This window comes from Pseudomonas sp. FeN3W (assembly GCA_030263805.2).
Classification (GTDB): domain Bacteria; phylum Pseudomonadota; class Gammaproteobacteria; order Pseudomonadales; family Pseudomonadaceae; genus Stutzerimonas; species Stutzerimonas stutzeri_G.
This window is the reverse complement of record CP136010.1, coordinates 3,038,435-3,152,520: the sequence shown is the minus strand read 5'-3', so window position 1 is coordinate 3,152,520 and position 114,086 is coordinate 3,038,435. Positions and strand designations below refer to the sequence as shown.

The 114,086-nt window shown below is 64.7% G+C and carries 104 protein-coding genes, 1 tRNA gene, 1 other RNA gene and 1 riboswitch (2 of these 107 running past the window's edge); of the genes, 56 read left to right on the top strand and 50 right to left on the bottom strand.

Annotated features, from left to right (window positions below; translation table 11 throughout):
- Together recB and recC are read right to left on the bottom strand one after the other, a co-directional pair.
- Positions 1-1,651: the 5' portion of an exodeoxyribonuclease V subunit beta gene (gene recB / locus P5704_014960; GenBank protein ID WOF77360.1), read on the bottom strand. 1,898 nt of this gene lie to the left of the window's left edge; the window shows 1,651 of its 3,549 coding nt (coding positions 1-1,651); the start codon lies at positions 1,649-1,651; its stop codon lies off the left edge, out of view.
- A complete protein-coding gene (recC, locus tag P5704_014955; GenBank protein WOF77359.1) occupies positions 1,648-5,058 on the bottom strand; it encodes an exodeoxyribonuclease V subunit gamma in 3,411 nt (1,136 codons plus the stop codon). Before recC ends, recB begins: the two co-directional genes overlap by 4 nt.
- Before the next feature lie 226 nt (positions 5,059-5,284).
- On the opposite strand from recC, the gene P5704_014950 reads away from it, so the two are divergent.
- Together P5704_014950 and P5704_014945 are read left to right on the top strand one after the other, a co-directional pair.
- Positions 5,285-6,178, top strand: coding sequence for a cache domain-containing protein (locus tag P5704_014950; GenBank protein ID WOF77358.1), 894 nt, complete (start codon positions 5,285-5,287; stop codon positions 6,176-6,178).
- A gap of 140 nt (positions 6,179-6,318) precedes the next feature.
- A complete protein-coding gene (locus tag P5704_014945; GenBank protein ID WOF77357.1) occupies positions 6,319-8,004 on the top strand; it encodes a Na/Pi cotransporter family protein in 1,686 nt (561 codons plus the stop codon).
- 16 nt (positions 8,005-8,020) lie between these two features.
- Here the strand turns inward: P5704_014945 and P5704_014940 are convergent, their stop codons facing one another.
- The 5 genes from P5704_014940 to P5704_014920 all read right to left on the bottom strand — a co-directional run bounded on the left by P5704_014940 (position 8,021) and on the right by P5704_014920 (position 13,347).
- Entirely contained in the window at positions 8,021-9,043 is a 1,023-nt protein-coding gene (locus P5704_014940; protein WOF77356.1) for an AbrB family transcriptional regulator, read from the bottom strand.
- A gap of 1 nt (position 9,044) precedes the next feature.
- Positions 9,045-10,559, bottom strand: coding sequence for a tripartite tricarboxylate transporter permease (locus tag P5704_014935; protein ID WOF77355.1), 1,515 nt, complete (start codon positions 10,557-10,559; stop codon positions 9,045-9,047).
- Between the two features lies 1 nt (position 10,560).
- On the bottom strand, positions 10,561-11,004 hold the full coding sequence (locus P5704_014930) for a tripartite tricarboxylate transporter TctB family protein (GenBank protein WOF77354.1): 444 nt from the start codon (positions 11,002-11,004) through the stop codon (positions 10,561-10,563).
- Positions 11,005-11,082: 78 nt separating this feature from the next.
- Positions 11,083-12,057 carry a tripartite tricarboxylate transporter substrate binding protein gene (locus tag P5704_014925; protein ID WOF77353.1) on the bottom strand — a complete coding sequence of 325 codons (975 nt, stop codon included), beginning with the start codon at positions 12,055-12,057 and terminating at the stop codon, positions 11,083-11,085.
- A 27-nt stretch (positions 12,058-12,084) separates the two neighbouring features.
- Positions 12,085-13,347, bottom strand: a complete 1,263-nt coding sequence (locus tag P5704_014920) for an OprD family porin (protein ID WOF77352.1) — start codon at positions 13,345-13,347, stop codon at positions 12,085-12,087.
- 180 nt (positions 13,348-13,527) lie between these two features.
- Between P5704_014920 and P5704_014915 the strand changes: the two genes are divergently transcribed.
- Both P5704_014915 and P5704_014910 read left to right on the top strand, forming a co-directional pair.
- A complete protein-coding gene (locus tag P5704_014915) occupies positions 13,528-14,199 on the top strand; it encodes a response regulator (protein WOF77351.1) in 672 nt (223 codons plus the stop codon).
- On the top strand, positions 14,192-15,592 hold the full coding sequence (locus P5704_014910) for a sensor histidine kinase N-terminal domain-containing protein (GenBank protein WOF77350.1): 1,401 nt from the start codon (positions 14,192-14,194) through the stop codon (positions 15,590-15,592). Before P5704_014915 ends, P5704_014910 begins: the two co-directional genes overlap by 8 nt.
- On the opposite strand, the gene P5704_014905 is transcribed toward P5704_014910, so the two are convergent.
- From P5704_014905 to P5704_014890, 4 genes are all read right to left on the bottom strand, one after another.
- A complete protein-coding gene (locus P5704_014905; GenBank protein WOF77349.1) occupies positions 15,573-17,501 on the bottom strand; it encodes a diguanylate cyclase in 1,929 nt (642 codons plus the stop codon). The genes P5704_014910 and P5704_014905 overlap by 20 nt on opposite strands.
- 134 nt (positions 17,502-17,635) lie before the next feature.
- A complete protein-coding gene (locus tag P5704_014900) occupies positions 17,636-19,222 on the bottom strand; it encodes a PAS domain-containing methyl-accepting chemotaxis protein (protein WOF77348.1) in 1,587 nt (528 codons plus the stop codon).
- 126 nt (positions 19,223-19,348) lie between these two features.
- On the bottom strand, positions 19,349-19,513 hold the full coding sequence (locus tag P5704_014895) for a hypothetical protein (protein WOF77347.1): 165 nt from the start codon (positions 19,511-19,513) through the stop codon (positions 19,349-19,351).
- Positions 19,514-19,804: 291 nt separating this feature from the next.
- Positions 19,805-21,391, bottom strand: a complete 1,587-nt coding sequence (locus P5704_014890) for a PAS domain-containing methyl-accepting chemotaxis protein (GenBank protein ID WOF81241.1) — start codon at positions 21,389-21,391, stop codon at positions 19,805-19,807.
- A gap of 608 nt (positions 21,392-21,999) precedes the next feature.
- Here P5704_014890 and P5704_014885 point away from each other — a divergent pair.
- Together P5704_014885 and P5704_014880 are read left to right on the top strand one after the other, a co-directional pair.
- A complete protein-coding gene (locus P5704_014885) occupies positions 22,000-22,965 on the top strand; it encodes a TAXI family TRAP transporter solute-binding subunit (GenBank protein WOF77346.1) in 966 nt (321 codons plus the stop codon).
- A gap of 120 nt (positions 22,966-23,085) precedes the next feature.
- The gene (locus tag P5704_014880; GenBank protein WOF77345.1) at positions 23,086-25,638 is read left to right on the top strand and encodes a TRAP transporter permease; all 2,553 of its coding nucleotides are present in this window, start codon (positions 23,086-23,088) and stop codon (positions 25,636-25,638) included.
- A gap of 114 nt (positions 25,639-25,752) precedes the next feature.
- Here P5704_014880 and P5704_014875 read toward each other — a convergent pair whose 3' ends face one another.
- The 4 genes from P5704_014875 to P5704_014860 form a co-directional block, all read right to left on the bottom strand.
- On the bottom strand, positions 25,753-26,982 hold the full coding sequence (locus P5704_014875) for a nucleoside recognition domain-containing protein (protein WOF77344.1): 1,230 nt from the start codon (positions 26,980-26,982) through the stop codon (positions 25,753-25,755).
- Between the two features lie 444 nt (positions 26,983-27,426).
- Entirely contained in the window at positions 27,427-27,597 is a 171-nt protein-coding gene (locus tag P5704_014870; protein ID WOF77343.1) for a DUF1328 domain-containing protein, read from the bottom strand.
- 109 nt (positions 27,598-27,706) lie between these two features.
- Positions 27,707-27,943: a hypothetical protein gene (locus P5704_014865; protein WOF77342.1), complete on the bottom strand. Its 237-nt coding sequence runs from the start codon at positions 27,941-27,943 to the stop codon at positions 27,707-27,709.
- 183 nt (positions 27,944-28,126) lie between these two features.
- Positions 28,127-28,558: a PA2169 family four-helix-bundle protein gene (locus P5704_014860; GenBank protein ID WOF77341.1), complete on the bottom strand. Its 432-nt coding sequence runs from the start codon at positions 28,556-28,558 to the stop codon at positions 28,127-28,129.
- A 307-nt stretch (positions 28,559-28,865) separates the two neighbouring features.
- On the opposite strand from P5704_014860, the gene algB reads away from it, so the two are divergent.
- From algB to P5704_014845, 3 genes are read left to right on the top strand one after another with little or no spacing between them, the layout of a single operon-like run.
- Positions 28,866-30,212: a sigma-54-dependent response regulator transcription factor AlgB gene (gene algB / locus P5704_014855; GenBank protein ID WOF77340.1), complete on the top strand. Its 1,347-nt coding sequence runs from the start codon at positions 28,866-28,868 to the stop codon at positions 30,210-30,212.
- Positions 30,209-31,996 carry a KinB sensor domain-containing domain gene (locus P5704_014850; GenBank protein ID WOF77339.1) on the top strand — a complete coding sequence of 596 codons (1,788 nt, stop codon included), beginning with the start codon at positions 30,209-30,211 and terminating at the stop codon, positions 31,994-31,996. The genes algB and P5704_014850 overlap by 4 nt, the downstream gene beginning before the upstream one ends.
- 21 nt (positions 31,997-32,017) lie before the next feature.
- The gene (locus P5704_014845) at positions 32,018-32,422 is read left to right on the top strand and encodes a DUF1330 domain-containing protein (protein WOF77338.1); all 405 of its coding nucleotides are present in this window, start codon (positions 32,018-32,020) and stop codon (positions 32,420-32,422) included.
- Position 32,423: 1 nt separating this feature from the next.
- Here the strand turns inward: P5704_014845 and P5704_014840 are convergent, their stop codons facing one another.
- The 5 genes from P5704_014840 to P5704_014820 form a co-directional block, all read right to left on the bottom strand.
- Complete coding sequence (locus P5704_014840) at positions 32,424-33,212, bottom strand: N-acetylmuramoyl-L-alanine amidase (protein ID WOF77337.1); 789 nt, start codon at positions 33,210-33,212, stop codon at positions 32,424-32,426.
- Between the two features lie 130 nt (positions 33,213-33,342).
- Positions 33,343-35,160, bottom strand: a complete 1,818-nt coding sequence (locus tag P5704_014835) for a diguanylate cyclase (protein WOF77336.1) — start codon at positions 35,158-35,160, stop codon at positions 33,343-33,345.
- Complete coding sequence (locus P5704_014830; protein WOF77335.1) at positions 35,157-36,026, bottom strand: endonuclease/exonuclease/phosphatase family protein; 870 nt, start codon at positions 36,024-36,026, stop codon at positions 35,157-35,159. Before P5704_014830 ends, P5704_014835 begins: the two co-directional genes overlap by 4 nt.
- A gap of 6 nt (positions 36,027-36,032) precedes the next feature.
- Positions 36,033-36,662 carry a thiol:disulfide interchange protein DsbA/DsbL gene (locus P5704_014825; protein WOF77334.1) on the bottom strand — a complete coding sequence of 210 codons (630 nt, stop codon included), beginning with the start codon at positions 36,660-36,662 and terminating at the stop codon, positions 36,033-36,035.
- Positions 36,663-36,845: 183 nt separating this feature from the next.
- Positions 36,846-37,478 carry a c-type cytochrome gene (locus P5704_014820; protein WOF77333.1) on the bottom strand — a complete coding sequence of 211 codons (633 nt, stop codon included), beginning with the start codon at positions 37,476-37,478 and terminating at the stop codon, positions 36,846-36,848.
- 267 nt (positions 37,479-37,745) lie between these two features.
- On the opposite strand from P5704_014820, the gene yihA reads away from it, so the two are divergent.
- Positions 37,746-38,399: a ribosome biogenesis GTP-binding protein YihA/YsxC gene (yihA, locus tag P5704_014815; protein WOF77332.1), complete on the top strand. Its 654-nt coding sequence runs from the start codon at positions 37,746-37,748 to the stop codon at positions 38,397-38,399.
- Between the two features lie 197 nt (positions 38,400-38,596).
- Here the strand turns inward: yihA and gcvP are convergent, their stop codons facing one another.
- The 10 genes from gcvP to P5704_014765 form a co-directional block, all read right to left on the bottom strand.
- Positions 38,597-41,473: an aminomethyl-transferring glycine dehydrogenase gene (gene gcvP, locus P5704_014810; protein WOF77331.1), complete on the bottom strand. Its 2,877-nt coding sequence runs from the start codon at positions 41,471-41,473 to the stop codon at positions 38,597-38,599.
- Between the two features lie 59 nt (positions 41,474-41,532).
- Positions 41,533-41,922, bottom strand: a complete 390-nt coding sequence (gcvH, locus tag P5704_014805) for a glycine cleavage system protein GcvH (GenBank protein WOF77330.1) — start codon at positions 41,920-41,922, stop codon at positions 41,533-41,535.
- Positions 41,923-41,974: 52 nt separating this feature from the next.
- Positions 41,975-43,057, bottom strand: a complete 1,083-nt coding sequence (gene gcvT, locus P5704_014800; GenBank protein WOF77329.1) for a glycine cleavage system aminomethyltransferase GcvT — start codon at positions 43,055-43,057, stop codon at positions 41,975-41,977.
- A 212-nt stretch (positions 43,058-43,269) separates the two neighbouring features.
- The gene (locus tag P5704_014795) at positions 43,270-44,886 is read right to left on the bottom strand and encodes an iron ABC transporter permease (protein ID WOF77328.1); all 1,617 of its coding nucleotides are present in this window, start codon (positions 44,884-44,886) and stop codon (positions 43,270-43,272) included.
- Positions 44,887-45,004: 118 nt separating this feature from the next.
- Positions 45,005-46,006, bottom strand: coding sequence for an extracellular solute-binding protein (locus tag P5704_014790; protein ID WOF77327.1), 1,002 nt, complete (start codon positions 46,004-46,006; stop codon positions 45,005-45,007).
- A gap of 108 nt (positions 46,007-46,114) precedes the next feature.
- Positions 46,115-47,335, bottom strand: a complete 1,221-nt coding sequence (locus P5704_014785) for a 2-octaprenyl-3-methyl-6-methoxy-1,4-benzoquinol hydroxylase (protein WOF77326.1) — start codon at positions 47,333-47,335, stop codon at positions 46,115-46,117.
- A complete protein-coding gene (locus tag P5704_014780) occupies positions 47,335-47,823 on the bottom strand; it encodes a DUF4442 domain-containing protein (protein WOF77325.1) in 489 nt (162 codons plus the stop codon). The genes P5704_014785 and P5704_014780 overlap by 1 nt, the downstream gene beginning before the upstream one ends.
- 23 nt (positions 47,824-47,846) lie before the next feature.
- Positions 47,847-49,025, bottom strand: a complete 1,179-nt coding sequence (gene ubiH, locus P5704_014775; protein ID WOF77324.1) for a 2-octaprenyl-6-methoxyphenyl hydroxylase — start codon at positions 49,023-49,025, stop codon at positions 47,847-47,849.
- Position 49,026: 1 nt separating this feature from the next.
- Entirely contained in the window at positions 49,027-50,361 is a 1,335-nt protein-coding gene (gene pepP, locus P5704_014770) for a Xaa-Pro aminopeptidase (protein ID WOF77323.1), read from the bottom strand.
- A 16-nt stretch (positions 50,362-50,377) separates the two neighbouring features.
- Positions 50,378-50,932, bottom strand: coding sequence for a YecA family protein (locus tag P5704_014765; protein WOF77322.1), 555 nt, complete (start codon positions 50,930-50,932; stop codon positions 50,378-50,380).
- A gap of 130 nt (positions 50,933-51,062) precedes the next feature.
- On the opposite strand from P5704_014765, the gene P5704_014760 reads away from it, so the two are divergent.
- The 4 genes from P5704_014760 to P5704_014745 all read left to right on the top strand — a co-directional run bounded on the left by P5704_014760 (position 51,063) and on the right by P5704_014745 (position 52,404).
- Complete coding sequence (locus P5704_014760; GenBank protein ID WOF77321.1) at positions 51,063-51,272, top strand: TIGR02449 family protein; 210 nt, start codon at positions 51,063-51,065, stop codon at positions 51,270-51,272.
- Positions 51,269-51,583 (top strand): cell division protein ZapA, encoded by a 315-nt coding sequence (locus P5704_014755; protein ID WOF77320.1) that lies wholly within the window; start codon positions 51,269-51,271, stop codon positions 51,581-51,583. The genes P5704_014760 and P5704_014755 overlap by 4 nt, the downstream gene beginning before the upstream one ends.
- A gap of 33 nt (positions 51,584-51,616) precedes the next feature.
- Positions 51,617-51,795: non-coding RNA, 6S RNA (gene ssrS, locus P5704_014750), on the top strand.
- A gap of 6 nt (positions 51,796-51,801) precedes the next feature.
- Positions 51,802-52,404 (top strand): 5-formyltetrahydrofolate cyclo-ligase, encoded by a 603-nt coding sequence (locus tag P5704_014745; GenBank protein WOF77319.1) that lies wholly within the window; start codon positions 51,802-51,804, stop codon positions 52,402-52,404.
- Positions 52,405-52,432: 28 nt separating this feature from the next.
- On the opposite strand, the gene P5704_014740 is transcribed toward P5704_014745, so the two are convergent.
- On the bottom strand, positions 52,433-52,585 hold the full coding sequence (locus P5704_014740) for a hypothetical protein (GenBank protein WOF77318.1): 153 nt from the start codon (positions 52,583-52,585) through the stop codon (positions 52,433-52,435).
- Positions 52,586-52,781: 196 nt separating this feature from the next.
- Between P5704_014740 and P5704_014735 the strand changes: the two genes are divergently transcribed.
- Entirely contained in the window at positions 52,782-53,231 is a 450-nt protein-coding gene (locus P5704_014735; GenBank protein WOF77317.1) for an EVE domain-containing protein, read from the top strand.
- 1 nt (position 53,232) lies between these two features.
- On the opposite strand, the gene P5704_014730 is transcribed toward P5704_014735, so the two are convergent.
- The gene (locus tag P5704_014730; protein WOF81240.1) at positions 53,233-53,619 is read right to left on the bottom strand and encodes a flagellar basal body-associated protein FliL; all 387 of its coding nucleotides are present in this window, start codon (positions 53,617-53,619) and stop codon (positions 53,233-53,235) included.
- A gap of 230 nt (positions 53,620-53,849) precedes the next feature.
- On the opposite strand from P5704_014730, the gene P5704_014725 reads away from it, so the two are divergent.
- Positions 53,850-54,830: an NADPH:quinone oxidoreductase family protein gene (locus P5704_014725; protein WOF77316.1), complete on the top strand. Its 981-nt coding sequence runs from the start codon at positions 53,850-53,852 to the stop codon at positions 54,828-54,830.
- Positions 54,831-54,884: 54 nt separating this feature from the next.
- Here the strand turns inward: P5704_014725 and secB are convergent, their stop codons facing one another.
- The 3 genes from secB to P5704_014710 form a co-directional block, all read right to left on the bottom strand.
- The gene (gene secB / locus P5704_014720; GenBank protein WOF77315.1) at positions 54,885-55,379 is read right to left on the bottom strand and encodes a protein-export chaperone SecB; all 495 of its coding nucleotides are present in this window, start codon (positions 55,377-55,379) and stop codon (positions 54,885-54,887) included.
- A gap of 62 nt (positions 55,380-55,441) precedes the next feature.
- Complete coding sequence (grxC, locus tag P5704_014715; GenBank protein ID WOF77314.1) at positions 55,442-55,696, bottom strand: glutaredoxin 3; 255 nt, start codon at positions 55,694-55,696, stop codon at positions 55,442-55,444.
- 2 nt (positions 55,697-55,698) lie between these two features.
- Positions 55,699-56,112: a rhodanese-like domain-containing protein gene (locus P5704_014710; GenBank protein ID WOF77313.1), complete on the bottom strand. Its 414-nt coding sequence runs from the start codon at positions 56,110-56,112 to the stop codon at positions 55,699-55,701.
- A 141-nt stretch (positions 56,113-56,253) separates the two neighbouring features.
- Here P5704_014710 and gpmI point away from each other — a divergent pair, with 141 nt between their 5' ends.
- The 4 genes from gpmI (at position 56,254) to P5704_014690 (ending at position 61,364) form a co-directional block, all read left to right on the top strand.
- Positions 56,254-57,804 (top strand): 2,3-bisphosphoglycerate-independent phosphoglycerate mutase, encoded by a 1,551-nt coding sequence (gpmI, locus tag P5704_014705; protein ID WOF77312.1) that lies wholly within the window; start codon positions 56,254-56,256, stop codon positions 57,802-57,804.
- 118 nt (positions 57,805-57,922) lie between these two features.
- Positions 57,923-59,179: a murein hydrolase activator EnvC gene (locus P5704_014700; GenBank protein WOF77311.1), complete on the top strand. Its 1,257-nt coding sequence runs from the start codon at positions 57,923-57,925 to the stop codon at positions 59,177-59,179.
- A gap of 71 nt (positions 59,180-59,250) precedes the next feature.
- The gene (locus tag P5704_014695) at positions 59,251-60,570 is read left to right on the top strand and encodes a S41 family peptidase (protein WOF77310.1); all 1,320 of its coding nucleotides are present in this window, start codon (positions 59,251-59,253) and stop codon (positions 60,568-60,570) included.
- Positions 60,571-60,572: 2 nt separating this feature from the next.
- Entirely contained in the window at positions 60,573-61,364 is a 792-nt protein-coding gene (locus P5704_014690) for a divergent polysaccharide deacetylase family protein (protein WOF77309.1), read from the top strand.
- A gap of 3 nt (positions 61,365-61,367) precedes the next feature.
- On the opposite strand, the gene P5704_014685 is transcribed toward P5704_014690, so the two are convergent.
- From P5704_014685 to hisB, 7 genes are all read right to left on the bottom strand, one after another.
- Positions 61,368-62,114, bottom strand: coding sequence for an ABC transporter substrate-binding protein (locus P5704_014685; protein ID WOF77308.1), 747 nt, complete (start codon positions 62,112-62,114; stop codon positions 61,368-61,370).
- A 233-nt stretch (positions 62,115-62,347) separates the two neighbouring features.
- Positions 62,348-63,094, bottom strand: coding sequence for a transporter substrate-binding domain-containing protein (locus P5704_014680; protein ID WOF77307.1), 747 nt, complete (start codon positions 63,092-63,094; stop codon positions 62,348-62,350).
- An 81-nt stretch (positions 63,095-63,175) separates the two neighbouring features.
- Positions 63,176-63,946 (bottom strand): imidazole glycerol phosphate synthase subunit HisF, encoded by a 771-nt coding sequence (gene hisF / locus P5704_014675; GenBank protein WOF77306.1) that lies wholly within the window; start codon positions 63,944-63,946, stop codon positions 63,176-63,178.
- A gap of 96 nt (positions 63,947-64,042) precedes the next feature.
- Positions 64,043-64,786, bottom strand: a complete 744-nt coding sequence (hisA, locus tag P5704_014670) for a 1-(5-phosphoribosyl)-5-[(5-phosphoribosylamino)methylideneamino]imidazole-4-carboxamide isomerase (protein WOF77305.1) — start codon at positions 64,784-64,786, stop codon at positions 64,043-64,045.
- A gap of 36 nt (positions 64,787-64,822) precedes the next feature.
- On the bottom strand, positions 64,823-65,083 hold the full coding sequence (locus tag P5704_014665; GenBank protein ID WOF77304.1) for a DUF2164 domain-containing protein: 261 nt from the start codon (positions 65,081-65,083) through the stop codon (positions 64,823-64,825).
- Positions 65,084-65,722: an imidazole glycerol phosphate synthase subunit HisH gene (gene hisH / locus P5704_014660; protein ID WOF77303.1), complete on the bottom strand. Its 639-nt coding sequence runs from the start codon at positions 65,720-65,722 to the stop codon at positions 65,084-65,086.
- On the bottom strand, positions 65,722-66,315 hold the full coding sequence (gene hisB, locus P5704_014655; protein ID WOF77302.1) for an imidazoleglycerol-phosphate dehydratase HisB: 594 nt from the start codon (positions 66,313-66,315) through the stop codon (positions 65,722-65,724). Before hisB ends, hisH begins: the two co-directional genes overlap by 1 nt.
- A 144-nt stretch (positions 66,316-66,459) precedes the next feature.
- Here hisB and P5704_014650 point away from each other — a divergent pair, with 144 nt between their 5' ends.
- The 33 genes from P5704_014650 to P5704_014490 all read left to right on the top strand — a co-directional run bounded on the left by P5704_014650 (position 66,460) and on the right by P5704_014490 (position 104,009).
- Positions 66,460-67,758: a nitrate- and nitrite sensing domain-containing protein gene (locus P5704_014650; protein WOF81239.1), complete on the top strand. Its 1,299-nt coding sequence runs from the start codon at positions 66,460-66,462 to the stop codon at positions 67,756-67,758.
- A 358-nt stretch (positions 67,759-68,116) separates the two neighbouring features.
- A complete protein-coding gene (locus P5704_014645) occupies positions 68,117-69,448 on the top strand; it encodes a CmpA/NrtA family ABC transporter substrate-binding protein (protein WOF77301.1) in 1,332 nt (443 codons plus the stop codon).
- Positions 69,449-69,476: 28 nt separating this feature from the next.
- Complete coding sequence (gene ntrB / locus P5704_014640) at positions 69,477-70,346, top strand: nitrate ABC transporter permease (protein ID WOF77300.1); 870 nt, start codon at positions 69,477-69,479, stop codon at positions 70,344-70,346.
- Between the two features lie 11 nt (positions 70,347-70,357).
- Entirely contained in the window at positions 70,358-71,140 is a 783-nt protein-coding gene (locus tag P5704_014635; protein ID WOF77299.1) for an ABC transporter ATP-binding protein, read from the top strand.
- An 89-nt stretch (positions 71,141-71,229) separates the two neighbouring features.
- Positions 71,230-71,628, top strand: coding sequence for an aspartate 1-decarboxylase autocleavage activator PanM (gene panM / locus P5704_014630; protein ID WOF81238.1), 399 nt, complete (start codon positions 71,230-71,232; stop codon positions 71,626-71,628).
- Positions 71,629-71,815: 187 nt separating this feature from the next.
- Positions 71,816-74,038, top strand: coding sequence for an AsmA family protein (locus tag P5704_014625; protein ID WOF77298.1), 2,223 nt, complete (start codon positions 71,816-71,818; stop codon positions 74,036-74,038).
- A complete protein-coding gene (gene mutY, locus P5704_014620; GenBank protein WOF77297.1) occupies positions 74,035-75,102 on the top strand; it encodes an A/G-specific adenine glycosylase in 1,068 nt (355 codons plus the stop codon). The genes P5704_014625 and mutY overlap by 4 nt, the downstream gene beginning before the upstream one ends.
- Positions 75,099-75,371: an oxidative damage protection protein gene (locus P5704_014615; protein WOF77296.1), complete on the top strand. Its 273-nt coding sequence runs from the start codon at positions 75,099-75,101 to the stop codon at positions 75,369-75,371. Before mutY ends, P5704_014615 begins: the two co-directional genes overlap by 4 nt.
- Before the next feature lie 92 nt (positions 75,372-75,463).
- Positions 75,464-75,539: transfer RNA gene (locus P5704_014610), tRNA-Phe, on the top strand.
- Between the two features lie 387 nt (positions 75,540-75,926).
- Complete coding sequence (locus tag P5704_014605; protein ID WOF77295.1) at positions 75,927-76,709, top strand: transporter substrate-binding domain-containing protein; 783 nt, start codon at positions 75,927-75,929, stop codon at positions 76,707-76,709.
- 159 nt (positions 76,710-76,868) lie between these two features.
- The gene (locus tag P5704_014600; protein ID WOF77294.1) at positions 76,869-77,348 is read left to right on the top strand and encodes a thermonuclease family protein; all 480 of its coding nucleotides are present in this window, start codon (positions 76,869-76,871) and stop codon (positions 77,346-77,348) included.
- A 151-nt stretch (positions 77,349-77,499) separates the two neighbouring features.
- The gene (locus P5704_014595) at positions 77,500-78,270 is read left to right on the top strand and encodes a transporter substrate-binding domain-containing protein (protein ID WOF77293.1); all 771 of its coding nucleotides are present in this window, start codon (positions 77,500-77,502) and stop codon (positions 78,268-78,270) included.
- 157 nt (positions 78,271-78,427) lie between these two features.
- Entirely contained in the window at positions 78,428-80,485 is a 2,058-nt protein-coding gene (locus P5704_014590) for a BCCT family transporter (protein ID WOF77292.1), read from the top strand.
- Positions 80,486-80,774: 289 nt separating this feature from the next.
- Entirely contained in the window at positions 80,775-81,548 is a 774-nt protein-coding gene (locus tag P5704_014585; GenBank protein ID WOF77291.1) for an ABC transporter ATP-binding protein, read from the top strand.
- A gap of 15 nt (positions 81,549-81,563) precedes the next feature.
- Positions 81,564-82,319, top strand: coding sequence for an ABC transporter substrate-binding protein (locus P5704_014580; GenBank protein WOF77290.1), 756 nt, complete (start codon positions 81,564-81,566; stop codon positions 82,317-82,319).
- Between the two features lie 63 nt (positions 82,320-82,382).
- Positions 82,383-83,078, top strand: coding sequence for an ABC transporter permease subunit (locus P5704_014575; protein ID WOF77289.1), 696 nt, complete (start codon positions 82,383-82,385; stop codon positions 83,076-83,078).
- The gene (locus P5704_014570) at positions 83,075-83,764 is read left to right on the top strand and encodes an ABC transporter permease (protein WOF77288.1); all 690 of its coding nucleotides are present in this window, start codon (positions 83,075-83,077) and stop codon (positions 83,762-83,764) included. The genes P5704_014575 and P5704_014570 overlap by 4 nt, the downstream gene beginning before the upstream one ends.
- A gap of 113 nt (positions 83,765-83,877) precedes the next feature.
- Positions 83,878-84,780 (top strand): D-hexose-6-phosphate mutarotase, encoded by a 903-nt coding sequence (locus P5704_014565; GenBank protein WOF77287.1) that lies wholly within the window; start codon positions 83,878-83,880, stop codon positions 84,778-84,780.
- Between the two features lie 358 nt (positions 84,781-85,138).
- Positions 85,139-86,701, top strand: a complete 1,563-nt coding sequence (gene tssA / locus P5704_014560; GenBank protein WOF77286.1) for a type VI secretion system protein TssA — start codon at positions 85,139-85,141, stop codon at positions 86,699-86,701.
- Positions 86,702-86,718: 17 nt separating this feature from the next.
- Complete coding sequence (gene tssB / locus P5704_014555) at positions 86,719-87,225, top strand: type VI secretion system contractile sheath small subunit (protein ID WOF77285.1); 507 nt, start codon at positions 86,719-86,721, stop codon at positions 87,223-87,225.
- Positions 87,226-87,251: 26 nt separating this feature from the next.
- On the top strand, positions 87,252-88,730 hold the full coding sequence (tssC, locus tag P5704_014550; protein ID WOF77284.1) for a type VI secretion system contractile sheath large subunit: 1,479 nt from the start codon (positions 87,252-87,254) through the stop codon (positions 88,728-88,730).
- A gap of 4 nt (positions 88,731-88,734) precedes the next feature.
- Entirely contained in the window at positions 88,735-89,142 is a 408-nt protein-coding gene (gene tssE, locus P5704_014545) for a type VI secretion system baseplate subunit TssE (protein ID WOF77283.1), read from the top strand.
- A gap of 11 nt (positions 89,143-89,153) precedes the next feature.
- Positions 89,154-91,070, top strand: a complete 1,917-nt coding sequence (locus P5704_014540) for a DUF2235 domain-containing protein (GenBank protein ID WOF77282.1) — start codon at positions 89,154-89,156, stop codon at positions 91,068-91,070.
- The gene (locus P5704_014535; GenBank protein ID WOF77281.1) at positions 91,067-91,705 is read left to right on the top strand and encodes a DUF2931 family protein; all 639 of its coding nucleotides are present in this window, start codon (positions 91,067-91,069) and stop codon (positions 91,703-91,705) included. Before P5704_014540 ends, P5704_014535 begins: the two co-directional genes overlap by 4 nt.
- The gene (locus P5704_014530) at positions 91,692-92,072 is read left to right on the top strand and encodes a hypothetical protein (GenBank protein ID WOF77280.1); all 381 of its coding nucleotides are present in this window, start codon (positions 91,692-91,694) and stop codon (positions 92,070-92,072) included. Before P5704_014535 ends, P5704_014530 begins: the two co-directional genes overlap by 14 nt.
- A gap of 55 nt (positions 92,073-92,127) precedes the next feature.
- Positions 92,128-93,918 carry a type VI secretion system baseplate subunit TssF gene (gene tssF, locus P5704_014525; protein ID WOF77279.1) on the top strand — a complete coding sequence of 597 codons (1,791 nt, stop codon included), beginning with the start codon at positions 92,128-92,130 and terminating at the stop codon, positions 93,916-93,918.
- Positions 93,882-94,889: a type VI secretion system baseplate subunit TssG gene (gene tssG, locus P5704_014520; GenBank protein WOF77278.1), complete on the top strand. Its 1,008-nt coding sequence runs from the start codon at positions 93,882-93,884 to the stop codon at positions 94,887-94,889. Before tssF ends, tssG begins: the two co-directional genes overlap by 37 nt.
- Before the next feature lie 5 nt (positions 94,890-94,894).
- A complete protein-coding gene (gene tssH, locus P5704_014515) occupies positions 94,895-97,492 on the top strand; it encodes a type VI secretion system ATPase TssH (protein ID WOF77277.1) in 2,598 nt (865 codons plus the stop codon).
- 10 nt (positions 97,493-97,502) lie between these two features.
- Positions 97,503-99,011 (top strand): sigma-54-dependent Fis family transcriptional regulator, encoded by a 1,509-nt coding sequence (locus P5704_014510; protein ID WOF81237.1) that lies wholly within the window; start codon positions 97,503-97,505, stop codon positions 99,009-99,011.
- A gap of 15 nt (positions 99,012-99,026) precedes the next feature.
- Positions 99,027-101,162, top strand: coding sequence for a type VI secretion system tip protein VgrG (locus tag P5704_014505; protein ID WOF77276.1), 2,136 nt, complete (start codon positions 99,027-99,029; stop codon positions 101,160-101,162).
- Positions 101,135-101,989 (top strand): DUF4123 domain-containing protein, encoded by an 855-nt coding sequence (locus tag P5704_014500; protein WOF77275.1) that lies wholly within the window; start codon positions 101,135-101,137, stop codon positions 101,987-101,989. Before P5704_014505 ends, P5704_014500 begins: the two co-directional genes overlap by 28 nt.
- A gap of 5 nt (positions 101,990-101,994) precedes the next feature.
- On the top strand, positions 101,995-103,242 hold the full coding sequence (locus P5704_014495; protein ID WOF77274.1) for a LysM domain-containing protein: 1,248 nt from the start codon (positions 101,995-101,997) through the stop codon (positions 103,240-103,242).
- A gap of 560 nt (positions 103,243-103,802) precedes the next feature.
- Positions 103,803-104,009, top strand: a complete 207-nt coding sequence (locus P5704_014490; protein WOF77273.1) for a hypothetical protein — start codon at positions 103,803-103,805, stop codon at positions 104,007-104,009.
- A gap of 21 nt (positions 104,010-104,030) precedes the next feature.
- Here the strand turns inward: P5704_014490 and P5704_014485 are convergent, their stop codons facing one another.
- Genes P5704_014485 through P5704_014470 form a run of 4 tightly spaced genes read right to left on the bottom strand, consistent with a single transcriptional unit; the run spans position 104,031 to position 106,392 of the window.
- Complete coding sequence (locus P5704_014485; protein WOF77272.1) at positions 104,031-104,492, bottom strand: DoxX family protein; 462 nt, start codon at positions 104,490-104,492, stop codon at positions 104,031-104,033.
- 10 nt (positions 104,493-104,502) lie between these two features.
- Positions 104,503-105,279 (bottom strand): DNA-binding domain-containing protein, encoded by a 777-nt coding sequence (locus tag P5704_014480; GenBank protein ID WOF77271.1) that lies wholly within the window; start codon positions 105,277-105,279, stop codon positions 104,503-104,505.
- Positions 105,276-106,103 (bottom strand): DUF692 domain-containing protein, encoded by an 828-nt coding sequence (locus P5704_014475; protein WOF77270.1) that lies wholly within the window; start codon positions 106,101-106,103, stop codon positions 105,276-105,278. The genes P5704_014480 and P5704_014475 overlap by 4 nt, the downstream gene beginning before the upstream one ends.
- A gap of 16 nt (positions 106,104-106,119) precedes the next feature.
- Complete coding sequence (locus tag P5704_014470; GenBank protein ID WOF77269.1) at positions 106,120-106,392, bottom strand: DUF2282 domain-containing protein; 273 nt, start codon at positions 106,390-106,392, stop codon at positions 106,120-106,122.
- A gap of 191 nt (positions 106,393-106,583) precedes the next feature.
- Between P5704_014470 and P5704_014465 the strand changes: the two genes are divergently transcribed.
- From P5704_014465 to P5704_014455, 3 genes are read left to right on the top strand one after another with little or no spacing between them, the layout of a single operon-like run.
- The gene (locus P5704_014465) at positions 106,584-107,153 is read left to right on the top strand and encodes a sigma-70 family RNA polymerase sigma factor (GenBank protein WOF77268.1); all 570 of its coding nucleotides are present in this window, start codon (positions 106,584-106,586) and stop codon (positions 107,151-107,153) included.
- The gene (locus tag P5704_014460; GenBank protein ID WOF77267.1) at positions 107,150-107,791 is read left to right on the top strand and encodes a DUF1109 domain-containing protein; all 642 of its coding nucleotides are present in this window, start codon (positions 107,150-107,152) and stop codon (positions 107,789-107,791) included. Before P5704_014465 ends, P5704_014460 begins: the two co-directional genes overlap by 4 nt.
- Positions 107,792-107,849: 58 nt before the next feature.
- Complete coding sequence (locus tag P5704_014455) at positions 107,850-108,767, top strand: LysR substrate-binding domain-containing protein (GenBank protein ID WOF77266.1); 918 nt, start codon at positions 107,850-107,852, stop codon at positions 108,765-108,767.
- A gap of 535 nt (positions 108,768-109,302) precedes the next feature.
- Here P5704_014455 and P5704_014450 read toward each other — a convergent pair.
- The 4 genes from P5704_014450 to madL all read right to left on the bottom strand — a co-directional run.
- Entirely contained in the window at positions 109,303-110,562 is a 1,260-nt protein-coding gene (locus P5704_014450) for a D-amino acid dehydrogenase (GenBank protein WOF77265.1), read from the bottom strand.
- 160 nt (positions 110,563-110,722) lie between these two features.
- Positions 110,723-110,810: riboswitch (glycine riboswitch) on the bottom strand.
- Positions 110,811-110,970: 160 nt separating this feature from the next.
- Positions 110,971-112,893 (bottom strand): methyl-accepting chemotaxis protein, encoded by a 1,923-nt coding sequence (locus tag P5704_014445; GenBank protein WOF77264.1) that lies wholly within the window; start codon positions 112,891-112,893, stop codon positions 110,971-110,973.
- An 80-nt stretch (positions 112,894-112,973) separates the two neighbouring features.
- Positions 112,974-113,738: a malonate transporter subunit MadM gene (gene madM, locus P5704_014440; protein ID WOF77263.1), complete on the bottom strand. Its 765-nt coding sequence runs from the start codon at positions 113,736-113,738 to the stop codon at positions 112,974-112,976.
- A gap of 3 nt (positions 113,739-113,741) precedes the next feature.
- On the bottom strand, positions 113,742-114,086 hold the 3' portion of the coding sequence (gene madL, locus P5704_014435) for a malonate transporter subunit MadL (GenBank protein ID WOF77262.1). It continues 54 nt past the right edge of the window; 345 of the gene's 399 nt are visible here — the last part of the coding sequence; the start codon falls outside the window, past its right edge; it ends in the stop codon at positions 113,742-113,744.

Below are 114,086 nucleotides of genomic sequence, written 5' to 3'. Positions count from 1 at the left end.
TGGCCACCAGCACGGCGATATCGCCGCCCTTGAGCGGGGTGAACACACCGTTCTTGTCGAAACCGGCGCGGCCCTCGGCGGCGCCCGCCAGTTGCAAGGCGATACGCCGGGCGGTGTCGCTCGCCGCCAGCGGCGCGGCCTCGCCCTTGCTCAGCGGGTCGTCGCCAAGCCAGACCAGCGACAGCGGCGCAGCCTCGCGCTCCTCCACCAGACGAAGGCTGGCACGCGGCTTGTCGGCCGCGCCGACCGCTGGATAACGCAGGTCTGGTTGAGCGAACGGCTGCGGATGGTCGAACAGCTGGTTCAGCGCGGCGATCAGCTCAGGCGTCGAGCGGTAGTTGGTCGGCAGGTTGAAAGGCTCGCGATCAGCCTGCTGCTTGGCGGTCATGTAAGTCGCCAGGTCCGCGCCGCGGAAGGCATAGATCGCCTGCTTGGGATCGCCGACGAAACACAGCGAGGCCTCGCCCCCCTTGGCATAGATGCGGTCGAAGATGGCGTACTGAATCGGGTCGGTGTCCTGGAATTCGTCGATCAGCGCCAGCGGATAGGTGGCGCGCAGCGAGGCCGCCAGGTCCTCGCCAACCGGCCCTTGCAGTGCCTGATCCAGACGATTGAGCAAATCGTCGAAGGCCAGCAGCCGCTGCGTCGCCTTGCGCTCCGGCAGCTCGCGATTGAGCCGCTCCAGCAGCGCGACCTGCAGCGCGATCAGCCGCTGCTTGCCGGCCGGCAGTGCCTCGGCCACCTGATCTGCCAGCTCATCCAGCGCATGAGCCAGTTCGCAGACAGGCGCGTCATGACCCTTCTTGCAGGCCTTGCTCAGCGCACGGACACCGAACTTCGCCGCGCCCTCGGGCAGCTCGAACATCACCGCCGGATCGGCGAAATAGGCGTCGAGTTCCGCCTGCCAGGGCGCAAACTTGATGCTCTTGTGTGTGCTCTGACTGAGGCCGCCGTGGGCCAGCAGCTCGGCGACCCAGGTGCTGCCCGCTCTCTTCCACAGGTCGGCGGCGCGCTGCCAGGCGGCTTCGACCGGGCGCAGATCGGCCGCGACCGGCGTACCCTGCGGCTCGACGCGCAGATAGGGCTTGCCCAGATGACTGCGCAGGCGTTGGCGTAACCACAGAGGGGTGATTCGGCTCTTCGCCAGAAAGCGCGCCCAGGCCGGATCGGCATCGGCCAGCTCGCTGCGCCAGGCATCGGCGAGCAACGCGTCGATGAGCTCGCGGTCGTCGGCGGTCAGCTCGCTGTCGAAATCGCCGCCGGCCTCGAACGCCGCGTCCTGCAGGGCACGCTGGCAGAAGCCATGGATGGTGAAGATCGCCGCCTCGTCGAAGCCGTGCACCGCCAGCAACAGGCGCCGCCGCGAGGCTTCGCCGGGGTAGCGGGCATGCAGGCGGTTGAGGAAATCGTCGCTACTCGGCGTGCCCTCATAGACCGCCAGCAACTCGGCCAGCCGCGCACGGATGCGCTCGCGCAGCTCGGCGGTGGCTGCGGTGGTGTAGGTCACCACGAGGATCTGCCCCACCGACAACTGCCGTTCCAGCAACAGACGGGCGTAGAGCGCGGTGAGCGTCCAGGTCTTGCCGGTACCAGCGCTGGCCTCGATCAGCGAGCGACCGTCGAAGGGCGAATCGAGCAGGTCGAGTTTCATGCTTGCTCCTCGTCTTCAGCCAGGGCATCGAGCGCCGGGCCGATCAATTGCTGAGCCAGGCTTTCGAAACGCTCGTCCAGCGGCTCGCGGTCGCGGAAGGCCAAAGCGTTCCAGGGGTCTTCGGCCTCGGCAGCGATGGGGCTGAACTCGGCGCCGAGCCAGGCTTCGCGAGCGCGTTTACGCGCGCAATCGAGCGGTTCGCTGCCGCGGGCCGGCTTGCGATAGCCCTTGGCGAAGGCATGGCTGCTACGGGGCAACAACGGCAGCGGCTCACGGATCGCGCTGCGATAGGCGGCCATCCAGGGCTCCAGCAGCTCGGCGGCGTTTGCCAGCGGCCCCAGCTGCCAGTCACCAGCGGGCGACAACATCAGGCTGTGGCGCTCGATATTCGGCGTGGCGGACAGGTTGAGCAGCAGATGGCGCAGCCAGAACGGCGCCAGGTCCCATTCGCCGAGGCGGCCGAGCTTCCAGCCGAACAACCCGGCCGGGGTCACGCCATCGAGCCAGCCGTGGATGCGCACGCCGGCGAGCGTGATATCCACCGGCAGCGGCTCGGGCACCGCGTCCGGGCGCAGTTCGAACAGCCGCGGCGCAAAGGCCCGTACCGGCCCGCGCAGCTTGCCCCACAGCGCCTGGCCCAGCTCGCCCGTGGGTAGCCAGCCGGCGGCGCAGGCCATGCGCCGCTCGTCTTCGTCGCTCCAGCCATGCTCCATCGCTTGCAGCGACAAGCGCCGCAGGCCGTTCCAGGCCGGCATCTCCAGATCGAACGGCTCGTCGCTGGCGAGCGATTCCTGGTCGCCAGCCAAGCGCAAACCCAGGCGCTGTTCGAGCAGGAAGCGCGCCGGATGGCGAAAGCACTGCAACAGCTGCGACGGCTCGATGGTCAGCCAGGCCTCATCCGGTTCAGCCAGCAGACTGGCAAAGGCTTGGGCCTGAGCCTGTGGGGGCTCGGCCAGACGTTGGGCGGCGCGAAACCAGGGCAGCGAATAGCCGGCACAGGGCGCGTCGCCGAAATTACGCGGCGAGAACGGCTGCAGCGGATGGGCGATGAGGATCTTCTGGCTGACCGGCTTCGCGCCATCGGCCAGCACGGCGGTCATGTCCACCGCCTCGAGCACTTCGCTCAGCAATACGGAAGGCGGCAACACGGCATTGTCGCGCGGGTCGCGGCCGACATAGGACAGGTACAGCGCCTCACGCGCCGAGAGCAGGGTTTCCAGCAGCAGGTAGCGATCGTCGAGGCGTCGCGCCCGGTCGCCGCGACGCGGATGCCGGCCGATCAGATCGAAGCCCGACGGCGGCGTGCGCCGCGGGAAGGCGCCATCGTCCAGGCCGAGCAGACAGACCACGCGGAACGGCAGGCTGCGCATCGGCACCATGGTGCAGAAGGTCACCGCGCCGGTGAGAAAGCCGGAGGCGCCACCGCCCTGCTGCAGCGCGGCGCTGAGCTGCTGGTGCACCAGTTCCAGTTCGATGGGACGCGTCAGGTCGGCTGCCTGGGCCTGATCGCGCAATGCCGCGCAGGCCTGGGACAACAAGAGCAGCGTGTCGCCGGCTTCGCGCTCGTCGAACAGGGTGTCGATCAGGACTTGCAGGTCATCCGCCCACTCGGCCAACGCACGCGGCCGGGCCAGCTGATCGGCCAGGCTGCCGAGGCGCTCGACGAACTCCACCAGCCGTCCGAGCAGCTGCCCGCGCGCGCCTTCCAGCGCATCCAGCGGCCAATACTCGCCGAGCAAGGGTGCACGGTCGCCGGCCAGCTGCGGCGGCGCGGCGAAGCCCAGCAGCAGACGGTCCAACCCCTGGCGCCAGGTAAAGGCCGATTCGTCCGGCAGGCCGAGACGCGCCCGCTGGCTGCCGTCACGGCCCCAACGCATGCCGGCTTCACGTAGCCAATCGCGCAGCAGCGGCAGGTCTTCGCCTTCGATGCCGGCGCGGCGGGCGATGGCCGGCTGCTCCAGCCAGGCGAGGATTTCCTCGGCCGCGAAGCGGCTCTGCGCCAGCAACAGGAGTTCGAGGAAGGCCTCGATCAGCGGCACCTCGGCACGCAGACTGCGATCGGCGAGGCTGTAGGGAATCCGCGGGCTGCCCTCGCGCGGAGCGAAAACCGCTTCGATGAAAGGGGCGTAACGCTCGATATCGGGGGTCAGCACCACCACCTGATCCGGCGTCAGCGCCGGGCCGGCGGCGAAACGCGCCAGCAGCTGATCATGCAGGATCTCCACCTCACGCAACGGCGAATGGGCGATGTGCACTTCCAGCGAACGGTCATCCTGGGCCAGGGTGATGCGTTCATCGGGCTGCCGGGTGCGCAGGCGCAGGATGTCGTTCTGCAGCGCGTGCAGCAGGCTGTCGTCGTGCAGGTCTTCGTCTTCGGAATACAGGCCTAATTCCTGACTGCCTTCGCTGGCGGTCAGACTGAACAGCGAGTCGAAGAAGTCGCGGCCCTGCTTGCCGAGACTGGCCAGCAGCGGGTGGCCGACGTCCAGATACCAGTCATCGGCGCCGGACGGCTGGGGAGCTACTGCGCTCGAGGAGGCTTCGTTAAAACCCAGCTCGGGATGCTCATGTACGGCCTGTACACTCCGCTCCCTCGCCGGGTTTTGCCTCGCCTGCTCTTCGCTCGCGACGCTCCCCAGCCGCCCGGAAGAAGGAAGCTGCCGTGCCAGCTCGCGGATATCGCGAATCTCGCCCCAGGCCTCGCGGCTCGGGTTGAGCGCACAGACCACCACGTCGATATGCCGCGCCAGGCCGTCGAGCACGCGCAGATGGTGCGGCGGCAGGCTGCTGATGCCGAACACCAGCAGGCGCTCGGGCAGGCCGGGCAAGGGCTCGTCGCGGTACAGGCGTTGCAGCAGATCGCCGAGCAGTCGCGCGCGGTGCGGATGGCCGTCCTTGGTCAGTTCGCGCCAGAGCAGCGCCTGCCAGGCTTCGTCGGGACCGAGGTCGAGAGTGTGGCCACGCTCCCAGGCCGCCAGCCAGTCGTCGCGATAGAGCAGGTACTGGTCGAAGACGTCGGCGATCTTCGCCGCCAGACTTAGCCGCCGACGCTCATCGCCACCGTTCAGGTACTGCGCCAGACGCGGCGCCAGCTCAAGGTTGGCCGGCTCGCAGAGCCAGCCGTAGAGGCGCCAGGTCAGGGTGGTCGGGGAGAACGCCGATTGCTCCGGCAGACTGCCAAGCACGGTGCGGCTCAGGTCCCAGACGAACGTGGCCGGCAGCTGAATCTCCAGCTGCATGGCGATGCCCTGCTTGCGCGCCAGCTCCAGCGTCAGCCAGCGGCCCATGCCCTGGCTCGGCGCCACCACCAGCGCCGGAGCGAAGGGATCGGCGAGTGGCTGGGCGAGCAGGCGCGTGGCCAGTTCGCCGAGGGTTTCCAGATCGGGAGCGTGGTAGAGGCTGAGCATGGGCGCACCGCTTTAACAGAAGTCGCTAGGTTACAGCCCGCCCCCAACGGGAGCGAGCCGGCGATTTCAGTTTGCACCCGCCATGCGACGCCTCGTGTCGCGGCGAATCTCCTCCTTTCGCCCTGCCCTTTTGCTTCTCCCGACCAATATCAATTGCGCCACGGCTGCCTAGCATGGGCTCGAGGGGCGGCCGCTCAGTCGCCCGCCATCAGGTCAGGAGTCGTTCATGAACCGGAACCGCAAGACGCTGCTCGCCCTTTCTCTATCTGCCACGCTGGGCGCCGTGCCACTGCTGCACGCACAGGAACCGGCCCAGCAGCGAACGCTGGGCTCGGTGGAGCGCAGCCACGCCAGTCAGGCCCGTGCCCTGCTCGACCAGGCCGTGCTGACCTTCCAGGCCAAGGGCCCGGAGCAGGCGCTGGCCGCCTTCAACGACCGCAGCGGTGAATTCGTCCACGGCCAGTACTACATCTTCGTGCTCGGCGAGGATGGCACCATGCAGGCCAGCAGCGGCCCTTCGGCCAGCCTGGTCGGACTGAACGTCGCTGAGCTCAAGGACGCCTCCGGCAAGTCGTTCATCCGCGAAATCCTCGACAAGTCGGCCAGGCAGGAAAGCGGCGAAGTCGAGTACAAGTGGCTCAACCCGGCCAACAACGAGGTCGAGAACAAGATCAGCCAGTTCCGCAAGGTCGGCGACCACGTGCTCTGCGTCGGCTACTACATCCCGCGCGCCACCGCCGAGCATGCCAAAGCGCTGCTCGAGCGCGCCGTGCAGCAGGTCGAGGACAAGGGCGCCGAGGCGGCCTTCCGCAGCTTCAACGACCCACGTGGCGGCTTCGTCTTCAACGACGAGTACGTCTTCGCCATCGGCCTGGATGACGGTCGCTACCGTGCCAGCGGCAGCTCGCCGAACCTGGTGGGTGTCGATGTGCGCAACGTCAACGATGCGGCCGGCAAGCCGCTGTTCAAGGAGATGATCGAGCTGGCCCGCAAGCAGGGCTCCGGCAGCGTCGACTATGTCTGGCGCAACCCGGCGACCAACGCGGTCGAGCAGAAGCACACGCTGATCCAGCGGGTCGACGACGTGCTGCTCGGCGTGGGCTACTACACCCGCCCCTGAGCGGCGGGCCAATCGGGCTTTGTGACATTTCGGTGAACGCGGCCGGCAGGCCAGGGTCAATCGAGTATCCCCGGTGAAGCGCTGCGTCCTTGTGACGCAGGCTTTCGTTGTTGCTGCTCGCCGGGGCAGGAGCCCGACCGATGCTGACCCTGTTGCACCTGTTGTCGTCCATCGCCCTGCTGGTCTGGGGTACGCATATCGTGCGTACCGGGATCATGCGGGTGTATGGCTCGCACCTGCGGCGGGCGCTCGGCCAGAGCATGGGCAACGCGCCGCTGGCCTTCGGCGCCGGTCTCGGCGTCACGGCGCTGGTGCAGAGCAGCAACGCCACCGCACTGCTGGCCATCTCCTTCGTCGCCCAGGGCCTGATGGGGCTGCCGACGGCGCTGGCGATCATGCTCGGCGCGGATGTCGGCACCGCGCTGATGGCCCGCGTGCTGACCCTCGACCTATCCTGGCTGTCGCCGCTGCTGACGCTGCTCGGCGTCTGCCTGTTCCTCTCGCGCAAGCAGACCCGCGTCGGCCAGATCGGCCGCGTGCTGATCGGCCTCGGCCTGATCATTCTCGCCCTGCAGTTGATCGTGCACGCCGCCGAGCCGATCACCGAGGCGCGCGGCATGCAGGTGCTGTTCTCCTCGCTGGCCGGCGATACCCTGCTCGCGGTGCTGGTGGGCGCGCTGTTCGCCGTGCTGTCGTATTCCAGCCTCGCCGCGGTGCTGCTGACCTCGACGCTGGCCGGCGCCGGGCTGATCAGCCTGCCGGTGGCGCTGGGCCTGGTGATCGGCGCCAACATCGGCAGTGGCCTGCTCGCCTGGTTCAACGCCAGCCTGCAGCCGGCTTCGGCGCGCCGTGTGGCGCTGGGCAACCTGCTGTACAAGCTGGCCGGGCTGATCGTGCTGCCGTTTCTCGGCATGCTGGTGGCCTGGATGGACACCCTGGGTGTCAGTGCGCAGACGCAGGTGATCGGCTTTCACCTGATCTACAACAGCCTGCGCTGCGTGATCCTGCTGCCCACCGTGAAGCCCATGAGCTGGCTATGCGAATACCTGCTGCCGGAGCGTGCGCTGGACAACGGCGTGGCGCAGCCGCGGCATCTCGACCCCGCCGCGCTGGATACGCCGAGCCTGGCACTGGCCAATGCGGTCCGCGAAACCCTGCGCATCGGCGACATGGTGGAGCTGATGCTGGCGCGGCTGCTGGAGGTGCTGCGCGAAGGACGGCCGGAATCCGGCGACGAGATTCGTCGTCTGGACGATGACGTCGACGCGCTCTACAGCGGCGTGAAGCTCTACCTGGCGCAGATGCCGCGTGAAGACCTGGCCGAGCAGGAGGGCCGGCGCTGGGCGGAGATCATCGAGCTGGCGATCAACCTGGAACAGGCCGGCGACATCATCGAGCACATGGTCAGCAAGGTGCAGAACCTGAAGACGTCCAAGCGCCGCTCCTTCTCCGACAGCGGCCTGGAGGAGCTCGGCCAGTTGCACGCCCAGCTCAGCACCAACCTGCGGCTGGGGCTGTCGGTGTTCATCTCCAGCGACTCCCATAGCGCCCGCCAACTGCTGCAGCACAAGCGCCAGTTCCGCAAGCTCGAGCGCGAACTGGCGCACTCCCACGTGCAGCGCCTGCACCAGCAGGTGGTGGAAAGCATCGAGACCAGCGCCGCGCACCTGGAGCTGATCGCCGACATGAAACGCCTCAATTCACTGTTCTGCAGCGCCGCCTATCCGGCACTGGAAGGCCCCGGCGGCAGCAAGGCTCGCGCAGCAGGCGAAGCGCCGCGGGATGCGATCGCCGGCGAGCCTCACTTGCCGGGCCGACCCGCCTGATCCAGATTCAGGTCGTTCAGCAAGCACGGCGTTGCCAGAGGCGGAACAGCGGCTCGGCGAGAAACATCACCAGAAACAGCCTGAGCACCTGCACCGCGGTGACCAGCGCCACAGACAGCTGCAAGGCTTCGGCGGTCAGGCACAGCTCGGTGATACCGCCGGGCATCATGCCGAGCATCAGCGAAACCCCATCCAGCGCAGTCGCCCAACCCAGCACAAAGCCGAGCGCAGCGGCAACCAGCATCGCCGCCAGGGTGAACAGCAGAATGCGCAGGAGAAACGCCGGCGCACTGCGAAAGAACGGCCGGTCGAAATGGCAGGCCAGCGAGCAGCCGATCAGCCACTGTCCCAGCGCGCCGGCCCAACCGGGCAAGCCGATGTGCAGATCGAATGCCACGCTGGCCACGGCACAGGCGGTCAGCGGGCCGAGCATCCATGGGTTGGGCTGGTCCAGTCGTTGCCAGAGCAGCGCCAGCAGGCCGCCCGCCGGCAGCAGCAGCGCCAACCAGGGCCAGCTCACCGGCGCCGGCGCTGGCGCCGCCATCGATGGCAGGCCCCAGGTGAACAGCGCCGGCACGATCAGTACCACCAGCAGCAGACGCAGGCTGTGCGCCGCCGCCACTCGTGCCGGCTCGGCCTGGTGTCGGTTGGCCAGCACCACCATCTCGCTGGCGCCACCCGGCATGCTGGCAAAGAACGCGGTGGCGCGATCGGTACCGCTGCGCAGCAGGATGAAGAGGCCGATCAGCCCCAGCAGCAGCGTGCCGACCGCGCCGGCGAAGATCACGCCGAGATGCGCCAGCACCTGCTGCATCACCTCGCTGGTGAAGTGCAGGCCGATAGCACTGGCGACGACCCATTGCCCGACCTGGCGGCCGCGCGGCACCTCGCTCACCAGCCAGCCGCTGCAGCGTACGGCGATAACCGCCAGCAGCGAGCCGATCATCCACGGCAGCGGCCAGTTGGCCAGGCTTGCCAGCCAGCCGCCGACCGCACCGATCAGCGGTGTCGCCCACCAGGCCGGCAATCGCCGATGCATGTCAGACCTGCGCCTCGACCACGTTGCCGCGACGCCGCTTGAGGTACCAGCGCAGCGCCGGCATGCCGAGCATCGCCACGGTGAGCACCCACAGCACCAGGGTGATCGGGCTGCCCCAGAGGATGCCCAGCTCGCCGTTGGAGATCGACAGTGCGCGGCGCAGGTTGTCTTCCATCATTTCACCGAGAACGAAGCCGAGAATCAGAGCCGACAACGGGAAGTCCAGCTTGCGCAGCAGGTAGCCGAACACGCCGAGGCCGACCATCAGCACCAGATCGAAGGTGGTGCTGTGCACCGAATACACGCCGACCATGCTGATCACGGTGATCGCCGGCACCAGCACCCAGTTCGGCACGGCGAGCATGCGCGAGAACAGGCCGACCAGCGGAATATTCATCACCAGCAGGATCACGTTGCCGATGAACAGCGAGGCGATCAGGCCCCAGACCACGTCAGGCTGCTGTTCGAACAGCAGCGGGCCGGGGGTGATGTTGTACAGCGTCAGCGCGCCGATCATAACCGCCGTGGTGCCCGAACCGGGTACGCCGAGGGTCAGCATGGGGATCAGCGAACCGCAGGCCGAGGCGTTGTTCGCCGCCTCCGGCGCCGCCAGACCGCGCAGGTCGCCATCACCGAAGCGGCCCTTGTCGCCGGCCATGCGCTTCTCGCTCATGTAGGTCATGGCGCTGGCGATGGTCGCCCCGGCGCCCGGCAGCGTGCCGATGACGAAGCCGGCCACGGCGCTGCGCACCATGGTCCAGAAGGTCAGGCAGAACTCCTTGAAGTTGAACAGCAACCGGCCGCTGGCCTTCACCGCCTTCTGCCCGCTGTGGGTTTTTTCCAGCATCAGCAGGATCTCGCTGACGCTGAAGAAGCCGATCACCACGATGACGAACTGGATGCCGTCGGACAGGCTGACGCTGCCGAAGGTAAAACGATAGACGCCGGTGGTGGAGTCGACACCCACGGTAGCGAGCGCCAGGCCCATCAACGCCGCCATCAGCGTCTTCACCGGCTTGTCGCCGACCATGCCGCCAAGGCAGGCGATGGCGAAGATCATCAGCACGAAGTATTCCGCAGGGCCGAAGGCCACCGCCCACTTGGCCAGCAGCGGGGCGAACAGCACCACGCCGCAGGTGGCGATGATGCTGCCGATGAAGGAGCTGACCGCCGACAGCGACAGGGCGATACCGGCCTTGCCCTGGCGCGCCAGCGGGTAGCCGTCGAGGGTGGTCATCACCGCGGCGGCGTCACCCGGCACGTTGAGCAGGATTGCCGAGATGCGTCCGCCATACTCGCAACCCAGGTACACCGCGGCGAGCAGGATCAGCGCGGTTTCCGGTGGCAGGCCGAGGGCGAAGGCCAGCGGCAGCAGCAGCGCCACGCCATTGATCGGGCCGAGCCCCGGCAAGAGGCCGACCACGGTGCCGACGAAGGCGCCGAACAGCGCCACCAACAGGTTGGTCGGCCGGGTGGCGACATCGAAGCCCTGCAGCAAGAAATTCAAAGTTTCCATATCAGCTCTCCAGCAGACGCAGCAGACCAAGCGGCAGCGGCACGTCCAGCAGGTAATCGAACAGCCCGTAAAGCAGCACGCCAAGCAGCGCACCGCTGATCACGCTGGGCCACAGGCGACCGTTGAACAGCAGACCGAGGGCGAAACCGGCCAGGGCGGTGCTGATGACGAAACCCAAAATTTCGAACAGCAGCGCATAGGCCAGCAGCGCCAGCACGCACAGCACGGCGCGCTGCGCCCTGGGTCGATCGAACGCCGGCGTCGGCTCACCGTGCGGCTTGAACAGCAGCCACGCCACACCACAGGCCATCAGCGACAGCAGCAGCAGCGGATAGGCGCGCGGCCCGACCGGGTCGTAGGCGAAGGGTGCCTCGAAGCCCCAGGCGAGCAGGGCGAGGCCGGCGCAGATGAGCAGCCACGCCGCGGCGAAGACACGTACGTACATGACGGGATACCTCAGGGGTTCGGCGACCCGGCAGCTGCCGGGTCGACCGTGCGGTCCGCGAGCGCGGGCCGGTTCGCGTTACTTGACCAGGCCGAATTCGCCGGCCAAGGCCTTGTAGTCCTGCACCTGCTTCTTGACGAAGGCTTCCAGCTCGTCGCCGGTCATCGACAGCGGGAACAGGTCGCGCTGTTCGCGCAGCTTGGCGAAGTCCTCATCGGCGAGCAGGGTGTCGAACTGGGTCTTCCACCAGTCGAAGTCCTCGTCAGGCACCTCCGGCCCCATGTAGAAGCCGCGGATCACCGGCCAGCTGATGTCGTAGCCTTGCTCCCTGGCAGTGGGAATCCCGGCCAGCTTGCCCGGCAGGCGCTCGTCGGAGAGCACGGCGAGGATGCGGATCTTGCCGGCATCGAGCTGCGGGGTGACTTCGCCGAGGCCGCTGCTGGTGACCTGCACGTGACCACCGAGCATGGCGGTGAGCGTCTCGCCGCCGCCCTCGAAGGCGACGTAGCGCAGCTTCTTCGGATCGACACCGGCAGCGCGGGCGATCAGCGCGGTCTGCATCCAGTCCTGGCCACCGATGGTGGCGCCGGCGCCGAACACCACGCTGCCCGGGTCCTTCTTCACCGCGGCGATCAGCTCGTCGAGGTTCTGGTAGGGCGCGTCGGCGCGTACCGAGATGGCGCCGTAGTCGGTGCCGACCGCAGCCAGCCAGCGCACGGCGTTCTCGTCGTAACGACCGAACTTGCCCTGGGCGAGGTTGAGCAGCGAACCGCTGGAGAAGGCGGTGATGGTGCCGGCTTCCGCCGCACGCTGGGCGACCACCGCGTTGTAGGCCACCGCGCCGACACCGCCAGGCATGTAGGTGACGCGCATCGGTGCTTCGAGCAGGCCACTGTCCTTCAGGCCGCTCTGGGCCAGTTTGCAGGTCAGGTCGAAACCGCCGCCGGGCTTGGCCGGGGCGATGCACTCGGGGCGCTTGGGTTCGGCCAGCAGCTGGCTGGAGAGCAGCAGGCAGGACGACAGCAGGGCGATACGGCTGAGTCTGGTTTTCATCGGGTATTCCTCGCGTTCTTGTTTTGTTTACCAGATCGGCAGGCTGTAGCTGACGATCAGACGGTTCTCATCGGCGTCACGGGCGAAGTCGGAGCGGAACATCGCGTTGCGCCAGCGCAGCGCGACGTTCTTCAGCGGGCCGCTCTGCACCACGTACTTCAGCTCGATGTCGCGTTCCCACTCGCTGCCATTGTTGCCGCCGCTGTACTCGGCGTTGTCGCCGGAGATGTAGCGGGTCAGAAAGGTCAGCCCGGGGATGCCCATGGCGGCGAAGTTGTAGTCGTAACGGGCCTGCCAGGAGCGCTCGTCGGCGTTGGCGAAGTCGTTGATCTGCACGAAGTTGACCAGGAACGGATCACCACCGTCGATGTAGGCGTAGCCGGTATCGCCGCGCATCTGCTGGTAGCCGACGCTGACCTTGTGCCCGCCCAGGCTGTAGCCGAGCATGCCGTTCCAGGCCTGGTTATCGATCTTGCCGGCATTGGCCGCGCCGCTGTCGTCGCTGAGCATCACGCGCAGGTCGGCACTCAGCGCGGAGTTGTCGCTCAGCGGCTTGTTCGCCAGCAGGCCGAAGAAGTGCTGGCGGTACACGTCATCCAGCTCGCCGTAGTAATAGCGCCCGGTGAGGTTCTCGTTGAAGGCATACTCCGCACCGGCGAAGGTCAGGTGATCGGCCTCGGCGGCGCTGGCGAAGCGGCCGTTCTTGTTGTTCAGCTGCAGGTCCTGGGAGTTGGTCGAAGCGCGGTCGATCACCTTGTCCAGGCGGCCGCCGATGAGGGTCAGGCCGTCGATATCGGTGGAGGTGACCGTGGCGCCCTCGAAGACCTGCGGCAGCGTGCGGCTGTCGCTGGCTTTCACCACAGGCATCTCGGGGATGTGCGAGCCGTAGCGCAGCTCGGTCTCGGCGATCTTGGCCTTGGCAGTCAGGCCCAGGCGGCTGAATTCGTCCGGCGTACTGCCATCGTCGTGTACCGGCAGGAGGTCGGTGCCGCTGCGTCCGCCACCGGAATCCAGCTTGACGCCGAGCATGCCCAGGGCATCGAGGCCGACGCCGACGGTGCCTTCGGTGAAGCCCGACTGGACGTCGAGAATGAAACCCTGGGTCCATTCTTCGCGCTTGGACTGGCCGCTGCCTTCGCGGAAATCGCGGTTCAGGTAGATGTTGTGGGTCTGCAGGGTAGCGCTGCTGTCTTCGATGAATGCGGCCTGGGCCATGGGCGCCAGCGAGGCGGCGGCAACGGCCAGGGCGAGACGGGCAGGAGCGGGTGAACGTCTGACGGCAGTCAGCATCGGGTATCTCCACTATTGTTTTTGTTGTGACGGCACATGCGCCGCGCGGGGTGGTTCGAGCCACCTGCGAGCGATCCTAGGCGGTCAAGCTTTCGCCAGCCTTTCAGCGCGCAAAGCCGGCAGCGGCGTGAAAGTTCTGCCGCTACACTGGCGCTCCGTCGCCATCGCAGAGGACAGGCAATGCGAATTCTTCTGGTCGAGGACCACCCCCAGCTGGCCGAAAGCGTGGCGCAGGCATTGCGCGCCGCCGGCTGGACCGTGGACCTGCTGCACGACGGCGTCGCCGCCGACCTGGCGCTGGCCAGCGAGGACTATGCGCTGACGATTCTCGATGTCGGCCTGCCACGACTCGACGGCTTTCAGGTGCTGGCGCGCCTGCGTGAGCGCGGCAAGACGCTGCCGGTACTGATGCTCACCGCGCGCGGCGAGGTCAGCGACCGCGTGCACGGCCTCAACCTCGGTGCCGACGATTACCTGGCCAAGCCGTTCGAACTGTCCGAACTGGAAGCGCGGGTCAAGGCGCTGCTGCGGCGCAGCGTCGGCGGCGGCGAACGCCAGCAGCGCTGCGGCGCACTGGTCTACGACCTGGATGCGCGGCGCTTCAGCCTGGCCGACGAGCCACTGACGCTGACCTCGCGCGAGCAGGGCGTGCTGGAAGCGCTGATCGCCCGCCCCGGTCGGGTGATGAGCAAGGATCAGCTGGCCGCCCAGGTGTTCGGCCTGGACGAGGATGCCAGCGCCGATGCCATCGAGATCTACATCCACCGCCTGCGCAAGAAGCTCGAGGGCCAGCCGGTGCGCATCGTCACCTTCCGCGGCCTCGGCTACCTGCTCGAAGCGCTCGATGGCTGAGCAAGCGCTCGCCGGCAGCCTGCGCGCGCGCCTGCTGCGGCGGCTGGCAGTCCTGCTCGCGCTGCTGTCGCTGTTCGGCGGTCTGAGCGCCTACTGGAACGGCCGTGCCGCCGCCGACACCGCCTACGACCGCACCCTGCTCGCCTCGGCCCGGGCCATCGCCGATGGCCTGGTCACCCATGAAGGCGTGCTGCGCGCCAACGTGCCCTACGTGGCGCTGGACACCTTCGCCTACGACAGTGCCGGGCGCATCTACTACGGGGTGCTGGACATCCAGGGGCGCCTGGTCAGTGGTTACGAAAACCTGCCGGCACCCGCCGCCGACGTCCCGCGCACTAACGACTATCCGGCGCTGGCGCGCTTCTACGACGGCGAGTTCCAGGGCCAGGGCGTACGCCTGGTGAGCCTGCTGCAACCGGTCAGCGAGCCGGAACTCAACGGCATCGCCGAAATCCGCGTGGCCGAAACCCTCGGCGCCCGCGAGCGCATGGCGCGCGGCCTGCTCACCGACACCCTGTGGCGCGTCGGCCTGCTGGCGCTTGCCGCGCTGGTACTGGTATGGCTGGCGGTCAGCGCCGCGCTGCGACCGCTGGGCCAGCTCAGCGAGGCGGTGCAGGAGCGCGCACCGGATGATCTGCGGCCGCTGCCGATGATCAGCGTGCAACGCGAGCTGAAACCGCTGGTGGCGGCGCTCAACCAGTTCACCGAGCGCCTGCGTGGGCAGTTCGAACGCCAGGCGCGCTTCATCGCCGATGCCTCCCACGAGTTGCGCACGCCGCTGGCGGCGCTCAAGGCGCGGATCGAGTTGGGCCTGCGCGAAGCCGAACCGGCGGCGTGGCGCAGCACCCTGGAAGATGCCGGGCAAAGCACCGACAAGGTCATCCACCTGGCCAACCAGCTGCTCTCGCTGGCGCGCATCGAAAGCGGTGCGCAATCCATCGCCGAGGGCGGCGCGCAGCGTCTGGACCTGTCGCAGCTGGCCCGCGAGTTGGGCCTGGCGATGGCCGCCCTGGCGCACAAGCGCGGCGTCGCCCTGGCGCTGGAGGCCGAGGCCCCGGTATGGATCGACGGCGAGCCGACGCTGATCAGCGAACTGCTGAGCAACCTGCTGGACAACGCGCTGGCGCACACCGGCAACGGCGGCAACGTGGTGCTGCGGGTGCTCGACGGCGCCGTGCTGGAGGTGGAGGACGACGGTCCGGGCATCCCCGCTGTCGAGCGTGATCGCGTCTTCGCCCGCTTCTACCGCCGCGACACCGGCGGCCATGGCGCCGGCCTCGGGCTGGCCATCGTCGGCGAAATCGTCCGCGCCCATCGCGCCGAGATCAGCCTCGATCAGGGCGCTCTCGGCGGCCTGCTGGTGCGGGTGCGGTTCATACCGACTGAGGCGTAATGGCCGGGCCGTCTTCGCTGATGCATCTGCCGGGAGCCAGCACCACCTGATCACGGCCGGCATTCTTGGCCTGATAGAGCGCCGCATCCGCCGCAGCCAGCAGATCGGCCGGCGTTACAAGCGAGGATGTCAGCGTGGCGACGCCGAGGCTTATGGTCAGCATCACCGGCTGTTCGCCATGCTGCAGCTGCAGGTGAGCGATCGCGCAGCGGATGGATTGCGCCAGGGCGACGGCCTGTTCGGCGGCGAGCCCCGGCAGCAGGACGACGAACTCCTCGCCGCCATAGCGCGCCGCGACATCGCCGGCGCGCTGGCAATGGGCGGCGAGCACTGCCGCGACCTGGCGCAGACACTCGTCACCGAAGGGGTGGCCGTAGCTGTCGTTGACCCGTTTGAAGTGATCGATATCGGCGAGCAACACCGACAGCGGACTGCCCGCGCGCCGCGCACGACGGATTTCCTCGTCCAGCAAACGATCGAAACGCCGACGATTGGCCAACTGGGTCAGCGAATCGGTGGTGCTCAAGCGCATCAGTTCGGCATTGGCGGCCTCCAGGCCGTGGCGAACTTCTTCCAACGCACGGGTGCGTTCGTAGACCCGCGCTTCCAGCACCTCGTTGGCGCGCAGTTGCAGGTCCAGCGCCTCCTGCTTGGCCTGCAAACGCAGTGCACGCTCCTCGGCCAGCGATTCCGAGGCGTGCAATGCCAGTTGCTGCGCGGCGATGCGCCGGTTGCGCTCGATATTGATGCGCTCGGCCAGTGCCATGGACAGCAGCACGAACTCGGCGAACATGCCGATCAGCTGACCATTCAGCGTCCAGGCATTGAGTGGCAGGCTCCCGTTGAGCGCCAGCAGGTTGACCACAGTGAAGCCGAGCAAGGTGCTCCAGGCGATGCTGAACAACCGCGCGGACGGATTGCCACGCATCCACAGGTTGAGCGTCACGGCCATGGTCAAAACGCAGTGCAGCAGCGCGACGCTGTCCATGAACAGATAACGCGCCACGGCCGGTGCCAGCAGCAGCGCCAGCACCGCAGCCCCCCAGTAGCCGGTCAGGCTGATGGACACCACCCAGACCCAGCCACCATAGCGCCGTATGTCGAGAAAACGCAGGGCGAACAACATCGGTGTGAAGAAGCACAAGGCCGCGGAAAGGCCATAGAAACGTACCGACAAGGCGGGAATTTCCGGCCACAGGTAGAGCTGGCCGAAACCGGTGATGGTCAGCACGTAGAACACCGCGCTGAGCAGGTAGAGCACATAGAGGAAATAGCTGCGGTCACGGGTGAAGATCAGCAGGCTGCAGTTGTACAGCACGATCACCAGGATGCCGCCGAAAAACAGGCTGACCAGCGTGACGTCGCGGAGCTTGCCCTCGATCAGCTGCTTTTCGTCGATCAGCTCCAGCGGCAGGGCGAGGGTTTCCCTGGCCTGCAGCTGCAGATAAACCACCGCGCGCTCGCCCGCCGGCAGCTCGAGTGGATAGACGAAGTGATGGTCGGCCAGCGGACGGCTGCTCAATGCCACGGCGTCCCCGGCCAGCATCGGCTGACCCCAGCGGTCGCTGTCGGGGTAATGCAGGCGCACCTCGACGCGGTCGAGCACCGGCCATTTCAGCAGCAGATACCAGAGCTTCGCGGCATCGCCCGTGTTTTGCAGACGGAGGCGCAGCCAGGCACCGTCGTGCTGCTTGCCGAGGCTGGGCTTGTTCAGCCGCTGCCAGGACAGATCCGCTGCGGCGATCTGGATGAAATTCGCGTCCGGCCTTCCCAGCAGGTACTCCACTGGGCCGACCTGCAGCGTCGGCGAGCTTCGCGTCTGCAGCACCGGCGCTGGCTCAGCCGCCATCGCGCCGCCGGTCCAGGGCAGCAACGTCAGGCAGGCGATCAACAGCAGTAAGGCGCGCATCGTGTGACAGTGCCTCTTCGGCGCGACAATAGCCAGCGAAGTGCCAGCCAACCGGCGTCATTAAATAAGCGCCGACCCGCGCATGATGCCAGCATGGCATCAACCTGTCCCGCGCAGGCGACAGACTGCAGCAATCACGCCCTGCGCCGCGCCCAGAATTGTTGCGCCAGCTCCTGCATGTCCTCGGCCAGGCGGGCTACCCCCGAGGTGCCTTCCTGGCTGCGCAGGCCGGTCGCCACATGCTGGTCGGAGCTGCCGCGGATGCTGACGATGCTCTGGTTGATCTCTTCGCTGACGCTGCTCTGCTGCTCCACCGCCGCGGCGATCTGGCTGCTCATTTCGCTGATTTCGCTGACCTGGCGGTTGATGCCGTGCAGCGAGTGCTCGGCATCGCCGGCGTGGCCGACGCTGTGCTGCGCCTGCTCGCGGCTGCGCTGCATGACGTCCACGGCCTGGCGCGCACCGGCCTGCAGCGAGCCGATCATGCTCTGGATATCGGTGGTCGCGCTGGATGTGCGCGATGCCAGCTGGCGCACCTCGTCGGCGACCACGGCGAAGCCGCGGCCCTGCTCGCCGGCGCGCGCCGCCTCGATAGCGGCGTTGAGCGCGAGCAGGTTGGTCTGCTCGGCGATGCCGCGGATGACGTCGAGCACGCGGCTGATTTCCTGGCTATGGCTTTCCAGTTGGTGAATGACCCCGGCGGCCTGCTGGATGTCGTCCGCCAGGCGCGTGATGCTGCTGCCGGTCAGGCTGACGACCTGCCGGCCGCTGGCCGCCGCGCTGTCGGCGTTCGCCGCCACTTCGGCGGTGCGCTGGGCGTTGAGGGCGACCTCCTGGATGCTGGCGGTCATTTCGTTGATCGCGGTGGCGACCAGGTCGGTTTCCTGCTGCTGGCGCGAGGCGCTTTGCGTGCTGCTCTGCATCGCTGCGAGCAGCTCGCGGGCATGCCCGCTCAGCTGGCGGCTGGAATCGGTGATGCGCCCGACCATGGCCCCGGCTTCGGTTTCCAGCATCTTCATGGCGAAGGCGATCTCGCCGATCTCGTCCCGGCGACCGGTGTAGATCAGCTGGCTGACCGGGTTGTGGCCGATGCGTCGCGCCTGGCGCGCCAGCTGCGTCAGCGGTGCGAGCGCCAACGTCGCCACGCCGGCGGCGACCATGCCGCCCAGCACCGCGGCGGATGCACCAGCTGTCAGCGATGCCCCGGCCAGCAGCGCGCCGAACCCTGCCGCCGTCGCACTGCCGAGACCCGCCAGCAATGCTACGCGACCACGCAACCCGAGCCGCGGGGCACGCAATGCGCCTGCGCCACGGCCCTCGCGCAGGCGTGTGTAAAGCGCCTCGGCGGCGCGAATCTGTTCGGGCTGTGCGCGAGTGCGTACCGACTGGTACTCGACGACCTTGCCGTCGCGGCCGACAGGTGTGGCGAACGCACTGACCCAGTAGTGATCGCCATTCTTGCAACGGTTCTTGACGATGCCCATCCACGACCTGTTCGCCTGCAGCGTCTGCCAGAGATCGGCGAAGGCCGCCTCGGGCATGTCGGGGTGGCGCACGATGTTATGCGGCTCACCGAGCAGCTCGTCTTCGCTGAAGCCGGAAATCGCCACGAAATCCGGATTGGCGTAGGTGATCGTTCCTTTCAGATCAGTCGTGGAAAGGATGTTCGCCGTTTCGCCGACCGTGACTTCACGGCCGTTTACGGGAAGGTTGAGGCGCATAAACAGATCTTCTCTTTGAAAATGGGGTCTGAGTACGCGAGGCAGATACGGCGCCGCTTCTGTTGGCAGCGCTCGCGTGGATGCGGCGGGGCATCCTTCTACAGGGGGCCGGTTACGGTTTGGCGATCAACGCTCGTCCTTCTCTCCCCTATCGGCTTCCAGCTGCTCGAGCAAGTCGATCAGGCGCCGGCGCAGCTGGCCGAGCTCGCGCGACTTGAACGAGCGTCGCGTGCGCTCCAGTACCTGAATGGTTTCTTTCAGCGCAGCGCGCAACGTCTCTTCGGTCAGCATTGGTCCATCGTCATGCACACACATGCAGGTTGAGTGCCTATCTCTGCCAGGGCATGCTTTGCAGCGAGACTCGAACCCAAAAAAAGGCGCCAGCCGTGGTGCATCCCAGAGGAATGTCACGGCTGGCGCCTTAGCTATCAGGTCCGGTTGTCCTGAGCGGTAAAGCAGCTTTCGCAACGCGCGAAACTGATGGCATTTTGCCTTCACACGAACGCCGTAACAAGCCCGCCGCTAACGGTGCGGCAATGCGCTACGCCATTGCCGCACGCACCACTCCCGTACATCAGGCTTTCAGCCGCGCCGCCGCGTCCAGAACTGCTGCACCAGCATCTCCATGCTGCTGGCCAGCTCGGCCACGCCCGACGCACTCTGCCGGCTGCGCAGGCCGCTCTCCACATGCTGGTCGGAGCCGCCACGAATGCTGACGATGTTCTGGTTGATGTTCTCGCTGACGCTGCTCTGCTGCTCGACGGCCGCGGCGATCTGCATACTCATTGCACTGATCTCGTTGACCCGGCTGTTGATGCCCTGCAGCGAGCGCGCCGCCTGGGCCGCATGTTCGACGCTCTGCATGGCCTGCTCGCGGCTGCGCTGCATGACCTCCACCGCCTGCCGCGCACCGCCCTGCAGCGCACCGATCATGCTGTTGATCTCCTGGGTCGACTGCTGGGTCCGTGATGCCAGGCTGCGTACTTCATCGGCGACGACGGCAAAGCCACGGCCCTGCTCCCCGGCCCGCGCCGCCTCGATGGCGGCGTTCAGCGCCAGCAGGTTGGTCTGCTCGGCGATGCCACGGATGACATCGAGTACCTTGGTGATGTCATTGCTATGCGCCTCCAGCTCATGGATCACGTCACCGGCCTGCTGGATGTCCTGGGCCAGTCGGCCGATGGCCGCGCCGGTACGGTTGACCACCTCGGTGCCGGTCGCCGCTTCGCTGTCCGCGCGGCTGGCTGCTTCGGCGGTGCGCTGGGCATTGCTCGCCACTTCCTGCACGCTGACCGCCATCTGGTTGATCGCCGTGGCGACCTGATCGGTCTCGCTCTGCTGGCGTGAAGCGCTCTGCGTGCTGCTGTCCATCGCGCCGAGCAGTTCGTGGGCGTGCTGGCTGAGTTGACGCGAGGCATCGCCGATACGGCCGACCATGGCGCCGGCCTCGGTTTCCAGCATCTTCATGGCAAAGGCGATCTGGCCGAATTCATCACGGCGGCCGGCATAGACCAACTGCCCCACCGGGTTGTCACCGACCCTGCGCGCCTGCTCGGCGAGACGCTGCAGCGGAGCCAGCGCGACATAGGCCATTGCGCCTGCGCCCAGCACGGCGGTAGCGGCGGTGGCCAGCGCAGCGATCAGACCCGCCCCACCCAACAGCGCGCCGGCGACCACGCACGGCGCGGCACCCAACGCGGCCAGCAGCGCGACGCGGCTGCGGGCACTCAGCGTTGCACGGCGCAGCGCAGCCGGAGGACGCTTGTCGCGCAACTGCGCATACAGCTGCTCGGCAGCGGCGATCTGAGCCGGCGCGGGCTTGGTACGCACCGACTGGTATTCGATGACCCGACCGTTGCGGCTGATCGGCGTGACGAAGGCACTGACCCAGTAGTGATCGCCGTTCTTGCAGCGGTTCTTCACCATGCCCATCCATGAGCTGCCACTCCGTACGCTCGACCACAGGTCGGCGAATGCTTCGGCAGGCATGTCCGGATGGCGAACGATGTTGTGGTGCTGGCCAAGCAGCTCGCTTTCTTCGAAGCCGCTGATCTTGATGAAGTCGGGATTCACATAGGTGATATCACCGTTCAGATCCGTGGTGGAAAGGATGTTGGCGGTGTCGCTGATGGAAACGTCGCGGCCAGTGACCGGCAGGTTCATGCGCATGGTGGTCTCGTGAACAAGGCAAAGCATGTCGTTCTTCCGCCACGGACGTCTCGATCGATGCACCTTGCCGGTACTTCGCGCATTCCCTGCCAATATCGCACCTCGCGGTGCTCGCTCCTTGCTGCGGACGGCCCAACGGGTCGTTTGTATCGATTTTGTAGCGCCGAAGACGAGCACAAAAAAAGCGCCAGCATTGATCCATCCCCTCTGGATGATCCCTGATGGCGCTTCAGTCGGCGGGCCCGTGGTCCTGTCCGATCAGCAAGTCTCCTCGCCTGGAGACTAATGTCATATTGACATCATCCGCTTCGAATGACAATGCACCTGAAGTCCTACTCCGCCGGTCGGCTTTTGCAGTCAGCATGGCTGACAATCACTAAAGCTATACTTACATATAACAATGTACAGCATATGTATAAAAAAAGATGTCGCCTCACGCGCAACCCTTCTGCCGTCATCCGGTCCTAGCCAATGGGGCGCGACGCTTGCCCGGCTCGACATGGCTGGTCCGCAGGCTGTTACCGACGCGGTCGCCTGCTAGACTCAAGTTCCGCGCAGACTCACAAGGGATGCCGGGAATCCGAAAACAACCAAAAAGGAGTGCATCCATGAAAGGCAAATCCTTGGCATGGATCTTTACCGCTGCTCTGGCGGGAACCGGCCTGAGCGCAGTGGCACAGGCGCAAGAGAAGTTCGTCACCATCGGCACGGGCGGCCAGACCGGCGTTTATTACGTTGCCGGGCAATCGATCTGCCGCTTCGTCAACCGCAACGCGGAAAACATCAAGTGCAACGCGCCGGCGAGCGGCGGCGGCGTGGCCAACGTCAACGGCCTGCGCAGTGGCGAGTTCAACTTCGGCATCATGCAGTCGGACCATCAGTACAAGGCGATGGAAGGCGTGGCGCCGTTCGAGAAGGAAGGCAAGATGAACGACATCCGTGCCGTCTTCTCGCTGCAGAGCGAAGTCTTCACCGTGCTGGCGCGTCGCGACGCCAACATCAAGGGCCTCGATGATCTGAAGGGCAAGCGCGTCAACATCGGCAACCCCGGTTCCGGCCAGCGCGACACCCTCGAAGAAATCATGAAGGAAAAGGGCTGGGACAAGTCGGCCTTCTCCCTCGCCGCCGAACTGAAACCGGCCGAGCAGGCCAGCGCGCTGGGCGACAACAACATCGACGCCATGACCTACTTCGTCGGTCATCCGAATGGCGCCATCCAGGAAGCCACCACCACCGTCGATGCGGTCCTGGTGCCGATCACCGGCCCGGAGATCGACAAACTGCTGGCTGCCAAGAGCTACTACACCAAGGCCGAGATCCCAGGCGGCCTGTACAAGGGCAACGACCAGCCGACGCAGTCCATCGGCGGCAAGGCCGTGCTGTCCACTACCGCCAAGGTCGATGCCGAAGTGGTCTACCAGCTGGTGAAGTCGGTGTTCGAGAACATCGAGCGCTTCCAGCGTCTGCACCCGGCATTCAAGGATCTCAAGCCGGAAGAAATGATCGAAGTCGGCCTGAGCGCGCCGCTGCATGAAGGCGCCGAGCGTTACTACAAGGAACGCGGCTGGCTGTAAGGCTAACCGGGGTCGCGTCGCGGATGCGGCCCTGATCGTCGATGCCTTAGCCGAAAACCCGTGCGCCCCATGGCCACGGGTTTTCGCGGTTCCGTTACCTGAAAAAACAGGCCTCAATTCATGCAAGACAAACAACTGTCCACCGAGGAACTGATCGCCCAAGATGTCGGTGCGCGCTTGCCCGAAGGCCCGATGGCCGCGGTCATCGCCGGGCTGGCGCTGCTCTGGTCGCTGTTCCAGCTGTGGATCGCCTCGCCGCTGCCCTTCGTGCTCGGGTTCGGCGTGCTGAACGACACCGAGACCCGTTCGATCCATCTGGCGTTCGCGCTGCTGCTGGCGTTTCTCGCCTACCCGGCCTTCAAGAAATCGCCCAGAGACCGCGTACCGCTGTTCGACATCGCCCTGGGACTGATCGCTGCCGCGACCGCCGCCTATCTGTTCATCGCTTACGAACAACTGGCGCAGCGCCCCGGCAATCTGACCACCATGGACCTGATCACGGCCTGCCTCGGCATTCCGCTGCTGCTGGAAGCCACGCGCCGGGCACTCGGCCCGCCACTGGCGATCATTGCTCTGGTATTCCTCGTCTATAGCGTCGCCGGCCCCTGGATGCCCGGCCTGCTGGCCCATCGCGGGGTGAGCTTCACCGCACTGGCCAATCACCAGTGGATCACCACCGAAGGCGTGTTCGGTATCGCCCTTGGCGTTTCCACCAGTTTCGTCTTTCTTTTCGTGCTGTTCGGCGCACTGCTCGAACGCGCCGGCGCCGGGCATTACTTCATCCAGCTGGCCTTCAGCATGCTCGGGCATTTCCGTGGCGGCCCGGCCAAGGCCGCAGTCGTGGCGTCGGGCATGACCGGCCTGATTTCCGGCTCGTCGATCGCCAATGTGGTCACCACCGGCACCTTCACCATCCCGATGATGAAACGCACCGGTTTCTCGGCCGAGAAGGCCGGCGCGGTGGAAGTCGCCTCATCGGTGAACGGCCAGATCATGCCGCCGGTGATGGGCGCTGCAGCGTTCCTGATGGTCGAGTACGTCGGCATTCCCTATGTCGAGGTCATCAAGCATGCGTTCCTTCCCGCGCTGATCTCCTATATCGCGCTGGTCTACATCGTTCACCTGGAGTCGCTCAAGCTGGGGCTGACCGCATTGCCGCGGGCCAACGTCGCCAAGCCGTGGATGCAGCGCCTGATCGGCTTCGCCTTCGGCGCGGCGCTGATTTCCGGCCTGTCGCTGGGCGTCTATTACGGGCTTGGCTGGCTGAAGCCGGCGCTCGGCGATGCCGCGCTGTGGGTCATTGGCGTCCTGCTGGCGCTGGTCTATCTGGGCCTGCTGAAAGTCGCCGCAAGCAATCCGCCGCTACCCCATGAAGACCCTGACACCCCGCTCGAGCAGCTGCCCGAGACGCGTCCGGTGCTGCTCTCCGGCCTGCACTTCCTGCTGCCGGTGGTGGTGCTGGTCTGGTGCCTGATGATCGAGCGCCTGTCGCCCGGCCTGTCGGCATTCTGGGGTTCGGTGATGCTGGTGATCATCCTCCTCACCCAGCGTCCGTTGCTGTCGATGCTGCGCAAGGATGGCAGCCACGAGCACGGCACCTTCATGGATGGCGTCATCGATCTGCGCGAAGGCCTGATCGCCGGTGCGCGCAACATGATCGGCATCGGCATCGCCACCGCGGCGGCCGGCATCATCGTCGGCGCCGTGTCGCAGACCGGCGTCGGCCTGGTGCTGGCCGACCTGGTCGAGCTGCTGTCGATGGGCAATCTGCTGCTGATGCTGCTGCTCACGGCCTTCCTCAGCCTGATCCTCGGCATGGGCCTGCCGACCACCGCCAACTACATCGTGGTGTCCAGCCTGCTGGCACCGGTGGTGGTGGCGCTGGGGCAGCAGAACGGCCTGATCGTGCCGTTGATCGCGGTGCACCTGTTCGTCTTCTACTTCGGCATCATGGCCGACGTTACCCCGCCGGTGGGTCTGGCTTCGTTCGCTGCCGCGGCGGTGTCCAAGGGCGACCCGATCAAGACCGGCATCACCGCCTTCTACTACAGCCTGCGCACGGCTGCGCTGCCGTTCCTGTTCATCTTCAACACCGACCTGCTGCTGATCGGCGTGGATTTCTGGCACGGTGTGCTGATCTTCGTCGTGGCGACCATCGCCATGCTGATCTTCGCCGCCGGCACCCAGGGCTACTTCCTGGTGCGCAGCCGCTGGTACGAGAGCCTGTTGCTGCTGCTGGTGGCCTTCACCCTGTTCCGCCCGGGATTCTGGATGGACATCATCCACGACCCCTATCGCGACATCGAGCCAGCCGCGCTGGTCGAGACGCTGGAACAGGTGGAAGAAGACAGTCAGCTGCGCCTGCGCGTGCTGGGTGAAGACGATGTCGGCGACCCACGCGAGTTCGTCGTGCTACTGGCCATTCCGGAAGGCGGAAGCGGCGAAGAGAAGCTCGAGAAGATCGGCCTGATGATGTACGAGGAAGATGGCAAGGTTCTGATCGACAGTGTGACCTTCGGCAGTCCGGCCGCCGAAGCGGGCCTGGAGTTCGACCAACAGATCCTGCGTGTGCGCGCTCCGACCGATCGCTGGCCGAAGGAATTCATGTGGGTTCCGGGCTTCCTGCTGTTCGGACTGATCGTCTGGATGCAGCGGCGACGCCGCCAGCGCTGACTGCAGTCGCTACAACGAGAAACCCCGGCCACAGGACATGTGGCCGGGGTTTCTTTTTTCGCTCGTGATCAACGCCCGGCCATGACTCGGAACCGAGCAGCGCCTAGCTTCGGATCAGCCGAAGAACCAGTAGCACACGGCAATCGCGGCAATGATACCGGCCAGATCCGCCACTATCGCGCAACCCACGGCGTGGCGCGCGCGCTGAATACCTACCGCGCCGAAATACACCGCCAGCACGTAGAACGTCGTCTCGGTACTTCCCTGCACCGTCGCCGCCACCAGGGCCGGGAAGCTGTCCACCCCCTGGCTCTGCATGGTCTCGATCAGCATCGCCCGCGCCGCACTGCCGGAAAACGGTTTGACCAGTGCAGTCGGCAGGGCATCGACGAACCGCGTGTCCCAGCCCAGCTCCTCCACCAGCCAGCGAATGCCTTCCAGACCGATATCCAGCGCGCCGGATGCGCGCAGGGCGCCGATCGCGCAGAGCATGGCGATCAGGTAGGGCAACAGGCTCTTGGCGACATCGAAGCCCTCCTTCGCGCCCTCGACGAACGCCTCGTACACCGGCACCTTGCGCAGCGCGCCGACGACCAGAAAGGCGATGATCAGCCCGAACAGGGTCAGGTTGCCCAGCAACGAAGACAACGACGCCAGCGCCGTCGCCGACAGCCCCGCCAGCAGCGCCATGAAGCCACCGAGCAACAGCGCACCGGGAATGAAGTAGGCCAGTACCACCGGGTCCCACAGGCGCAGCCGCTGCACCAGCGCCACCGCCAGCAGGCCGGCCAGCGAAGACGCACTGGTCGCCAGGAGGATAGGCAGAAAGACCAGGGTCGGGTCTTCCGCGCCCTGCTGCACGCGGTACATGAAGATCGACACCGGCAATAACGTCAGCGACGAGGTGTTGAGCACCAGAAACAGAATCTGCGCATTACTGGCCACGGTCGGCAGCGGATTGAGCTCCTGCAGGGCACGCATCGCCTTGAGGCCGATTGGCGTGGCAGCGTTGTCCAACCCGAGGCCGTTGGCGGCGAAGTTCAGGGTGATCAGTCCCAGCGCCGGATGGCCTGCCGGTACTTCGGGCATCAGGCGGCGGAACAATGGCCCGAGCAGACGCGCCAGGAGTTCGATGAGCCCGGCCTTTTCCGCGATGCGCAGAAACCCCAGCCACAGCGTCAAGGTGCCGAACAGCACGATCATCACTTCTACGGCCAGCTTGGCCATGGCGAACAGGCTTTCCACCAGGGCGGCGAACACTGCAGGGTCGCCACCGATCAGCCAGCGCCCGAGGGCGGCAACCGCGGCAATCAGAAAAAAGCCCAGCCAGAGGCCGTTGAGCATGTCGTTCTCCCGTCGAAAGCTGGACGCGATGATAGCGGTGCCGGCGCGCAGGGGTCATCCGCAGATCAGCAGACGGTAAAGACGCAGATCAGCAGACGGTAAAGACAACAGGAACTGGAAAACGATGAGAGGGAGGAGCTGAGAAAGACGATACGAGGCGAATCAAGCAGTTATTGCTGCATGCCGGGAGCGATGACGCTCCCGGCCGCAGCTTCACAGAACCCGGCCCTATAAGAAGGAGGTACTCCCTGTACCCCTAGGTCACTCCGCGACGCAGAACAACCCGACCCCCTGGTTCCCCCCGCTGAGGGGTGAAGCGCGCGGAGCGGTTAGGCCCGCGCGCTCTGGATCACCTTCGAAAGCCGAACATGACCCGGCGAAATTGGCATCCTATGCCGCTGCAACTCCTCAATCAGCCGCCCTTGCGGGCGGCCATCGATTGCATCACACGCGTGGACCGCGACCGCGGCCGAAGATCAGCGACGCTACGAACAGAACCAGGAAGACCACGAACAGGATCTTGGCGATACCCGTTGCAGTGCCTGCGATACCACCGAAGCCCAGTACCGCAGCGATGATGGCGATGATCAGGAAGGTAATGGCCCAACTCAGCATGGTGTGACTCCTCTTGTTTCAGGAACGGTTCTCAGCGGACCGGACAGTCCGATCGGCATCGAGTGTGTTAAGCATCCCTGCTGATTCGCTTGCACGTCCCCTTCGTTGCTCAGAACACCCAGCGCTGTTCAGACGGCGCCTGGCGATAGTCGATGGTCTGCGGCTCTTGGCCGGTCCGCATGAGCTCAATAGGTTGAGCGTCATACATGCCGATTCGTTCCGCTGAATTCTGTTGCGCCTGGCTGAGCGGTTGCGACAGCGGGCGCTCGGCACCCATGATCAGCATGACTACCGCAGCAGAAAGAAACCCCTTGCTGGCCAATGAAAAGCGGGCTTGGCGATTCATTCTCAACTCCTTCTAAGCGTGGCGACGTCGTTTCGTTGAGTGAGATATTGCAGGCACCGTGCCAGCCCGCATCGCAAATTTAAATCCTTTTAAATCAATAAGTTAGTGATTTTTATCGACATTCTTGCAACTCAATTTGCATGAGCTCCCCAGCAGCGCCGGGCGTTTTGCACGAATGAACGCTCAATGCTTGGCCTCCTTGAGCTGACGCATGCGCTCATGGCAGGTACGCAGCTTGGGCAGCTCGATGGCGAGCAACGCCCTGACATCCGGCTCGGCGTCGCCGACGGCATCCTCGAAGGCGTGCAGAATGTTCGCTTCGGTCTGTTCCAGCTGGTCGACATAAGCCGTATCGTGGTCGCCGATGCGTGACCGAGCGTCGGCATAGAGTTCGCGCATCCGCCCGGTCAGCGTCCCGCCTTGCGACGGATGCTCATGACTGGCCGCAACCTTCACGCTGAGCGCCTGGATGATCTGGGTTTTTGCTTGAGCCATATCGCGAAACAGGTGCTGCAGTTCGACGTTCTTTACTTCGTCGGCGGCATGCTGGTAGAAACGCTGCCCGTCGCGGGTGATCTCGATAAGCTCGTTGAGCTGACTCATGGAATGATTCATGACACCTCCTGCATGGTTGCGACAGATGTGCGTCACGTCCGCTCGGCGTGAAGTGACGCCCTTCGTTCAGAGTCGCAAGCCGCATGCCAGGTGGGGTGCGGGCACCAGCGGTAATCAAATCAGTCACTTGAGCGATGCCATCGCAGGCGCCGGAGTGCAGCATGCAGGAAAGCCGTGCTGACACCGTGCAACTTGCAAGACTTTTCATAGACTAAGGTCTCGCCAGCAACGCAACGGCGCCGCCCGGCGCTCGACACACCATAATCAAGCATTCAAGCGACCGATTCGCCTTTTGATGGGAGCATCCATGGACCAAACGACGGACAACGGCGGACGCATCCTCCTGGTGGATGACGAAGCGGCGATCCTGCGTACCTTTCGTTATTGCCTGGAGGATCGTGGCTACACGGTGATGACCGCCGCCAGCGCCGCGCAGGCCGAGGCCATTCTGCAGCGCCAGGTGTTCGACCTGTGCTTTCTCGACCTGAGACTCGGCGAAGACAATGGCCTGGACGTGTTGCAACAGATGCGCCTGCTCGCACCCTGGATGCGCGTGGTCATCGTCACCGCCCATTCCGCCGTCGACACTGCCGTGGACGCCATGCAGGCCGGTGCCGCGGATTACCTGCTCAAGCCATGCAGCCCGGAACAGCTGCGCCTGTCCGCCGCCAAGCAGCTGGAAGTCCGCCAGATGGCGGCCCGGCTGGAAGCGCTGGAAGGCGAGATGAAGCAGCGCAGCGACGCCCTCGGTTCGCACAGCCCGTCGATGATGGCCGTGCTGGAAACCGCGCGGCAGGTGGCAGACACCGACGCCAACATTCTCATCCTCGGCGAATCGGGTACCGGCAAGGGTGAACTGGCGCGTGCCATCCATACCTGGAGCCGGCGCTCGAAGAAGGCCTTCGTCACCATCAACTGCCCGTCGCTGTCGGCCGACCTGATGGAAAGCGAGCTGTTCGGCCACAACCGCGGCGCCTTCACCGGCGCGACGGAGAGCACGCTGGGCCGGGTCAACCAGGCCGACGGCGGCACGCTGTTCCTCGACGAAATCGGTGACTTCCCGCTGGCGCTGCAACCCAAGCTGCTGCGCTTCATTCAGGACAAGGAATACGAGCGGGTCGGCGACCCGGTCACCCGCCGCGCCGATGTGCGCATCCTCGCGGCAACCAACCTGAACCTCGAAGAAATGGTCCGCGAAGGCAAGTTCCGCGAGGACCTGCTGTATCGCCTCAACGTCATTACCCTCAATCTGCCGCCCATGCGCGAGCGCCCCGAGGACGTACTGACACTGGCCGAACGCTTTCTCGCCTCGTTCGTGAAGAACTATGGCCGCCCTGCGCGTGGTTTCAGCGATGCGGCGGCGGCCGCACTGAAGACCTACCGCTGGCCGGGCAACGTGCGTGAACTGCGCAACGTGGTGGAGCGGGCGAGCATCATCTGCCCACAGCAGATGATCGAAGTCAGCCACCTCGGACTGGGCGAACAGGTAGGCAGCAACGCGCCACGCATCGGTGAGCCGCTCAGCCTGGAAGCGCTGGAGAAAGCCCATATCGCCGGCGTACTGAGCACCAGCGACACCCTCGAGCAGGCAGCCCGCATCCTGGGCATCGACGCCTCGACCCTCTACCGAAAACGCAAGCAGTACGGCCTATGAAACTCCAGATGAAGCTGCGGACCCGCCTGTTTCTCGGCTTCTCCGCGCTGATGACGGTTGCGCTGCTGGGCCTGCTGCTGGCGCTGGTCAGCGTCATGCAGATGGCCAAGAGCCAGGAACAGCTGATCCGCAACAACTTCGCCATCATCGAGATCAACCAGCAACTGCGACAGACGCTGGGCAACCACCTGATCGTGATGCTCACCGACAGCAGGCGCAGCGAAGCGCTGGAACCGCTGAGTCAATCGTTCCAGCAGACGCTCGAGCGCGGCATCGCCGAGGCCAGCGACGAGGCCGATCGGCAGGCATTCCAGGCCGTCGCCAGCGCCTATGCCAGCTTTCTGCAGCAGGTCGATGCAGCCAGCAACCAGAACCTGACGCTGCTGGAAGACAACCCACTCAGCCAAGCCTTCAATCAGGTGCGCAGCCTGATGACCGACATGCAGCGCACGGCGTACGACAAGATCCGCGATACCGAGCTGCGCAGCCGTGACCGGGCGTCGCTGCTTGCCGGCCTGCTGGGTCTGACGGCGATCGCGGTACTGCTGATCGGCTTCATCACCGCGCACAGCTTCGCCCGCCGCTTCGGCGAACCGATCGAACGACTGTCCGCCGCCGCCGACCAGATCGGACGCGGCGACTTCAACATCTCCCTGCCGACACCGCACATCGCCGAGCTGTCCTCGCTGAGCCGCCGCTTCGGCCTGATGGCCCAAGCGCTGCACGAGTTCAAGCAGACCAACGTGGAGGCGCTGGTCAATGGCCAGCAGCGTCTGCAGGCGCTGCTCGACAGCATCGACGACGGCCTGCTGATCGTCGACCGCGACGGGCGTCTGGAACACGCCAACCCGGTTGCCCAGCGGCAGCTGGCCTGGGAGAACGAGCACCTCGGCTCGACTCTCGGCGAAGCGCTCGGCTACCCGGACCTGGACAATGCCGCGCGGCAGGTGCTGGACGACAAACCGCTGTCCGACCCACCCGAGGACCTGACCATCGAGGCCGACGGTGAGCGCCGTCTGCTGGCCTGGCGCATCAGCCCAGTCAGCCATCACGACGGCAGCATCAGCGGCGCGGTCATGGTGCTGCATGACGTCACCGATCAGCGCACCTTCGAACGCGTGCGCAACGAGTTCGTGCTGCGCGCCTCCCATGAGCTGCGCACGCCGGTCACCGGCATGCAGATGGCCTTCAGCCTGCTGCGCGAACGCCTGCGCTACCCGGCCGGCAGCCGCGAGTCGGACCTGTTCGACACCGTGCACGAGGAAATGCAGCGACTGGTCCGACTGATCAATGACCTGCTCAACTTCTCGCGCTACCAGAGTGGCCAGCAGAAGCTGGAGCTGGAGCAATGCCACATTCCCGAACTGCTCGAGGCCGCGCGGCAGCGCTTCGAAGTCAACGCCGCCGAACAGGAGGTTCAGCTCAAGCTGGAGCTGCAGCAGCCGCTGCCGACGCTGATGCTCGACCGTCAGCAGATCGAGCGGGTGATGGACAACCTGCTGAGCAATGCCCTGCGCCACACGCCCAAGGGCGGCGAGGTACGGCTGCTGGCACGGCACCACGGCGAGCGGATGATCCTCAGCGTCGAGGACAACGGCGAAGGCATTCCCTACAGCCAGCAAGCGCGCATCTTCGAGCCGTTCGTGCAGATCGGTCGCCGCCGTGGCGGTGCCGGACTGGGCCTTGCCTTATGCAAGGAAATCGCTCAGCTGCATGGTGGGCGTATCGGCGTGCATTCACGGATCGGCCACGGCACCATCTTCTACGTTGCGCTGCCGATCTGACGGCGCCATCGAGGAGACCACATGCCGAGTTTGAACCCCAGCCCCGAACAGCTCGCCGACTTCGCTGCGGCGATGCCTTCGGGCGTGCCGATCCTGATGCTCAACCTGCTGCGCTACAACGACCAGGCGAGCTATCCGTCAGGTAGCCAGCACAGTCCGTGCAGCGGTCGCGAGGCGTACGCCCGCTACAGCCGCGTGGCGCTGGCCAAGGTGCAGGCCTGCGGCGGCGCGGTGGAAATCAGGACCAAGGCCCATGCCGCGCTGATCGCCCCGCCGGACGAGCAGTGGGATGACCTGCTGCTGGTCAGCTATCCGTCCAAGGAAGCCTTCCTGGCGATGATCGGCGACAGCGACTATCAGGCTGCTGCCGAGCACCGTAGCGCTGCGCTGGCCGACTCGAGATTGATCGGCACCACCCGCTACTGAGTCAGCGCCCCGCCTGATTGCCGAGCACCTGCAGCATCGCGGCGGTCTCGGCATCGGGTTCGCCATCGAAGCGAGCCGGGCGGTATTTCATCTGGAATGCAGCGATCACGTTACGCGTCTCGTCATCCAGATGGCCGTGGCGCGGCACCCGGTAACCCTGCGCCGCCAATGCATCCTGGAACCAGGTGATCGTCGGCAGGCCGCCCGATGCGTAGCGCATCCGCTCGGCCGCCACCGCATCGGTGTCGGGCCAGGGCAGCAGTCCCTCCTCGGCCAGGCGTTTCCAGGGGAACAGCGGCCCCGGATCGACCTTGCGCTGCGCAGCGATGTCGCTGTGACCGATGATGGCGCCCGGCTTGAGGTCGTGGCGCGCCATGATGTCCTTGAGCAACAGCACCAGCGCGTCGATCTGCTCCTCGGAGTACGGATACCAGAGCCGGCGCCCATCGGCGCTTTCCACGTAGCCGCGGTTGACCAGTTCGATGCCGATCGACGTCGCGTTGAGCCAGGTGCGCCCGTTCCACTCACTCTCGCCGGCATGCCAGGCGCGGCGGTTTTCATCCACCAGCCGGTAGATGGTCGCCGGCGATTCGCCGATCAGGTAGTGGCTGCTGACATCGCGGCCGCTGAGCAGCTGCAGCGAGCGGGGCAGGTCGGTCGAGGTGTAATGCAGGACGATGAACTGGGCGCGGCTGTCATGGCCGGTCGAGCTGTAGCTGGTATCGATGCGCGGACCACTGGCGCAACCGGCCAGCAGCAGGAGCATCAGGGTGGCAGTGATGGTTTTCATCGGGACGACCTCTGTGTCGACGGCGAAATGACGCAGATGAGCAGCAGCCCGTTGCGCGGGGCGCCACTCATGTCGGTGTGGTGAGGGGCGTGATTATACCGGCCGATCGAGGCCGGGCCAGGGCAGCCGGTCAGGCCGCCTCGACGCGATTGCGCCCCGAATCCTTGGCTCGGTAGAGTGCGCTGTCGGCACGCTCGAAGGCGCGCTCGGTGCTGTCGCCTTCGCTGAATGCGGTCAGACCGGCCGAGAGCGTGATGGCAACACGCTCGCCCTTGAAGTGGAACGGGCAGCTACCGATCGAGTCACGCAGCGACTCCATCAACTGCAAGCCTGCCTCGTAAGGCGTGTTGGGCAGCAGCACGACGAATTCCTCGCCACCGAAGCGGGCGATGAAGTCGGTCTTGCGCAGGCGCTTGTGCAGCTCGCTGCCAATGATCTTCAGCACCCGATCACCAGCCAGGTGGCCGTAGCCATCGTTGACCCGCTTGAAGTGGTCGACGTCCAGCACGGCCAGCAGCAAGTCGCCGCCGTAACGCTGCCAGCGGGCGAACTCGAGCTCCAGTCGCTCGTTCCATGCCGCCCGGTTGGGCAGGCCGGTCAGCGGGTCCTGCAGCGCTTTCTGACGCTGCTCTTCCAGGTGCCCACGCAGGCCACGGGCTGCCTGTTCGAGGCTGCCGACCCGGCTGACCAGCTGCTGCAGACGCTCACCGAGCTTCTGCTCCTGCTCGCTGCGCTGTTGCCGGTAGGTGTCCACCGTGGTCAGCAGGCCATCCAGGCGCGCCTCGACCACCTGCTTCAGGCTGGTCAGATCCGTGGCCTGGCGCATGCTGTCCTGCAACCCGCCAACCTGTTCACGCAACTCCGCATCCAGTGCCTGAGCGGCGTCGCGTCCTTCATTATGGCCCTGGTGCGCGGCGAGGAGATTTTCCTGCATCGCGGTCAGGCGCTCGTTGAGCGTCTGCAGGTAGTTTTCGAAATCCCGCTGGCCCTGGTCGCTGAAGGCGATCATCAGCATTGCCAGATCATCCAGCACCGGCACCAGCTCGTACCAGTTCAAGCCGTGCTGAATGCGCGCACGCAGTGTCTGCAATTGTGGCTGGTGCTGCTCCGGCAGATGAAGGCTGTCCAGCAGGCTGCCGAGGGTCGCCTCCACGCGGTCCGCGACGACGCTGAACGCGGGCTCCGGCGAATCCGGCAGGGCGAACTCAGCAGCGTTCTGCTGCGCTTCGGTTTGCGCTGCAGCCTCTTCCTCGGCCGGTGCTTCGGGCGCCGCTGCAAGCGGCATGTCGTCGAACAGCGGGGCAGCCTGAACGGCAGGCTTGGGCAGCCCAAGCACTTGCGCTACTACCGGGCCAGCGTCGTCCTCATTGACCGCGGCAGGCGGCGGGGTTTGCTCACTCCGCTCGACGGCAGGCGCCAGCGGCATGTCTCGTCCGCCAAACAGGCGCTTCAGAAAACCGCTCTGCTGAGGCGCCGCCAGCCCCTGCAAATCCAGCACCTGGCCCTGCAAGTCACTCAGCTCGCCGAGCAGCACCGGCAGCTCACGCAGCCTGGCAGCACGCTGATCCAGCTCCTTGGCGAATCGCTTGAGCGGCTTACGCAATTCCGCTGGCACCGACATGCCCAACAGTTGGGAAACCAGCCGATGCAAAGCCTCGGTCAGGCGAACGGCCCGCTCCTGGCGGTGGCGTTCGGATTCCAGCACAGCCCTTTCCAGGCGCGGCACCAGCTGGCTGAGGCCCTCGTCCAGATCGCCGTCGCGGAGGACCTCGCGCATCTCGTGCAGGCAGCGCTCGACCGCAGGATCGGCGCCCTCCACCGCCAGGCTGCTGCGTACCAGGCTACGTCGCAGCAGATCGACGCGCTGCTCCCAGCGCGCTTCGAGCTGCTCCTGCCGCTCGGCGAGCTGGAGATACTTTTCCTTCCAGCGTTCGATTTCTTCGCTCATTTCGTTTCTTGTACCTGTACCGGCAGGGAATCGGCCTGAAGCGAGTCCGGCAAGCGGATCTCCACTGCCACTGGCAGATGATCGGAGATCGGCAGTGCCAGCACATCGACGCGTTCCAGCGTCAGGCTCGGGCTGAGCAGAATATGATCCAGACAGCGTTGCGGCCGCCAGCTCGGGAAGGTCGCTTCGATCTGCGGGGCGAGCAGGCCGAGATCGCGCAGTGGCGAATTCTCCAGCAGATCATTGGCATGAGTGTTCATGTCGCCCATCAACACCTGATGCCGATAGCCGCCGATCAGCTCGCGGATATAGGCCAGCTGGCGCGTCCGCGTGCCGCCCCCCAGGGCCAGGTGCATCATCACCACCACCAGCGCATCCGGCCCTTCGCCGAAGCGCAACAGAATCGCCCCGCGACCCGAAGGCCCGGGCAGCGGGTGATCTTCCAGGCCTTGAGGTTCGAGCCGGCTGAGGACCCCGTTGCTGTGCTGGGCGAAACGCCCGAGGTTGCGGTTGAGCTGCTGATACCAGTAGGGAAAGGCACCCAGATGAGCCAGATGTTCGACCTGATTGACGTAACCGGAGCGCAGGCTGCCGCCGTCGGCCTCCTGCAGGGCGACCAGGTCATAGTTACCCAATACTTCGCCGATGCGCTGCAGGTTGCCGGCACGACCGGGATGCGGCAGCAGATGCTGCCAGCTGCGCGTCAGATAGTGGTGGTAGCGCTCGGTGCTGATACCGACCTGGATGTTGAAGCTGAGCAGCCTTAGCCGGCCATCGGCTGGCAGCCCGCTACTGGCCAGGCACTGCGAATTGACACGCGCCTTGCCAGGGCCGGCAAGGCGTGGAGCGCTCCAACGGCGCAGCATCGTGGGTTACCGCGCTGCGCGTTCTTTTTCGATGAGGAAGTCCGCCACCTGCAGCGTACGCTGCGGGCCGCCGGACGAGCCGAGGTCGAAACGGTACTTGCCGTTGACGATCATCACCGGTACGCCGGTGATCTGGTAGGCCATGCCGAGCTTCTTCGCCTGCTCTACCCGGCTACGCACACCGAAAGAGTTGTAGGCCTTGAGGAACGCCTGCTTGTCGATGCCCTGACCTGCGAGGAAATCAGCCATTTCCTCGGGAGTGGCGAGCTTCTTGCGTTCCTGGTGATAGGCCGCGAATACCGCGTCATGCACCTTCTGTTCGACACCCATGGATTCCAGGGCGATGAACAGCTGTCCATGCGCATTCCAGATGCCACCGAACATGGCCGGGATACGCTTGAACTGAACGTCATCCGGCAACTGCTCGGCCCAGGGTTTGATCACCGGTTCGAACTGATAGCAGTGCGGGCAGCCGTACCAGAACAGCTCGACCACTTCGATCTTGCCCGGATCGGCAACGGGGACCGGGCTGCTCAGCTCGACATATTCCTTGCCGGCCTGAAACTCCGCTGCCTGGGCTGCAACACCGAACAGGCTCGCAGCGGTAAAAACGGCAGTGAGTAGGAAATTGCGCATGAAATACTCCTGTATACGACGGACCGATGGCGCAACAGGCTGCAGCAAAACGCCAGGACTCGCCAGCGTTTTTCATCCGCCCGTATAAAGCCGTGACGAAGATTGTGTAGCCAGGTGTGAAAACGCAAAAAGGGCGCCGGAGCCAACGGCCCCGACGCCCTTCTGTTCAACCTGCCGCGATTATCAGTGCAGGCCCTGGATGTAGCTGGACAGCGCTTCGATGTCCTTGTTGCTCAGCTTGGCGGCGATGCCACGCATGATCATGGTATCGCCGTCGTTGGTGCGGTTGCCTTCGCGGAAATCGGTCAGCTGCTTGGCGGTGTACGCGGCATGCTGGCCACCCAGGTGCGGGAAGCCGGCCAGCTCATTACCGACGCCGTTGGGCGCGTGGCAACCGGTACAAGCCGGCATGCCCTGATCGAGCTTGCCGCCACGGAACAGTTTCTCGCCCTGCTCCGCCAGTGCCGGATCGGCGTAGCCGACGCTGCCCTTCTGGCTGGAGAAGTAGGCGGCGATGTCTTCCAGATCCTGATCGCTCAGCGGGTCCAGCATGCCGGTCATTTCCAGCACCTTGCGACCGACGCCTTCCTCGGCGCCCGGTGTGCTGCCGGCCTTGATGTCATGCAGCTGCTTGAGCAGGTAACGCTCACCCTGGCCAGCCAGTTTCGGGAAATTCGGCGCCGGGCTGTTGCCATCGACACCGTGGCACGCACCACACACTGCAACTTTGCCCTGACCAGCTTCGGCGTCTCCAGCCGCGTGGGCCATACCGGTGATGCCAAGGGTCAACAGCAGACTCACGAGTACTTTGTTCATCAGCTAATCCAACTACGGCTAAGGGTTTGAAAGGAATTCATCGGGTCGCGCACGGCAATCGAGCCGGGGCGACGCTCGTTATAGTGGCACGCTGGGCATCCGCATTGCGGTGGTCACTACCGCCGCACCGGCATCCGGATCAGGCTGAACACCACACGTGGCCCGATATCAGGCCAAAGCGCACATAAAAACTGCGGCATTATATACTTCCGTTCCTGAAACGGAAACGAACCATTGCCGCACCCGCGTGCACTCACCGGAACGACCATGCTACCGAAAAACCCGATTCTCGGCCTTTGCCAACAGGCCTCCTTCATGATCAGCGCCGCCAAGGTCGATCAGTGCCCGGCCGACGAGGGTCTGGAAGTAGCCTTTGCCGGCCGTTCCAACGCAGGCAAGTCGAGCGCGCTGAACACCCTGACCCATGCCAACCTGGCACGCACCTCGAAGACCCCGGGCCGCACCCAGCTGCTCAACTTCTTCCGTCTCGACGATGATCGCCGACTGGTCGATCTGCCCGGCTACGGCTACGCCAAGGTACCGATCCCGCTCAAGCAGCATTGGCAGCGCCACCTGGAAGCCTACCTGGGCAGCCGCGAGAGCCTGGCCGGAGTGTTCCTGATGATGGATATCCGCCACCCGCTGACCGAGTTCGACCGCATGATGCTGGACTGGGCGAGCGCCAGCCAGATGCCCTTGCACATCCTGCTGACCAAATCCGACAAGTTGGCTTTCGGCGCCGCAAAGAACGCGTTGCTGGCCATCCAGCGCGACATCCGCAAGGGCTGGGGCGCCGACGTCAGCGTCCAGCTATTCTCGGCACCGAAGCGGCAGGGTGTCGAGGAAGCGCAGCTGGTGCTGGCGAACTGGCTGGGGATGCTGGACGAGGCAGCCGAAGACGAACACGAGCCTGAGGCCTAGGGTGGATCAGGCCTCCCATCCACCGCACTCCTGCGCGGGAACTCCGGTGGATGTGAAAAGCGCCAGCCAACCTACGGTCTCCGGCGCCACCGGCTAGCCCCACCCTGAGGCGCTCCCGGCGATCACGTCCATTTGATCTCCGCATATAGAGCAGGGTGGCCGCCGAGAATCGACGCCCGCCCAGCCTTCAGCGCAACTCAGTCGCGATAGGCATCCACCGGCACGCAGGCGCAGAACAGGTTGCGATCGCCATAGACGTTGTCCACCCGGTTCACCGCCGGCCAATACTTGTGGGCACGGCAGTGGGCACTCGGCGTTACCGCTTCGGCGATGCTGTACGGCCGATCCCAATCGCCGATCACGTCAGCCAACGTATGCGGCGCGCGCACCAGCGGATTGTTGTCCGCCGGCCACTCACCGCCCTGCACCTTGGCGATCTCCGCACGGATGCTCAGCATCGCTTCGACGAAGCGATCCAGCTCGGCTTTCGACTCGCTCTCGGTGGGCTCGATCATCAATGTACCGGGCACCGGGAAGGACATGGTCGGCGCGTGGAAGCCGTAGTCCATCAGGCGCTTGGCGACGTCCTCCTCGCTGATTCCGGTCGAGGCCTTGAGCGGACGCAGGTCGAGAATGCACTCGTGGGCGACGCGGCCGTTGCGCCCCGCGTAGAGCACGGGAAACGCATCGCCCAGGCGCTTGGCCAGGTAGTTGGCGCCGAGAATCGCGACCTCGGTGGCGTCGCGCAGCTGCGGCCCCATCATCGCGATGTACATCCAGCTGATCGGCAGGATGCTGGCACTGCCCCAGGGTGCAGCGCTGACCGCACCGTTGCCCGGCTGCGGACCTTCCAGTTCGACCACCGGGTGATTGGCCACGAACGGCGCCAGATGCGCCTTGATGCCGATCGGCCCCATGCCCGGTCCGCCACCGCCGTGCGGGATGCAGAAGGTCTTGTGCAGGTTCATGTGCGAAACATCGGCACCGATGTCCGCCGGCCGCGCCAGACCGACCTGGGCGTTGAGGTTGGCGCCATCCATGTAGACCTGGCCGCCGTGGGCGTGGATCGCGGCGCAGATCTCGCGCACGTTCTCCTCGTAGACGCCGTGGGTCGACGGATAGGTGATCATCAGGCAGGACAGCCGGTCGCCGGCTTCGGCGGCCTTGCGCTTGAGGTCCTCGAGATCGACGTTGCCGCCCTTGTCGCACTCGACGATGACCACACGCATGCTGACCATCTGCGCCGACGCCGGGTTGGTGCCATGTGCCGAGGATGGAATCAGGCAGATGTCGCGCTGCCCTTCGCCGCGGCTCTCGTGGTACTTGCGGATCGCAACGAGGCCGGCATATTCGCCCTGGGCACCGGAGTTGGGCTGCATGCTGATCGCATCGAAACCGGTGATCGCGCAGAGCCAGGCTTCCAGCTCGTCGATCATCAGCTTGTAGCCCTGGGCCTGACCGCGCGGAACGAACGGATGCAGGTTGGCGAACTCGGCCCAGGTGATCGGGATCATCTCGCTGGTAGCGTTGAGTTTCATGGTGCAGGAGCCGAGCGGAATCATCGCCTGGTTCAGCGCCAGGTCCTTGTTCTCCAGCTGCTTGAGGTAGCGCAGCATCTCGGTTTCGCTGTGATGCGAGTTGAAAACCGGGTGGCTGAGGTAGCCGCTCTCGCGCTGCAGCGACTCGGGAATGCCACCGGCCAGCTCTCTGGCATCCAGCGCGGCGATGTCGAGGCCGTGATCGGCCCCGAGGAAGATCGCCAGCAGCTGCTCGACGGTGCGTTCGTCGCAGGTCTCGTCGAGGCTCACGCCCAGCCGGCTGCGGCCGAGGATGCGCAGGTTGATCTGCGCCGCTTCAGCGCTTTCGATGATGGCGATCTGCGCGCCACCGACCTCGAGGGTCAGGGTGTCGAAGAAATGCTGGTTGACCCGCACGATACCCTTCTGCTCGAGGCCCGTGGCGAGGATGGCGGTCAGCCGTTGGACGCGCTGGGCGATGCGCTTGAGACCCTGCGGGCCGTGGTAGACGGCGTAGAAGCCGGCGATGTTGGCCAGCAGCACCTGCGCGGTGCAGATGTTGGAGTTGGCCTTCTCGCGACGGATGTGCTGCTCGCGGGTCTGCAGTGCCATGCGCAGCGCGGTATTACCGCGAACGTCCTTGGACACGCCGATGATGCGTCCCGGCATGCCACGCTTGAACTCGTCGCGGCTGGCGAAGTAGGCCGCGTGCGGGCCGCCGTAGCCCATCGGCACGCCGAAGCGCTGGGTCGAGCCGAGCACCACGTCGGCGCCCAGCTCGCCCGGCGGGGTCAGCAACAGCAGACTGAGCAGATCGGCGGCGACGCAGGCCAGCGCCTGCTGCGCGTGCAGCTGCTCGATGGCCGGACGCAGGTCGCGGATCTCGCCATGGGTGTCGGGGTACTGCAGCAGCGCACCGAATACTTCCTGCCCGGTCAGCTCGTCCAGCGTGCCGACCACCAGTTCGAAGCCGAACGCCTCGGCACGGGTCTGCACGACGGAGAGCGTCTGCGGATGGCAGTTCTCCTCGACGAAGAAGCGGTTGCTCTTGCTCTTGGCCATGCGCCGGGCCAGGGTCATGGCCTCGGCCGCCGCGGTGCCCTCATCCAGCAGCGAAGCGTTGGCCAGATCGAGTCCGGTGAGATCGATGATCATCTGCTGATAGTTCAGCAGCGCTTCCAGGCGACCCTGGGCGATTTCCGGCTGATAGGGGGTGTAGGCGGTGTACCAGCCCGGGTTCTCCAGCACGTTGCGCAGGATCACCGGTGGGGTGATGGTACCGTGGTAGCCCATGCCGATCAGGCTGGTCCAGAGCTGATTCTGCTCCGCATAGCCGCGCAGCTTGGCCAGCGCGGCCTGCTCGTCCAGCGCCGGCGGCAGGCTCAGCTCGTCCTGCAGGCGGATCGCCGGCGGCACGGTCTGCTCGATCAGCTGCTCGCGACTGGTCAGGCCCAGGGCGTCGAGCATGGCCTGCTGTTCGCCCTGATCCGGGCCGAGGTGACGGCGCAGGAAGGCATCGGGTTGCTGGAGTTGGGAAAGGCTCGGCATATACGGCATGGTCGCTACTCTCGGAAAAAACAAAAGCCCCGACAGAGCGGGGCTTTTGCGGATGATGCTTAGGCGTCGGCGTCGCAGGCGGCCTGGTAGCCGGCTGCGTCGAGCAGCTTGTCCAGCTCCGACGTATCGCTCGGCTGCAGGCGGAAGAACCAGCTGCCGTAGGGGTCGCTGTTGACCAGCTCCGGCGAATCGGCAAGCGCCTCGTTGACCGCGATCACCTCGCCGGCCACCGGCGCATAGATGTCGGACGCGGCTTTCACCGACTCGACCACGCCGGCTTCCTGACCGGCATTGAGCTGGCGCCCGACCTCGGGCAGCTCGACGTAGACCACATCCCCCAGCGCTTCCTGGGCGTGATCGGAGATACCGACGGTGATGCTGCCGTCCGCTTCGAGACGGGCCCACTCGTGGCTGGCGGCGTAACGCAGATCGCTGGGGATATTGCTCATTGTTGGGTCCTCAAGGCTGTTGACAGCAGTCGCGCAAAACAGTCGGTCGAATTTACACCAGTACCTTGCCGTGGCGCACGAATGTCGGCTGCACGACCCGCACCGGATACCACTTGCCACGAATCTCCACTTCCGCGCGCTCGGCGGTGCCGGCCGGCACACGGGCCAGGGCGATGGATTTGCCAAGCGTAGGAGAAAAACTGCCGCTGGTGATCTCGCCGTCGCCGACGCCATTCACCCGCACCACCTGATGGGCACGCAGCACGCCGCGCTCTTCCAATACCAGACCGACCAGTTTGGGCAGGTCGTCACGCGCCTGCTGCTGCTCCAGGGCGGCGCGGCCGACGAAGTCGCGCTCGGCCGGCTCCCAGGCCACGGTCCAGCCCATGTTGGCAGCCAGTGGCGAAACCTCCTCGGTCATGTCCTGGCCGTACAGATTGAGTCCGGCCTCCAGACGCAGAGTGTCGCGCGCGCCAAGGCCGATCGGCGGGATACCGGCGCCGACCAGCTCGCTGAGAAAGTCCGGTGCCTGCTCGGCCGGCAGGATGATCTCCAGACCATCTTCGCCGGTGTAGCCGGTACGCCCGATGAACCAGTCGCCGTCTGCCATACCCTGGAACGGCTTGAGGTCGTGAATCAGCCCGGCCCGGGCCTGGCTCACCAGCTCGGAGGTACGCGCCCGGGCATGCGGCCCCTGGATGGCCAGCATGGCCAGTTCGGGGCGCTCCCTGACCTCGACGGCAAAGCCGGCCGCCTGGGCCTGCATCCAGGCCAGGTCCTTGTCGCGGGTACTGGCGTTGACCACCAGGCGATACCCCCAGTCGGTCAGGTAGACGATGAGGTCGTCGATCACCCCGCCGCGCTCGTTGAGCATCGCCGTGTAGAGCGCCCGACCGGTGCTTTTCAGGCGCGCCACGTCGTTGGCCAGCAAGCGCTGCAGATAGTCGCGGGCCTGCTCGCCGGAGACATCGACCACGGTCATGTGCGAGACGTCGAATACGCCGCAGTCACGACGAACCTGATGATGTTCTTCTACCTGGGAGCCGTAATGCAGTGGCATGTCCCAGCCACCGAAGTCGACCATCTTGGCACCGAGCGCAAGGTGCTGATCGTAGAGGGGAGTACGCTGACCCATGGGTTTCTCCTTCCGGGCAGGTCGCCGAATCGGCATTGGAAAAGTCAGTAAGGCCGGGCCCTGCGGAGGTCGGCGACTTTCGAATGGCGCGCATTGTAGCCCCAAGGTGGCAGCAGGTCACGGCGGATCAGGCGGCAGGAGACTGGAGGTCGAGTCGCGGCCCGTGGTAGCGCGGCTGCGTCACTCAGCGCCCTGCTGGAAAAGCTGCGCGGCTAGCCAGGGCGTCGCGCCGAACGGCGAATCAGCAGCACCACCGGCAGCAGCCCGACCAGCACCAGGGTCAGTGCCGGCAGCGACGCGCGAGCCCACTCACCTTCACTGGTCATCTCGAAGATGCGCACGGCCAGAGTGTCCCAGCCGAACGGCCGCATCAGCAGGGTCGCCGGCATTTCCTTGAGCACATCGACGAACACCAACAGCGCCGCACTCAACGTGCCCGGCAGCAACAGCGGCAGGTAGACACGGAAGAACAGCGCCGGGCCACCGACACCCAGACTGCGTGATGCCTGCGGCAACGAGGGGCGAATCCGTGCCAGGGCGTTCTCCAGCGGGCCGAAGGCGACCGCCATGAAGCGGATCAGATAGGCCAGCAGCAACGCGCCGAGGCTGCCCAGCAGGATCGGCTTGCCGCCAGCGCCCAACCAGCTCGACAGCGGAATGACCATGTGCCGGTCGAGGTAACTGAACGCCAGCATGATCGAAACCGCCAGCACCGAACCCGGCAAGGCGTAGCCGAGATTGGCCAGGCTCACCGCGCTGCGGATCGAGCGCACCGGCGCCTGTCGTCGGGCGAAGGCCAGCAGCAACGCCACGCTCACGGTGATCAGTGCGGCGATGGCGCCGAGATAGAGCGTGTGCAGGATCATCCCGGCATAACGCTCGTCGAGATCGAAGCGCCCGCGCTGCCAGAGCCAGACCAGCAGCTGCAACAGCGGGATGATGAACGCACAGAGAAATACCAGGCCGCACCAGGCGCTGGCCGCAAACGCCTTGATTCCGGTCAGCCGATACAGCGCCGCGGAGCGCGCTCGCTCATTGGCCGGCCGCGCAGCACCCCGCGCGCGCCGCTCGCCGTAGAGCACCAGCATCACCGCCAGCAACAACAGGCTGGCCAGCTGGGTGGCGCTGGTGAGGCTGAAGAAGCCATACCAGGTCTTGTAGATCGCGGTAGTGAAGGTGTCGAAGTTGAATACCGACACCGCACCGAAGTCGGCCAGGGTTTCCATCATCGCCAGGGCCAGTCCGGCACCGATGGCCGGTCGCGCCATTGGCAGCGCCACGCGCCAGAAGGCTTGCCAGGGCGACTGGCCGAGCGCCCGCGCCGCTTCCATCAGCCCTTTGCCCTGGGCGAGAAAGGCCGAGCGTGCCAGCAGATAGACATAGGGGTAGAACACCAGTACCAGCACCGTGATGACGCCGCCGGTGGAGCGCACCCGAGGGAAGCGGATGCCGCTGCCGAACCACTCGCGCGCCAAGGTTTGCACCGGACCGGCGAAATCGAGCAGCCCGATGAAGACGAACGCCAGCACGTAGGCCGGAATCGCGAACGGCAACATCAGCGCCCAATCCAGCCAGCGGCGCCCGGGAAATTCGCACAATGCCGTCAGCCAGGCGAGGCTGACACCAAGCACCACCACGCCGATGCCTACGCCGAGCACCAGCGTCAGGGTATTGCCCAGCAGACGCGGCATCTGCGTGTCCCACAGATGCGACCAGATCTCGGTATCGATACTGCTCCAGCTGAACAGCAGGATGCTCAGTGGCAACAACACCAGGGCTGCGACAGCAAACGTGATGGGATACCAGCGGCGCTCGACGGGATGGGACACTCAAGCCTCGACAGCAAAAAAGACGACGCCCCGGACCAGGCCGGGGCGCCGAGTATAACCGCAGCGGCGAACGTGGCGGCCGGAGCTGCACGTCACCGCTGCAAGCGCGGAGGGCTGATCAATTCCAGCCGGCGCGATCCATCAGCTTGATGGCTTCGGCCTGGCGCTTGCCGGCCACTTCCACCGGAATGGTGTCAGCCTTGAACTCGCCCCACGCCGCCACTTCGTCAGACGGCTTCACGCTCGAGTTGGCCGGATACTCCATGTTGATGTCGGCAAAGATGCTCTGCGCTTCTTCGCTGGTCATCCACTCCACCAGTTTGCGCGCGGCATCCGGGTTCGGTGCGTGCTTGGTCAGGCCGATGCCCGACAGATTGACGTGTACGCCGCGGTCTTCCTGGTTCGGCCAGAACAGCTTGGCCTTGAGCTGCGGGTTCTGCGCGTGCAGACGACCGAAATAGTAGGTGTTGACGATGCCGACATCGCACTGCCCGGCGTCGACGGCCTGCACCAGCGCCGTGTCGTCAGCGAAAACGTCGGTGGCGAGATTGCCGACCCAACCCTTGATGATCTCTTCGGTCTTCTCGGCGCCGTGGGTTTCGATCATGGTCGCGGTCAGCGACTGGTTGTAGACCTTCTTGCTGGTGCGCAGGCACAGGCGGCCGTCCCAGCGCTCGTCGGCCAGTGCCTCGTAGGTGCTCAACTCACCGTCCTTGACCCGCTCCGGCGAGTAGACGATGGTCCGCGCGCGCAGCGACAGGCCGGTCCAGGCGTCGTTGGAGGAACGGTACTGGGCCGGGATGTTGTCCTTGACCACCTGGGAGTTCAGCGGCTGCAGGATGCCCATTTCCTCGGCTTGCCAGAGGTTGCCGCCATCGACGGTGAGCAGCAGGTCCGCTGGAGTGTTCGCGCCTTCGGCCTTGATGCGGGCCATCAGCGGAGCTTCCTTGTCGGTGATGAACTTGATCGCGACACCGGTCTTCTCGGTGTAGGCGTCGAACACCGGCTTGATCAGCTCGTCGATGCGCGAGGAGTAGACCACTACTTCGTCGGCAGCCTGGACGGCACCCGACAGCGCCGTCAGCGCCAGAGCGGCGAATAAACCTTTGCGTGCCTGCATGGAACAGCCTCTTGGAGAGTTGGAACAGAGGCTGAATAGTAGTGAATGTTATTTACCTTCTCAATGCGACAAATCGTGCCGTAACGTTTTGTATATATCCATCTGCTATCAGGGCCGGGCCAGTTCCGGCAGATCGCCGCTCAACCCGAGCGCCTGACGAACGAACAGAGCCTTCGCCTCGGGCAGCGCCTGCACCGCCTTGAGACCGGTATTGCGCAGCCAGCGCAGCGGCAGCGGATTGGCCTGGAACAGCCGCTCGAAACCTTCCATGGCCGCCATCATCGCCAAGTTGTGCGGCATGCGCCGACGCTCGAAGCGACTCAGCACCTGCACGTCGGCCACCCGCTCACCACGGGCCATCGCCGCCTTGAGCACTTCCGCCAGCACGGCGGCATCCAGCAGACCAAGATTCACGCCCTGGCCGGCCAGCGGATGAATGGTGTGCGCCGCGTCGCCGATCAACGCCAGGCCCGGCTGCACGTAGCGTTTGGCATGGCGCTGACGCAACGGGATGCACAGCCGCGGATCGACTTCCAGCACCTCGCCCAGGCGTTGCTCGAAGGCACGCTCAAGCGCGGCGCGGAACGCCAGGTCATCCAGCGCCATGAGCCGCTTGGCTTGCGCCTCGGTAACCGACCAGACGATGGAGCACCAGTGCCGGTCGCCATCGCGATCGAGCGGCAGAAAGGCCAGCGGGCCGTCATCGGTGAAACGCTGCCAGGCCGTACGCTGGTGCGGCTCGCTGCAACGCACGCTGGTGACGATGGCCTGATGCAGATAATCCCACTCGCGGGTTGCGCAGCCAGCCAGGCGGCGAATCGCCGAGTTGGCGCCGTCCGCGGCGATCAGCAGGGGCGTGTGCAACTCGCGACCATCGCCCAGCGTCAGCCGCCAGCCTTCGGCGGTTTGCGTCAGCTGCTCGACGCGCGCGCCGCCGATCAGCTGCAGACCGCCGCGGCGCTGCATCGCCTCCAGCAGCGCATCCTGCACCACACGATTTTCGACGATATGCCCAAGCACTTCGGCATGTACGGTTTCCGCGGAAAAATGAATCTGCCCGGTGCCTGAACCATCCCATACATGCATGTCGGTGTAGGGGCTGGCGCGGCGCGCGGCGATGCCCGGCCAGGCGCCGACCCGCTGCAGGATGCGCTGGCTGGCTGCGGACAGCGCACTGACTCGCGGCTCGAAGCCGCCCTGCGGGTCGAAGTCGGCGATCTCGAGCGGGCTCGCATCGAGCACGACGATATCCAGCCCACAACCTTCGAGGGCGAGAGCCAGCGTACTGCCGACCATGCCGGCACCCACGATGATCAGATCCGCTTGCATCACTTCTCTCCTGGCTGCCGCGCCCGCGGCTTGAGTCGTATGTAAAGGGTCTTCTGCACCCGTGCCACCAGCGAGCCCTCGCCGTCCCGCACTTCGACATGCATTCTGGGCAGGTACTTGCCGCCATCGGCCGTGTGCGCGCGGATCTCATCCAGCAACTTGTCGCTGATGGCGAACTCGGCGTAGACCGCGCCGCGCCCGGGGCTGACGAATTCTATGTTGGCCGCCTTGTCCCAGACGATGTAGTCGCGCCCGAGATTCTCCATCAGCATCAGCACGAAGAACGGGTCGACCATCGAATACAGCGAGCCGCCGAACTGCGTACCGACATAATTGCGGTTGTACCAGCGCAGCACCATCTTGACCCGAACCAGGCGCATATCCGCACTGATGTGCCGCACCCGAACACCAGCTCCGATGTATGGCGGGTAAAAATTCATGGCCCAGCGCAGAAACCGCGCCTTGCGCGCCAAACGGGAGCCGCTCATGCCGAGTCCTTTGGTTGCCGCGTTCAGCCAGCGCGAGTGCCCAGGCCCATGGCCTGGCGCGCAAACCAGCGCTTGGCGGTGGGCATGAGGTCCAGCCCGAGCAGACCGAGATTGCGTCCAGCCGCGACCAGCCGACCGGAATCACCGAACAGCCGGGTGACCTGATCGGAGAAGCCGACCGTCACGCGTTGATCGAAGCGCTGCCTGCGAGCGTACTCCTGCAGCACAACCAGGTCGCCCAGTGCGGCATCGCTGCGTAGCAAAGCGACGCTCAGCGCATCCACATCACGCAACGACAGGTTGTAGCCCTGGCCGGCGATCGGGTGCAGGCTGTGCGCCGCGTTGCCGAGCACCACCAGCCCCGAACGTACCTGCTCTTCGGCCTCGATCAGCGTCAGCGGATACAGATGCCGAGCCCCGACCTGCTGCAACGCGCCCAAGCGATAACCGAAGGCCTCCTGCAGTTCGGCGAGGAAAACCGCCTCGTGCGCCTGCGCCAAGCGCGCGGCATCGACCTGGGAGCGCGTCCACACCAACGCACAGCGATCATCCTGCAATGGCAGCAGCGCCATCGGGCCGTCTTCGGTGAAGCGCTCGAAAGCCAGGCCACCATGCGGTTTGCCAGGTGTGATATTGGCAATCAACGCGGTCTGGCCGTAAGGCCGGCGCGATACCTGGATACCAAGCTGCTCGCGCAGCCCGGAGCGACCACCATCGGCGAGCACGGTGAGGTCGCACTCCAGCAGCTGACCATCGGTAAAACTCAACCGGTAGCCGGTGGCGCTGGGCTCCAGTCGCTCGACCTCGGCCGGACAGTGGCGGACCACCACCTGATCATCCAGCGCCTGCCATAAGCAATGGCCGATCCAAGCGTTCTCGACCACGTAACCCAGCGCCTCGACGCCTTCGCGCGCGCAATCGAGACGTGCCGCGCCGAAACTACCGCGCTCGGACACATGAATGCGCAGAATCGGCTCGGCACGCTCGGCGATGCGTTCCCATATACCCAGGCGCTGGTAGATCAGCCGGGTGCCGTAGGACAGCGCGGTGGAGCGCGCGTCATAGCTCGGCTGGTACTCATGGCCGGGCTCGAACGGCTCGATCAGATGGATGCGCCAGCCGCGCTCACGGGCGCCATCCTGCAAGGCCAGCGCGAGACTGGCTCCGACCAGCCCGCCGCCGATGATCGCCAGGCTCTGCATGTCAGGCGACCTGCTCGCGAGCGGCCGCCATCAGCGCCTCGATTTCGGCGACACTCTTCGGCACGCCATCGGTAAGGATCTCGCAGCCGGTCTTCGTCACCACTACGTCATCCTCGATGCGCACGCCGATGCCACGCCACTTCTTGGCGACATTCTGATTGTCCACGGCGATATAGATGCCCGGCTCGACGGTCATCGCCATGCCGGGCTCGAGCACGCGCCACTCGCCGCCGATCTTGTAGTCACCGACGTCATGCACGTCCATGCCCAGCCAGTGCCCGGCGCGATGCATATAGAAAGGCTTGTAGGCCTCGCTGGCGATCAGCTGGTCGACCTCGCCCTGCAGCAGGCCCAGTTCGATCAGCCCGGCGGTGATCACCCGTACGGTGGCCTCGTGGGCCTCGTTCCAGTGCTTGCCGGGGGCGATGTGCTTGAACGCCTCTTCGTTGGCCTTGAGCACCAGTTCGTAAATGGCCTTCTGCTCGGGCGAGAAGCGGCCGTTGACCGGAAAGGTGCGGGTAATGTCGCTGGCGTAGCAGTCGATTTCGCAACCGGCGTCGATCAGCACCAGGTCGCCATCCTTCAGCGGCGCATCGTTTTCGCGGTAATGCAGGATGCAGGCATTGCGTCCCGCGGCGACGATGCTGCCGTAAGCCGGCATCTTCGCCCCACCCTTGCGGAACTCGTAATCCAGCTCGGCTTCCAGGTGATACTCAAATAGCCCGGCGCGGCTGGCCTGCATGGCACGGATGTGCGCGCGCGCGGAAATCTCCGCCGCATGCTTCATCACCTTCACCTCGTTGCTCGACTTGTACAGGCGCATGTCGTGCAGCAGGTGATCGAGCGCGACGAACTCACTGGGCGGCTGTGCGCCCTGGCGGGCCTTGGCGCGGATGGTCTTGATCCACTCCATCAGCCGGTGATCGAAGGCCTCGTTGGTGCCAATGGCGTAGTAGACCCGGTCACGCCCTTCGATCAGGCCGGGGAGGATGTCGTCGATGTCGCCGATGGGAAAGGCATCGTCGGCACCGTATTCACTTATCGCACCGTCCTGCCCGGCACGCAGGCCGTCCCACAGCTCGCGCTCAGGGTCGCGTTCGCGGCAGAACAGCACGTATTCGCCATGCTCACGCCCGGGAATCAGTGCGATCACCGCCTCCGGCTCGGGAAAGCCGGAAAGGTACTGAAAATCGCTGTCCTGGCGGTAGACATGCTCGACATCGCGGTTGCGGATATACATCGGCGCCGCCGGCAAAATGGCGATGCTGTTGGGTTCCATCTGCTCCATCAGCGCCTTGCGCCGACGGGCGTATTCCGATTTCGGGATGCGAGTCATGAGCGGAACGGTTTCCTCAATGCAGGGAAGGTTTCGGTGCAGCGGGTACCGGCTTGGCGCACTCGGTGAACAGCAGCAGCGGCGCCACGCGCAGGTACTCCATCACCTCCATGTAATCGGTCTCGCCGTCTTCGGACTCTTCCAGCGAGTCCTGAATCTGCGCGATGGCCGAAAGATCCTGTAGTACTTCCATGGACTCGGCGCTCAGCGCGCGGTCGCCAGCGGTCAGACCGAAGCCGGCGAGAAAACCCTGGCACCACTGGCCCAGCGCGACAGCGCGCTCGGCCAGCGGCGCATCATCACTGGGCAGTAGCAGAACGACGGCAATGTCGTCGCCAGCGAGTTCGCCCTTGACCATCTCCTGCAGGCCGATCAGGGCCTGGCGGACATTGTCCTGCGGCGCTTCGCCGAGCAGGTCCGAGGCATCGGTCAGCCAGGGCTCGATATCGAAGCCGGCGCCGGCGCAGCTGCGACCGAGCAACAGGCCATGCAATTCGGCAGGAGATACGGTTTGCGGTGCGCCAGCCAGAAGTGTGGCGAAAGCGGCATACGGGGAATTCTGAATGGACATGGCGGCTAGGCGCACGATGGCGCAATGACTAGAATGAAGGCTTCGTATCCTAGCACCGGCGGCCTCGGCAAGACCATCGAAGCCCCCGGGCATCGCCTCCGTCTTCACTCAGTGCCCCAACAGGAATCCCATGGAAGACGCCGATCTGAAAGCGCTGACCACCAAGCTGGAGCAGCTGATTCAGCGCATCGAACAGCTCAAGGCGCAGAACCACCTGCTATTGGCCAACGAGCGGAACTGGCGCGAAGAGCGCGCTCATCTGATCGAAAAGAACGAAATGGCCCGTTTGAAGGTCGAATCAATGATTTCGCGCCTGAAAGCCCTGGAGCAGGACTCATGACCCAGCCGAACACCGTCACCGTGCACATCATGGACAAGGAATATTGCATTGCCTGTCCGCCAGAGGAACGCAGCAATCTGGAAGGCGCGGCCCGCTATCTGGACCGCAAGATGCGCGAGATCCGCAGCAGCGGCAAAGTCATCGGCGCCGACCGCGTCGCGGTGATGGCAGCGCTGAACATCACCCACGAACTGCTGCACAAGCATGATCGCCTGGATGCCGAAGCCAACAGCGCGCGCGAGCACGTTCGCATGCTGCTGGAGCGCGTCGACAGCGCACTGGCCACCGACCCGAACCCTTCCGGCAACTGATCAACGGCAGCCGGTTTGCGTTATACTCCGCCCAACTCCCTGGCATGTTCGCCAGTCGGCGATGACCCTCTCCCGATAAGCAACACCATGGAGGCTACACGTGGTGCCGGTGTGCATGTCCGCCTGACGGAAAGCCTTAAGGTACTCTGTAGTCGCCACCTTGAACTCTCGGGTTCAAGGGCCTACGCTGGCAGCGGCATGCTGGGGAGCCACTTCTGATGATCGTAGCCGAAGGCCTTTCGCGCCCGGCGCTACGCCGCAGGCTGCGCCACGCTCGGCGCCAACTGACACCCGCCCAGCAGCGCCTGGCCGCTCGACGTCTCTATCGGCAGCTGGCTCAGCATCCCTGGTTCCGGCGCGCTCGGCATATCGCCCTGTACCTTCCCAACGATGGCGAAATCGATCCGCGCCTACTGCTGCACGCCGCTCAGCGCCGCGGCAAAGCGACCTATCTTCCGGTACTCAACCCCTGGCCGCGTACGCGCATGGTGTTCCAGCGCATCGAGCCCAGCGAACGGCTGCGGCGCAACCGTTTCGGCATCCCCGAACCCATGATCCGGACCGCTCGGCAACGCCGCGTCTGGGCGCTAGATCTGCTACTCATGCCACTGGTGGGCTTCGACGGAAACGGCGGACGACTAGGAATGGGGGGCGGCTTCTATGATCGCAGCCTGGCGTATCGCGCCATGCGCAAAAAAAGTCACAAACCGACGCTATTGGGACTGGCTCACGAATGTCAGCGGGTTGATCGATTGCCGCTGGAGAGCTGGGATGTAGCGCTTCAGGCTACGGTGACGGACCAGGGCTGGTACGTCGGCTGATGGAGCGCCGCGTCCATGCGGCACGAGGTCATCGCTGCTGAGCCTGCTGCACCTGAATGACCGGGGCCATGCCGGCCGCGCCATCGCGCTGATCCCACAGACTCTGCGTATAGCCTGTGGTGACTACGCCGAGACCAAAGATAAAGACCAAAATCCACAGAATATCGGGCTTACGTTTCATTTGTGTTCGCCTCCCCCTACCAGGCGAAATGCTTGCGTCGAGTCGATGTGTTTTTCGTTCTAGGACTCGATAGGCCACCTTACAGCTGCGGCATTTTCCGTGAAGCGTCGGCACCGCGCAAACAGGTATTGCAGCCGATTGTCGGAGATTTTGCCATCATGGTCTGATCGAACCGTCTGACAGGAGAGCAAGGTTCATGCCTTATTGGCTAATGAAGTCCGAACCGGACGAATTTTCCATCCTGGACCTGAAAAAAATGGGTCATGGACGCTGGGATGGCGTACGCAACTACCAGGCGCGAAACTTCATGCGTCAGATGCGGGAAGGCGATCGGTTCTTCTTCTATCACTCCAGTTGCGCCGAGCCAGGAATCGCCGGAATCGGCAGGATCAGTCGCAGCGCCTATCCCGATCCCACCGCCCTCGACCCTGCCAGCCCTTATCACGATGGCAAGGCTCGCAATGATGCCAATCCGTGGAGCGCGGTCGATGTCGAGTTCGTCGATGCCTTCGCGACACCGTTGAAACTGGCGCGCCTGAAAGCCGAGCCAGCACTGCACGAACTGGCACTGGTGAAGAAAGGCAGTCGCCTGTCGGTGATGCCGGTCAGCGAAGGCGAATGGCAGGCGATCCTAGCGATGTGCTGAGCTACTGGATAATCAGATTGTTGAACAGCAAATCATCGATCAGCGGTTTGCCTTCTTCCTGCTCCAGCACCTCGCGCACCTGACGCAAGGCCTCCTGGCGCAGCTGTTCCTTGGCCTCGGGGCCGCTCAGCGTCTCGTCGGTCTGCTGGGAAAACAGCATCACCAGCTGATGGCGGATCAGCGGCTCGTGATGCTTGACCCGGTCTTCTACCTCCTTGCTGGAGATGCGCAGCGCGACATCGGCCTTGTAGTACTTGAGGCGCTCGCCCGAACCGTAGTTGCCCACCATTGCAGGCGTCAGCGCGTAATAGAGGGCCTGTGGAGCAGCGGACTCTTCGGCCGACTCATTGGCTTGAACGGCTCCGGCAAATGCCAGGCAGAAAAACATCGATAGTAGGTATCTCACGCGCTGCGGCTCCAGAAAGAAACTGCGCCAGCATAACCAGTCGCAGCACAACGCCCAAGCCGTTGCACTACGGCCTGCCACTTATATGCCGCCATTACAGTGAACGATGCTGATTGCCTCGCCACGCCGCGCTCCTAGACTGGAAAGTCCTGAGCAGTCGAGCCATCCCATGTCGGGCGGCAAGCGTCCGACCAGTCGAACAAGGAAAAGCGATGAAAGCCGTCCTGTGCAAAAGCTTCGGCCCGCCCGAAAGCCTGGTTATCGAAGATGCCCCCTCCCCTCAGATCAAGCCGGGCGAGATCCTGCTCGACGTGCATGCCGCCGGGGTGAACTTCCCTGACACGCTGATGATCGAGGGCAAGTACCAGTTCAAGCCGCCGTTCCCGTTCTCGCCCGGCGGCGAGGCGGCCGGCGTGATTGCCGCGGTCGGCGCGAAGGTCAGCCACCTCAAGGTCGGCGACCGGGTCATGGCGCTCACCGGTTGGGGCAGCTTCGCCGAACAGGTTGCCGTGGCCGGCAGCAACGCACTGCCGATCCCGCCGAGCATGGACTTCGAGACCGCTGCCGCCTTCAGCATGACCTACGGCACCTCGATGCATGCGCTCAAGCAACGCGCCAATCTACAACCCGGTGAAACCCTGCTGGTGCTCGGCGCTTCCGGCGGTGTCGGCCTGGCTGCCGTTGAGATCGGCAAGGCCATGGGCGCGCGCGTCATCGCCGCTGCCTCCAGCGCCGAAAAGCTGGACGTGGCGAAGAACGCCGGCGCCGACGAGCTGATCAACTACAGCGAAGTCAGTCTCAAGGAGCGCCTGAAGGAGCTTACCGGCGGCCAGGGTGTAGACGTCATCTACGATCCGGTGGGCGGCAAGCTGTTCGAGGAAGCCTTCCGCAGCATCGCCTGGAACGGCCGCATGCTGGTGGTGGGTTTCGCCGCCGGCGGCGACATCCCGGCGTTGCCAGCCAACCTGCCGCTGCTCAAGGGTGCCGCGCTGATCGGCGTGTTCTGGGGCGCCTTTGCGCAGCGTCAACCGCAGGACAACGCCGCCAATTTCCACCAGCTGTTCGCCTGGCATGCCGAAGGCAAGCTCAAACCGCTGGTGTCGCAACGCTTTGCGCTGGAAGAGGCTGGCCAGGCTATCGCCACCCTGGGGCAGCGCAAGGCGGTCGGCAAACTGGTGGTGCAAGTGCGCTAACGCGCAGAAGGGGATGCAGGAAGCGTCAGGCGCTTCCTGCATGATCCGTATGGATCAGTGGGCGGTGCTGGGGGCTTCGCCGGCGCCCTGCATGCGCGCCATTTCCTGGGCGTAGAGTGCATCGAAGTTCACCGGGGCCAGCATCAGCGCCGGGAACGAGCCGCGGGTCACCAGGCTGTCCAGCGCCTCACGGGCGTACGGGAAGAGGATGTTCGGGCAGAACGCACCAAGGGTATGGCTCATGGCAGCCGCTTCCAGGCCCTTGATCAGGAAGATTCCGGCCTGCTGCACTTCGGCGATGAAGGCCACTTCTTCGCCGGTCTTCACCGTCACCGAAAGGGTCAGCACGACTTCGTGGAAGTCGCCCTCAAGCGCCTTCTGCTTGGTGTTCAGGTCCAGCGCGACACTCGGATTCCATTCCTGACGGAAAATTTCCGGGCTCTTCGGCGCTTCGAAGGACAGATCGCGGACGTAGATGCGCTGCAGGGAGAACTGCGCGCCCTGTTCGTTCTGCGACGCTGCGCCGCCGTTGTTAGCTTGTTCGGTCATTTCTGCAACCTTTTATCCAGTTGTGCGTGTCGTTTGTATTGGTTGGACCCGCGGTGCCGGCCTCAGGCCTGCAGCAACGGGTCGAGGCGTCCGCCGCGCTCCAGAGCGTGCAGCTCGTCGCAGCCGCCGACATGTTTATCGCCGATCCATATCTGCGGTACCGAGGTACGTCCGGCCTTGCTGGCCATTTCGGCACGCAGGGACGGGTTGCCATCCACGGGAATTTCCTCGTAGACGACCCCCTTACGATCGAGCAGCGCCTTGGCGCGGATGCAGAACGGGCACCAGGCGGTGGTGTAGATGACGACGTTGGGCATGATTACTTGACCACTGGCAGATTGTCGCCGCGCCAGCTGGAAATCCCTCCCGACAACTTGGCGGCGGTGAAGCCTGCCTTCTGCAGCTCACGGCAGGCCGTTCCGGCGTGCTGCCCCATGGCATCGACCACGATGATGGTCTTGGCCTTGTGCTTTTCCAGTTCGCCTGTGCGGCTGACCAGCTTCTCGTAGGGAATGTTCAATGCATCGACGATATGTCCTGCGTCGAACTCCTTCTTGACGCGCACGTCCAACACCACGCCCTCGCCACTGTTGACCAGTGCCGTCAGTTCGCGATTGCTCAGGCTCTTGCCACCCTTGCGTGTCTCGGTGATGAACAGAAGGATCAACAGCGCCACGAACAGGCTGCTGAGTACATAGTGGTTAGAGACAAATTCAATCAGGTTAGCGAGCATCAACGGGTACCCGGACGATAAAATGCGGGCCAGTATACACAGCCCCTCCTACCGGCTGAACCCTTGATGATTCGTGACCTCGCCCCGGCCAGCCAGTAGACTGGCCGCCCTTTTCCGCCCCCGTGCAAGGAGCCCGAAAGCATGTCCGTCGCCCCCACCGCCGCGCCCAAACCCCTGGTACTGATCATTCTCGATGGCTTCGGGCACAGCGACAGCCCGGATTTCAATGCCATCCACGCCGCGCGCAAGCCGGTCTACGATCGCCTGCTGGCTACTCAGCCGCACGGACTGATCTCCGGTAGCGGCATGGACGTCGGCCTGCCGGACGGACAGATGGGCAACTCCGAGGTCGGCCACATGAACCTGGGCGCCGGGCGCGTGGTGTATCAGGACTTCACTCGAGTGACCAAGGCGATTCGCGATGGCGAGTTCTTCGCCAACCCGACCATCTGCGCCGCCGTCGACAAGGCCGCGGGGGCCGGCAAGGCGGTGCACATCCTCGGCCTGCTCTCCGACGGCGGCGTGCACAGCCATCAGGATCACCTGGTCGCCATGGCCGAGCTGGCAGCCCAGCGCGGCGCCGAGAAGATCTACCTGCATGCCTTCCTCGACGGCCGCGACACCCCGCCGAAGAGCGCGCAAAGCTCCATCGAACTGCTCCAGGCCACCTTCACCCGCCTGGGCAAGGGGCGCATCGCCAGCCTGGTCGGCCGCTATTTCGCCATGGACCGCGACAACCGCTGGGACCGCGTGCAGCAGGCCTACGAGCTGATCGTCGACGGCAAGGCCGAATACCGCTCCGACTATGCGGTGGACGGCCTGATCGCCGCCTACGAGCGTGGCGAGAGCGACGAGTTCGTCAAGGCCACCACCATCGGCGAGCCGGTGCGGGTGGAAGACGGCGACGCCGTGGTGTTCATGAACTTCCGTGCCGACCGCGCCCGCGAACTGACCCGCTGCTTCGTTGAACCCGGCTTCAAGGAATTCGAGCGCGCCCGGGTGCCGCAACTGGCCGAGTTCGTCATGCTCACCCAGTACGCCGCGAGCATTCCCGCGCCGGCAGCTTTCGCCCCGGAAGCGCTGACCAACGTGCTCGGCGAATACCTGGCCAACAACGGCAAGACCCAGCTGCGCATTGCCGAAACCGAGAAGTACGCCCACGTCACCTTTTTCTTCTCTGGTGGCCGCGAAGAACCCTTCCCGGGCGAGGAACGCATTCTGATTCCGTCACCTCAGGTCGCCACCTACGATCTGAAACCCGAGATGAGCGCGCCCGAGGTCACCGACCGCATCGTCGATGCCATCGAGAATCAGCGCTACGACGTCATCGTCGCCAACTACGCCAACGGCGACATGGTCGGCCATACCGGCGTGTTCGATGCCGCGGTCAAGGCGGTGGAATGCCTGGACAGCTGCGTCGGGCGGGTCGTCGAGGCGCTGGACAAGGTCGGCGGCGAAGCGCTGCTGACCGCCGACCACGGTAACGTCGAGCAGATGGAAGACGTCATGACCGGCCAGGCGCACACCGCGCATACCTGTGAGCCGGTGCCCTTCATCTATATAGGCAAGCGCAATGTCTCGATTCGCGAAGGCGGCGTGCTGGCCGATGTCGCGCCGACCATGCTGACGCTGCTCGGCATGCCGGTACCGCCAGAAATGACCGGTCGCTCGATCGTCGAGCTGAAAGGCTGAAGGCTGGAAGCTGGAAGCGAGTGTTGCCAGCGCGTTCACTTCCAGCTATAGGCTTCAAGCTTCCGGCTCGCTTTTTAGGCATACTACGTCGGTCATAACGCTCGGTTGACGCCCTCCAATGCCTCGTACCTTTCTCGCCCTCGCCTTCCTCTGCCTGCTCGGCCCCGCCGTGGCGGACGAACGTGCCGCAGCGCGGCAGCAGATCGAAGCCGCTCGCCAGGACATCACCGAACTGCAGAAACTGCTCAAGCAGATCGAGCAGGAGAAATCCGGCGTTCAGAAGCAGCTGAAGACCACCGAAAGCGAGATGGGCCAGCTGGAAAAGCAGGTCGACACCCTGCAGCAGGAGATCGACCGCAGCGAGGCGGAGCTGGAGCGCCTGAACGAGGAGAAAACCACCCTCGAAGGCGCTCGCCTGGAGCAGCAACGGCTGATCGGGCTGCAGGCCCGCGCCGCCTATCAGAATGGGCGGCAGGAGTATCTCAAGCTGCTGCTCAACCAACAGAACCCGGAAAAATTCAGCCGCACCATCACCTATTACGACTATCTGAACAAGGCACGCCTCGAACAGCTCGACAGCTTCAACGAGACCCTGCGCCAGCTGGCCGGCGTCGAAGCTGACATCGAAGCACAGCAGAACCTTCTGGCTGAAAAGAAGGACGGCCTGCTGGAGCGACGCGAGCAGCTCGCCGAAGTGCGCAAGGAGCGCCAGCAAACGCTGGCCAAGCTCAACAGCGACCTGTCCAGCCGCGAGCAGAAGCTGCAGGCCCGCCGGCAGGAGCAGGCCCAGCTCGAACGGGTGCTCAAGACCATCGAGGAAACCCTGGCTCGCCAGGCTCGCGAAGCCGAGCAAGCCCGGCAACGCCAACTGCTTGCCGAGCGCCAGCGGCAGCAAGAACAATCCCGGTCCGGCGCCAGCACTGCGCCGAGTGGCCCGCTGGTTTCCAGTGCCGGAGGCAACTTCGGCGGCCCGTTTGCCAAGGCCAAGGGCAAGCTGCCATGGCCGGTGGATGGACGTCTCGTCGCCCGCTACGGCACTCCGCGCGGCGGCGACGCTCGAACCAAGTGGGACGGCGTGCTGATCGGCGCCAGCGCTGGTACTCAGGTCCGCGCCGTTCATGGCGGCCGCGTAGTCTTCGCCGACTGGCTGCGCGGCGCCGGCCTGCTGGTGATTCTCGACCACGGCAATGGTTACCTGAGCCTGTATGGCCACAACCAGAGCCTGCTGCGTGACGCCGGCGATATCGTCAAGGCTGGCGACGCGATCGCCACGGTTGGCACCAGCGGCGGCCAGGACACTGCGGCACTGTATTTCGCCATTCGCCAGCAGGGCCGCCCCAGCGACCCCGCCCAATGGTGTCGCGCGCAAGGCTAGCGAGCAGCGGTGTTCGGTCATGCCGAGCCGCCCGCACCGCCAAGCGCGCCCTCTCATAACTGGAGTTCGACATGTTGCACCTGCGCCGTTTCGCCCGCCCATCCACGCTCGCCCTGGCCATCCTGCTAGGCACCCAGGGCGGCGCATGGGCCCAGCAGCCCATGGAGGAGAGTGCGGCGCCAAGCGCCAAAGCTCCTCTGCCGCTGGAGGAACTGCGCACCTTCGCCGAGGTGCTGGATCGCATCAAGGCTGCCTACGTCGAGCCAGTGGATGACAAGACCCTGCTGGAAAACGCCATCAAGGGCATGCTCAGCAATCTCGACCCGCATTCCGCCTATCTCGAGCCCGAGGCGTTCGCAGAGCTGCAGGAAAGCACCAGCGGCGAATTCGGCGGCCTGGGCATCGAAGTCGGTATGGAAGACGGCTTCATCAAGGTCGTTTCGCCGATCGACGATACCCCGGCGTCCAAAGCCGGCATCGAAGCCGGCGACCTGATCGTCAAGATCGACGGCCAGCCGACCAAGGGGCTGTCGATGATGGACGCCATCGGCAAGATGCGCGGCAAGCCCGGCAGCAGCATCAACCTGACGCTGGTGCGCGAGGGCGGCCAGCCATTCGACGTCAAGCTGACCCGCGCGATCATCAAGGTGCGCAGCGTACGCAGCCAGATACTGGAACCGGGCTACGGCTACCTGCGCATTACCCAGTTCCAGGTCAACTCCGGCGAGGAAGTGGGCAAGGCGCTGGCGAAGCTGAAGAAGGACAACGACGGCAAGAAGCTCAACGGCCTGGTCCTCGACCTGCGCAACAACCCCGGTGGCGTGCTGCAGGCGGCCGTGGAGATTTCCGATCACTTTCTCACCAAGGGGTTGATCGTCTACACCGAAGGCCGCATCGCCAACTCCGAGCTACGCTTCAATGCCGACCCGGCCGATGCCAGCGAAGGCGTACCGCTGGTGGTGCTGATCAACGGCGGCAGCGCCTCGGCCTCGGAGATCGTCGCCGGCGCGCTGCAGGATCACAAGCGCGGCGTGGTGATGGGCACCGACAGCTTCGGCAAGGGTTCGGTACAGACCGTCCTGCCGCTGAACAACGACCGTGCGCTGAAACTCACCACTGCGCTCTACTACACCCCCAATGGCCGCTCGATCCAGGCCCAGGGCATCGAGCCGGACATCAAGGTCGAGCGTGCGAAGCTGACTCGCGAGCAGGCCGCCGACGGCTTCCGCGAGGCCGATCTTGCTGGTCACCTGGGCAATGGCAACGGCGGTCCGGATCGCCCCACCGCCACCCAGATCGCCAGCGACTCGCCACGCCCGCAGGACGACGACTACCAGCTCGGACAGGCACTGAACCTGCTCAAGGGATTGAACCTCACCCGCGGCCAGTGAAGATGACAGGCTGGGCGACAGGACTGACGCTGCTGTTGTTGGCCGCCAGCCAGGCGCTGTATGCCGGCGAGCCCGTAGCCACGCCAGAGCATGCATCGCGACCGCGGTTGACCCTGATTATCGACGACCTCGGACAGAACCCGACACGCGATCGTCGCGTGCTGCAACTGCCCGGGCCGGTCGCACTGGCGATTCTTCCCGACACCCGTCACGCCGCCGCGCTGGCCGAACAGGCCCATAGCGCCGGCAAGACGGTCATGCTGCACATGCCGATGGCGCCTGCCCAGGGCCGTTTCGCCTGGCACCCTCGTCTGCCCCACGACGAGCTGGCGCGCCGCCTTGACGCAGCCCTTGAAGCGGTGCCGCATGCCAGCGGACTGAACAACCACATGGGTAGCGCCATGACCGATCAGGCACAGGCCATGACCTGGCTGATGGGCGAACTGCAGCGCCGCCACCTGTTCTTTCTCGACAGCCGCACCAGCCCGCGCACCGTGGCCGCCGCCAGCGCCCAACGCACGGCACTGGCCAGCCTGTCGCGGGACATCTTTCTCGATGACGATCCCTCACCCTCCGCGGTAGCCGAACGCTTTCACGCGGCAGTGGCACTGGCGCGCAAGCAGGGCTCGGTCGTCATCATCGGTCATCCCCACGAGAGCACGCTGGCCGTGCTCGAACGCGAACTGCCGCGCCTCTCGGCGCAGGGCATCGAATGGGTCGATGTGGGGCAGATGATCGCCACCCGCAGCAACCGCGCCATGGCCGCCCATGGCCGTGGCGGCATCTACCGCTGAGCTTCAGAGATAGCGGCGCAGCATCGCATCCACCGTGCCGTCGGCACGCATCGCTTCCAGCGCCCGCTGCAGACGCTCGACCACCTCATCCGGCGTCGCCCGGTTGAGCGCGAGGAACAGCCGCGCCTCATTGAAACGCAGCACCGGTTTCAGGCCAGTCACACCTTCCTGCTTGGCCAGGTAGGGGCCGACCGGATCGGCGGTGGCCCAGACGTCGATCTGCCCCTTTAGCAGCTTGCCGATGTTCTCCTGATCACGCAGCGAGTTGATCGGCGCCAGACCCTTGCCCTCCAGATGCTGGCTGACCGCGTCGTTCTTGTAGGCACCGATGCGCAGGTCGCGTGCCTGCTCCAGCCCGGTCAGGCGCAGAGGACTGTCGGCGGGCGCCAGCAGCACCCAGCTGATGCTCGCCAGCGGCCCGACCCACTTGAACTGCTGCTCACGCTCGGCAGTGAAGGTGGTGGAGAACAGCCCCTGATCCGGCTGTTCAAGCACCTGCCTGTAGATGCGATCCCAGGGGAAGCGCAGGGTCAGCTCGTAGCGGATCTTCGCGCGGCGGAACATCTCGCGCACGATGTCGGCATTGATGCCGTGGATGCGCGCGTCGGCAGCGTAGTTCTTGCCGTCCTCGGCCATGTTGAATGGTGGGAAATTCTCGGTCAGCAGCACGACTCGGTAATCGTCAGGCAACGCGGCGTACGCGCGAGCACAGAGCAGCAGCAAGACGACGGCAATGATTCGCTTGAACATGGATCGCTCCCTTATTCTCGATTCTCTGGCCCACCCCTCCGCGAGCCAGAGCCGGGGGCTGTCCAAAGCAAGATGCGAACCAGCGAAGCGCCGCGCCGCCTGTGGCTGAGCGCCACTGATTCAGGCAAGCGTGCATGCGCCAGGACGGCGCGAGCGGGCGGATCGGCGCACTCCGCTGGCGCACCGCCATCATCGAGAAAGTCGGCGCAGGAGATGCGCCGACCAGGGGAGGCTTAGAGGTAACGCGCGTTGATCTCGTCGATCACACCTTCGCTGCGCATCTGGTCGAGCGCCTTCTGCAGTTTCTGCACCGTCTCGTCGGCGACCTGCTTGTTCAGCGCCAGGTACAGTTCGGCACTGTCGAAACGCAGCACGCGCTTGAGCCCGGTCACGCCGTCCTGACGGGCCAGGTAACGGCCAGCGGGATCACCGGTGGCCCACAGGTCGATCTTGCCGTCGATCAGCTTCTTCACGTTCTCCTGATCGCGCAACGCGAGCACCGGCCGTAGTCCCTGCCCTTCCAGATGCTCGGCGATGGCATCACCCTTGTAGGCGCCGATGGCGTATTGGCGCGCCTGATCCAGGCTGGTCAGGTTGATCGGACTGTCACCGCGGGCCAGCAATACCCAGTCGTCCGGGCCGATGGGTCCGACCCACTTGAACAGCTCTTCACGCTCGGGCAGGTGCGCCGTGACGAAAACCCCGTAGTTCGGCTGCTCCAGCGCCATGCCGTAGATGCGCTCCCAGGGGAAACGTAGCGTCAGGCTGTAGTCGACGCCGGCGCGCTTGAACATTTCGCGCACGATGTCCGCGGCGATGCCGCTGATGTTTTCATCGCGAGCGAAGTTCTTGCCGTCGACCGCCATGTTGTAGGGCGGGAAATTCTCCGTCAGCAGGTCGATCTTCGCCGGCTCCTGGGCTTGAGCCAGCGAGGCGCCGAACAGCAGCGCACTGACAATGGAAGCGATGGTCTTGAGCATGAGAAATCTCCTGATTGCTCGCCCGCAACAGCAGCAGGCGTGTCCTTGTAGCGCGCAGCCGTGTTCGGGCACGCTCCGCGATCAACGCATCACGATGCCGCGAGCGGCCAGGTAAGCCTTGGCCTCCGGCACCGTGTACTCACCGAAGTGGAAGATGCTCGCAGCCAGCACCGCGTCGGCCTTGCCTTCGAGAATGCCATCGGCCAGGTGCTGCAGATTGCCGACACCACCAGAGGCGATCACCGGGATGCACAGCGCTTCGCTGATGGCGCGGGTGACGCCCAGGTCGTAGCCGCTCTTCACGCCGTCCTGGTCCATGCTGGTCAGCAGGATCTCGCCAGCGCCGAGGTCTTCCATCTTCTTCGCCCAGGCCACCGCATCCAGCCCGGTGGGCTTGCGCCCGCCATGGGTGAAGATTTCCCAACGGCCAGGCTCACCCGGTGCGGAGACCTTCTTCGCGTCGATGGCGACGACGATGCACTGCGAGCCGAAGCGGTCCGCGGCCTCGCCGACGAAGTCTGGGTTGAACACCGCGGCGGTGTTGATCGAAACCTTGTCGGCGCCGGCGTTGAGCAGGTTGCGGATATCCTGCACGGTCCTGACGCCACCGCCCACGGTCAGCGGGATGAATACCTGGCTGGCCATGCGCTCGACGGTGTGCAGGGTGGTGTCGCGGTTGTCGACGCTGGCGGTGATGTCGAGGAAGGTGATCTCGTCGGCGCCCTGCTCGTCGTAGCGGCGGGCGATTTCCACCGGGTCGCCGGCGTCGCGGATGTTCTCGAACTGGACGCCCTTGACCACGCGGCCGTTGTCCACGTCGAGGCAGGGAATGATGCGTTTGGCCAGGGCCATGGTCGATCTCTCTCGTAGGGCGGACAGCGCCGCATGGCGCTATCCGCCGGGTCACCGAATGCATGGCGGCACGCGGAGCGTGGTCCGCCTTACGGCTTACTCGTCTTTCAGCTTGAGGTCGCAGAGCGCCTGCGCCTCGGCCACATCCAGCGTGCCTTCATAGATGGCGCGGCCGGTAATGGCTCCGATGATGCCCGGAGTGTTGGTGTCGAGCAGCTTCTGGATATCGCCGATGTTGTGGATGCCACCGGACGCGATCACCGGGATACGGCTGGCGTTGGCCAGGGCCACGGTGGCCTCGACGTTGCAGCCCTGCATCATGCCGTCCTTGGCGATGTCGGTGTAGACGATCGCCGAGACGCCATCGGCGTCGAAACGGCGGGCCAGATCGACGGCCTGCACGCTGGAGACTTCCGCCCAGCCATCGGTGGCGACGAAGCCGTCCTTGGCGTCCAGACCGACGATCACCTTGCCCGGGAAGGCGCGGCAGGCCTCGGTAACGAACTGCGGCTCTTTCACCGCCTTGGTGCCGATGATCACGTAGCTGACACCGGCGCGCACGTAGTGCTCGATGGTTTCCAGGGTACGGATGCCGCCGCCGATCTGGATCGGCAGGTCCGGGTAACGCTTGGCAATGGCGGTGACCACTTCGCCGTTGACCGGCTGGCCTTCGAAGGCCCCGTTGAGGTCGACCAGATGCAGGCGGCGGCAGCCGGCCTGGACCCACTTGGCAGCCATGGCCACCGGGTCATCGGAGAACACCGTGGCGTCGTCCATCAGGCCCTGGCGCAGACGTACGCAGGCGCCGTCCTTGAGATCGATAGCGGGGATAATCAGCATGGCTTGAACCTGTTCAAATCAAGTGTCGGTTAAGGGTCAGCTCTTCTCGAGTGCCCACAAGTCGCTTTCGATGCTCTCGAACCGCTCCTTCAGGTGGCTCTGCACGTCGAAGATCGCCTTGTTGTAATACAGCGGCGCGATTTCCCGGGCGAACAGATCGAGCACTTCCTGCGCCTCGAACGAGCCCAGTTCGAGTTCGAACCGCTCTTGCAGAAAGCGCTTGATGACCTGTTGCGCCGCCTGCTCCTGAGCGGCATCCAGCGTCAGGACCGGCGGCTTGAGCTTGGCCCGGCTCATTTACCAGCGGCCATCCCAGGCGGCGAAGTTCTGCAGCAGCTGCAGGCCGTGGGTATGGCTCTTTTCCGGGTGGAACTGCACGGCGAAGCGCGAGCCATCGGCCAGCGCGGCGGCGAAGTCCTTGCCGTAATGGCCGCGACCGACCACCTGACGCGGGTTGCCGGCCTCGATGTAGTAGCTGTGCACGAAATAGAAGCGCCCATTGTCCGGAATCGCGTGCCAGAGCGGGTGGTCGACCACCTGCTTGACCTCGTTCCAGCCCATGTGCGGCACCTTCAGGTGCTCGCCGTCCTCGTGCAGGTCCTTGCCGAAGAAGCGCACCTGACCGGGAAACAGACCGATGCAGTCGACGCCGTCGTTCTCCTCGCTGCGCTCCAGCAGCGCCTGCATGCCGACGCAGATGCCGAGGAACGGGCGATCCTGGCTGACTTCGCGAACCAGTTCATCGAAGCCCAGCCGGCGAATCTCGGCCATGCAGTCGCGGATCGCGCCGACACCGGGAAACACCACGCGGTCGGCCTCACGAATGACCTGCGCGTCGCTGGTCACCAGCACCCTGCCGGCGCCGACGTGCTCGAGGGCCTTGGCCACCGAGTGCAGGTTGCCCATGCCGTAGTCGATGACGGCGACAGTCTGCATCACAGGCACCCTTTGGTGGACGGCATCTGCCCGGCCATGCGCGGATCGAGTTCGACAGCCATGCGCAGTGCGCGGCCGAAGGCCTTGAACACCGTCTCGATCTGGTGGTGGGTGTTGATGCCGCGCAGGTTGTCGATGTGCAGGGTGACCAGAGCATGGTTGACGAAGCCCTGGAAAAATTCCTGGAACAGGTCGACGTCGAACTTGCCGACCACCGCGCGGGTGTAGGGCACGTTCATGGTCAGCCCCGGACGCCCGGAGAAGTCGATCACCACGCGTGACAGCGCTTCATCCAGCGGCACGTAGGAATGCCCGTAGCGGGTCATGCCCTTCTTGTCGCCGATGGCCTTGGCGAAGGCCTGGCCGAGGGTGATACCGACGTCCTCGACGGTGTGGTGGTCGTCGATGTGCAGGTCGCCGTTGCACTCGATATCCAGGTCGATCAGCCCGTGCCGGGCGATCTGGTCGAGCATGTGCTCCAGGAAGGGCACGCCGATGGCGAAGCGCGCCTTGCCGGTGCCATCCAGATTGATGGTGACCTTGACCTGGGTTTCCAGGGTGTTGCGCTCTACGTAAGCCGTACGTTCGGACATCAACAGCTCCGCTGATCGTGGGCGAAAAGGGGCACATTATAGGCGCAAACGCCGCAGCACGGATATGCGCCGGGTTTACTGGACTGCATCTTGCAGGAACCTGCGCGTCAACCCGCGGAGGTGCCGCCCATGCACGGACGGAAAATGCCTGCGACCCTGCGCTTCATGCTGGCGTCCCGGCGCAGCGAATTGCTCGGCCTGGAGGATCTGGCGCGTACCTGCGAACTGGTCACCCGCATCAGCCAGCTGGTGCACGCGCTGCAGAAGGAGCGCGGCTACTCGAACATCTACCTTAGCGGTAACGCCGCGCATCAGCGCCAGCAGCTCGACGTGCTCAGCCTGGAAGCCGAGGCGCTGGAGCGCGACGTCCGTCTGGATCTGGATCGAATCGACCTGGATGCCGTCAGCAGCGCCGACAAGACCCGCCTGTTCACCCGCATCGCCTATGCGCTGCACAGCCTCGACGAGCTGCCCGCACTACGCCGGCGCATCCGCGAGCACGCCATCGGCATGCAGGACGCCACGGCGACACTGGTGCGGCTGATCGGCGGGCTTCTCGCAGTGGTGTTCGAAGCGGCCGACACCGCCGCCGATCCGGACATCACGCGCTGCCTGGTGGCACTGTTCAATTTCATGCAGGGCAAGGAGTTGGCCGGCCAGGAGCGCGCGCTCGGAGTGGTCGGCTTCGCCAGCGGCTATTTCCGCGGCGACATGCTGGAGCGCCTGGAACACCTGCTCGAAGGTCAGGAGCGCTGCTTCACAACCTTTGACCGCTTCGCCAGCCCAGCAGCGCAGGCGCTATGGCAAGCGCTGTGCGCCAGTGAGACGAACAGCAACGCCTGCCGCCTGCGTGATATCGCACGCCGCACCAGCCCCGGCGCGGCGGTCGAGCCGCAGCTGTGCGAGCTCTGGTTCGAGTTGCACACGCAGCGCATCGATGCGATGAAGCAGGTCGAGACACGCCTGGAGCAGGACCTGTTGCAACAGTGCCGGTACAGCATCGAGCGCATCCGCAAGGGCCTGCAGAGCCATCGCAAGCTGCTCGACGGCATCGCCGACATGCACGCCGCCGCCGAGCAGGCCAAGCTGTTCAGCGTGCAGGCCAGCGATCTCGACGCGCCGCCGCCGGACGGCATGACCGCGATGGTGGCGCGCTCGACCCTGGAGCTGCTGCTGACCCAGAGCGTCCGCCTGCAGGGCCTCAATGAAGAGTTGCGCGAGGCGCGTCAGGCGCTGGACGAGCGCAAGCAGGTGGAGCGGGCCAAGCAGCAGCTCATGCGCCAGCAGGGCTTCTCCGAAGGCGAGGCCTACAGCTGGCTGCGCCAGGCGGCAATGAATCAGGGCCTGCGCCTGGAGGAGGTTGCCCAGCGCCTGCTGTCACTGGCTCAGCCGGCGGCCGAGCGCGCCCCGGCGCGCACCCTGGGCCAACGTTTCCGGCACTGAAAACAGGCACGCCACGCCATCGGACCAGCATGCCTGCCCCGCGAATGTGCATGCGCCACCAGCCCCGCAGAATCGCCACGCACAACTCATCTTGAGCGAGCCAATCACCAAGCTGGTCGCAGCCTTTCTGCGGCGTCGTCGCAAGTGCTTGATTTGATGGAAGCCATCGGGCGATTCGATGCCGCGGCGGTATCCGCTCGGTGCCGCCCGAACAGTTCTGGCACAGCTTTCGCAAAGCTCAGACAAGGCCGGATCTTTCGGCTTTCACAACTCCTCATCAGGACAACGGTGTCCACGCTATCCGGCTCCAGCCGGGCGGTGTGGCGCCGTTTTTTTTCGCCCAAAGGAAAATCCGACCATGACCGACAAGCCGAACAACGACCAGCCCAGCAGCGTGACGCTGGCCTCGCGCCGCAGCTTTCTCAAGCATTCGATCATCGCCGCCAGCGGCGTCGCCCTGTTCGGCGGCATGTCCCTGAGCATGCGCTCGGCGGCCTGGGCGGCCGGCGGCGACGTGGAAACCCCAAAAGCCAAGCTCGGCTTCATCGCCCTGACCGACGCCGCACCGCTGTTCGTCGCCGCGGAGAAGGGCTTCTTCGCCAAGTACGGGATGACCGAGGTCGAGGTGCTCAAGCAGTCGTCCTGGGGCACCACCCGCGACAACCTGGTGCTCGGCTCGGCGAAGAACGGCATCGACGGCGCGCACATTCTCACGCCGATGCCGTACCTGATCAGCGCCGGCACCGTCACACCGAACAACCAGCCGGTGCCCATGTCGATCCTCGCGCGGCTGAATCTGTCCGGCCAGTGCATCTCGGTCGGCGAGGAATATCGCGACCTGAAGATCGGCCTCGACAGCACGCCATTCAAGGCCGCGCTGGAGGCGAAGAAGGCCAGCGGCAAGAAGGTCAGTGCGGCGATGACCTTCCCCGGCGGCACCCATGACCTGTGGATGCGCTACTGGCTGGCGGCCGGCGGCATCGACCCGAACGCCGACATCAACACCATCGTCGTGCCGCCGGCACAGATGGTCGCCAACATGAAGGTCGGCAGCATGGACACTTTCTGCGTCTGCGAGCCGTGGAACGCGCAGCTGATCAACCAGAAGATCGGCTACACCGCCAACACCACCGGCGAGCTGTGGCACAACCACCCGGAGAAGGCCTTCGCCCTGCGCAGCGACTACGTGGCCGCCAACCCCAATGCGGCCAAGGCGCTGACCATGGCGATCATGGAAGCCCAGCAGTTCTGCGAGAAGGCCGAGAACAAGGAAGAAGTGGCGAAGATCTGCTCGCAGCGCAAGTGGATCGGCGCGCCCTACAAGGACATCGTCGACCGCATGAAGGGCAACTTCGCCTATGGCACCGGCAAGGTCATCGAGAACCATCCCGAGCAGATGCGCTACTGGGACGACCACGCCTCCTACCCGTTCCAGAGCCACGACCTCTGGTTCCTGACCGAGAACAAGCGCTGGGGTTACCTGCCGGCCGACTTCGACAGCCAGGCGCTGATCGCCAAGGTCAACCGCGAAGACATCTGGCGCGCCGCCGCCGGCGAGCTGAACCTGCCCGCCGAGCTTATCCCGACCTCCACCTCCCGCGGCGTGGAGAAGTTCTTCGACGGCAAGATCTTCGATCCCGAGAACCCGCAAGCCTACCTGGACAGCCTAACCATCAAGGCCATGGCCTGAACACCGCCAGCCCCGCGAGGAAAAGCCCATGAATGCCAACGTCAAACTGCAGCCCGCCAGCGCCGAGCCGGTGTCCATCGTCCGCCCATCACGGCTCGCCACGCTGGCTCGGCGCAGCGGCCGCTACGCACTGCAGCAGCTGGTACCACCGCTGGTAATCCTGCTGCTGCTCGGCGTGATCTGGGAGATGCTCTGCTCCGGCGCCAATGCCGCGCTGCCGCCGCCGTCGCAGGTGATTGCGGAAACCTGGGAGCTGATCGTCGATCCGTTCTACGACAACGGCGGCAATGACGTGGGCCTGGCCTGGCAACTGCTGGCCAGCCTCGAACGGGTGGCGGTCGGCTACCTGCTGGCGGTGGTCGCCGGGGTCGGCCTCGGCGTGCTGATCGGCCAGTCGGACTGGGCCATGCGCGGCCTCGATCCGATCTTCCAGGTGCTGCGCACCGTGCCGCCGCTGGCCTGGCTGCCGCTGTCGCTGGCGGGCTTCCAGGACAGCCATCCTTCGGCGCTGTTCGTCATCTTCATCACCGCGATCTGGCCGATCATCATCAATACCGCGGTGGGCATCCGCAACATCCCGCAGGACTACCGCAACGTCGCCCAGGTGCTGCAGCTCAACGGCTTCGAGTACTTCAAGACCATCATGCTGCCGGCCGCCGCGCCCTACATCTTCACCGGCCTGCGCATCGGCGTCGGCCTGTCGTGGCTGGCGATCATCGCCGCGGAGATGCTCATCGGTGGCGTCGGCATCGGCTTCTTCATCTGGGATGCGTGGAACGCCTCGCGCATCAGCGACATCATCCTCGCGCTCGTTTACATCGGCGTGGTCGGCTTCGTGCTCGATCGCCTGGTGGCCTTCGTCGGCCAGCGCATCACCCGCGGCATTCCGGCCAATTGAGGAGCAACGCCATGAGCTATCTCTCCATCGAACACCTGGACAAGAGTTTCGTGCGCGGCAACTTCGCCTCGCAGGTGCTCAAGGACATCAACCTGAACATCGCCAAGGGCGAGTTCATCTCCATCATCGGCCACTCCGGCTGCGGCAAGTCGACGGTGCTGAACATCGTCGCCGGGCTGCTCGACCCCAGCCTCGGCGGCGTGATCCTCGACGGCAAGGAAGTCCGCGGCCCCGGCCCGGACCGCAGCATGGTGTTCCAGAACCACTCGCTGCTGCCCTGGCTGACCGTCTACGAGAACGTCGAAGTGGCGGTGAACAAGCTGTTCAAGCGCAGCATGGGCAAGCGCGAACGGCGCGACTGGATTGAGCACAACCTGGCGCTGGTAAACATGGGCCACGCGCTGAACAAGTATCCGCAGGAAATCTCCGGCGGCATGAAACAGCGCGTCGGCATCGCCCGCGCGCTGGCGATGAAACCCAAGGTGCTGCTGCTCGACGAACCGTTCGGCGCGCTGGATGCGCTGACCCGCGCGCACCTGCAGGACGAGGTGATGAAGATCCAGAAGGACCTGGGCAACACCATGATGATGATCACCCACGACGTCGACGAAGCCGTTCTGCTCTCCGACCGCATCGTGATGATGACCAACGGCCCCTCGGCGACCATCGGCGAGATTCTCGAAGTGAAGCTGCCGCGCCCGCGCGACCGCATCGCCCTCGCCGACGACCCCGAGTACAACCACTATCGCCGCGCGGTGCTGAGCTTCCTGCACGAACGCCATCGCCTGCATTGACCGGGTGCGCCCACCGCCGGCGTCTCGTGCGCTGGCGGCGGTTCGGCGTATCCTTGCCGGCATTTCTGCTCAGCCGTCGCAAGGTCGCCATGCCCGTCTACGTCGAATCCGTCACCCAGCCCAGCCCGCAGGATTTAACCGATCTGGCGAAAATCTACGCCGATGCACCCGAATGGCTGCTGACGCCCTATGCCAGCGCCGACGCGCTGATCGCGGCGGCGCTGGCCGATGGCAGTCTGATCGCCGGTCGCTTCAATGACCGTCTGCTCGGCGCCGCCCTGCTGCAGCGCGGCGACGAAGCCTGGCGCCTGTCGCACCTGTGCGTGCGCAAAGTCACCCGCAAACGCGGCGTCGGCCGCCGCCTGCTGGAAGAAACCCAGCGGCTGGCCAGCGACGCCGGCAAACCGCTGCGCCTGGCCGCACCCGCAGGGCATCTGGAATCCAGCGCCCTGGCTGCGCGCACGCATCTGCCGCTGGATTCGCTCTAAGTCGCCCACGCGACATTCGCTGCGCCCTGCTGCCCGATCCGTCAGCAGGACGCGCTTGCCGCTCGTCGCAGCCAGCTGTGGAACCCGCCCCCGCAACGGCACTCCAACGCCGACCGCGTTCCCGACAAGTGCAGGCACGGGGCTATACTCGGCACTTTTCAGATCGTTCATCTACAAGGACTCGTCCATGAAATCGCTCGGCAAAATCCTGGGTCTGGTCTTTCTCGGGCTGTTGCTGATCGTCGTGGCGGCGGGCTTCGCCCTGACCCACCTATTCGATCCCAACGACTACAAGGACGAAATCCGCGACCTGGCACGCAGCAAGGCCGGCCTCGAACTGGACATCAAAGGCGACATCGGCTGGAGCCTGTTCCCCTGGCTTGGCCTGGAGCTGCACGAAACCACCCTGGCCAGTGCACAGACACCCGAGCAGCCTTTCGCCGACCTGCGCATGCTCGGCCTGTCGGTGCGGGTGATGCCGCTGCTGAGCCGCGAAGTGCAGATGAGCGACATCACCGTCAACGGCCTCAACCTGACCCTGAGCCGTGACGAACAGGGCCGCGGCAACTGGGAGGGCGTCGGCCAACCGGCCAAGCAGGCCGAACAAACCGCGCCAGCCGCCGAGGCCAGCGAACCACCGGCCAAACCGGATGCAGCCCCCGCTTCGCGCAGCAAGCCACTGACCCTGGACATCGACAGCTTGACCGTCAGTGATGCCCGCGTCACCTACAGCGACGCCAAGACCGGCCAGCAGTACAGCGCCGAAAGCATCGAACTCACGACCGGCGCGATCCGCGAAGGCAGCTCGATCCCGCTCAAGCTCAACGCCTTCTTCGGCAGCAACAAGCCGGTGATGCGCGCGCGCACCGAGCTGCAGGGCGCACTGCGTTTCGACAATCAGCTCAAACGCTACCAGTTCGAGGACATGCGCCTGTCCGGCGAGGCTTCCGGCGAACCGCTGCAAGGGCAGACGCTGACCTTCAGCGCCCAGGGCCAGCTGCTGGTCGATCTCGCCGCGCAGATCGCCGAGTGGAACAGCCTCAAGTTCACCGCCAACCAGCTGCGCGGGCTGGGCGAGCTGAAGGCACGCGACCTGGACAAGGAACCGAAGATCAGCGGCGCGCTGACCGTCGCGCAATTCAACCTGCGCGAATTCCTCCAGGGCACTGGCCAGCAGCTGCCGGCCATGGCTGACGCTGCCGCACTGAGCAAGGCCGAACTGGTCAGTCGCCTGAGCGGTACGCCGAACAGCCTGGCGCTGGAAGAGCTGACTCTTAAACTCGACGACAGCACCTTCACCGGCCGCCTCGCCGTCAGCGACTTCGCCCGCCAGGCGCTGCGCATCGACCTCAAAGGCGACCGCTTCGATCTGGATCGCTACCTGCCGCCGCCGAGCAAGGAACAGGCGGCCGAGGCGGCGCGCAAGAACGAGGTCAAGAGTACCCAGGCCAGCGCCATCGGCAGCGGCACCACGCCCCTGCCCAACGCGCCGACCCAGCAGGCCTGGAGCGAAGCGTCAGTGTTGCCGGTGGATCAGCTGCGCAAACTCGACACCGAGGTCAGCCTGGCCATCGGCAGCCTGACCGCAATGAAGATCCCGCTGGACGGCTTCAACCTCAAGGCGCGTACCCGCAACGGCCTGCTGACCCTGCAGGAAGTGCGCAGCGGACTGTATGGCGGCCGCCTGGATGGCTCGGCCAGCCTCGACGTACGCCCAGCCCTGCCATTGCTGACCGTGCAGAACCGCTTCAATGGCGTGCCGGTCGAGCGTCTGCTGGAAAGCCAGGGCGAGGACGTGGTGGTCAAGGGGCTGCTCAACCTGGATGCCGACCTGCGCACCCAGGGCAACAGCGAGAAGGCCTGGATCGACAACCTCAACGGCAAGCTCGGCTTCATCATCGACAACGGCATGCTGGTCGACGCCAACCTCGAGCAGCAGCTGTGCCGCGCCATCGCCACGCTCAATCGTAAGCCGCTCACCAGCGAGCCACGCAGCAAGGACACGCCGTTCCGCGAACTCAAGGGCAACCTGACGCTGCGCAATGGCGTGGCCAGCAACCCCGACCTCAAGGCCAGCATTCCCGGGCTCACCGTCAACGGCAAGGGCGACGTCGATCTGCGTGTGCTGGGCATGGACTACCGCGTCGGCATCGTCATCGAGGGCGACAAGGGCGCCATGCCGGACCCTGCCTGCCAGGTCAACGAGCGCTACGTCGGCATCGAATGGCCGCTGCGCTGCCGCGGCCCACTGGAGTTGGGCGCCAAGGCCTGCCGCTTCGACAACGACGCCCTGGGCAAGGTCGCGGCGCGGCTGGCCGGCGAGAAGCTCAACGAGAAGATCGAAGAGAAGCTCGGCGACAAGGTCAGCCCGGAACTCAAGGACGCGCTCAAGGGCCTGTTCAAGCGATGAGCCCGGAGCAGTTCGGCGCGGCGGTCCTCGACTGGTTCGACCGCCACGGCCGCAAGGATCTGCCCTGGCAGCAGAACATCACGCCGTACCGGGTGTGGGTGTCGGAGATCATGCTGCAGCAGACCCAGGTCAGCACCGTGCTTGGCTACTTCGACCGCTTCATGGAGGCGCTGCCCAGCGTCGAGGCGCTCGCCGCCGCCGAGGAGGATGAGGTCCTGCACCTGTGGACCGGCCTCGGCTACTACAGTCGCGCACGCAATCTGCACAAGACTGCGAAACTCATCGTTGCCGAACATGGCGGCGTGTTTCCGGCGGATGTAAACAAGCTCGCCGAACTACCGGGCATCGGCCTCTCCACCGCCGGCGCCATCGCCAGTATCAGCATGGGCCTGCGCGCGCCGATCCTCGACGGCAACGTCAAGCGCGTGCTGGCCCGCTACGTTGCGCAGGACGGCTATCCCGGCGAGCCGAAGGTGGCCCGCCAGCTATGGGAAGTGGCCGAACGCTTCACTCCGCAGCAGCACGTCAACCATTACACCCAGGCGATGATGGATCTCGGCGCCACGCTGTGCACGCGCAGCCGCCCGAGCTGCCTGCTCTGCCCGCTCAGGGACGGCTGCCGCGCCCATCTGCTCGGGCGCGAAACCGACTTCCCGGTGCCCAAGCCACGCAAGACGCTGCCGCAGAAACGCACGCTGATGCCGCTGCTGGCCAATCGCGAAGGCGCCATCCTGCTCTACCGCCGCCCGTCGACGGGCCTGTGGGGCGGGCTCTGGAGCCTGCCGGAGCTGGACGACCTCGCCGCCCTCGACCCATTGGCCGAGCGGCATGCCCTGCAGCTCGAGGAGCGCCGCGAGCTGCCAGGCCTGACCCACACCTTCAGCCATTTCCAATTGGCCATCGAGCCCTGGCTGATCAGGGTCAAGTCCGCGCCCGACGCCGTGGCCGAGGCCGACTGGCTCTGGTATAACCTCGCCACCCCGCCGCGCCTCGGCCTCGCCGCGCCGGTGAAAACACTGCTCAAGCGCGCCGCCGCTGAATTGAATGCAGGAGAAACCTCATGACCCGCACCGTGAACTGCCGCAAGTACAACGAAGAACTCCCCGGCCTCGAGCGCCCGCCGTTTCCAGGCCAGAAAGGCGAGGACATCTACAACAACATCTCCAAGCAGGCCTGGGACGACTGGCAGAAGCACCAGACCATGCTGATCAACGAGCGCCGGCTGAACATGATGAACGCCGAGGACCGCAAGTTCCTTCAGGGCGAGATGGACAAATTCTTCTCCGGCGAGGATTACGCCAAGGCCGAAGGCTACGTGCCACCGAGCGAATGACCGTCGGCTGCGCTAAGCGCCCGTCCGGATTAAATATTTTTCCGGACCACGCTTGACAGGCAAAAGCCAAATCCGTCTAATAGCGCCCCGTTGCCCAGGTAGCTCAGTCGGTAGAGCAGGGGATTGAAAATCCCCGTGTCGGCGGTTCGATTCCGTCCCTGGGCACCACTAATACCGAGAAACCCCAAGCGAAATTAACCTCCTTGGGGTTTTTTATTGCCTGTAGTTTTTGCCGGCGACCCGCTGCGCTCCAGCCCCGCCTTCCGGAGCGACCTTAATGGCATGCACACGGAGGCAGCTTCCCTATCGCTAACACCCTGTGATTCCCCCAAGCCACTCGTTGACTGAAAGCCCGGATACGGATCGACACCCGCGCCGCGCCACGAGGGGTAGCCGCAACGCAGGCGCGCACGGCCAGCCGGGGCTCATGCCTGCATTCACTTCATCGCTCCGACTTCATTCTGCGCTAGGCTGACGCTAACGGAGCGGGCCTGAGCGGGATATTGCCCGGCCGCGTCGAACTGCCAAGGAATGCTGCATAGCGCAAGGAGCCGAATGGTGCACAGGATTCTCTCGATTCTGCTGATATGGCTGTTGTCGAACGCCGCCCCGGCCGGCGCGGCGCAGTGGCGTTTCGTGACCGAAGACTTCCCGCCGTTCACCTATCCGGCTGATGCCCCGGTCAGCGAAACCGCAGGTGTTGCCGCGGCGGGCCCGTTCGTGGAGGTGGTGCATGCGATCTGCGCACGCTTGCAGCGCCAGTGCACGATCACCCTGTACCCCTGGCAGCGCGCATTCCGTCTGGCCGAGCAGGGACAGGTGGATGGAATATTCACCCTGACACCTTCACCGCAGCGCGAGCAGATTTTCCACATCAGCCGGATGCTGGTCACTTCTCGCTACAGTGTTTTCGCCCAGACCGAGAGCAGCTTCGTCTTCAACCAACCAGGCGATGTGGCGGGCCGGCTGGTTGGCGTCTATGGCCCGTCCGGCACCTCTTATGTGCTGTCCGAACGCCTCAAGTCGGTGCCTGACGTACGCCTGCACCTGACTACCAACAATCGCCGACTTTTGCGCATGCTGCAGTCCGGACGCTTCGGCGTGGACGGCCTGGCGGTGCTCAATCAGGATGTCGCCTGGCACCTGATCGGGGAAGAGCGCCTTAGTGGAGTGCGTGAGGCCGGCGAGATGGGCCCGATCCGCTATGGCATCGGTCTCTCGCGCAAGACGGTGAGCGTGGCACAGTTCGAAGCGTTCGAGCAGGCGCTGGACGCGGCAATAGCCGATGGCACGGTGCCGAAGATCCTGCGCCGGCACCAACTCGAAGCCGCCTTCTGAGCGTTGCGCACGCCATGGCGAGCGGCGTTCGGCGCATTTCTCGCAATGCGTGACCGGCCGCGATTTCGCCAATGCAAGACGGACCATCTGAGACCTGGCGCCGATCAGGGCAGCGACCAGCCTGTTACCCTCGCCCGCCCGAACCGCATGGATGCCCTCATGCTGCGCTACCTGCTTGTCGTCCTGCTCACCACTGCCATGCCTGTCTTCGCCGAATCGTTCGACTGCCGGGTGATCGGCATCGCCGATGGCAACACCTTCAGTTGCCGGACCAACGTGGGCGACCGGCTCAGGGTCAGATTGGCGGGAATCGACACCCCGGAACTCAAGCAACCCTATGGCAGCCAGGCCCGGCAAGCGCTCTCCGACCACATCTTCGGCAAGAACGTGACGCTCGAGATCAAGGGCCGCGATGACCTTGGGCGGGTCCTGGCGCGAGTCAGCGCTGGCAACATCGACGTCAATTCGGAAATGGTCAGGGCGGGCGCCGCCTGGGCGTATCGCAGCCACCTGGACGACCGCAGGCTGCTCGACCTGGAGGCGGTCGCCCGGGAGTTCCGCCGCGGCCTGTGGTCGTTGCACAAGACCGAACAGCAACCGCCATGGGAATGGCGCGAGCAGATGCGCAAGAACCGCTAGCAGGGGCGCTCGCTCATCGGTCGACGTTAACTGGGCGCCAGGCCTACGTCTGGTTACCCTGATTCGAGAGTTCGCGCCGCAGGCGTCGACACGCTAGCCTGCCAAAACGCGGCGCGAATTACCGCTCTGCCGATCGCCTGGAGCTTGCAGCATGCCCACTCGATGGATTGCGATAGTCGTCGGCCTGGTAGCAGCAGTGGGCAACTGCCAGGCCAATGAGCTGCGCTTCGTCACCGAGGACTTCCCACCGTTCACCTATGGATCGGCAACTACGGACACCGAGGCCCGTGCGGTCGGGCCTTTCGTCGAGATCATCGAAGCCGTCTGCGCGCGGATGGAGGTCGACTGCCCGGTGCAGCTGTTGCCATGGCGCCGCGCACTTGCATTGGCCGAGGCGGGCGAGGTGGACGGCATCTTCACCGTGATCCGCTCACCGGATCGCGAGCGCGCTTTCCACCTTACCCGAATGCTGGTCACTTCCCGCTATGGGGTCTATGCACACTCGGCGAGCCGCTTCGTCTTTCATCTCCCCGAGGACCTGGAGGGACGCAGCATCGCGGTGTACGGGCCCTCCGGAACCTCGTTCGTGCTCGGCCAGCATCTGTCTGAGGTCGGCGACGTGACGCTGATTCTGGAGGCGGATAATCGGCGGCTGCTGCGTATGCTGGAGGCCGGTAGGTTCGGCGAGCAAGGCGTTGCCGTGGTCAATCAGGATGTCGCCTGGCATCTGATCGATCAGGAAAGGCTGCTCGACATCCATGAAGCGGGCGAACTGCAGCGTATTTCCTACGCAATCGGCCTTTCCCGTGCAGCAGTCGGCGAAGCCGAATTCGAGCGTTTCAACGACGCGCTCGAGGTGCTGATCGGTGATGGAAGCATCGCCAGGATTCTGCACCATCACGGGCTGGAGCCGGCTTTCTAGACGCTTCGCTACGCCAGAGCGGAGCCCTTCCTGGCATTTTCGCTGAATCATTCGACGCTTACACCCGTCTATCCAGAAGGCAGCGTTCGGGCATTCCGGAGGTTTCGCCACGCACATCCCGCTCATCACCCACTCGCAATAGGGAGGCTGACCGCCCATGGACGCCGCCAAGAAAATGCCCAAGGCCATCATTCTGTTCCCCGTATTCATTCCAGCGGTGATCGTCACGCTGCTGCTGGTGATCGGGACCATCAGCAATCCGGAACTGGCCGGTGAGGTGTTCAGCTCGACGCTGGCCTTCATCACCACCAATTTCGGCTGGTTCTACATGCTCTCGGTGGCCTTTTTCCTGGTGTTCATCGTCGGCATCGCCATGACGCCCTGGGGCAACATCAAGCTGGGTCCGGATCACGCCGAGCCGCAGTACAGCTTCCCGGCCTGGTTCGCCATGCTGTTTTCCGCCGGCTACGGCATCGCCCTGCTGTTCTTCGGTGTGGCCGAGCCGGTGTTGCACTACGCCTCGCCGCCCGCCGGCGCCGGGGAAACCGTCGACGCGGCCAAGCAGGCGATGCAGATCGCCTTCTTCCACTGGGGCTTTCATATCTGGGCCATCTACGGCCTGACCGGTCTGGTACTGGCGTACTTCTCGTTCCGCCACGGCCTGCCACTGTCGATGCGCTCGGCGCTGTACCCGATCATCGGCGAACGTATCCACGGGCCGATCGGCCATGTGGTGGATGTCTTCGCGATTCTCGGCACGCTGTTCGGTATCGCCACCACACTGGGCCTGTCCGTCACCCAGATCAACGCGGGCATCAACTACCTCTGGCCGTCGATACCGATCAGCATCAACGTGCAGATCATTGCCATCGCGATCATCACCGGCCTGGCGGTCTGCTCGGTGGTCGCCGGCTTGGACAAGGGCGTAAAGAACCTTTCGCTGTTGAACATGATTCTGGCGATCGGCCTGATGCTCTTCGTGTTTCTGGTCGGGCCGGGCATCTTCATTCTCGAAACCTTCCTGCAGAACACCGGCAGCTACCTGAACAACATCATCGAGCGCACCTTCAACCTGCAGGCCTACAGCCGCAGCGACTGGATCGGCAACTGGACGCTATTCATCTTTGGCTGGACCATCGCCTGGTCGCCTTTCGTCGGGCTGTTCATCGCCAAGATCAGCCGCGGCCGGACCATCCGTCAGTTCGTCTTCGGCGTGATGTTCGTGCCGACCATATTCACCTTCCTCTGGTTCTCGGTATTCGGCGACACGGCACTGCACATGATCATGGTCGAGGGCTATACCTCGCTGATCGGCGATGTGCAGGCGGACAACGCCATCGCGTTGTTCAAACTGTTCGAACTGCTGCCGATGACGTCCATCGCGTCGTTCCTGGCGGTGGTGCTGATCATCACCTTCTTCGTCACTTCGTCGGACTCCGGCTCGCTGGTGATCGACTCGCTGGCCGCCGGCGGCGCGCTGCACACGCCGGTGTGGCAGCGGGTGTTCTGGGCCAGCATCGAGGGGGTCGTGGCATCCGCCCTGCTGCTGGCCGGCGGCCTCAGCGCGCTGCAGACTATGACCATCGCCAGCGCGCTGCCCTTCGCGATCATCATGATGATCGCCGCGCTGGGCATGTGGCGCGCACTGGTGATCGAAGGTCACCACGAAACCAGTCTGCAAAGCCACATGCAGGGCAGCCGGCTGGCGAGCAACGCCGGCCCCGGCCTGTGGAAGAAGCGCCTGGCAGGGATGGTCAGTTTCCCCAGCCGGGAAGAAGTCGATGGCTTCATGAACACCACGGTGCTGAAAGCCATGCGCCGCGTGCAGCGCGAGCTCAGTGGCCAGGAATGGACTGCCGAAGTGCACACCGATGAAGCCCACTCGCGGCTCTACCTGGAGGTCATCAAGGACGACCAGGTGGACTTCATCTACGAGATCCGTGCGGTCGGTTACGCCATGCCGGCGTTCGCCCTGACCGAGGGGCCGGAGGCGGACGAGCAGTATTACCGCGCCGAAGTGTTCCTGCGCCGCGGCGGCCAGCACTACGACGTCTACGGATACGACCAGGCGGACATCATCAGCGACATACTCGATCAGTTCGAGAAGTACCTGCACTTCCTGCACATCTCGCCGGGGAGCTTGCCGTGGAAAATGGCCGAACACGACGAAATGCTCTCCGACGATCAGGACGCACCCAAGCCGGAAGCGAGTTGAGAGCGAGGCCGCCTCGGGCCGCACGGAAGCGGGCCGAGCCTGCCGTTCGCGCAAGGCGTCGGAGTGCGCCTGCGCGTGCAGCGCCGATTTCATCTATATAGATAGGGGCGCATCGGTGGCCAGCGAAACATGACCGATCGGTCACGCCGCTCAACGCCGCATCGCGCTTGGCGCATGCCGCATCGCATGCTAGGTTTGCGCCTCGCCAGGACGGTGAGCAGCTCGCGCGGAGCGCACCATCAGATATCTAGACCATGGCGGCCTTCGCCGGTCTGTAAGAGGACCCCTCATGGCCGAGGCCATCCCTGCACTGGAAATCCGCAATCTGCACAAGCGCTACGGCGATCTGGAAGTTCTCAAAGGCATTTCGCTGACCGCCAGCGATGGCGATGTGATTTCCATCCTCGGCTCTTCAGGCTCCGGAAAATCCACTTTCCTGCGCTGCATCAACCTGCTGGAAAACCCCCACGAGGGCGAGATTCTGGTGGCCGGCGAGCAGCTCAAGCTCAAGCGTGACAAGCAGGGCGACCTGGTCGCCGCCGATGGCAAGCAGCTCAATCGGATTCGCAGCGAACTGGGTTTCGTGTTCCAGAACTTCAACCTCTGGCCGCACATGACCATCCTCGACAACATCATCGAGGCACCGCGCCGCGTGCTCGGCCAGAGCAAGGCCGAAGCCACCGAGGTGGCCGAGGCGCTGTTGGCCAAGGTCGGTATCGCCGACAAACGCCACGTCTATCCCAATCAGCTGTCCGGCGGGCAACAGCAGCGCGCAGCCATTGCGCGGACCCTGGCGATGCAGCCCAAGGTGATCCTGTTCGACGAGCCCACCTCGGCGCTCGATCCGGAAATGGTACAAGAAGTGCTTGCAGTGATCCGGTCGCTCGCCGAAGAGGGTCGGACCATGCTGCTCGTCACCCATGAGATGAATTTCGCCAAGCAGGTATCCAGCGAAGTGGTATTCCTCCACCAGGGCCTGGTCGAGGAGCAAGGAACGCCCGAGCAGGTATTTGACAATCCTCAATCGGCGCGCTGTAAACAATTCATGTCCAGCCATCGCTAATGGAGCAACACTCGCATGAAGAGCTATAAGAAGATCCTGCTGACCGCTGCTGCATCGTTGATCATCGGCACCCAGGCATTCGCCGCGGAAAAACTGCGGATTGGTACCGAAGGCGCCTACCCGCCCTTCAACCTGATCGACGCCAGCGGCAAGGTGGTCGGTTTCGACCTCGACATCGCTCACGCCCTCTGCGCCAAGATGCAAACCGAGTGCGAAGTGGTCACCTCGGATTGGGACGGCATCATCCCGGCCCTGAATGCCGGCAAGTTCGACTTCCTCGCCGCCTCGATGTCGGTGACCGAAGAGCGCAAGAACGCCGTCGATTTCACCGACCACTACTACACCAACAAGCTGCAGTTCGTGGCGCCCAAGTCCACCGACTTCAAGACCGACAAGGGCTACCTGGACGGCAAGGTGATCGGCGCCCAGCGCGCGACCATCGCCGGCACCTGGCTGGAAGACAACCTGGACGGCGTGGTCGACATCAAGCTCTATGACACCCAGGAGAACGCCTATCTGGACCTGGCCTCCGGCCGCGTCGACGGCATCCTGGCCGACACCTTCGTGCAGTGGGAATGGCTCAAGAGCGATGCCGGCAAGGACTTCGAGTTCAAGGGCGAGCCGGTATTCGATGACGACAAGATCGCCATCGCCGTGCGCAAGGGCAACGACGAGCTGCGTGAGAAGCTGAACAAGGCGCTGGCCGAAATCATCGCTGACGGCACCTACAAGCAGATCAACGACAAGTACTTCCCGTTCAGCATTTACTGATCCAACCGAGCCGAAGCCCGGTCGCCTGAAACTGGCCGACCGGGCTTCGGTGTTTGAGCTTCTATGATTCCTGACCTTCACGGATTCGGTCCGGCACTTCTCGCCGGCACCTGGATGACCATCCAACTGGCCCTCGCCTCCCTGGCGCTGGGGCTGGTGCTCGGTCTGCTCGGCGCTCTCGCCAAGACCTCGCCCTACAGCGCACTGCGCTGGCTCGGCGGCACCTATTCGACCATCGTGCGCGGTGTACCCGAACTGCTCTGGGTGCTGCTGATCTACTTCGGCACCATCAGCCTGATTCGCGGCATCGGCGAGTTGTTCGGCATCGAGAACCTGGCCCTCAGCCCGTTCGCCGCCGGCACCATCGCCCTCGGCCTGTGCTTCGGCGCCTATGCCACGGAAGTCTTCCGCGGCGCGCTGCTGGCCATTCCCAAGGGTCACCGCGAGGCTGGCCTGGCCCTGGGGCTGGGCAAGCGGCGCATCTTCACGCGGCTGATCCTGCCGCAGATGTGGCGCTTGGCGCTGCCGGGGCTGGGCAATCTGTTCATGATCCTGATGAAGGACACGGCACTGGTATCCGTCATCGGTCTGGAAGAGATCATGCGCCGCTCGCAGATCGCCGTGACCGCCAGCAAGGAGCCTTTCACCTTCTTCCTGGTCGCCGCCTTCATCTACCTGTGCCTGACCATCGTCGCCATGATCGGCATGCACTTCCTGGAAAAACGCGCCGGTCGCGGCTTCGTGCGGAGCGCAGCATGACCTGGGAAATCTTCATCAAGTGGCTGCCGAGCTTTGTCGAGGGCGCCTGGCTGACCCTGCAACTGGTCGGCGTTTCGGTCGTCGCCGGCCTGATCCTCGCCGTGCCGCTGGGCATCGCTCGCTCGTCCCGGCACCTGGCGGTGCGCGCGCTGCCCTATGGCTACATCTTCTTCTTCCGCGGCACCCCGCTGCTGGTGCAGCTGTTCCTGGTCTACTACGGCATGGCGCAGTTCGACGTCGTGCGCCAGAGCGTGCTCTGGCCGTACCTGCGCGACCCATACTGGTGCGCGATCATCACCATGACCCTGCATACCGCCGCCTACATCGCCGAGATCATCCGCGGCGCGATCCAGAACGTGCCGCCGGGTGAAGTGGAAGCGGCGCGCGCGCTGGGCATGTCGCGCAGCCAGGCGCTGTTGCACATCATCCTGCCGCGCGCCACGCGCATCGGCCTGCCGGCCTACAGCAACGAAGTGATCCTGATGCTTAAGGCCAGCGCCCTGGCCAGCACCATCACCCTGCTGGAACTGACCGGCATGGCGCGCAAGATCGCCGCGCGCACCTACCTGCACGAGGAAATGTTCCTTACCGCCGGCCTGATCTACCTGCTGATCGCCTTCGTCCTGATGCAGGGCTTCAAGCTGCTGGAGCGCTGGCTGCGCGTCGACGCCTGCCAGGGCCGCTAAGCCCTGGCTGCCTCCTCGGCTCAGCGAGGAGGCATGCTCTTCCTGGCCACTTCGGCTGAATCCCGCCTCCGCTCTGCGGTCAGACGCAAACTCGAGCCCATCACGAGATTCCCATGCCTGTCGATATTCAACGCATCGAAATGGACCAGCTCGCCTGCTGGCGAGTCCGCCGCGGAGAGGACGAACTGTTGATCGCCGAACAGGGCGCGCAGATCCTCAGCTATCGCCAGGGCGACGCACCACCGATCATCTGGCTCAGCGAAGAGGCCGCTTTCCAGCAGGGGCAGTCGGTTCGCGGCGGGGTGCCGATCTGCTGGCCCTGGTTCGGCGACCTGGCGCGCAACCCGCAGGCCGTGCAGGGGAGCTACCACGACGAGCAACCCGCACCCTTCCATGGCCTGGTGCGCGCACTGCCCTGGCAATTGCGCGAACAACGCAGCGAAGGCGATACGGCGATTCTCGAATTCCACTGCCCGCAGGCGCTCGGCGAATTGCCGGGCTGGCCGCAGCGAGTCGAGCTGACGCTGCAGATTCGCCTGGCCGACGGGCTTGAGCTCAGCCTCGACAGCCGCAACGTCGGCGACGAAAGCGTTGCCATCAGCCAGGCCCTGCACAGCTACTTCGCCGTCAGCGACATCCATCAGGTGCGTGTGGAAGGCCTCACCGGCTGCCCGTACATCGACACGCTGCTGGACTGGAAAGAATGCCAGCAACAGGACGATCTGCATTTCAGCGGCGAAACCGATCGTGTCTACCAGCAGCTGCCGGCGATCCTGGATCTCGTCGACCCGGCGTGGCAGCGGCGCATCCGGCTGACTACCAGCGGGTCGACGTCCGCCGTGTTGTGGAATCCATGGGTCGACAAGGCCCAGCGTCTGTCGAGCTTCGCCGACGATGCCTGGCAGCGGATGCTGTGCATCGAGACGGCCAACGTGCTGGCCGACGCGGTGGTGCTCCAGCCAGGTCAGCGCCACACCCTGACTGTATCCATCTCGGCAACTTCCAACGACCTATAACATTCATCGATCCCTTTTCTGTGACCGGGTAGCAAGTTGCACGTAAGTATTCTCTTACAAGCCGCCGGCTTATTTCCTACGAAGTAAGTTGTTATACAAAGGCAACTTAATCGCCCGTTTTGAATTAGTTCCGTCGCCAGCTGGTTAATATTTCCAGCTGCAACGGAGATCACACTTCTCACCTTGAACGACACATACCCCACGTCTAGGATGCCCACCCCATAAGGTCCTGTGCAATTTGTTGCGCAGGGCCGGTGTGCAAGAAGTTGCGCACCTCTTTCTCGGAAACATTCCGCTCTTGATATTCGCGGCATGTTTCAAAGTTCACGGATCGAACTTGAGCGTCACGGAAGACCCAATGCACGCCAGCGCACTCAGCAAGCATTATCTGGAACTTGCCAGAAAGCCGGTCAATGACAGCAATTTCGCTGGCGACGATATTCGCTACAGCAGCGAATTCGAGTTGCTCGAGGCCGAACTGGCCAAGGCCGGGGCACTGCACCAGACCACCGGTATCGACTGGCAGAAGATCCGCGAAGGCAGCGAGATGCTGCTCGCCTCGCTGTCCAAGGACCTGCGCGCCGCCGCCTGGCTGACCTGGAGCCTGTTTCAGCGCGAGTCTTTCGCTGGACTACAGGCCGGGCTGAATTTGCTGCAGTACCTGTGCAGCAATCACTGGGCCGAACTGCACCCACGCAAGCCACGCACCCGCGCCGCCGCGATCAACTGGTTGTTGCCGCGCCTGGAACAGACCTTCTCCGAAGACGTACCGGTCGGCGAACAGCTGCCACTGTTTCGCAGCCTCGCCGAGCAATTGCATGCGCTGGAGCAGTGCCTGTCCAGCCATCTGGGCGAAGACGCCCCGCTGCTGCTGCCGCTGTGCCGCCAGCTCGACGGCATGGTCAAACGCGCCAGTCAGGGGCAAGCGCAGCCCGGACCGGTGGGCGCGGCGATCGCCCAGGTCAAGCAGGTCGCCAGCCAGGTCTTCGCCCCCGGTTCGCCGATCGAGAATGACAAGGAAGCGCTCAAGGCCGTGCGCAACCTGCAGGAACAGGCACGCCCGCTGACCGCCTGGTGGCTCAAACAGCGCACCAGCGATCTGCGCCCCCTACGACTCGCGCGCACCCTGCTCTGGCTGAGCATCGATAGCCTGCCGGAGCACAACAGCGAACAGATCACCGCGCTACGTGGCGTACCCGCCGACAAACTGGCCAGCTACCGCGAACGCTTCGCTCAGGGGCAGTACGCCGACCTGCTGGTGGATCTGGAAAACAGCACCGCGCGCGCGCCGTTCTGGCTGGACGGTCAGCGCCTGGCCTGGGAGTGCCTGCAGGAGCTGGACGCCGAGCAGGCCATGCGTGAGGTGGAGATCCAGCTCGCGCTGTTCCTGCAACGCGTACCGCGTCTGGAGGAGCTGTGCTTTCACGACGGCACCCCGTTCGCCGATGCCGTAACCCGCGCCTGGATCAGCGGCCAGGTCATGCCCCATGTGCAGCCGGCCACGACCGCCAGACAGGATGAACCGCCTGCCGCCGGCACCGCACTGCCTAGCTGGGAGCTGGCGTTGCAGGATGCGCTGCCGCTGTTGCGCAAGGATGGCCTCAAGCCCGCCGTGCAGCAGCTCAAGCAGGGCCTGACGCGCGCCCGGGGCGGCCGTGAGCGCTTCTTCTGGCAGCTGAGCCTCGCCCGCCTGTGCTACCAGGCCAAGAAATACGAGCTGGCCAAAACCCAGCTCGAAGCACTCGACCAGCAGCTCGAAGCCAGTGGCCTGGGCAGCTGGGAACCCGATCTCGCCCTCGAGGTTCTGCGTCTGCTGCACAGTTGTTGCGAGCTGCTGCCGCAGAACCACGCCGTGCGTGAAAGCAAGGATGAGATTTACCGCAGGCTGTGCCACCTCGATCTCGAAGTGGTGCTGGATTAACCGCAAAGGAGAACACCATGGCCAAAGAAGGCTCGGTTGCACCCAAGGAACGCATCAACGTCACGTTCAAGCCGGCCACCGGCAATGCTCAGGAAGAGGTCGAGCTGCCCCTCAAGCTGATGGTGCTGGGCGACTTCACCCAACGCGCCGACGACCGCAAGATCGAGGACCGTAAGCCCATCGCCATCGACAAGAACAGCTTCGACGAGGTCCTGGCCAAGCAGGAGCTGAGCCTGACCTTCGGCGTGCCGAACCGTCTGCAGGACGAGCAGACCGACGACGAACTGGCCGTGCAGCTGCGCATCAATTCGATGAAGGACTTCAACCCGGCCAATCTGGTCGAGCAGGTTCCGGAGCTGAAGAAACTGATGGAACTGCGCGACGCCCTGGTCGCCCTGAAGGGCCCGCTGGGCAACGCTCCGGCCTTCCGCAAGGCCATCGAAAGCGTACTCGCCGATGACGACTCGCGTGACCGCGTACTCGGCGAACTGGGCCTGGCGGCCAAAGAGAAGCTGGACGCCTGATATCACCGACAAGGAAGCACATCTACATGACCACTAGCGCAGCCGCCGTCGAGCACGGCAACCACCTCGCCGAAGGCGGCATCCTCGACCGCATCATCGCCGAAACCCGCCTGACCCCGGACGACGAGGCCTACGACATCGCCAAGCGCGGCGTCTCGGCCTTCATCGAAGAACTGCTCAAGCCGCAGAACGAAAACGAGCCGGTGAAGAAGGCCATGGTCGACCGCATGATCGCGGAGATCGACGCCAAGCTCAGCCAGCAGATGGACGAAATCCTTCACCACCCGCAGTTCCAGGCCCTGGAGTCCTCCTGGCGCGGCCTGAAGCTGCTGGTGGATCGCACCAACTTTCGCGAGAACATCAAGCTCGAGCTGCTCAACGCCTCCAAGCAGGATCTGCTGGATGACTTCGAGGACAGCCCGGAGATCGTCCAGTCCGGCCTGTACAAGCACATCTACACCGCCGAGTACGGCCAGTTCGGCGGCCAGCCGGTCGGTGCGCTGATCGCCAACTACTTCTTCGACCCCAGCGCACCCGACGTGAAGACCATGCAGTACGTCGCCAGCGTCGCCAGCATGTCTCACGCGCCCTTCATCGCCGCCGCCGGCCCGAAATTCTTCGGCCTGGAAAGCTTCACCGGCCTGCCGGACCTGAAGGATCTCAAGGATCACTTCGAGGGCCCGCAGTTCACCAAGTGGCAGAGCTTCCGCGAGCAGGAAGATGCCCGCTACGTCGGCCTGACCGTCCCGCGCTTCCTGCTGCGCAATCCGTACGATCCGGAAGACAACCCGGTGAAGAGCTTCGTCTACAAGGAAAACGTCGCCGGCAGCCACGAGCACTACCTGTGGGGCAACACCGCCTACGCCTTCGCCAGCCGCCTGACCGACAGCTTCGCCAAGTTCCGCTGGTGCCCGAACATCATCGGGCCGCAGAGCGGCGGCGCAGTGGAAGACCTGCCGCTGCACCATTTCGAAAGCATGGGCGAGATCGAGACCAAGATCCCGACCGAAGTGCTGGTTTCCGACCGGCGCGAGTACGAGCTGGCCGAGGAAGGCTTTATCGCCCTGACCATGCGCAAGGGCAGCGACAACGCCGCGTTCTTCTCCGCCAATTCAGCGCAGAAGCCGAAGTTCTTCGGCAACAGCGAGGAAGGCAAGACCGCCGAGCTGAACTACAAGCTCGGCACCCAGCTGCCCTACCTGTTCATCGTCAACCGCCTGGCGCACTACCTGAAGGTGCTGCAGCGCGAGCAGATCGGTGCCTGGAAGGAGCGCACCGACCTCGAGCTGGAACTGAACAAGTGGATCCGCCAGTTCGTCGCCGACCAGGAGAACCCCAGCGCCGAAGTCCGCAGCCGTCGCCCGCTGCGCGCCGCCCAGGTCAACGTCAGCGACGTAGAGGGCGAACCAGGCTGGTACCGCGTCAGCCTCAGCGTGCGTCCGCACTTCAAGTACATGGGCGCTGATTTCACCCTGTCGCTGGTCGGCAAGCTGGACAAGGAATAAGCACTTGAACGGATACGGCAGCCTCTTCGAACGCCTCGGCGGTGACGCCGCGCGACGTTCCGGCTGGAGCCGCGAAGTCGCGGCGATGGCCTCGGTGGCTGCCCATCTGGCCAAGATGCTCAGCACCCGAGCGGGCAGCGTGCAGACGCTGCCCGACTACGGGTTGCCCGATCTCAACGATATGCGCCTGTCGCTGCACGACTCGCTGCAGCAGGCGCGTATCGCCATCGAGCGCTTCATCGAAGCGTACGAACCCAGGTTGACCCAGGTGCGCGTGCTGTCGCTGCCGCGAACCCACGACCCGCTGACCCTCGCCTTCACCATCGAAGGCCTGCTGGAAGTGGATGGCCTCAAGCGCCAGGTCAGCTTTTCCGCCAGCCTGGATGGCAGCGGACAGGTCAAGGTCCAGTAAGGAGACAACGGATGTCCGGCAAACCTGCAGCCCGCCTCGGCGATCCTACCGCCTGCCCGAAGACCGGCCACGGCACCAACCCCATCGCCGCCGGCTCACCCGACGTGCTGTTCGACGGCCTGCCGGCCGCGCGCATGGGCGACGCCTCCGCCTGCGGCGGTGCGATGGCCAGCGCCGTGATCCCCAACGTGCTGATCGATGGCAAGCCGGCGGCGGTGGTGGGCAGTGTGGGGAACCACGGCAACGTCGTCACCGCGGGCTCGGGGACAGTGGTCATCGGCAGCAGCCAAAACGCGGCGCCCTTCCTCGCGCCTGCCGCCCTTGGAATTGCCAAGGCAGTTACTGCGGCGGCCGCTGCCGCCGAGGCCTTTCGCTCATCTGAACCGATAGCCCGCGCCTGGCAGGAAGAGCCGGGTGACCTCGCGCCATTGGGCGTTGAAGAGGAAGACGAAGAAGAGGAGCTGGTCGAGCAGCCGCAGCAACAGGCGCGTCAGGGCATCACCCTGCGAATCGGCGTGTTCTTCGACGGCACCGGCAATAACCTGGCCAATGCCGCCGTGACCGAAAAGTGTCGCCAAGACGACCTGACCCTGCTGGACGAGCGCACCCTTGGCGAAGTCGTTGACTACTGCCGGGCGCATGGCTTCGGCGGTAGCGAAGGCAACGGCTTCTTTACCCAGACGCCGGACAACAGCTACGGCAACGCGCCGAGCAACGTAGCGCGGTTGTTCGACCTGTACCAGGACGATGCGACCCGGAGCCTGGCTAAGGACGAGCGTAACGCCAGCATCAAGGCGTATCTCGAAGGCATCGGCACCAGCAGCGGCGAGGAAGATTCGGTATATGGGCAAGCGACGGGCATGGGCGATACCGGCGTAGTGGCCCGGGTGATGCAAAGTCCGCAGAAGATCCAAGAGTCGCTGGATCGCCTGCTGGGTAATAACCCCAATCTGGAAATCGAAGGGTTGGAACTCGACATCTTTGGATTCAGTCGCGGGGCTGCCGCGGCTCGTCACTTCGCCAACGAAATACTCAAATCGGAAAGCGGCATGCTGGCGAATTTATTCAATGCGCAGGCACCTGGGTTTAGCGCGGAATTCGACTGGGCCACCAACGTTCAGATTAACTTCATCGGTCTGTTCGATACGGTGGCGGCTGTGGCCGACCCGTTGAGTTGGGACTTCAGCCCTGCGGACCACCACAATCCAGGTGTCAACCTGTACCTCCCGCCAGATTGCGCGCGCAAAGTGCTTCAGCTGAAGGCCCGTGATGAGATGCGCTGGAACTTCGCGCTCAATAGCGTGACCCCACATCATCAAGAGATAACCCTCCCCGGCGCGCACTCGGATATCGGTGGGGGCTATCTTCCGCTCGTTCAGGAAAAGGTGATCCTCAGTCGTCCGGTCAGCTCCACGGTACCCGCGGGTATACCCACTGAGCGTACTCACGCGTGGCGCGAAACCGAGCGCCAGTATGAAAAATGGAAGGCTCTCGGACTGCCGGAGGATCAGCTTAAAAAAGAGGTTCGCCGCATCCGCAAACTCCACCCCCGCGGTGTCAACCATCCGCCGGAGGATTGGGTGTTAGGGCTGGTAACTATTGACCGTCAGATACGCGGCGAGCTTTCACTGGTGTATTTACGTGTGATGCGGGAACTGGCGGCCGAACATGGGGTTCCGGTCAAAGGCGTTCCCGACACGCCGAGTTTGGCGATTCCGTTTGAGCTCCAAGACATTGCCAAAAAAATGATGGCTTATGCCAACGGCAGCCGGTATGACCTAAACGAAGACGAAGAGCATTTGCTCAGATCGAGGTATATCCACCTATCTGCGCACTGGAAGCCCACCAGCGGCCTGCTTATCAGCAAGCCAGCGCCCAATGTGCGCTTGGTCTACAACAACAAGCCACAGCAGGGCTATCCCGAATGAAAACTCTTGTTCTCGCTTGCGCAATCCTTTTGCTCAGCGGCTGCACCAGCAGCCAGGCCCAACCGAAACTCCCCTATAACGCCTGGTATGTCGGTGTATTCGCACCTGAACATATGGAAGTCTGGGTGGAAAGCGTGGATGTGATCGACCGCCGGGGGCTGGCCTACGAGCGCGTCAGTGGTGGGGTCCCGTCCTATACAGGCAAGGTCGACGGCTGGCCCACGCACCCAGCGGGAGGCGCAGGCAAGGACCTACCAGGCATCGACCTGCCGGAAATCGTATTTGTGCGCTGGCAGTCGTTCGTTGAGCCGCAGACCTACAACGTACGCATCAATATTCCGGAATGGGTGCGCAAGGAGATGCTTAAACCTCAGCGTGGCTATTGCCACTTTCAGGGCAAGTGGTTGGATGGACAATTTCGCAAAGACATAACCATCGGCTTGGCCCCGGGCGGCATCGCCAAGGCCTGGGTAGGCGGGCCCTGCCTGCAGTCCATCGAAATTGGCCGCTTTGAGGCTGCAGTTAGCAAGCTAGGTCCGAGCCTCGGACAGAACGAGGGACGCTACGCCTACCCCCTCTCGGACAAAGCCAAGGCCTATATCGAGCAACACGGGGTGCCCTATGGCTCCTGGTAAACCCTCCTCACGCTGCGCCCGCCTGGCGCTCGCCGCCCTCGCGCTGACATTGGCCGCCTGCACCAACACTTCCCCGCCGCCGCGCGAACTGGCCGGGCGCTACGAACTGGCCGGGCGCTACGAACTGGTCGGCGTGATGGAAATGGGTTCACAGCTGCTGCTCCAGGAACAGGGCACGTTCGAGGCGGTGCTCTACTACGGCAGCCTCGACATCCAGGGTCGAGGGCACTGGGCAATGGTGGACGGGCAGATCGAGTTGCGCGAACGCGGGCCGAGGGCCTTTTTCGACGGGATGAAACTTGTGCCAAGCGGCAACTGCCTGCTCGTGAACATGGACACCTCCACGGGATGCTACCGCCGACGCTAGGAGCCCCGCCGCGTCAGCGCGCCGGACACGGAACGACAAGGATGAATCGTTAGACATGTCTTTCAACCATTACTACCAGAGCGAGCTCAGCGCCCTGCGCCAGCTCGGCAAGCGCTTCGCCGAGCGCAGCCCGGCGCTCGCGCCGTTCCTCGGGCAGGCCGGGCGCGATCCGGATGTCGAGCGGCTGCTCGAAGGCTTCGCCTTTCTCACCGGGCGGCTGCGGCAGAAGCTCGACGACGAGCTGCCGGAGCTGACCCACTCGCTGATGCATCTGCTGTGGCCGAACTACATGCGTCCGCTGCCAGCCTTTAGCATGCTGCAGTTCGATCCGCTGAAGCGCCCCGGCCCGGCGCTGACGGTGCCGCGCAATACGCCGGTGGAATCCAATCCTGTGCAGGGCGTGAGCTGCTGCTTTCGTACCGCCTACGCCACCGAGGTGCTGCCTCTGGCGTTGCAGGCGTTGGAGTATTCGGTCAAGGGCACCGGTGCGCTGCTCAGCCTGCGCCTGCAGATGAGCGCCGATGGCAATCTTGGCGAGATCGGCCTCAGCCATCTGCGCCTGCACCTGGCGGGCGAGCCCTATATCAGCCAGCTGCTCTACCTCAGCCTGTTGCGCCATCTGGGTGGCATCGAGCTGGTGCCGCTGAACGAACAGGGCCACCCGCTGACCGGTCCCGATGGTCGCCCGCTGACGCCCTTGCAGCTCACCGCCAAGCAGGTCGAGCCGGTGGGATTCGCCGAGGATGAGGCGCTGATCCCCTACCCGCTCAACACCTTCCGCGGTTATCGCTACCTGCAGGAATATTTCGCCTTCCCCGACAAGTTTCTCTTCGTCGACCTCAAGGGCCTGGAGATCATTCAGCGCATTCCGGACGACCTGCTCAAGCAGGCCCGCGGTCTGGAGCTGCGCTTCGACATTCACAAGGCCGGCGTGCAACGCATCCGCCCGACGCTGGACAACGTGCGCCTGTACTGTACGCCGGTGGTCAACCTGTTCCCGCACGATGCCATCCCGATCCGCCTGGACGGCAAGCAGGACCAGTACCTGCTGCTGCCGGCGGAGTACGATGCGCAGCAATGCGGCGTGTTTTCGGTGGATCGGGTCACCGGCTGGAAACCCGGCGGCATGGGCTACGAAGAATACGTGCCGTTCGAATCCTTCGAGCATGATCCCAGCTTCGATGTGCCGGTGGCGCGCCCGCACTACAGCGTGCGCCAGCAACCTTCGCTGCTGGGCGAAGGCCAGGAAACCTGGCTCAGCTTCGGCCTGCGCAACCTCGACCAGCACGAGACGCTGTCCATCGAGCTGACCTGCACCAACCAGAACCTGCCGCGCCAGCTTAAGCTCGGCGACATCTCCAAGCCCTGCGAAGACACCCCGGAATTTCTCAGCTTCCGCAATATCTCGGCGGTCACCCCGAGCTACGCGCCGCCGCTGCAGCGTGACTATCTGTGGAAGCTGATCAGCAACATGTCGCTGAACTACCTGTCATTGGCCAACGTCGAGGCGCTCAAGGTGATCCTCGAGACCTACGACCTACCACGCTATTACGACAAGCACGCCGACAACGTCAGCCGGCGGCGCCTCGGCGGCCTGACTCACATCGCCCACCAGCACGTCGATCGCCTGCATCGCGGGCTGCCGGTGCGTGGTGTACGTACCGAACTGACCATGAACCAGGACGGCTTCATTGGTGAGGGCGATCTGTTCCTCTTCGCCTCGGTGCTCAACGAATTCTTCGCCCTCTACGCCAGCCTCAACTCGTATCACGAGCTGCGCGTACAGAGCACACAGGGAGAGGTGTACCAATGGACGCCGCGCATGGGTCAGCAACCGCTGCTCTGAAACCGCTCAACCGCGGCATCCGCGAGTACAGCCTGTTCCAGGGTGTGCTGCTGGTGCTCGATCGCCTGCGCCAGCTCAATCCCGGTCTGGATGACGAGGCGCTCTATGAACGGCTGGAATTCCAGGCCAACCCGAGCCTGGGCTTTCCCGGCAGCGATATCGAGCACGTGCAGTTCTTCCAGGAGCACGCCGAGTGGCGCGCGCGCCTGCGCATCAACCTGGTTAGTCTTTTCGGCGCCGGCTCCCCGCTGCCGGCCTTCTACGGCGAACAAGCGCTTGGCGACAGCGAAGACGGCAACCCGACCCGCGACTTCCTCGACCTGTTCAACAACCGGCTGCAGCGCCTTCTGCTGCCGATCTGGCAGAAGTACCGCTACCGCGCTCGCTTCACCAGCGGCGCCCATGACCCCTTCTCGGAGCAGCTGTTCGCCCTGGTGGGGCTCAGCGGCGAGGCCATCCGCAGCGCGCCGGAACTGAACTGGAAGCGTCTGCTGCCCTATCTCGGCCTGCTCAGCCTGCGCGCACACTCGGCCGCATTGATCGAATCGGTGCTGCGCTACTACTTCAAACACGCCGAGCTGAACATCGAGCAATGCCTGGAGCGCCAGGTGGAAATCCTCGACGAGCAACGCAACCGCCTCGGTCTGGCCAACAGCCAGCTGGGCGAAAGCCTGGTGCTCGGCGAGCGGGTCCGCGACCGCGGCGGCAAGTTTCGCATCCATATCCGCCAGCTGGACTGGAATCGTTTTCACGAATTCCTGCCCATCGGCAGCGGCTACCAGCCGCTCTGTGCGCTGGTGCGCTTCACCCTGCGCGACCCGCTGGATTACGACCTGCGCCTGGAGCTTCGCCCGGACGAGATCCGTGAACTGCGCATCGGCGCCGACAACAACTGCCGCCTCGGCTGGACCAGCTGGCTCGGACGCGACCGCGCCGACGGCCTGGTCACCCTGGGCAGCAAGACTCATTAAGGAAGATGAAAATGATCAATGTCGATCTGCAACAACTGGTACAGGCGCTGGACGCCGAGACCAAGCGCGATCTGGAAGGCGCCGCCGAACGCTGCGTGGTACGTGGCGGCAGCAAGATTCTCGTCGAGGACCTGCTGCTTGGCCTCCTCGAGCGTCCCGATGGACTGCTCAAGCGAGCCTTGCTGGATGCCGAAGTCGATACCGGCGCACTGGCGCAGGCGCTGCAACCGCGAGGCGAGCACAGCGAGTCACGTAACCCGGTGTTTTCCACCGAACTGGTGCAATGGCTACAGGATGCCCTGCTGGTGGCCAGTCTGGAACTCGGCCAGAGCCAGATTGACCAGGCCGCACTGATTCTCGCGCTGCTGCGCAATCCGCTGCGCTATGCAGGCAGTCATTACCAGCCATTGCTGGCCCGGCTGGACGCCGAGCGCCTGCGCGACTTCGCCCTCAGCCAGCAGCCGCAGGCCGCGAACGGCAAGCAGCCAGCCAGTGGCGAATCCAACCTGGCGCGCTTTACCCACAACTTCACCCAGCAGGCCCGCGACGGCAAGCTCGATCCGGTGCTCTGCCGCGACTCGGCGATCCGCCAGATGATCGACATCCTCGCCCGGCGGCGAAAGAACAATCCGATCGTGGTCGGCGAGGCCGGGGTCGGCAAGACGGCCATCGTCGAAGGCCTGGCCCTGCGCATCGCCAGCGGGGAAGTGCCTGCGGCACTCAAGGGCGTCGAGCTGCTCTGCCTCGACCTCGGTCTGCTGCAGGCCGGCGCCAGTGTGAAGGGCGAATTCGAACGCCGTCTGCAGGGGGTGATCGACGAGGTGAAGGCCTCAGCCAAGCCGATCATCCTATTTATCGACGAGGCGCACACCCTGATTGGCGCCGGCGGCCAGGCCGGCAGCGGCGATGCGGCCAATCTGCTCAAGCCGGCCCTGGCGCGCGGCGAGCTGCGCACCATCGCTGCAACGACCTGGAGCGAGTACAAGAAGTATTTCGAGAAGGACCCGGCCCTGGCCCGCCGTTTCCAGCCGGTGCAACTGCACGAGCCGAGCGTTCCGGAAGCCGTCACCATCCTGCGCGGGCTGGCGCCGGTCTACGAAAAGAGTCACGGCATCTACCTGCGCGACGATGCGGTCACGGCCGCCGCCGAACTGTCGGCGCGCTACCTGGCCGGCCGGCAGCTGCCCGACAAGGCCGTCGACGTGCTGGATACTGCCTGCGCGCGGGTGCGCATCAGCCTTGCCGCCGCGCCCGAGGCGCTGGAACGCCTGCGTGGTGAGGTCGCCGTAGGCGAGCGTCAACGTGAAGCCGTACGCCGCGATCTGGCCGCTGGCCTGCCGGTCGACGCGGCTGTCCTCGAGCGGCTGGAGCAACGTCTGATCACGGCGGAGGACGAGATCGAGCAGCTCGAATTCCGCTGGGCCAAGCAGCGCCAGCTCGCCGAGCGCCTGCTCGACCTGCGCAAGCGCACCGCCGAAGCCCGCAGCGATGCGAACGAAGACGACGAGACCCCCTCGCTCGATGAGCTGGAGGCCGAACTACGCACCGTGCAGGCCGAACTCGCCGCCGCCCAGACCGAGCAACGACTGGTCAGCCATGAGGTCTGCCCGCGCCTGGTGGCCGAGGTGATCAGCCACTGGACCGGCGTGCCCCTGACGCAGCTGGCCCGGGAGCACAACGCCCAGGTCGCCAACTTCGCCACCGATCTGCGCGCCCGGGTGCGCGGTCAGGAACAGGCAGTGGAAGCGCTGGATCGTGCCATGCGCGCAGCAGCGGCCGGACTGAACAAACCCGACGCTCCGGTGGGCGTGTTCCTGCTGGTCGGCCCCAGCGGCGTCGGCAAGACCGAGACCGCCCTGGCCCTGGCCGATCTGTTGTACGGCGGCGAGCGCTTCCTCACCGTGATCAACATGTCCGAGTTCCAGGAGAAGCACAGCGTTTCCCGCCTGATCGGCGCGCCTCCGGGTTACGTCGGCTACGGCGAAGGCGGCATGCTCACCGAAGCGGTACGGCAGAAACCCTACTCGGTGATCCTGCTCGACGAGGTGGAGAAGGCCGATCCGGATGTGATGAACGTTTTCTACCAGATCTTCGACAAGGGCGTGGCGAATGACGGCGAAGGCCGCGAGATCAACTTCCGCAACACCCTGATCCTGATGACCAGCAACCTCGCCAGCGAGCGCATCGCCAGCTTTTGCGCGGCCGGGCAGCGGCCGGCGGCCGAGGATCTGGAACTGGCGATCCGTCCGCAGCTGTCGCAGCACTTCAAGCCGGCCCTGCTCGGGCGCATGCGCGTGGTGCCTTACTACCCGATCGCCGGCGAGGTGCTCGACGAACTGGTCATACTCAAGCTGGCACGCTTCGGTGAGCGACTGCAGCGTCGCCAGCTGCAGTTCAGCCATTGCCCGGGGCTGGTCACGCACCTCGCCGAGCGCTGCAGCGACAGCGACAGCGGTGCACGGCTGATCGACCATCTGATCGAGCAGCACCTGCAACCGCTGGTGGTGGACCGCCTGCTCGATGCCATGGCCAGTGGCGAGCCGCTGCAGCGGGTGCATGCCACGCTGGATGGCGACGGCGCGCTGATCTGTGAGTTCGCCTGAGATGTCCGCGATGTTCAATCAGGTGCCACAGCCACTGCGCTATGCCGAGGCCCTGCTGGGCCGCTTCGCCGGGCTGGCGCGCGCGGCGAATGCCGACAGCCTGCTCGGTGGGCTGGTGGAAACCGCGGCGCAGCTGAGCGATTGCCAGCTCAGCCAGCTCTATCTGCTGGACGCCACCCACACCCGCCTGACCCTCTCGGCCGAGTGGCACAACGGCCTGTTGCAGCCACGCGAAGCCACCAGCCTGCCGAGCGATTACGACGGCGAGCAGCTGCTGCAATACTGCCTGTGCCAGAACCAGACCCTTTGCCTTAGCGAACTGGACAGCAGCCTGCACGCATCGGGCTTTCTGCCGGACAGCCCGATTCCCTGGCGCAGCCTGCTCTGCCTGCCACTACAGGACGAGCAGCAGCGCGTCGCCGGCCTGCTGCTCACAGCCAGTACCGAGTCGCGCGAGCTGCACGGCTTCAGCGGCTCGCTGGCCCAGCTCGGCGCCTTCGGCCTCACCCAGCTGCATCTGCTCCAACGCCTGCGCGCGCCCGGCAGCACCACGCCTCCTGCCGCGCCAGTCAGTCCCTGCGCCAGCGGTTACGGCCTGATCGGCGACAGTCCGCGCATGCGCGCGGTCTACCAGCTGATAGGCAAGGTACTGCACAGCCCGGTCAATGTGCTGCTCACGGGAGAAACCGGCACCGGCAAGGAACTGGTGGCGCGCGCCATTCACGACTGCGGCTTTCGCCGCAGCAAGCCCTTCGTCGTGCAGAACTGCGCCTCGCTGCCTGAGCAGCTGCTGGAAAGCGAACTGTTCGGCTACCGCAAAGGCGCCTTCACCGGCGCCGACCGCGACCGCAGTGGCCTGCTCGACGCGGCGAACGGCGGCACGCTGTTTCTCGACGAGATCGGCGACATGCCGCTGCTGCTGCAGGCCAAGCTGTTGCGCGTGCTGCAGGAAGGCGAAGTACGCCCGCTGGGCTCCACCGAAACCCACAAGGTCGACGTGCGCATCGTCGCCGCTACCCATCGCGACCTGCGCAGCCAGGTGGAAAACGGCCTGTTTCGCGAGGACCTGTTCTACCGCCTCTCGCACTTCCCCATCGAACTGCCGCCGCTGCGCGAGCGTGACGAGGACATCCTGCGCCTGGCCCGGCATTTCGCCGACAAGGCCTGCGCCTTCCTTCAGCGCGATCTGTGTCGCTGGTCCGACGCCGCGCTCGAACGTCTGGCAGGCTATGCCTTCCCCGGCAACGTGCGGGAATTGAAGGGCCTGGTGGAGCGCGCCGTACTGCTCTGCGAGGGCGGTGAGCTGCTGCCGGAACACTTCAATCTGCATGTGGAGGCGAGCCTGGACAGCAGCCTGAACCTGCGCGAACGCATGGAACGGGTCGAACGCAGCCTGCTCATGGATTGCCTGCGCAAGAACGGCGGCAACCAGAGCCAGGCCGCCCGCGAACTCGGCCTGCCACGACGCACGCTGCTGTATCGCATGGAACGGCTGAATATCAGCCCGGCCGATCTCTAAGGAAGGAAAGACGCCATGTTCAACCCAGCCAACCAGGCCCACTTCACGCTTTGCCTCGAAGGCGACGAGCACGACTTCAAGGTGCTCGAATTCCAGGGCCGAGAGGCCATCAGCCAGCCCTATCGCTTCGACCTGGAACTGGTCAGCGAGCGCCCCGACCTGGATCTGGAAAGCCTGCTGCATCGCCCGGCGTTTCTCGCCTTTGCGCCGGGCGGCAGCGGCATCCACGGGCTGGTGCATCAGGCGGCCCAGGGTGAATCCGGCCAGCGCCTGACCCGCTATCGCCTCACGCTGGTGCCGCAGCTGGCCTACCTCGCCCATCGCACCAACCAGCGCATCTTCCAGCACCTGAGCGTGCCGCAGATCGTTGTCCAGGTGCTCGAGGAACACGGCATCCAGGCCGATGCCTACCGCTTCCAACTCGGCCCGGTGATCTACCCAGAGCGTGAGTACTGCGTGCAGTACGACGAGACCGACCTGCACTTCATCCAGCGCCTATGCGAGGAAGAGGGCATCCACTATCACTTCCAGCACAGCGCGTCCGGTCATGTACTGGTCTTCGGCGATGACCAGACGATCTTCCCCAAGCTCACCGCCACCGCCTATCAGCAGGACAGCGGCCTGGTCGCCGACCAGCCGGTGATCAAGCGTTTCGGCCTGCGCCTGGAAACCCGTACCAGCCGCGTCACACGCCGCGATTACGATTTCGAGAAGCCACGTCTGAGCATGGAGGCCGCGTTCCACAGCGACTTCCAACCTGATCTCGAAGACTACGATTACCCCGGCCGCTTCACCGAGCGCGCCCGCGGCAAGCACCTGTCGCAACGCGCCCTGGAGCGCCACCGCCACGACTACGAACTGGCCGAAGGCGACAGCGACCAGCCGCGGCTGGCGAGTGGGCATTTCCTCCCGCTCGGCGAACACCCCCGTAGCGACTGGAACCAGCTCTGGCTGCTCACCGAAGTGCTGCACGAAGGCAAGCAGCCGCAGGTGTTGGAGGAGTCGGTACTGGAGCTCCCCTCTCCCTCCGGGAGAGGAGCTGGGGGTGAGGGCGCTCCAGGCAACGCTCAGTTCCATCAGGGCTACCGCAACCGCTTCAGCGCCACGCCCTGGGACATCCCCTTCCGCCCAGCCCTTCACCATCCTAAACCGAAGGTGCTCGGAAGCCAGACCGCCGTGGTCACCGGCCCCGCCGGCGAAGAGATCCACTGCGACGAGTACGGCCGCGTAAAAGTCCAGTTCCACTGGGATCGCGAAGGCCAGGCCGACGACAAGACCAGCTGCTGGCTGCGCGTCTCCTCCAGCTGGGCCGGCGACCGCTACGGCGGCATCGCCATCCCGCGGGTCGGCATGGAAGTGCTGGTGACCTTCCTCGAAGGCGATCCCGATCAACCGCTGGTGACCGGCTGCCTGTACCACAAGGAGCATCAGGTCCCCTACGACCTCCCAGCGAACAAGACCCGCACGCTGTTCAAGACCCTGAGCAGCCCGGGCGGTGGCGGCTACAACGAACTGCGCATCGAAGACCGCCAGGGCGCCGAGCAGATCTACATCCACGCCCAGCGCGACTGGGACGAGAACATCGAGCACGACCAGAAGATCCGCGTCGGCCACGAGCGCCACGACACCGTCGAGGCCAACAGCTACGGCGAATTCAAGGCCGAGGAACACCGCACCACCCACGCCGACCGCAAGACCGAAGTCCGCGCCAACGACCACCTCACCGTCGGCAACAGCCAGCACCTGAAGATCGGCGCCGGTCAGTTCGTCGAAGCGGGCAACGAGATCCACTACTACTCCGGCAGCAAGGTCGTCATCGACGCCGGCATGGAACTCACCGCCTCAGCCGGCGGCAGTTTCCTCAAGCTCGACCCCAGCGGGGTGACGCTGAGCGGTGCGACGATCCGGATGAATTCGGGTGGCGCTGCCGGAAAGGGCTCGGGGCTGAAGATCCTGGCGCCGGTAATGCCATGGCTGGCAACCAGCGCCATTGCCGGCAGCCTCACCTCGCCTGCCCTGATCAACATGTCGCGGCAACTCAAACAGGCCGCGGCCGCCAAGCTGCTGTTGGTCAAGCAATGCGCAATGCAAGCCGATGGCTCATGCCACTTGGAGGTTTGCCCATGCGGCAAGAACGCGAGCACGGCCTGATGCAGGCTGTAGAAGAACCGGACATCGAGCGAGACGACCTCTACCTGCTGCTCGATAGTGCTGCATTACCGGCTCTGCAGATCATCTACCAGCACGACGACGAACCCCACCTGGAGCTGCTGTACCGAGGCACGCGCCATGAGTCCATGCTGGAATGCAGCCCCGTGCTGTACAGCCTCGCGGGGCAGCATCTGATGTGGCAGAACCGGGAGCGCTGGCAATCGGCAGGGCTGCTGTTGGAAAGCGCGGCGAGCATCGATGATCTGGCGAACCATTTGCGCAGCCTTCTCAGCGTCAGATTGCCCTCCGGTGAACTGGCATTCTGCAGGTTCTACGACCCGGCCTTGAGCGAACGCTTCTTCGACAGCCTCACGCAAGAAGAGCTGGGCGCTTGGCTCGGCCCGATCAGCGGCATCTGGCTGACCAACGAGCAGAGCGAATGGCGAGGTTTCACCACAAACCAGATTTCTCTCGGCAGAACTGCTGACGACGAGGGCTGGTTTGCGCTCCGTCCCGAGCACCTTGCCCATTGGCAACAACAGGAGCGACAGCGTTTCATCCAGCGCCTGATCAGCCATTTTTCTGCAGACAACTTTCATGAAAAGGCCGCCCCGGAGCTGGAAGCGGTCGTCAAGCAGCGCGTGCACGAAGCCGAGGCATTCGGTATCGAGGCAGAACGGCACCTGTTCGCTTACGTTGAATTAGCGCTGCAGTTTCCCGATGCCATCGACAGCCCCGAGGTTCGAACGGGGCTGACCAACAAGGAAGAACCTGCCGAGCACCGGCTGGCTCGTATCGAAGCCTGCCTGCTTGGACTGCATGGATAAAGCGAATGGAATACACGATACAGAGGGGCGACACCCTGACCCGGATCGCCAGCGATCACGGCATCACTGTCAGCAGCCTGTTACGCCTGAACCCGCAGATTGAAAACCCAAACCAGATCCAGGCAGGCCAGATCTTGCGCATGCCCGCGTCGAGCAGCCCGGCACGCCCCGGCTGCACCGCGGGACAGATCATGCAGGACAGCCAGTGCAGCGGGGCTGCATTCGACGTCGCCTTCTACTGGAACGAAGAAGTGCAGAGCCGCCAGGCGATCTATGAGGCGATCTACGGACGTGAAATGCACTTCCTCCACCGCTCGTTGTTCCAGCGTAACAACGAGCATCTCAACGAGACGGTACTGCCTGGCGAGATTGTCATCATCTCCAACATGCCGCGCACCGACGCCGACCGACAACGCCTGGAAGCCCTCAGGGAACAGGCGCGACTCGCAAGTGAAGGCATTCAACAGCTGTCACCCGCCGAAGCCATGACGGTCAAGCGGCATCTGGAAGTTCTGGACTACGTCTCGTTGGAAACCGTCGCATCCCACCAGAGCACCGCGCTGGGTGTACTGAGTGCCGCAGCCGGACGCCAGCTAGGGGACGTCAGGAGCACGCTGGAAAAGATCAACGTCGCGTATGTCGACGAGCTCAGCCGCACCGGAAACCCCAACCGATTTTCGCCGGAGTTCTATGCGAAGCGTCAGCAGCTATTCGGCCAGCTGAATCATTCCCTTGGCCGCCTGACCCTTTCAACTGTCAATATCCGTAATTACGACAGCATCAAGACCACGCTCGGCCTATCGACCAAATCGATCCTGCATAACGCTTCTGCGATTACTGAAAGAGGCGAAGTTCCGCAGCTTGGGCAACGCATCAATACGGTTTCGAATTGGGCGAAGGGCGCTAGCCGCTTAGGCTATTTGGGCATCGCCATCGACGGAGGCGTTCGATTGAATGCGATTCAAGAAGCCTGCACGGTGGGCAATGACCAAGCCTGTACCCAAACTAGCTTCAAGCAGGTAACCGGATTCTTTGGCAGTGCGGGAGGGGGTGCCGTAGGAGGTTTCGCAGGTGCCAAAGTAGCGACTGCCGTGGTGGGAGGAATTGCACTTGCGTTCGGTGTCACGATTGGAGCTCCTGTCCTCGCAGTGATCGCAATCGCTGGCGCCGCTGCCGGAGCCTATTACGGAGGGTCTGAAGGCGGCAGTTTTGGCGAAGAGGTGGGCACTATTATTTATCGGGGAATTTACTGATATGAACGAAGCCTCGGTGCTTGAGCGAATCTTCTATCTCGGGTGGCTGCTACTATTCGTAGCCGGAGGCATTAATGGCATTTATATCTGCTTCCACGGAATTCGTCGGCTCGACCCGTACTTCTCTCGGCTACCCAATATCAAGTGGGAATCCTATAGTCCGTTTGATACCTTCTGCCGAATGCACCGTTATAGTTTTCTTTACGCATTCGGTGTGACTCGACCAAAGGTAAGCCGCCCTGTAACTGCTTGGCTTTACTTCACCTGCATAACACTTATCGTGTACTGGATCAGCATGTTTATCGGCTTCCTTCGTCATCAATTCGATATAAATATTATCTCCTGATTGCAAACTGCATTCGATTGCAATCCTTTTCGGCCTATCAATAAGACAACTGGCAATGAGCGGGATGCAGTGGTGTTCGGTCTCCACCGCTCGTTAACCGTTCGGCAGGCAAAAGCAGTCGGGCGATGAACGGACAGGGATTAAGCCGCACAAAGTGACAAAATGACATCACAGCTGCGACGTGCAGCCCTTCCCGATGATCAGAGTCACTTTCATGCCCGCCAATCGACGCTATTCCATCATCCTCGAACACACCGGCCAGGTCCTGCTCGAGCAGGCCTCACTCGAGCAGGTCGAGGCGTTCTGGGACGCCAATGATGACCTTTACTTCGGCCTGCGCATCGAAGACGCGCAGAGCGATCACGCTCGCGTGTTCGTCACCGATGAAATTCCCGAAGATGAAGACGTCGTGCCTGCCTGATGTGATAACTCCAGGCCGGCACTAGCGAATTCCCCACAGGTGATCGAGCGAGAGCCGGCCGGCGCCTCGACCTATCAGCAGTAGCAGCAGCGCCGCCCAGCTCAGGTGAGTCGACCAGGCGTCCGGATAGACGAACAGCTGGATCACCAGCGTCATCAGCAGTAACGCCAGCGCCGATAGCCGCGTGAACAGGCCGAGCACCAGCGACAGTGGGAGCAGGTGCTCGGCATAGGTCGCCAGGTGCGCCGCGACGGACGGTGGCAGCAAAGGCAATGCGTATTCGCTGCGAAAAAGCTCGAACGTGCCCGAAGTAATGTCCAGCACGCCGCTCACCTTGGTGCGCCCGGAGAGGAGGAAGATCGCCGCGATGGCCAACCGTGCCGTCAGGCTCAGCAGTGAATCGCCGAGCAGCTGCTGTAATCGCTGCGCGGCTGCGTTCCATTGTTGCCGCAAACGCAGCGGCTGGTTGTGCATGGCGTTCATGACGGTTTCCTCATGTGGATGGCGTCGTCGGCGCCAGCGCGGCGAACGCGCCCGCCGCCAGCAGTCGGCCGAGCAGGTCGTTGAAGTCGAGTTGCGGCTGAATCGCCAGCGCCAGTTCCGATGCCTGCGCCAGCGAACGGCCAGCGGCGCAGGCATCGAGAAAGGCACAACCGGCGCGTTCGAGTGGCTGCCAGCCAATGCGGCCGGCACTTCGGCTTAGCAGTACCCCTTCGCCTTGCCAGACCAGTTCTGCCGCCACCACGCGCCCTTCGCGGGTGCAACTCCAGATGCTGAAAACCGGTAGCTCGGCGAACCACCGCCAACGCAGCGCAGCGCGCGGTACGAGCGCCTGCCGGGCCAGCTGCTCCGGTTTTTGCGTCGTCAAGCCAGCGAGGGCAAGAGCGGGTTGCTCAACGGCGCTGAATACCTCGAGCCAGAGCCGGTCCAACTGCGCGACACCAGACAGATAGGGCAACTCCCGCGCCGGTTCGAAGCCCTGCAGGAACGCCGGAAAATCCTCACCGTATTCGAGCAACGGCCCCCTGCGCGGCGGCATCTCGCGCGCGTACAGCGTCGCGGCGGCGGCAAACCACTCCGCCCCCACCAGTCGTTCGACGGCAGGAAAATTGGCGCGCAGCGCATCGACACAGCCCTTGGCCAGGGTGTTGCGGTAGACCGCGAAACCGGGCTGCCCCACCAGCGCAGCGACCTCGCCCGCCGCACTATCGGGCACGCCGGTCAGCGCCGCGACGAAGGCATCCTGAAATGCTGCCAGCGAGCCGCTCATTGCCAGGCCCTCACTTCATCGAGCACCTGCTGGGCGCGGGTGCGCTCGGCCAGCAGCGTCTCGAAGGCTGGCAGCTTGTCGTCGCGTTCGATCAGCGTCGGGCGCGGGCCGATACGCTCGATCAATTGCCGATAGAGCGTCCATACCGCCGCGTCCACTGGTGCATCGTGGGAGTCGATCAGCAGCGAGGATGCGTCATCCTGGCTGTGCCCGGCCAGGTGAACCTCCATGATCGGCGCGGCGGGAAAGCGCCGCAGGTAGGCAGCCGCATCGAAACCCAGGTTGTGTGCGCTGACCTGCACGTTGTTGACGTCCAGCAGCAGGCCGCAGCCGGTGCGCTGGCTGAGCTCAGCGAGAAAGTCGATCTCGTCCCACTCGTGCTGCTCGAAGCGCAGGTAATGGCTGGGATTCTCGATGACGATGCGCTGCCCAAGCACCTCCTGGGTGCGCTCGATGTTCGCCGCGATTCGTCGCAATGCCGCCGTGGTCCGCGGAAATGGCAGCAGGTCGGGATGGTAGTTGCCGCGCCAGCTCGACCAGGCCAGGTGTTCGGAGATCAACGCCGGCCGCACACGCTCGGCCAGCGCCTTGAGTCGCTGCAGGTGCGTCTCGTCCGGCGCACAGTCGGCGGCCAGCGACAGCGACACACCGTGCAGCGACAGCGGGTACCGCGCCCCTATCGCCTCCAGCCAGTCGAGCCGCGGCCCACCGCCGACCATGTAGTTTTCCGGATGAACCTCGAACCACAACCCATCCGCCACGCAGGCGCAGGCGTCCGCGTAATGCTCGGGTTTGAGCCCAAGTCCTGCTCCGAGAAGCTGCATGGCCGGCACGCTACGCTCAGCGCTCGACCGGCGTCAGCGAGCCCATCCCCTTGGGCGTCTCGATCGAGGTGCAGGTACCGGCGGGCACCAGTTTCCAGGCGTTGCCCTGGTAATCGCGCTTGGAACTGCCGGCGCAGCTGGTGCCGGCACCGGCCTTGCAATCGTTCTGTCCGGCCAGCGCGACGCCGTAGCATTTTTCCATGTCGCCTTTGTCGTTCTCGCCTGCCTGAGCGCCCGCGGCGATCGAAGCCAGGGCAATGGCGGCCGCCGCAAGGTTGAGAGTCTTCATGTTGGATTCTCCGCAATCGTTGAGTGGCCATCGGCGAATCTGCAGATGGCTCCTGAAGTAATTCGCTGCCTCAGTCGCGGTGGTTACAGCCAGCGAAAAATTATTTTGAGATTTCCCCGCGGCGCCCCTACCGTGACCCTGCCCGACGGGCGGCGGACATTTCGCGGTTCCACCTGTAACCAGAGCAGCCGATGGAACGAACTACCTCTCAGGAGACACTCCAGGCCCGCGAGAACGAGCTGCGCGCGCTGCTGCTGCGCGGGCTCGATGGCGATGCGAGGGCCTACCGGGCATTCCTCGACCAGCTCGGCGGTCATCTGCGCGGTTTTCTGCGACGCCGCCTGCCGCAGTCGGACGAGTTGGAAGACGTTCTGCAGGAAGTACTGCTGGCGGTGCACAATGCGCGGCAGACCTATCGCGCCGAGCAGCCGCTGACGGTCTGGGTGCAGGCGATCTGTCGCTACAAGCTGACCGACCACTACCGCGCCCGTGGCCGCCAGGCCGCGCAGACCGACTGGCTGGACGAGGCCGACGAGCTGCTCGCCGTACAGGACAATGAGCAGACCGAGGCCCGCCGCGATCTGGGCAAGCTGCTCCAGCAGCTGCCGCCACGCCAGCGGCTACCCATCGTTCACGTCAAACTGGAGGGCCGCTCGGTGGAAGAAACTGCGCGTCTGACCGGGCTTTCCAGCTCGGCGATCAAGGTCGGTATTCATCGCGGGCTCAAGGCCCTGGCGGCGAAGATTCGAGGTGGCGCATGAAAACCGATGACCTGATTGCCCTGCTCGCCAGCGAGGTTGCGCCGGTGGACCGGCACGTCGTCGCCAGGCGCTTCGCCACGGCGCTGCTGTGCGGGCTGGCCGGCGCGCTGTTGCTGATCGTGACCGCATACGGCATTCGCGCCGACCTGTCGGTGATCGCCACCACGCCGCTGTTCTGGGCCAAGTTGGCATTGCCGGCGACTCTGCTCGCCGGCGCGCTGCTGCTGACCACGCGCATGGCGCGTCCCGGCACGCGGGTAGGTCGCAGCTGGGTGCTACTGGCGGTGCCGGTGGCGATCGTCTGGGGCGCCGCGCTGGCGATCCTGATTACCGCCCCGGCCGACGCACGCATGCCGCTGCTGCTCGGCAACACCTGGCGCGAGTGCCTGGCGAACATCGTGCTGCTGTCGATGCCCGCCTTCATCGCCGCGTTCTGGGCGTTGCGCGGGCTGGCGCCGACGCGCCCACGTCTGGCCGGCGGCGCTGCTGGTCTGCTCGCTGGCAGCATCGCGGCGCTCGCCTACAGCCTGCACTGCCCGGAGATGGCGGTGCCGTTCTGGGCGCTCTGGTACTTGCTCGGCATGTTGCTGCCCGGCGTGCTCGGTGCACTGCTCGGGCCGCGCCTGCTGCGCTGGTGAGGCGCCGCAGTGCGCCCTGGTCCGGCATAATCGTCGACCCGCCCGCGGAGCCGAAGCCATGCAGATCGACGAAGAACTGACCCTGAAGAAGCTGGAGGTGTTTCTGGCCTTCATGCGCAGCGGCAATCTGGGCAAGGCCGCGGTGGAGCTGAACACCAGCAACGTCAGCGTGCACCGCGCCATCCACTCCCTGGAAAGCGCGCTGCGCTGCCCGCTGTTCAAGCACGAGGGACGCAACCTGATCCCGCTGGAAAGCGCCTACGTGCTCGAAGAGCGCGCTCAGCAGCTGGTCAAGGACGTGCTCGAGACAGTGCGCCAGACTCGCGAAGCCGCCGGCTTCTCGGCCGAGCGTTTCAAGCTCGGCGCGCTGTATTCGCTGACGGTGAAGACCGTGCCGCAGCTGATCATGGGTTTGAAACTGCGCCGCAGCGAACTCAACATCGACCTGATCCTCGGCTCCAACGTCGACCTGCTCTACAAGCTGAAGAACATGGAGCTGGACGCCATCCTGGTGTCGCTCAACGAAAGCGTGGCCGACCCGGACTGCGCCCAGGTGCAGCTGTTTTCCGACGACATCTTCCTCGCCGCGCCGGCCGACTCGCCCTTCGCCAACCAGAGCGAGGTGGACCTCAGCGACCTGCGCGACGCCACCTTCATCACCCTGTCCCAGGGCTTCGCCACCCATCAGGACGGCAACCGGGTGTTCCAGCTGGCGGGTTTCGAGCCGAAGGTGGCGATGCAGGTGAACGACATCTTCACCCTGCTGAGCATGGTCAATTCCGGGGTCGGCTACGCGCTGCTGCCGGGGCGCGTGGGCATGGTCTACGAATCACGGGTCAGGCTGATCCCGCTGCAGGCGCGTTATCACCTGCAGCAGCATATCGGCGTGGTGTTCCTCAAGGCCAAGGAGCGCGACCCCAACCTGCTGGCGCTGCTCGCCGAATGCCGGATGTACAGCCTGAAACACCCGAGCTGAAGCGGCGTAGATTTCGTGGGCTCGCAGGTAGGTTGGCGCTGAGCGCAGCGAAGCCCAACAGGGGGGCACAACCTGTTGGGCTTCGTCGCTGCGCGCCTCAACCCAACCTACGTGCTGTGTCCCCGTTCGCGATGCAGGGCTTGCCTGGCCCGGATTTCGTGGGCTCGCGGGTAGGTTGGCGCTAAGCGCAGCGAAGCCCAACAGTGGCCACAACTGTGTTGGGCTTCGTCGCTGCGCGCCTCGACCCAACCTACGCGCTGTGTCCCCCGTTCGCGATGCAGGGCTTGCCTGGCCCGGATTTCGTGGGCTCGCGGGTAGGTTGGCGCTGAGCGCAGCGAAGCCCAACAGGGAGTGCACAACCTGTTGGGCTTCGTCGCTGCGCGCCTCGACCCAACCTACGCGCTGAAACAGCGTAGGGTGGAAAACCGCTTCGCGGGTTTTCCACGCGCGGCGTGGGGCCAATCGGCCGGGATGGTCGGTCGCCACCGCAGCCGGTGGAAGAGGCTTCGCCGTCTTCCACCCTACGATTGCATGATTAGGCGACGGCTGTCTGCCCGGATGCCACCGGAGCCGGCCGGCCCAGGCTTTGCGCCACCACGTCGCCGATCATGTCCGCGGTGATCGCACTCAGCGTCCAGCCCAGGTGCCCGTGGCCGGTGTTGTAGAACACGCAGGGCGAACTGCCGCGGCCAACCTTGGGCATCATGTTCGGCATCATCGGCCGCAGACCGGCCCAGGGCACCACGCTGCGGGTGTTGACGCCGGGGAAGCACTGGTTGACCCACTCCACCAGCGGGCGGATGCGATCGGCGCGGATATCGCGGTTGTAGCCGTTGAACTCGGCGGTGCCGGCGACGCGGAAGCGGTCATCACCGAGGCGACTGCTGACCAGCTTGGTCTCGTCGTCGAGCAGGCTGACGATGGGTGCCGAGGCGCGGCTGACTTCGTCGGTCAGGTTGACGGTGATCGAGTAGCCCTTGACCGGATAGATGTTCACCCGGTCGCCCAGCTGTGCAGCGAAATCACGACTTGCGGTACCGGCACAGATCACCAGGCCATCGAATTCCAGGCGTTCGCCACCGGCAACGCCGCCCAACGTCACGGTCGCGCGCTTGCCGTCAGTGGCCACCGCCTGCACGTCCTCGCCATACAGGCAACGCACGCCGAGCCGCTCGATCGCCGTGGCCAGGCCATGGGTGAACTTGTGGATGTCACCGGTGGAGTCGCACTCGGTGTAGTAGCCGCCGTAATAGGTGCCGGCCAGGGTCGGCTCGATGCCACGCATCTCTTCCGGCGTCACGCTGCGTCGCGGCAGGCCGCCTTCGGCGAGCAGCCGGGAAACCTCAGCGGCATGGTCGAAGCCGGCCTTGTCGCGGTAGATGTGCAGGATGCCTTTCTTCTTCAGGTCGAAGTCGACACCTTCCGCCTCGGCCCAGGCGAATAGGTGTTCGCGCGCGGCGATGGCCAGACGCGCGGTTTCGACCGTGTTCTTGCGGTAGTTGGGAATCGAGCCGATGAACTCGGCGAACCAGGAGAGCTTGTGCCAGCTGGGCTTGGGATTGACCAGCAGCGGCGCATCGCTCTTGAGCATCCACTTGAGGCCCTTGACGATGGTCGACCAGTGGTTCCAGACCTCGGCATTGGAGGCCGACAGCTGGCCACCGTTGGCGAACGAGGTTTCCATCGCGGCGTAGCGGTGCTTTTCCAGCAGGGTGACCGAGAAGCCGCGCTTGGCCAGGGCATAGGCGGTGGTGACGCCGGTGATGCCGCCGCCGATGACTGCGATTGTTTTCATTGTTGCGCTCCAGAACGTCGAGGGGTCATAGCCCGTGCGCCCAACGCGCGGCGGGCGCCCCCTCTGTTCTGGACCTGAGAGATTCACGAGCGCGTGACGCGGCTCGCTTGCTCCTTCGGTGCGCCCGGCGACGAAAACCGGGCGGCTCTTCAGAGTTTCAGCGGTGATAGCGGTCCTTTTGCCTGAGAGTTTCCGGGGCGGTTGCTCCTTCGGCGCTGCCATGCGGCAGTCTCTCCCGCAATCACATCGATCCGCGTCGATCGCCAGCTGCGGCAAATCGTCACGCAATCGCAGGAGACACCCTGCCAGAAAAACCTAGCGCTGTAACCCCCGACGTTGGCCCGAGAAGACGAGAGGCCGGGCGAAGGGCGCAGCCGCTCGCGCCCAGCGCCGGCCGGCGGCATCGCTTCAGACCTGGAAGCGCGCGGTCAGCTCCTGCAGCTCGCTGCCCAGCCGCGCCAGCTGCACCGTCGAGGCCGCGGTCTGCTGCGCGGCAGCCGCCGACTGCTCGGCCACATCGCGCACGCTGAGCACGCTGCGGTTGATGTCTTCGGCCACCGAACTCTGCTCTTCCGACGCCGTGGCGATCTGCATGTTCATCGCCTGGATGGTTGAGATCGTGCGGGTAATGGCCTGCAGCTCGTCGCCGACATCACGCGCCAGCCTGACCGTCTCATCTGCCAGGCCGCGGCTGCTGTCCATCAGCGAGGAGGCATGCAGCGCGCCCTTCTGCAGGTTGCCGATCAGCTCCTCGATCTGCGCCGTGGACTGCTGGGTGCGCAACGCCAGGCCGCGCACCTCGTCGGCCACCACGGCGAAACCGCGACCGGCGTCACCGGCACGAGCCGCTTCGATGGCGGCATTGAGGGCAAGCAGGTTGGTCTGCTCGGCAATGCCGTTGATCACCGTGAGCACTGTGCTGATGCCGGCCGTTTCCTGGTTCAGCTGCGCCATTGCCTCGGCCGACAGCCCGACCTGGGAGGACAGGCGGTCGATCTGCGTCAGGGCCCGCTGCACCACCACATCACCCTGCGCCGCTTGGCGGTCGGCATGCTGCGCGGCGCTGGATGCCTCGTCGGCATTGCGCGCCACCTCCTGCACGGTCGCGGCCATCTCGTGCATGGCGGTGGCGACCTGATCGGTCTCCAGGCGCTGGCTCTGGATGCCCGCGCTGGTCTGTTCGGTCACCGCCGAAAGCTCCTCTGCCGCGCTGGCCAGCTGGCCGGTGATGCCGCTCATGCGGCCGATCAGGTCACGCAGATTGTCACGGGTGCGGTCCAGCGCATCGAGCAGCTGGCCGAACTCGTCGCTGCGTCGCTGCCGCGGCTGCTCGGTCATGTCGCCGGCACCGATGCGTGCGGCGATCGCCACGGCCTGGGCCAGCGGTTGCGTCAGCTGACGCACGATGAGCCAGCTGATCAGCGATCCCAGCGCCACCGCCAGCAGCGTGATCGCCAGCAGCAGCGCTTTCTTCTGCCCGGCTTCGGCGCTGCGCTTGTCGGTCTGAATCTGCACGATTTCGCTGGTGTTGCGGTAGATGCTGTCGAAGATGCTTTGCATTTCTTCGCGCGCCTGCGCCTGGGCGGCGACGATCGGCGGCAACTGGCCGAACTGGCGGATATAGGTCGCCACCGAATCACGCAGAGGCTGCAGGTCGACGCCAGGGGTGCCGGCCAGCTGGGTATCCAGCCTGTCCACCGCCGCCTGCAGCGTGCTGAACTGTTGCTGCAATTGCTGCAGCGACTGCTCGGTCTCGGTCATCAGATAGCCGCGCACCATGAAGCGCACCATGCGGTTGTGCTTGGAGACTTCACCGGCCTGCAGGCCGATGGCTGCGCTGCGCGGATCCTCATGCATGACCGGTGCGTCCGGCGTGCCAGCCCAGCGGGCCTCCAGCTCGGCGATCAGTGCGTCGGACGTATTGCCGGCCGCGACCCAGCTGCTGCGCGTCTTCACTTTGCGTTCCCAGAGCCCGGCCAGTTCGAGGAAGCGCTGGCGGTAGTGCTGGGCCTTATTGGCGATCGCCTCCAGACGCTGCAGGTCCTGCGGATCGCTGAATTCAGCCTTCTGCTGCTGCACCAGCTCGACGACCCGGGCCACGGACTGTTCGACCGCCTCGACATGCCTGGGATCGCCGCGGGTCTCGAAGGCGACCTGGGCGTAACGGATGCGGTTGGCCTCGTCGAGCAACCTGGCCGCGCTCTGCGCCTTGTCGCTGCGCGAGATCAGTGCATCCATGCCATAGATACCGATCAGTGCAACGGCGATGGTCAGCGCCAGAACGGCGGCGAAGCCGAGGGCCAGTTTGTGACTGACCTTGAGAGAGTTCATCTTTCGGTATTCCTTGATGAACGCAAACGCGCCCCGGAAGGGCGCGCTGCGTATGGCTAGTGACTACAGCCGTGGTCGGCTCAGCCCAACAATCCACGCATGACGAAGAACAGAAGCGACGGCCCGAGCAGGCAACCCAGCGCGGTGTAGAACGCCGCAGTCAGGCAGCCGTAGGGCACCAGGCGGGCATCGGTGGCCGCCAGGCCGCCGGCCACACCGCTGGAGGTGCCGATCAGGCCGCCGAAGATCACCGCGGCACGGGGGTTGTTCAGGCCGATCATCGGCGCCACGAACGGCGTCGCGATCATCACCAGAATCGCCTTGACCAGGCCCGCGGCGATCGACAGCGCCATCACCTCGGAGCTGGCGCCGATCGCCGCGCCGGTCACCGGGCCGACGATGTAGGTCACAGCGCCCGTGCCGATGGTGGTCAGGCTGACCGCGTCGGTGTAGCCGAATGCCATGGCCACCGCGACACCGGCGACGAAAGAGGAGAACACGCCGACGAACAGCGCCAGCACACCCACCAGACCGGCGCGCTTGAGTTCCTCGACGCTGACGCCGAAACCGGTGGCGACGATGGCGAAGTCACGTAGCATGGCGCCGCCGAGCAGGCCGATGCCGGAGAACAGCGCGATATCCACCAGGCCCTTCTGCCCGCCGGTCACCACGCCGCCGATGTACGACAGCAACAGGCCGATGAGGATGGCCACCGCCGAGCCGTGCAGGCGGCCCTTGGTGAGCTTGTCGGACAGCCAGTAGGAGATCCACATGGTCGCGCCGATGATGGCGAAGCCGCTGATCAGGCCATAGCCGGTGATCACTTTCATGAGGGACTCGTACATGGATCAACCCTCCGCGGTCAGTGGCTTGGCTTCATCGGCTTCAGGCTTTTTTCGGCCGATCCGGTCGAGCACCGGCACCAGCGCGAAGGCCACGGCGACAGCCGCCACACCGGCGAGAATGGCCATCGGGCCGCCGCTGAGGGCGCCGTAGACGTTCTGTTGCGCAGCCATCGCGACCACGATCGGGATGTACACGGCACTCCAGAATTTCACCCCCTGTTCGGTTTCCATGTTGAACAGGCCGCGCTTCTTCAGGTAGCTGCCGAGCAGAATCAGCAGGACCATGGCGATACCCACGCCGCCGACGTTTGCCGGTACGCCCAACAGTTTGCCCAGCAGCTCGCCGGC

Excerpts from the sequence above, each read along its gene's own strand:
- recC (WOF77359.1), bottom strand. The coding sequence starts at position 5,058 with ATGCTCAGCCTCTACCACGCTCCCGATCTGGAAACCCTCGGCGAACTG.
- P5704_014950 (WOF77358.1), top strand. The coding sequence starts at position 5,285 with ATGAACCGGAACCGCAAGACGCTGCTCGCCCTTTCTCTATCTGCCACG.
- P5704_014945 (WOF77357.1), top strand. The coding sequence starts at position 6,319 with ATGCTGACCCTGTTGCACCTGTTGTCGTCCATCGCCCTGCTGGTCTGG.
- P5704_014940 (WOF77356.1), bottom strand. The coding sequence starts at position 9,043 with ATGCATCGGCGATTGCCGGCCTGGTGGGCGACACCGCTGATCGGTGCG.
- P5704_014935 (WOF77355.1), bottom strand. The coding sequence starts at position 10,559 with ATGGAAACTTTGAATTTCTTGCTGCAGGGCTTCGATGTCGCCACCCGG.
- P5704_014930 (WOF77354.1), bottom strand. The coding sequence starts at position 11,004 with ATGTACGTACGTGTCTTCGCCGCGGCGTGGCTGCTCATCTGCGCCGGC.
- P5704_014925 (WOF77353.1), bottom strand. The coding sequence starts at position 12,057 with ATGAAAACCAGACTCAGCCGTATCGCCCTGCTGTCGTCCTGCCTGCTG.
- P5704_014920 (WOF77352.1), bottom strand. The coding sequence starts at position 13,347 with ATGCTGACTGCCGTCAGACGTTCACCCGCTCCTGCCCGTCTCGCCCTG.
- P5704_014915 (WOF77351.1), top strand. The coding sequence starts at position 13,528 with ATGCGAATTCTTCTGGTCGAGGACCACCCCCAGCTGGCCGAAAGCGTG.
- P5704_014910 (WOF77350.1), top strand. The coding sequence starts at position 14,192 with ATGGCTGAGCAAGCGCTCGCCGGCAGCCTGCGCGCGCGCCTGCTGCGG.
- P5704_014905 (WOF77349.1), bottom strand. The coding sequence starts at position 17,501 with ATGCGCGCCTTACTGCTGTTGATCGCCTGCCTGACGTTGCTGCCCTGG.
- P5704_014900 (WOF77348.1), bottom strand. The coding sequence starts at position 19,222 with ATGCGCCTCAACCTTCCCGTAAACGGCCGTGAAGTCACGGTCGGCGAA.
- P5704_014895 (WOF77347.1), bottom strand. The coding sequence starts at position 19,513 with ATGCTGACCGAAGAGACGTTGCGCGCTGCGCTGAAAGAAACCATTCAG.
- P5704_014890 (WOF81241.1), bottom strand. The coding sequence starts at position 21,391 with ATGCGCATGAACCTGCCGGTCACTGGCCGCGACGTTTCCATCAGCGAC.
- P5704_014885 (WOF77346.1), top strand. The coding sequence starts at position 22,000 with ATGAAAGGCAAATCCTTGGCATGGATCTTTACCGCTGCTCTGGCGGGA.
- P5704_014880 (WOF77345.1), top strand. The coding sequence starts at position 23,086 with ATGCAAGACAAACAACTGTCCACCGAGGAACTGATCGCCCAAGATGTC.
- P5704_014875 (WOF77344.1), bottom strand. The coding sequence starts at position 26,982 with ATGCTCAACGGCCTCTGGCTGGGCTTTTTTCTGATTGCCGCGGTTGCC.
- P5704_014870 (WOF77343.1), bottom strand. The coding sequence starts at position 27,597 with ATGCTGAGTTGGGCCATTACCTTCCTGATCATCGCCATCATCGCTGCG.
- P5704_014865 (WOF77342.1), bottom strand. The coding sequence starts at position 27,943 with ATGAATCGCCAAGCCCGCTTTTCATTGGCCAGCAAGGGGTTTCTTTCT.
- P5704_014860 (WOF77341.1), bottom strand. The coding sequence starts at position 28,558 with ATGAATCATTCCATGAGTCAGCTCAACGAGCTTATCGAGATCACCCGC.
- algB (WOF77340.1), top strand. The coding sequence starts at position 28,866 with ATGGACCAAACGACGGACAACGGCGGACGCATCCTCCTGGTGGATGAC.
- P5704_014850 (WOF77339.1), top strand. The coding sequence starts at position 30,209 with ATGAAACTCCAGATGAAGCTGCGGACCCGCCTGTTTCTCGGCTTCTCC.
- P5704_014845 (WOF77338.1), top strand. The coding sequence starts at position 32,018 with ATGCCGAGTTTGAACCCCAGCCCCGAACAGCTCGCCGACTTCGCTGCG.
- P5704_014840 (WOF77337.1), bottom strand. The coding sequence starts at position 33,212 with ATGAAAACCATCACTGCCACCCTGATGCTCCTGCTGCTGGCCGGTTGC.
- P5704_014835 (WOF77336.1), bottom strand. The coding sequence starts at position 35,160 with ATGAGCGAAGAAATCGAACGCTGGAAGGAAAAGTATCTCCAGCTCGCC.
- P5704_014830 (WOF77335.1), bottom strand. The coding sequence starts at position 36,026 with ATGCTGCGCCGTTGGAGCGCTCCACGCCTTGCCGGCCCTGGCAAGGCG.
- P5704_014825 (WOF77334.1), bottom strand. The coding sequence starts at position 36,662 with ATGCGCAATTTCCTACTCACTGCCGTTTTTACCGCTGCGAGCCTGTTC.
- P5704_014820 (WOF77333.1), bottom strand. The coding sequence starts at position 37,478 with ATGAACAAAGTACTCGTGAGTCTGCTGTTGACCCTTGGCATCACCGGT.
- yihA (WOF77332.1), top strand. The coding sequence starts at position 37,746 with ATGCTACCGAAAAACCCGATTCTCGGCCTTTGCCAACAGGCCTCCTTC.
- gcvP (WOF77331.1), bottom strand. The coding sequence starts at position 41,473 with ATGCCGTATATGCCGAGCCTTTCCCAACTCCAGCAACCCGATGCCTTC.
- gcvH (WOF77330.1), bottom strand. The coding sequence starts at position 41,922 with ATGAGCAATATCCCCAGCGATCTGCGTTACGCCGCCAGCCACGAGTGG.
- gcvT (WOF77329.1), bottom strand. The coding sequence starts at position 43,057 with ATGGGTCAGCGTACTCCCCTCTACGATCAGCACCTTGCGCTCGGTGCC.
- P5704_014790 (WOF77327.1), bottom strand. The coding sequence starts at position 46,006 with ATGCAGGCACGCAAAGGTTTATTCGCCGCTCTGGCGCTGACGGCGCTG.
- P5704_014785 (WOF77326.1), bottom strand. The coding sequence starts at position 47,335 with ATGCAAGCGGATCTGATCATCGTGGGTGCCGGCATGGTCGGCAGTACG.
- P5704_014780 (WOF77325.1), bottom strand. The coding sequence starts at position 47,823 with ATGAGCGGCTCCCGTTTGGCGCGCAAGGCGCGGTTTCTGCGCTGGGCC.
- ubiH (WOF77324.1), bottom strand. The coding sequence starts at position 49,025 with ATGCAGAGCCTGGCGATCATCGGCGGCGGGCTGGTCGGAGCCAGTCTC.
- pepP (WOF77323.1), bottom strand. The coding sequence starts at position 50,361 with ATGACTCGCATCCCGAAATCGGAATACGCCCGTCGGCGCAAGGCGCTG.
- P5704_014765 (WOF77322.1), bottom strand. The coding sequence starts at position 50,932 with ATGTCCATTCAGAATTCCCCGTATGCCGCTTTCGCCACACTTCTGGCT.
- P5704_014760 (WOF77321.1), top strand. The coding sequence starts at position 51,063 with ATGGAAGACGCCGATCTGAAAGCGCTGACCACCAAGCTGGAGCAGCTG.
- P5704_014755 (WOF77320.1), top strand. The coding sequence starts at position 51,269 with ATGACCCAGCCGAACACCGTCACCGTGCACATCATGGACAAGGAATAT.
- P5704_014745 (WOF77319.1), top strand. The coding sequence starts at position 51,802 with ATGATCGTAGCCGAAGGCCTTTCGCGCCCGGCGCTACGCCGCAGGCTG.
- P5704_014740 (WOF77318.1), bottom strand. The coding sequence starts at position 52,585 with ATGAAACGTAAGCCCGATATTCTGTGGATTTTGGTCTTTATCTTTGGT.
- P5704_014735 (WOF77317.1), top strand. The coding sequence starts at position 52,782 with ATGCCTTATTGGCTAATGAAGTCCGAACCGGACGAATTTTCCATCCTG.
- P5704_014730 (WOF81240.1), bottom strand. The coding sequence starts at position 53,619 with ATGTTTTTCTGCCTGGCATTTGCCGGAGCCGTTCAAGCCAATGAGTCG.
- P5704_014725 (WOF77316.1), top strand. The coding sequence starts at position 53,850 with ATGAAAGCCGTCCTGTGCAAAAGCTTCGGCCCGCCCGAAAGCCTGGTT.
- secB (WOF77315.1), bottom strand. The coding sequence starts at position 55,379 with ATGACCGAACAAGCTAACAACGGCGGCGCAGCGTCGCAGAACGAACAG.
- grxC (WOF77314.1), bottom strand. The coding sequence starts at position 55,696 with ATGCCCAACGTCGTCATCTACACCACCGCCTGGTGCCCGTTCTGCATC.
- P5704_014710 (WOF77313.1), bottom strand. The coding sequence starts at position 56,112 with ATGCTCGCTAACCTGATTGAATTTGTCTCTAACCACTATGTACTCAGC.
- gpmI (WOF77312.1), top strand. The coding sequence starts at position 56,254 with ATGTCCGTCGCCCCCACCGCCGCGCCCAAACCCCTGGTACTGATCATT.
- P5704_014700 (WOF77311.1), top strand. The coding sequence starts at position 57,923 with ATGCCTCGTACCTTTCTCGCCCTCGCCTTCCTCTGCCTGCTCGGCCCC.
- P5704_014695 (WOF77310.1), top strand. The coding sequence starts at position 59,251 with ATGTTGCACCTGCGCCGTTTCGCCCGCCCATCCACGCTCGCCCTGGCC.
- P5704_014690 (WOF77309.1), top strand. The coding sequence starts at position 60,573 with ATGACAGGCTGGGCGACAGGACTGACGCTGCTGTTGTTGGCCGCCAGC.
- P5704_014685 (WOF77308.1), bottom strand. The coding sequence starts at position 62,114 with ATGTTCAAGCGAATCATTGCCGTCGTCTTGCTGCTGCTCTGTGCTCGC.
- P5704_014680 (WOF77307.1), bottom strand. The coding sequence starts at position 63,094 with ATGCTCAAGACCATCGCTTCCATTGTCAGTGCGCTGCTGTTCGGCGCC.
- hisF (WOF77306.1), bottom strand. The coding sequence starts at position 63,946 with ATGGCCCTGGCCAAACGCATCATTCCCTGCCTCGACGTGGACAACGGC.
- hisA (WOF77305.1), bottom strand. The coding sequence starts at position 64,786 with ATGCTGATTATCCCCGCTATCGATCTCAAGGACGGCGCCTGCGTACGT.
- P5704_014665 (WOF77304.1), bottom strand. The coding sequence starts at position 65,083 with ATGAGCCGGGCCAAGCTCAAGCCGCCGGTCCTGACGCTGGATGCCGCT.
- hisH (WOF77303.1), bottom strand. The coding sequence starts at position 65,722 with ATGCAGACTGTCGCCGTCATCGACTACGGCATGGGCAACCTGCACTCG.
- hisB (WOF77302.1), bottom strand. The coding sequence starts at position 66,315 with ATGTCCGAACGTACGGCTTACGTAGAGCGCAACACCCTGGAAACCCAG.
- P5704_014650 (WOF81239.1), top strand. The coding sequence starts at position 66,460 with ATGCCTGCGACCCTGCGCTTCATGCTGGCGTCCCGGCGCAGCGAATTG.
- P5704_014645 (WOF77301.1), top strand. The coding sequence starts at position 68,117 with ATGACCGACAAGCCGAACAACGACCAGCCCAGCAGCGTGACGCTGGCC.
- ntrB (WOF77300.1), top strand. The coding sequence starts at position 69,477 with ATGAATGCCAACGTCAAACTGCAGCCCGCCAGCGCCGAGCCGGTGTCC.
- P5704_014635 (WOF77299.1), top strand. The coding sequence starts at position 70,358 with ATGAGCTATCTCTCCATCGAACACCTGGACAAGAGTTTCGTGCGCGGC.
- panM (WOF81238.1), top strand. The coding sequence starts at position 71,230 with ATGCCCGTCTACGTCGAATCCGTCACCCAGCCCAGCCCGCAGGATTTA.
- P5704_014625 (WOF77298.1), top strand. The coding sequence starts at position 71,816 with ATGAAATCGCTCGGCAAAATCCTGGGTCTGGTCTTTCTCGGGCTGTTG.
- mutY (WOF77297.1), top strand. The coding sequence starts at position 74,035 with ATGAGCCCGGAGCAGTTCGGCGCGGCGGTCCTCGACTGGTTCGACCGC.
- P5704_014615 (WOF77296.1), top strand. The coding sequence starts at position 75,099 with ATGACCCGCACCGTGAACTGCCGCAAGTACAACGAAGAACTCCCCGGC.
- P5704_014605 (WOF77295.1), top strand. The coding sequence starts at position 75,927 with ATGGTGCACAGGATTCTCTCGATTCTGCTGATATGGCTGTTGTCGAAC.
- P5704_014600 (WOF77294.1), top strand. The coding sequence starts at position 76,869 with ATGCTGCGCTACCTGCTTGTCGTCCTGCTCACCACTGCCATGCCTGTC.
- P5704_014595 (WOF77293.1), top strand. The coding sequence starts at position 77,500 with ATGCCCACTCGATGGATTGCGATAGTCGTCGGCCTGGTAGCAGCAGTG.
- P5704_014590 (WOF77292.1), top strand. The coding sequence starts at position 78,428 with ATGGACGCCGCCAAGAAAATGCCCAAGGCCATCATTCTGTTCCCCGTA.
- P5704_014585 (WOF77291.1), top strand. The coding sequence starts at position 80,775 with ATGGCCGAGGCCATCCCTGCACTGGAAATCCGCAATCTGCACAAGCGC.
- P5704_014580 (WOF77290.1), top strand. The coding sequence starts at position 81,564 with ATGAAGAGCTATAAGAAGATCCTGCTGACCGCTGCTGCATCGTTGATC.
- P5704_014575 (WOF77289.1), top strand. The coding sequence starts at position 82,383 with ATGATTCCTGACCTTCACGGATTCGGTCCGGCACTTCTCGCCGGCACC.
- P5704_014570 (WOF77288.1), top strand. The coding sequence starts at position 83,075 with ATGACCTGGGAAATCTTCATCAAGTGGCTGCCGAGCTTTGTCGAGGGC.
- P5704_014565 (WOF77287.1), top strand. The coding sequence starts at position 83,878 with ATGCCTGTCGATATTCAACGCATCGAAATGGACCAGCTCGCCTGCTGG.
- tssA (WOF77286.1), top strand. The coding sequence starts at position 85,139 with ATGCACGCCAGCGCACTCAGCAAGCATTATCTGGAACTTGCCAGAAAG.
- tssB (WOF77285.1), top strand. The coding sequence starts at position 86,719 with ATGGCCAAAGAAGGCTCGGTTGCACCCAAGGAACGCATCAACGTCACG.
- tssC (WOF77284.1), top strand. The coding sequence starts at position 87,252 with ATGACCACTAGCGCAGCCGCCGTCGAGCACGGCAACCACCTCGCCGAA.
- P5704_014540 (WOF77282.1), top strand. The coding sequence starts at position 89,154 with ATGTCCGGCAAACCTGCAGCCCGCCTCGGCGATCCTACCGCCTGCCCG.
- P5704_014535 (WOF77281.1), top strand. The coding sequence starts at position 91,067 with ATGAAAACTCTTGTTCTCGCTTGCGCAATCCTTTTGCTCAGCGGCTGC.
- P5704_014530 (WOF77280.1), top strand. The coding sequence starts at position 91,692 with ATGGCTCCTGGTAAACCCTCCTCACGCTGCGCCCGCCTGGCGCTCGCC.
- tssF (WOF77279.1), top strand. The coding sequence starts at position 92,128 with ATGTCTTTCAACCATTACTACCAGAGCGAGCTCAGCGCCCTGCGCCAG.
- tssG (WOF77278.1), top strand. The coding sequence starts at position 93,882 with ATGGACGCCGCGCATGGGTCAGCAACCGCTGCTCTGAAACCGCTCAAC.
- tssH (WOF77277.1), top strand. The coding sequence starts at position 94,895 with ATGAAAATGATCAATGTCGATCTGCAACAACTGGTACAGGCGCTGGAC.
- P5704_014510 (WOF81237.1), top strand. The coding sequence starts at position 97,503 with ATGTTCAATCAGGTGCCACAGCCACTGCGCTATGCCGAGGCCCTGCTG.
- P5704_014505 (WOF77276.1), top strand. The coding sequence starts at position 99,027 with ATGTTCAACCCAGCCAACCAGGCCCACTTCACGCTTTGCCTCGAAGGC.
- P5704_014500 (WOF77275.1), top strand. The coding sequence starts at position 101,135 with ATGCGGCAAGAACGCGAGCACGGCCTGATGCAGGCTGTAGAAGAACCG.
- P5704_014495 (WOF77274.1), top strand. The coding sequence starts at position 101,995 with ATGGAATACACGATACAGAGGGGCGACACCCTGACCCGGATCGCCAGC.
- P5704_014490 (WOF77273.1), top strand. The coding sequence starts at position 103,803 with ATGCCCGCCAATCGACGCTATTCCATCATCCTCGAACACACCGGCCAG.
- P5704_014485 (WOF77272.1), bottom strand. The coding sequence starts at position 104,492 with ATGAACGCCATGCACAACCAGCCGCTGCGTTTGCGGCAACAATGGAAC.
- P5704_014480 (WOF77271.1), bottom strand. The coding sequence starts at position 105,279 with ATGAGCGGCTCGCTGGCAGCATTTCAGGATGCCTTCGTCGCGGCGCTG.
- P5704_014475 (WOF77270.1), bottom strand. The coding sequence starts at position 106,103 with ATGCAGCTTCTCGGAGCAGGACTTGGGCTCAAACCCGAGCATTACGCG.
- P5704_014470 (WOF77269.1), bottom strand. The coding sequence starts at position 106,392 with ATGAAGACTCTCAACCTTGCGGCGGCCGCCATTGCCCTGGCTTCGATC.
- P5704_014465 (WOF77268.1), top strand. The coding sequence starts at position 106,584 with ATGGAACGAACTACCTCTCAGGAGACACTCCAGGCCCGCGAGAACGAG.
- P5704_014460 (WOF77267.1), top strand. The coding sequence starts at position 107,150 with ATGAAAACCGATGACCTGATTGCCCTGCTCGCCAGCGAGGTTGCGCCG.
- P5704_014455 (WOF77266.1), top strand. The coding sequence starts at position 107,850 with ATGCAGATCGACGAAGAACTGACCCTGAAGAAGCTGGAGGTGTTTCTG.
- P5704_014450 (WOF77265.1), bottom strand. The coding sequence starts at position 110,562 with ATGAAAACAATCGCAGTCATCGGCGGCGGCATCACCGGCGTCACCACC.
- P5704_014445 (WOF77264.1), bottom strand. The coding sequence starts at position 112,893 with ATGAACTCTCTCAAGGTCAGTCACAAACTGGCCCTCGGCTTCGCCGCC.
- madM (WOF77263.1), bottom strand. The coding sequence starts at position 113,738 with ATGTACGAGTCCCTCATGAAAGTGATCACCGGCTATGGCCTGATCAGC.